This is a genomic window from Xanthomonas sp. DAR 35659 (genome assembly GCF_041242975.1).
Classification (GTDB): domain Bacteria; phylum Pseudomonadota; class Gammaproteobacteria; order Xanthomonadales; family Xanthomonadaceae; genus Xanthomonas_A; species Xanthomonas_A medicagonis.
On record NZ_CP162488.1, the window covers coordinates 4,474,623 to 4,589,965 of the forward strand.

Here is a 115,343-nt window from a genome sequence, read left to right on the forward strand (position 1 = left end):
GAGACCAACGAAATCTTCATCCCGCCGGGCGAGCGCCTGGGCAACGCGGTGATGGAGTTCAGGAACGTCTCCAAGAAATTCGGCGACCGCCTGCTGATCGACAACCTGTCGATGATCGTGCCGCCGGGCGCCATCGTCGGCATCATCGGCCCCAACGGCGCCGGCAAGTCGACCCTGTTCAAGATGATCACCGGGCAGGAGAAGCCGGATTCGGGCGAGATCGTGGTCGGCCCCACCGTGCAGCTGTCGTACGTGGACCAGAGCCGCGACAAGCTGGAAGGCAACCACAACGTGTTCCAGGAAATCGCCGGCGGCCTGGACATCCTCAACATCAATGGCGTGGAGATCCAGTCGCGCGCCTACATCGGCCGCTTCAACTTCAAGGGCCAGGACCAGCAGAAGATGGTCGGTTCGCTGTCCGGCGGCGAGCGCGGCCGCCTGCACATGGCCAAGACCCTGTTGCAGGGCGGCAACGTGCTGCTGCTCGACGAACCGTCCAACGACCTGGACATCGAAACCCTGCGCGCGCTGGAAGACGCGCTGCTGGAGTTCCCGGGCAACACCTTCGTGATCTCGCACGACCGCTGGTTCCTGGATCGCATCGCGACCCACATCCTGGCGTTCGAAGGCGACTCGCACGTGGAGTTCTTCCAGGGCAACTACCGCGAGTACGAGGAAGACAAGAAGCGCCGCCTCGGCGACGACGCCGGCCCGAAGCGGCTGCGCTTCAAGGCGCTGAAGTAAGCCCCGCGCGCAGGGCATCCACGCAAACGGCCGCGCCATGGCGCGGCCGTTTGCGTTTCGGCCCTCGGTGCGCACGCCGGCCACCGGCGCCGGGGAAGACAACGGCGACATGCCTGCAGGACGGCACGCGGCATCCCGGCTGCACGCGCGGCAGCACCGCCGCGGCATCGCGCGCGTCCCGATGCAGGCCGGACAGGCGCAGGAGGCCGCGAAAGGGCTGTGCGCACGCAGTGGCTGCGCCCGCCTGCGTACCGTCGGCCGCGCTTGCTGCCCGCCCTCCCAGACCGCCTACCGAACGCGCCGGGCAACGCACGCTTGCGTGGCGATGGTGTAGAAACACTGGCTGGCCCTCGCCGCTCGCGGACGCAATGCGCAACGATCGCTCACGCTGCTCTTCCTTCTCGCCCGGCAGGCGCGACCTGCTGCGGCTGGCCGTGCTCGCTCCGGCGGCGGCCGGGCTGGGCCTGCTGCCGGGGTGTTCGGCGCCACCGCGCTTCGACGGCGGCTTCATCCAGCCGTGGCGCAGCCATCTGCAGCTGAGCGCGCAGCAGTGGCAGCAGCAGATGGCGCTGGCGCGACGCATGGGCTGCCGCCGGATCGTGCTGCAGTGGGCCGGGGTGTACGGCGGCGACGATGCGGACTGGGAGGTGCCGGACACCGTGATGCAGGTGATCTTCTCCACCGCGGCGGCGGCGGGCCTGCAGGTGCGCGTCGGCCTGCCCTACCACGGCGGCTGGTGGAAGGCGCTGCAGCGCCCGGACCTGCCCGCGCTGGACGCCTTCCTGGCACTGACCCTGGAGCGCGCGCGCACCTACCTGCAGCGCGCACCGTGGGCGGCGCAGGGCAATTTCGGCGGCTGGTACCTGCCCTACGAACTGGAGCAGTTCCACTGGGCGCAGGACGACCGCCAGCAGCGCCTGTGCGACTGGCTCGCCGCGCTGCACGCCGCGGCCGCGGCCGGCACCGCGCAGCCGACCGCGATCTCGACCTACTTCAGCCGCCTGCCGGGCGCGGGCTCGCTCGCGCAACTGTGGCGCCGCATCCTCGCACGGGTACCGCTGCGGCCGATGGTGCAGGACGGCGTCGGCGTGGCCGGGCTGGGCAACCTGGACGGCGTGGATCCGCTGCTTGCGCTGCTGCGTGCGCGCAAGGTGGATTTCGACGTGGTGGTCGAAGTGTTCGAGCAGTTGTCCAGTTCGGCCGCCGACGGCAGCGACTTCCAGGCGCGGACCGCCGATGCGGCGCGCATCGACACGCAATTGGCATGGGCACGGCGCAGCGGCGCCGCGGAAGTCTTCGCCTTCGCGCTGGATCCGTGGCTGTCGCAGGACACGCCGCGCGCGCAAGCGCTGCGCCGCCAGTGGCGGATTTCGCGCCAGTAGGATTCGCTGGCGCGCAGAGGCGACGTTCGCCGAGTCGCCGATTGCTGGCCGGCGCAGGCGCGACGGCGCAACGCGTCCGGCAGGCCAGTTCGCCCGTCCCGGGTACTCGACGCGGCAGGAGCGCGCGCGACGCCTGCCGCCGCCTCAGTAGTAGAGCGTGACGCTGCCGAACAGGCCCTTGGCGCGCTGGCTGTCGCCGCCGCCAAGCGCGGCGCGGTATTGCACGCTGAGGTCGAGATAGGAGCGCGCCGCGTTGTAGCGGTCCTCGCGGAACCAGTAGCGCGCGCCGAGGCCCGGCCCGGCGCCCAGCGACCAACTGCGCTGGCTGTCGGACAGGGCGAACGATTGCTTGCCCAGCAGCGGATAGGCGATGCCGCTGACCCGCGAACGCTGGTCCAACCAGTCCGCGGCCACCACCAGCGACGGGGTCAGCACCCAGCCGGTCTGCCCGGCACCGATGCGGTAGCTGCGGCCGGCGCGCACTTCCGCCGCGGCAAACCACTGCGCACGGCGCAGGCGGCCATCGGAGTCGAGCAGGGTGCGGACCGGCGCGCCGCTGGCGTCCACCTGGTCCACGCTGAAGCGTGCGCGGTTGTCGTCCCAGCTGTAGCCGGCCTGCGCGTAGCCGCTCAGCGTCCACCACTGCGACACGTCGGTGCGCATGCCGGTGCCGTGGTAGAAGCCGTAGGTCAGGTACGACGTCCAGCCGCCGGCGCCGCTGTGCAGGCGGTAGCGTGCCAGCGTGTCGGCCTGCAGCGGCTGGTTCGACTCGCGCTGGATGCGGCACTGCACCGCGGCCGCGTCGGCGAACACGCCGCCGCTGCGGCTGGCGCTGCCGAGGAACTGGCGGCGCTCGATGCCCGCGCTCAGGCCGGTGTGGCCGAACGCGTAGCGCACACCGAACGCGCCGATGGTCGATGGCCAGCCTGCAAGCGAACGCGAACGGCGCAGCCGCTCGGCCTGGGTGCGCGCGTCGTCGGTGACCTCGCCGGTGCACGGATCCACCGCGCGCAGCGATTCGAACGTGCCGCCTTCGTCGTACAGCGTGTTGGAGGTCCGCGCATACGCTTCCAGCGTGCCGTGCGCGGTGACGAATGCCCGCGGCCGCCAGAACGCCTCCAGGGTGCCGAACGCCGAATCGCCCGGCGTGCTGATCGCGGTGCCGCCCAGGTTGCTCGCCGCCTGGCGCGCGCCGCGATAGCCGACGGCGGCGGTGATGCCCCACGTGCGCGACAGTTCGGCGATGGCGCCGCGGGTGCCGTCGCGCTGCGCCGGGGCCAGCGGCAGCGTGCCCTGGTCGGCGCGGTCGATCGCGCTGCGCAGCAAGGCCACGGCCTGCGTGGCGTCGCCGCTGGCGGCGCTGGCGTAGGCCTGGTCGAGCACGAGGCTGGGCGGCGCCTTGCCGGTCGCCTCGGCCGCGCGGAAGTCCTCCAGCGCGCGCGCCGGTTCGCCGGCGCGCTGGGCCAGGTAGCCGCGCTGCAGCAGCAGGCCGGCATCGCCCGGGCGCTGCGCCAGCGCCTGATCCAGGCGCTGCCGCGCCTGCGCCTGCTGGGCGCGGTCGCCGGCGGCCAGGGCGGTGGTGAGCAGGGCCTGCAAGCCGCTGTCATCCGGGCGCGCCTGCAGCGCGCGCTGCGCTTCGGCGATGGCGTCCTGGTAGTCCTGCCGCGCGTAGGCGGCATAGGCGCGCTGCGCGGCGCCGCCGCTGCCCTGCAGATCGGCCGGGACCAGGTCGCAGCGGCTGCCGCCGGGCGTCTCGCGGCAGCGCCGCAGCGGTGCCGGGTAGGTCGCCAGGGTCAACGGCTGCGCCGGACGCGGCTGGCGCAGCGCCGCGGCGCGGGCGGCGATGGCCTCGCCCAACTGCTGCCGCGCGGCGGCATCCGCGTCGGCCAGCGGATCGGCCTGCAACGGTTGCAGCAGGCGTGCGGCGCGGTCGCGATCGCCGGCGGCGATCGCCGCGTCCACCGCCAGCAGGCGCAGGTCGCGCCGCTGCTGCGGATCGAGCCCGTCCTGGTCCAGCGCGGCGTCGAAATCGGCATTGGCCTGCGCGCTGCGCGCCTGCAGTTGGCGCAGGTAGGCGCGCATGACCAGCGCCGCGGTGTCGTGGCGGTCGGCCTGCAACGCCTGCTCGGCGCTGGCCTCGGCGGCGGATACCTGTCCGTCCAGCAATTGCGCGGTCATCAGCAGCAGGCGATGCGCGGCCACTTCCGGCGCGTCCGCGACGGCCTGCCGCGCGCATCGGATCGCGGCGCCGAAGTCCTGCGCGCCCAAGGCGCGCTCGCCCTCCTGCGCCGCCGCGCTCGCGCGCTGGTGGCGCAGCGCGGCCCGACGGGCTTGCAGTTCGGCGACGTTCGGCGCGCCCAATTGCAGTGCGGTCGCGATGGCGGCGTCGGCCTGGTCGAAACGCTGCTGCGCCGCCAGCGCGGCCACCCACAGGGTCGCCCAGGCGCCCTGCCGCGGCTGCTGCCGGAACGCCTGCTCGGCCTGCTCCGCGGCCGCGGCCATGCGGCCTTCGTCATAGGCGGCGTAGGCCTGCGTGGCCAGCGCGAAGGCGCGCCGATCGGCCTGCCCGGCGGCGCTGGGCGATGGGATCGGGCGTGGCGCCGCGGCGCCAGGGCGTGCCGCCGCGGGAGCCGCGGCGGCCAGGCCCGGCAGCGCCGGATCCTGCACGCCGTCGGCCAGCGCGCGGCGCGCCTGCGCGCGCGCGGCGTCGGCGCGGCCCAGCTTCTGCAACGCGTAGATCTGCAGCAGGCGCAGCCGCGCCACGTCCGGGCGCAGCCGCACCGCTTCGGCGGCCTGGCGGCTGGCCTGCTGATAGTCGCCGCGCGCATACGCCGCATAGGCGTCCTCGGCGATGCGATAGGCGGCGCCGCTCAGCGGCAGCGGCTGCGGCGACGGCTGCGCCCACGCGGGTGCGCCGCCCAGGCCGAGCAGGCTCAACGCGATCACGCCGGACAACACGCTGATCCTCATGCCTGCACCTCACCGCCGACGCTGTCGCGGGGTTGCGCGGCGCGACGGTACTGCTCGCGCACGGCGGCGGCGATCGCCGCCTCGGTGGCGACGCCGCGCTTGACCAGGTAGTCGCCGATGCGGCCGTCGCGTTGCGGCTTGTAGTCGTCCAGTGCACGCTCGAACTGATCGCGGGCGATCAGCCGCAGCTCCACCAGCAGATCGCCCAGCAGCGGCGCCGCGTCGATCCGGTAGCTCTCGCCGCTGATCAGGCGCAAGCCGGCGTTGATCTCGCTCTCGCGGGCGATGGCCTGGATCAGCACGCTGGCACCGGTGCCCTGCAGCAGCCGCGCCTGCTCGTCCTCTGACAGGGCGTTGGCCACCGCGACCGGCAACTGCTCGGGCGCGCTCGGCGGCAGCGGCAGCAGGCGCCACTGCACGCAGGCCTCGACCGACAGCGCGAACGTCCCGGCCCGCAGGTAGTCGACGTCGATCGTCGCGCGCGGCAGGTCGCCCTGGAAGGCGATGGCCTCGGCCAGGGTCTCGTCGTCCAGCCAGCCCTGCGCGACCAGGATCCGCCCCAGCGGCTGCTGGCGCCCGCTCTGCTGTTGCCGCAGCGCCTGCGCCACGCGCTCGGGCTCGACCGCCTCCCAGGTGGCCAGCAGCTCGCCCAGGCGCCGCCGCGTCTGCACCAGCTGCGCGGCGGACGGGAACTCGTGCATGGTCTTGTCCCACACCATGCGTTTGCCGAACAGCAGATAGAGCAGGAACATGCGCCAGGCGCGCGCGGTGGCCATGAAGTTGATCATGTTGCCGACCACCATGCGCGGAATCGACATCAGCGCATGCTCCCAGCCGTACAGGCGGTTGACGAAGTAGAAGCGCTGCAGCACCCGCGTCAGCAACGCCGCGGTGGTGAGCAGCGCCACGTTCATCTGCCAGGTGCCGCTCTGGAAGACGGTCGGGAACTGCAGGGTCCAGGCGCCACTGACCTTGAGCACCCAGAACAGCAGCAACTGCAGAAAGATCAGGTAGGCGAAGACGCTGACGAAGGAAGTCACGATGCCCTTGCGATCGCGCGCCAGCAGGTACTTGGTCGCCAGCGAGCCGCGCCAGCCCAGCGTCTCCCAGCTCTGCAGGCCGATGCCCAGCACCCAGCGCGCCTTCTGCCGGTACGAGGCGCGGAAGTTGTCCGGGAAATACTCGCGCACGCACAGCGCCATGCGCAGGGTGCGCTCGCGCACCGGGCCCCAGCCGAACCACGACGCGCGGCGCACGCGGAACTGCACCGGGAAGCGCGCGAAGATCGACTGCATGCCCATCGCCGCCAGGCGCGCGCCGACGTCGTAGTCCTCGGTCAGGCTGTCGGCGCTGAACGGCTGGTTGCCGGTGGCCTCGCTCAGCGCCAGCAGCGCCCTGCGCGAGAAGCAGGTGCCGACGCCGGCCGAGGGCACCATGCCGGACACGCTTTCGCGCACCACCAGATCCTTGGCATGCCATTCGGCGAATTCGTCCATGTACACGCCGGCGACCAGCTCGTACCACTCGCGGTCCAGCGAGGTCACCGGCAACTGGATCATGTCCTTGCGCGGCAGCAGGTAGTTGAAGAAGCGCAGCTCCAGCGGATGCAGCACGTCCTCGCTGTCGTGCAGGACCACGCCGGCGAACTGGCCGCCGTGGCGCTTCTCGTACTCGAAGATCGCCAGCACCAGCCAGTTCAGGCAGTCGGCCTTGCTGGTCGGGCCGGGGTGCGGCACCTCGACCCGGCGCATGCGCCTGTAGCGGCGGCACATGCGCTCCACCTCGGCGATGGTCTGCGCGTCGTTGGGATAGGTGCCGACGAAGACCATGTAGTCGTGGTAGTCGAGCACGTCGATCATGTTCTCGACCATCTGCGCGATCACGTCGTATTCGGCCCAGGCCGGCACCATGATCGCCAGCGTCTGTTCGGGCCGCTGCTGCAGGTCCTGCTGGGTCAGCGGCCGGTACTGGCGGCGCTGCTTCACGATCAGGCTGCGCCAGAGTTCGCGCCCCCAGTACCAGGCATCGATGAACAGGTCGTCGAGGCTGGAGACCAGGATCACCACCGCTACCGCCACCGCCGCCGTCTCCAGGAAGGCGTAGTAGTTGGCGAGGTGGATGTTCCAGGCGAGGGCGTCCACCGCCGGTCAGTGCCCGGACGACGCGGCCGCGCGACGACGCCGGACCTGGGTCACGCGCGCGGCCAGCAGCATGAACACGATCACCCCGACCAGCACCAGCAGCCACACCATGTGCTGCTGCCACAGCGGCTGCGGATCGGCCTGCTCGGCCAGGCGCGCGCCACTCGGATCCTCGCCGTTGAAATCCTGCACCTCGCCGCGCGCGTCCAGCAGCGCGAGGGTGCCGCGGGTCAGACGGAACGGCGCGGCGATCTGCGGCCCCTCGCGGCCCAGCTCGCGGTAGATCACGCCGGTCTTGGCGCCGCTGCCGACCACCTCGACCAGCGCCGCGCGATCGAGCCCGGCCAGGTCCAGCAGCACCTGCCCGCCCGGGCCGGCCACGACCAGCTTGCCGTCGCGCACCGCCTCGCTGCGCGCCAGGCCCTGCGGGGCCAGCAGGAAACTGAGATAGGCGCCGCTGGGCGCAATCGCGGCGTTGCCCTCGCCGAGCCGGAGCGTGGCCTGCATCGGCGAGGCGCCGGTCGCGCCCACCAGGCGGATCACCTTGGCCAGCGACGCCGGCGCGTCCTGCAGCCAGGCGGACGGGACGAACAGTTCGTATGGGCCGGCCAGCTGCACGGCGGCGCCGACGAAATCCCCGCCGGTGCCGCGATCGGCCAGGCGCAGGTGGCTGCTGGGCAGCACCGACACCGGATACGCCGTGGCCGGATCGTGGCAGTACGGGCGCGCCGGCTGGCGCTGGAAGCTGATCCGCACCTGGTTGCGCGCGGCCAGCGCGAAGCGCGGCACCTTGGCGACCAGCCGCTGCGGCTTGCCGTCGCCGTTGAGCACCTTGGCGCCCAGCAGGTAGTCGTTGAAGAAGATCGAGGCGACCGCGCCCTGCCCGGCCGCGTTCGGCGCGGCGGCGACGTCGATCACCACCTCGCTGGGCAGGCGGCCGTCGCCGGACAGCGCGCCCAGGTCGAAATTCGCGCTGCGGTCGGCGCGCGCGACGACGTCCACGCTGCCGGCGATGCCGCCCAGCCGGTCGAGCAGCACCACGCCGTCGCCGGTCGGGACCGGCAGCGCCTGGCCGACCCGCAGCGCGCGGCCCAGCGCATAGGCGCGCCACTGCTCGGTGAGCAGGCCGGCGACCTTGGCGCCGGCGCTGGGAGCGACCAGCACGGTCGGGCGCCCGCCGACCAGGGTCACCTGCAGCGACGCGGTGCCCAGCGCTTGCTCGTAGCCGGCCATGCCGGCCGTGCGCCACGCCGCGAACGCCGCGGCCGCCTCCGGCCCGGCCGCGCCGACCTCGCGGCCCAGCGCATCCAGCGCCACGCGCACGCCGGCGCGCAGCGGGTCGCTCAGCACCGCCACGTCGGCCGCGATCGGGCCGGCATCGCCCAGCGACAGCAGCGCGCCGACTTCGGCCGGGCTGCCGATACGGTGGCTGGCGCTGCCATCGGCCAGCGCGGCGTAGGCGGGAATGGCGGCCAGGCTGGCCGGGATCGCCAGCCCGCGCAGATCCACGCTCGCGCCCACCGCCGGCAGCGCGATCACCTCCACGCGCTTGCCGCCGTTCTCCAGCGCCGCGCCCACGCGCCACGCCGCATCGTAGCTGGCGGCGCTGGTGGCGCGGCCGTCCACCAGCACGCGCACCTTGGCCGGCAACGCGCCCCAGGCCTTGGCCACGGTGTCGATCGCGCGGCCGTCGAAGCGGTAGCTGAAGCGCGAGTCCGGCGACAGCCGCAGCACGTTGGCCGGCGCGCTCTGGTCGGCGCACTCGTACTCGGAGACCACCGACCACCAGCCCACGCCGAAGCGCACGAAGCCGCTGGGACGGGCGAAGCCGTCGATGCCGATGCTCTGGTCGAGGTCGCCCTGCGCGTCGGTGATCGCGCGCGCCGCCACCGGGTCGCCGTCGATCGACAGCAGGCTGGAACTGCGCCCCGGATGTCCGCGCAGGTAGCGCGCCTGCACCTGCAGTTGCGCATCGCGGGTGGGCACGCCCGCCGGCACCGGCAGGTACAGCTCGCGCTGGCTTTCCTGGCCGCTGAGCACCAGCGGCTGGGCGACGCCGAGGTCGCGCAGGGTCATCGAGCGCTGCACCGTGGTCTGCCCGGCCCATTCGCCGAACTGCGCGGCGACCGTGTCGGCGGCCGCGGCGGGCGCCGCGGCGGCCAGCAGCGCCAGGGCCAACGGCATGACCGGGAACACGGGGGCGGCGGAACGGCGGCGGGTCTGGGTCATGGCGTCAGTTCGGGAAGAGGGAAATGGAACGCCGCCGCGGCACGGCCGGGGACGAACGGGTCGAACGGCTGGCCACGCAAGGCGGCCACGATCCGCGCCGAGGCGCGGCCGTCGCCGTACGGGCTGGCGTCGGGCAGGAACCGCGCCCGCAGCGCGGGCCGCTCGCAGGCGGCGGCGACCGCGGACACGATCCGCGCCGGCGCGGTGCCGACCAGCGTGACCACGCCGGCCTGGACCGCTTCCGGCCGCTCGGTGACGTCGCGCATCACCAGCACCGGCCGCCCCAGCGCCGGCGCTTCCTCCTGCACCCCGCCCGAATCGGTCAGCACCACGTGCGCGCGCTGCATCAGCCGCACGAAGGCGAGGTAGTCCTGCGGCGCGATCAGGTGCACGTTGTGCAGGCCGCCGAGCTGCGCGTACACCGGGCCCTGCACGTTCGGGTTCAGATGCACCGGGTAGACGATCTGCAGGTCCTGGCGCTGCGCCAGCTCCGCCAGCGCCTGGCAGATGTTGGCGAAGCCGTCGCCGAAACTCTCGCGGCGATGCCCGGTGACCAGCAGCAGCTTGCGTTCCGGCACCAGGAACGGGAACTGCGCATCGACCGCCGCGCGCAGCGCGGCGTCGCGCTGCAGCCGCTCGACGGTCTGTTCCAGCGCATCGATCACGGTGTTGCCGGTGACGCTGATGCGCCCGGCCAGGTGTTCGCGCTGCAGGTTGGCGCGCGAACTGGAGGTGGGCGCGAACAGATGGTCGGCGACCACGTCGATTACCCGCCGGTTCATTTCCTCGGGCCAGGGCCGCTGCAGATCGCCGGTGCGCAGCCCGGCTTCGACGTGGCCGACCGGGATGCGCCGATGGAACGCGGCCATGGCCGCGGTCATCGCCGTGGTCGTGTCGCCGTGCACCAGCACGCGGTCCGGCTGCACCTCGGCGTAGAGGGCATCGAGCTTGGCGAACAGGCGCGCGCACAAGCCGTTGAGGGTCTGGTCGGCGACCATCACGTCGAGATCGTGGTCCGGCGCGATGGCGAACAACGACAGCACCTGGTCCAGCATCGCCCGATGCTGGCCGGTGATGCAGACCTGGGACTCGATGTCCGGCGCGGCGCGCAACGCGCGCACCAGGGGGCCCATCTTGATCGCCTCGGGGCGGGTACCGAATACGCTGAGAACCTTCACCAACCCGCTCCGTGCCACACCGATAGAGTGATATTCATCACACTATAGTGCGGTCCGTCAGCACATTCTACCTGCCCACACCTCTCTGGATGCCCGATTCGGGCACGCCCACCGGCACTGGCAGCGATGCGGTGGCCGGTTTTGCGGCGAAAACCGTTCATTGGCGCGGCGCTGGGCCAGGCGCTGCGGACTGTAGACAGATGATGGCGCCCGACTGGCGGGCTCGCTGCCGAGCGGCTCGGCTGCCGCCTGCCTGGGCTGGCGGCGGGAGACAGGAGACGGGTGGCGCCATTGGCCCTTCTTGACCACGGAGACATGGCACCACGATCGGACATTTTGCGCCGCTCCCCGGTACCGCGCCACGCGGGCCGGGATACGTGCGCGCCCGGCCTGCCGGTCGACTTGGCGATCGCGTGCGCCGGGCCGGACTCCACACCAAGCCGTCGCGCTCCGGCCGTCGCCGGCCCACAAACCCGACTCGCGGAACCGCCGAGGCGCCGCGGCCGCGGCGCGCGCCGCCGCCGCTACAGGTCGTAGGACAGCACGTCCTCGAAACCGAACTTGCCGAAATCGCGGATGCGCGACGGATACAGCCTGCCGATCAGGTGGTCGTGTTCGTGCTGCACCACCCGCGCATGGAAGCCTTCGGCCTCGCGCTCCACGGGCGTGCCGTCCGGGTCCATGCCGCGGTAGCGGATGTGGCGGTAGCGCGGGATCACCGCGCGCAGCCCGGGAATGGACAGGCAGCCTTCCCAGCCGTCCTCCAGTGCGTCGGACAGCGGCTCGATCTGCACGTTGGCCAGCGCGGTGCGCGGCACCGGCGGCGCGTCGGGGTAGCGCGCATTGCTGTCGAAACCGAACACCATCAGTTGCAGGTCCACCGCGATCTGCGGCGCGGCCAGGCCGACACCGCGCGCGGCATCCATGGTCTGGAACATGTCGGCGACCAGCGCATGCATCTGCGCGCTGCCGAAGTCGGTGACCGGCGGCGCCTGGCGCAGCAGACGCGGGTCGCCCATGCGGATGATGTCGCGGATCATGTGTGGGCTCCTTGGCGGCGGGGAGCCACGATTATCTGCCGTGGCGGCGCTGCGCGCAGCAGGTGCGCGCGCCAAGCGCTCCTACATGGGCTGTGTTGCAGCTTGCAGCCCTGCCTACTCCGGCGCGTACGGCGACGCCAGCACCTGCGGGCGGCGGCCGAGGCCGGCGCCGAGGCGGTCGAGTACGAAACGGACATAGAGGTTGGTGCTGAACTGGTTGTAGTCGCGCGCGTTGTTGAAGATCAGCCGCCCGCCCAGGAACAGCTGCGGCGCCAGTTGCCACTCGGCGGCGCCGGCCAGGTTGTACGACACGCCGGTCTTGCTCTGCCCGGCATAGACCGGCGCAGTGTAGGTGTCGACCACGCCGAGCAGCGCGGCCAGCGCGGCGGCGTCGTAGGCGGCCTGCTGCATCTGCGCGCTGGTCGGGAAGTAGGGGCTGTCGTCGCTGCGGAAGTGCTGCACGCCGACGCTGGCGTCCACGCTCCAGTTGACCTTGCGCCCGGACGAACGCCCGCTCCAGTGCACCGGGAAGCCCAGGTCCACGTAGTCCTGCGGACTGAAGTAACCGCCCTGGCCGTAGGTGTAGCCGCTGAGGTTTTTGTCGTACTGCATCGCGGTCAGGTTGAGGCCGGCGGTCAGCGACTGGTTCTCGGTCTCCAGCGCATGCACGTACACGCCCAGGTCCACCTGGCGGTGATCGTTGTCGGCGACGTTGCGGCCGACCAGGCGGTCGGCGCTGAGGCTGGCGTAGCCGCCGAGCAGGCCGTTGTCGAGCGTGGCCGACAGGCGCACGCCGTTGCTGGTCACGCCGCCCCATTCCAACCCGGCGCGGCCATCGTCGACGCCGCCAAAGGACAGCAGGCTGTCGCTGACCGGGCGCCGGAACACCTGTCCCGAGTAGGTCAGGGTCTCGCCGATCTGGCCGCGGTAGCCGACCCCGCCGACGATGCGCCGTTCCGGGAAGCCGATCGGGGTGCTGCCCAGATCGGCGGCGAATCCGCCGTGCTTGTACTTCACCGACACGCCGACGCCGTTGGCGTCCTGACTCAGGCGCCGCGCGCCGGCGCCGTTGGCGGCCATCGTGTACAGCGCCTGGCTGAAACCGGCCGGGGTCAGGCTGGCGGCGGTGGCGTTGGCGGCCAGCGCGCGGAAGCGCGCGACATCGGCGGCGCTGAGGTCGGCGCTGCGCGAGGCGTCGCCGAGGATGTTGCTGGCCAGCGTGGCGATCGACACGTCGGCGGCGACGTTGCCGAGCAGGAACACCGACAGCGGCTCGGCGTACAGCGCCTGCAACGCCGCGGCCTCGCGCTGCGCGTTGGTCAGGCTGGCGTCGGTGTCGTTGTAGAGCTCGTTGTACAGGCCGGTGTTGACCGCATAGGTGCGCAAGGCGTTGCGGGTGGCGTTGGTGTCGCCCTCGGTGAGCAGCAATTGGTACAGGTCGCTGCCGATCAGCGCGTCGATCGGCGTGCGGTCGGCGGCCAGGGCATCGCCCAGCGCCACGCTCGGGCCGGCGCCGAAGCGGCTGGCGGTGGCGTAGGCGGTGTCGAGCGTGCCGGCGTCGAGCAGGGTCGGGGTGACGTCGACGCCGAGCTTGCCCTCGCCCACCGCGAATTCGCCGTGCAGCGGCACTTCCAGGTCGTTCAACCGGCCCAGCCCGGCCTCGCCGTCGCGCGAACGGTAGGTGGCGCCGGCGGCCAGGCTGTCGCTGTTCTCCGACTGCACTTCGCGCAGTTCGTCGAGCACCGTGCCGGTCCGGCCGGGCGCCGCCAGCGCCTGCGCCTGGCGCGCGCCGCCGGTGGGCAGCACGCGGTCGTCGGGATAGGAGGACGCGGCCGGGCCGGCGGCCGGCGCGCGCTGGCCGGGTATCGGCAGCGCAGCCAATTGCACGCCCATCGGCGCGGCCGCGGCGCTGGCCGGCGGCGGCAGGTCGTCGCCGGCGTCCAGGGAACCGGCGGCGGCGTAGGCGCTGCCGCCCGCCGCCGGCGCGGCCGGCAGTGGCGCGCGCGCGGCGCTGGCATAGGCCGGCGCCGGATAGCCGCCGCCGAGGCTGTCGGAGACCACCGCCGGGCTGCGCGGCATGCGCCCGCTCATGCCGGCGAACGGGTTCAGCGGGCGCCCGGCGGCGGCGAACGAGGCCGGGCCGTTGGCGGCCGGCAGGCCGTTGTCGTGCTGCCCGGCCTCGCGCGCCTGCGCCGCCAGCGCGGCGCGGAAGTAGCTTTCGGCCTTGCGGTTCTTGCCGGCGCTGCGGTACACGCGGCCGGCCGCGCTCAGCACCGCCGGCGAGTCCGGCGCCTGCGCCAGGGCGCGCTGCAGATAATCCTCGGCGCTGCCCAGGTCGCGCAGCGCGGCGGCGGTGTTGGCCGCGGCGATCAGCGTGTCCAGGTCGTTGGGCGATTGCTGCAGTTGCTGCTGGTACAGCACCAGCGCCTGGCGCTGGTCGCCGGAGGCGGCATACAGCCGCGCCAGCGCGGCCACCGCCTTCGGGTCCTGGTTCTGCTGCGCCAGCAGCGGCGCCAGCGCGTCGTAGGCCGCTTCCAGGTTGCCCAGTTCGCGCAAGGCGTCCACCTGGCGCAGGGTGTAGCCGCTGCGCAGGGCCTGGTAGCGGCGCTGCTGTTCGGCGCTCATGTCGGTGTCGCGCAACTGGCGCAGCGTGGCCGCCAGTTCGGCGTCCTGCTGCGCGCGCAGCAGCACGCTGGCGTACTGCAGGCGCGCTTCGGTGTTCGGGTTCTGCGCGACCAGCCGCTGCGCCAGGGTCAGCGCGCGCTGGTTGCTGCCGATGTCGGCGTAGGCGCCGGCCATCGCCGCCAGCAGCGCCGGCTGCTCCAGCGCGCCGCCGAGCGCGGCCTCGGTGCGCGCCAGCAACAGTTGCGCCTCGCCGGCGCGGCCCTGCTGTTGCAGCAGTCGCGCCTGCGCGGCCTGTTGTTCGACCCAGGCGGTATTGCGCAGCGCGCTCATCTCCGCCGTTCGCGCCGTGCCGGGAATGCGTTCGAGGCTGGCGTAGGCGCTGGCCCAATCGCCGCGTTCCTGCGCCAGCAGCGCGTTGGCGTACAGCGCCTCGGGCATGTCGCCGTGCACCGCGAGCAGGCCGTCCATCACGCTGCGCGCCTGGTCCGGACGCCCGGCCTGCTGGTACAGCCGCGCCAGGTCCAGGCGCACCCACGGATCGCCGGGGCGCTCGACCATCGCCGCTTCCAGTTCGCTCTGCGCGGTGACCGTGTCGCCGGCCTCGAGCGCCTGCTTGGCGCGGGCGCGCTGCACGTTGGAGCGCAGCGTGGCTTCGCCGCCGGCCTTCTCGCGCTGCGCCGGGCTGAGCCTGGCGAACAGGGCGCTGGCCTCGTCCGCGCGGCCCTGGCGGCTGTACAGGCCGATCAGGCCCTGCAGCGCGCCGGCGTTGTCGGCGCTCAGCGCCAACGCCTGGCGGTAACTGCGCTCGGCCGCGGCCGCATCGCTGGCCGCCTGCAGATCGCCAAGCAGCACGTAGCCGGTGGCCTCGTTGGGCTGCAATTTGAGCGATTGCTGGGTCAGGCGCAGCGCTTCGTCGCTGTCGCCGCGGCTACGCGCGGCCTGCGCCTGCTGCAGTTGCAGCCAGTAGCGCGCGCTGTCCAGCGCCGAACGCCACTTGCCGTTGCCGGCCGCGGCCGGGCGCAGCAGTTCCTGCGCCTCGCCGAAGCGCTGCTGGCGCAGGCGCACCGAGCCCAGCCCGCCGAGCGCGTCGGTGTCGCGCGGCCGTGCGCGCAGCACCTGGGTGAAGCGTTGCTCGGCCAGCGCCAGGTTGCCGGCGTTGAGCGCCTTGAAGCCTTCGCCGAGTTGTTCGCCGGCCGGATCGGCGGCCTGCGCGGCGCGCTGCTCGCCGAGCTTGGTGGCCTTGGCGGCGACCTCGGCATCGTTCGGGTTGGCCGCCAGGAATGCCTGGTACAGCGGCGCGTCGGCGGTGCCGGCGTTGAGCCACAGCAGCGCCTGGCGCCAGGCGGCGCGGGCGGGACCGCCGACATCGGGACGCTTGCTCATCGCCGCGAGCTGGGCGATGCCCTCGCGCCGCGACGGCTCGCGGTAGGTCAGCACCTGCGCCAGCGCCAGCGCCGCGGCGCTGTTGCCGGGCTGCGCGGCGGCCAGGCGGCGCAGCCCGTCGCGGGCGCCGTCCCAGCCTTGCGGCGTGCCGGCCAGTGCCTGGTAGTACTCCAGCGCCAGATGGTCCGGCGGCGCCTTGCCGTCGAACATCGCCTGGTATTCGCGCACCGCCTCCACGTAGCGCCCGGCCGCGGCGGCGCGGCGCGCGTTGCGCAGGTTGAGGTTGTCGCCGGTGCCGCCGATCGCCTGGCTCAGGCGCTGCGTCTGCGGCGCCTGCGGATGCGCCTTCTGCAACTGCTGCAGGCGCTTGCGCGCCTCGCCCTGGCGGCCTTGCGCCAGGTCGATCTGGGCCAGGCCGAGCAGCGCGTCGGGCTGGTTGGGATCCACGCGCAGCAGCTTGTTCCAGGTATCGGCGGCGAGGTCGTCGCGGCCCTGGTCGTGCCAGTAGTTGCCCTGGCTCACCAGTTGCTGCGTGGCGTTGCCCGCCTGCGCGTGCGCGTTGCCGGCGAGCAGGCACAGGTCGATCATGCCGGCCAGGTACAGGGGCTTGAGGTTCATGCGGAACATTGGGTTCTCCAGGCGGGCTGCAGCAGGCCGTCTGCGGAAAAGCGATAGCGGTTGTCGAGCCAGCCGCGTCCGAACAGGACCAGCACCCGATCGTAATAAGGAAGTTTGGCGGCGGCGGCATCGCCTGGCGGGGGAATCCGCTGCGCCTGCGCCTTCAGCAGCGCCGGTTCGCGCAGCGCGCTCAGGTACGGCAGCAGGGCCGCGGAGAAGCCGGGCGGCGCGCTGCCGTTGCCGACGCCCAGGCGGGTGTCGGTCTTCTCGCTCAAGCTGCCCTGCGTGCGCAACTGCTGCAGCGGGCCGGACAGGTCTTCCAGCAGCGGCTTGCGCAGCGGGTCGGCGGCATCGAGCATGCCGGCCCACAGATAGACACGGATGGCGTCGTAGCTGCCCAGCGGCCCCTTGTCCGGATCGACCGCGAACGCGCGGCCATCCCAGGCGATCCAGTCCGGCGCGAAACCGACCGGCGCGCTGTCGCGCAGCAGGCGCGCGCTGCGTTGCGCCAGCCCCGCCCACGGCCCTTTCGGATCGGCGGCGGCGAAGCGGCGCAGGAGCTGGATCGGCAGGTAGCTGGGATTGAGGGTCCAGCGCTGCGGTTTGACGAAGCCGCGCAACGCCGGCAGCAGCATGCCGCCGAAGCCGGGCAACTCGACCAGTTCCTGGCGGCGCACCAGCGCCAATGTCTGCATGCCGGCCTGGGTGTAGCCGGGCCGCTTCCACAGCCGTCCCGCTTCCAGCAGCGCGTAGGCGATCCACAGATCGGCGTCGCTCGCGGTGTTGTCGTCGAGCACGCGCCAGCCGCCGTCGTCGGCGCGGCCCCACAGCCAGGCCGGCAGCACCTGTTGCGGACGGCCGCCGCTGAGGTTGTGCCGGGTCCAGCCGAGTACGCGGTCGAACAGCACCTGGTCGTTGGCGACCAGGGCGAAGAACAACGCGTAGGACTGGCCCTCGGAAGTGCTGCGCTGGTCGGCGTTGCTGAAATCGATCACCCGCCCGCCGTCGTCGATGTGCTTGGCGACGAAGCTGTTCCACTCGCGCCACGGCGCGCACGCCGCGCCCTGCGCGCGCGCGCGCGGCAGCAGCGTGGCAGCGCCCGCGGCGAGCACGCCGCCGAGCAGGCGGCGGCGCTGGCGCGCGTACGGGATCATTGCCCTTCCCGCAGCCGTTGCGCCGAATGCCGCCGCAGCACCACGCGCGCGGCCAGCGCCAGCAGCAGGCTCAGCACCACCACCGCCAACCCCAGCAACAACGGGTGCTGCGAGAAGTACCAGCGCGCCCAGGTCGGCAGCGGCAGGTGACCGACGTAGTAGGTCTGGTTGCCGGCCAGGCTGCGGATCTTGCCCTGCTGCAACAGCACCACGCTGCCCTGGAAGTCCTTCAGCGTGGCCGGCTCGAACCAGGCGTCGAACAGCGCGCCGACGCTGGCCGGATCCTCGGCCAGCAGCGCGACCACGCTGCGCCCGGGCTTGAGCGGCGACTCGAAGCCCATCAGCACCACGTCGCCCGGCGCCGGCTTCACCGCCACCTCGGCGGTGGTCGGCAGGTCGGTGCGGCGCGCGTCGAATGAGAGGAAGCCGGGCAGCTTGTCCAGCACCCAGTCGCTCATCGCGAAGCGCCGGCCGGCGGCGCTCTCGCTGATCGGCAGGTGCTCGCTCCAGCGCTGGAACAGCGGCTGCGAGCGCGAGGAGCCGAACACCAGCAGGTCGCTGTCGGCGTGCTGCTCCACCTCGCCGGCATGGATCAGCGTGGCGCGCAGCGCCGGGTAGCCGGTCGACGCGCCGAGCTTGCCGAGCAGGGTCAGCAGGGTGGACATGTCCTGGTCGCTGGCCTCGTCCGGCACCACGATGGTGGATTCGGACAGGTCGGCCAGGCGCGTGAACGGATAGCCGGCGTTGCCGAACGCCGCCAGGTTCGGCATCGCCATGTAGTGGTGGAACGAACTCAGGTCCACGCTCGAATCGGCGTCGATCGCGCCGGACACGTCGGGGAAGGTGTTCTTGCACTCGCCGGCCTGCGGGCGGTCGAAGAAGAAGTGGAAGCGCAGTTGGCTGTTGGCCGAGAACGGGCCGGTCGGCAGCAGCAGCTTCTGCTCCACCGGCATCGCGCCCTTGGCCTTGAGGTCGTGCCACCACTGCAGCGGCAGCGACTCGGCATACGGCCGCCCGCTCAGCGGCAGCGTGGTGACGAAGGCGTCGTTGATGCTGACGTTGAGCGCGGACTTGTTGCGCACGTCCGGCACCGTGTAGCGGTAGCGCAGGTTGACCGGGATGCCGTCGCGCTGCCACACGAACAGGTCCGGCGGCAGTTGCAGGCCGACTCGGATCAGGTCCGGGTGGTAGCCGCTGACGTTGAGCTGCGAGGTCTGCGCGACCAGGTCGGCGAAGCGCACCGGACCGTCGCTGGAAATCCAGTTCGGTGCGTCGTAGGGCTTGCGCGGCTGCGGCTGCTTGAGTTCGCCGATCCGGGCCACGGCGCCGTTCAACGGCGTGCCCAGGGCCAGCGCGGTGGCCGCCTGCTGCAGGTCGACGTCGTTGCGGCCGAGCACCAGCAGCAGCTTGCCGGCCGGATCGCGCGGGTTGGTCACCACCGCCAGGGTCGGGCCGGCGATCTCGCCCAGGCCGTTCTCGGCGGCGACCAGCTCGGCCGGCAAGGTGTTGGCGGTGGCGAAGAGCACCGCGTTGCCGGTGGCCGGCAGCTCGCCGATGGACGCGGTGAACAGCGCGCCGCGGTAGCCGGCCTGCGCGCCGAACCACGAGGACACGATGCCGGCGCTGCGCAGCGTGGCCAGGTCCGGGCGCTGCTGGAACACGAACGGCAACTCCAGCCGGCGCGTGTCGCGCTTGTCGTAGAACGGCACCGGCAGCAGCGCCAGGTCGTTGGCCAGCACCAGCGGCGTGGTGCTCAGCGACAGCCGCGTGGCCGGGTCGATGTTGGCCCACAGGCTGGTGTGGTCCGGGTCCTCGCACTCGCGGGTGTAGTGGCCGATCAACTGCAGGTTGAGCTGGTTGTAGTCGCTGACGAGGCGCGGGTCGATCGGCACCTCGGCCTGCTGCAGCTTGCCGGCGTTCTCGCGGCTCACCGGCAGGGTCGCCACGGTGACGCCGTTGACGGTGATCTTCAGGTGCGACAGGTCCGGCAGCAGCGCCGGCGAGTAGCTGTAGCGCAGGTGCAGCGTCGCCGCCTCGACCACCTCGTCGGTGCGCGCGCTGAACGACACGCCGGCACTGCCCTGGATGCCGCGCAGGGTGACCTCGTAATCCATGCCGAGCTGCTTCAGCGTCGCCGAGCGCTCCTGCACGCCGAAGGCCGGCTCGGCCGGCGGCGGCAGCGTCGGCTGTCCCGGCACGGGCGCGGCGGCGCCTGGCGCCGCCGGCGCGGTGGCGCTGGCCGGAAGCGTCGGCTCCTGCGCCAGCGCCAGGCCGGACAGGATGGTGAGGCAGCACGCGGCCAAGGCAGGTAGACGCATCGAGGGGATCCGGAGAAAAGAAGGACGGAACGGCAGGCGAGGACGGCTCACGGCGCGGATTCCTCGCCGGTCGGGCGCGCCGCGCGGAAGCCGCCGCGCGCGCTTTCGCCGATGTGCTGGCCCAGGCGCTTGAAGCCGCGCATGCTCGCGGCGAACACCTGGCCCATCGACTTCCAGAACCGGTCGCGGTCGTGGCGGCCCCACTGCGACACCCAGATGTCGGCGCGGGCGAAGGTGCAGGCGACCAGCCAGCGCTCCTGCTCGATCGACATGCTGCGGAACTGCACGCTGATGTGGCCGTCGCGGTCGTGGCGCACGATCGCCGGCAGGCGCTTTTGCAGATGGCGGTGCGACAGGCCCAGGTCGACCAGCGTCTCCGGTTCCACCGGCGCGGCCTCGTCCAGCTTCAGCGCCATGCCGCCGGTGGAGAAGTTGACGGTGCGGCAGGCCAGTTGCTGGCCATCCGGCAGGTACAGCGTGGCCGGGATGTTGAGCGGCACGCGGTGCGAGCGGCGCACCTGACGCATCTCGCTGGCGGTGGCGATGGTGGCGCCGAGCAGCAGCACGTTGTACAGGGTCCAGGCCAGGTTGAACCAGATCGTCTGCGCTTCGCCGGTGGCGTCGGTGTAGATCAGGCGCATCGCGCCGGCGGCCAGGCCGGCCAGGTTCAGCACCAGCAGGAACAGGTAGGGCTTGGCGATCTGCCGGTCGAAATAGCTGCGCGTGACCAGGCCGCCCTTGGGGGTGACGTTGAACTTGCCGAGCTTGGGATTGAACAGCGCCACCAGCGTGGGGCGCAGGATGTACCAGGCCAGCGTAGTCTCGTAGACCTCGTTCCACAGCAGGTGGCGGAACTTGCCCTGGGTGCGCAGGTTGGTCAGGTTGGCCTGCAGGATGTGCGGCAGCGCGTAGGCCAGGATCATCAGCGCCGAGGCGTGGATCACGTGCGCGCCGAAGAACAGGAACGCCAGCGGCGCGGTCAGGTAGATGATGCGCGGCAGCCCGTAGAAGAAGTGCAGCATCGCGTTGGCGTAGCACAGCCGCTGCGACAGGCGCAGGCCCTTGCCGAGCAGCGGGTTGTCCAGCCGCGCGATCTGCGCCATGCCGCGCGCCCAGCGGATGCGCTGGGCGACGTGGCCGGACAGGCTCTCGGTGGCCAGGCCGGCGGCCTGCGGCACGGTGATGTAGGCGCTGCGGTAGCCGCGGCGGTGCAGCTTGAGCGCGGTGTGCGCGTCCTCGGTGACCGTTTCCACCGCCACCCCGCCCACTTCCTCCAGCGGCTTGCGCTTGATCACCGCGCACGAGCCGCAGAAGAACGTGGCGTCCCACTGGTCGTTGCCGTCCTGCAGCAGGCCGTAGAACAGTTCGCCTTCGTTGGGCACCTTGCCGTGGTTGCCGAGGTTGCGTTCGAACGGGTCGGCGGAGAAGAAGTAGTGCGGCATCTGCACCACCGCCAGCTTGGGGTCGCGCAGGAACCAGCCCATCGCCACCTGCAGGAACGAGCGCGTGGGGATGTGGTCGCAATCGAAGATCGCCACGTAGTCGCCGCTGGACTTCTTCAGCGCCGCGTTGATGTTGCCGGCCTTGGCGTGGAAGTTGTTGGTGCGGGTCAGGTAGTGGATGCCGGCCTGCGCGCAGAACGCGCGGAACTCCTCGCGGCGACCGTCGTCGAGCAGGTAGATGTTGAGCTTGTCCGCCGGCCAGTCCATCACGCTGGCGGCCAGGATGGTGGAGCGCACCACCGACAGCGGCTCGTTGTAGGTGGGAATGAACAGGTCCACCGTCGGCCATTCGGCCTGGTCGGCGGGCAGCGGCACCGGGCGCCGGTTCAACGGCCACAGCACCTGGAAATAGCCCAGCACCAGGATCGTGAAGGCGTACACCTCGGCCAGCAGCAGGCCCAGGCCGAGGCTGAGATCGACCGCGCTGCTCACGCCCATGGTCTGGGTGATGCGCCACCAGATGTAGCGCGAGGATACCGCCAGCGACAGCGCCATCATCACCAGCACCGCCAGCCGGCTGCCGCTGCGGCGCAGCAGCATGGCCGCGGCGAACACCACCAGCGAGAACAGCAACTGCTGCGGCACGTCCATCGGGATGGCGACCACGAACACCAACAACAAGGCGCCCAGCGCCCACAGCGACCAGGTGGCCAGCGTGTGCATGGGTTGACCGGCACGCGATGCGGACGCAGCGCTCATCAGCGATTCCTAGCGAAGAAGGGCGACGCGCCGCGCGTTTTCCCCTCCGCGCGACGCCAGGACAACGATACGCGGCGCCAGCGGCGCGCGCACGCGTCAGCGGATCTGCAGCCGCTTGAGCGGGCTGTCGGGCGACGGCACGCGATCGCGGCCGGTCTCCAGCAAACGTTGGAACAACTGGTTCAACGGCGTGGCCGCGCTGGGGGCGGCGGGCGCTGCGGACTCCGGCTCCGCCGGCTCGGCCACCAGCGGCCTGGCCACCGGCAGCACCGCCACCGGCCTGGATTCGGCCGGCGCACGCACCACCGACAAGGCCGGCGCCGCGGCCGGCACGGCCGGCGGCTGCGCTTCGATGGCAGGCTGCAGTTCGGCGGCCGGTGCGGGCTCGGCGACCACCGGCTCCGACACGCTCAGCCGTGCCCCGGAGAAGTCCTGGTAGGCGCTGGCGCCCTGGCTGCCGAGCTTGGCGAACAGGCTGGAAATGTCGTCGGCCGCATCGCTGCCGGCATGGTCGGTCTTCTTCTTGGACATCGATCACCCCCTAAGATGATTGTGTGTCTGGTGGCATCGAGTACCCACGGTCAGGCGACCCGGCACAGCACGAAACGACGCACGTCCTGGTCGATGGCCGGCACCGCGCGGATCCCCAGACCCGCCAGCATGCCGGCCTGCTCGAACCAGGCGTGGTACACCCCTTCCAGAAAGCCATCGGCCCCGGCCGTCTCCCCGACCAAAGCGATCTGCAACGGCGAGCCCACGTGGTGCAGGTCGACACGGTCGGTCTGCTCCTCGAAGCGCGCATAGCCCCACTCCACCTGCTCCCAGACCCGGTTGGCCGCGCCCTGCAGGTCCTCCAGCGTCGCGCAGCGTCCGATCGGATGCGCGTCGGCGAAGCGGCGTCCGATCCGCGCCATCAGCAACGCCATGTCCTCGGCCCCCAGCTCCGCCGCGAACTCCTGCGCCAGCGCGCGCAGGAAGCCGCGCCACTGCCGCGAGCAGGCCTGAGTGCGGAAATGCGTCTGCGGCTCGGTAGGACTCATCGGATGCTGCCTGCGGTGGAGAAACGGCACGGCCAGTGCCGGACGAAGACTACCGAGCAAGCTTGATGCCAAGATGGCGATCGCTGCCAATAACGAGACACAGTTCTCACTTTAAGGCCTATAATACCCAAATGCTGCGCCACAGCAAGCGTTTTCGAGGCGTCCGGGGCGTGTTGTCCATTTTCGCCGCAACCGGTTCGGAAGTCGCCCCGCCACGTCTCATTCCGGAAGATCGGCCGCCACGTCAAAGACTTGGCGCAGATAGGCCAGATAGGCGGGGTCGTCGCACAGGGTCTTGCCCGGCGTGTCGCTGAGCTTGGCCACCGGCTGGCCGTTGCAGCGGACCATCTTGATGACGATCTGCAGCGGCCGCGGCCCCAGGTCGTTGGTCAGGTGCGTGCCGACGCCGAAGGCGAGCATGCAGCGGCCGCGGAAATGCGTGTACAGTCGCATCACCTTGTCGATGTCCAGGCCGTCGCTGAACACCAGGATCTTGCTGCGCGGGTCCACCCGGTGCCGCTGCAGATGCGCCAGGATGCGTTCGCCCCAGTCGAACGGATCGCCGGAATCGTGGCGCATGCCGTCGAACAGCTTGCAGAAGTACAGATCGAAGTCGCGCAGGAAGGCCTCCAGCCCGACCACGTCGGACAGCGCGATGCCGAGGTCGCCGCGGTACTCGCGCGCCCACGACTCCAGCGCCGCGGCCTGCGAATCGCGCAGCCGCGGGCCCAGCGCCTGGAACGCCTGCAGATACTCGTGGGCCATGGTGCCCAGCGGGGTCAGCCCGTAGCGCCAGGCGAAGTACACGTTGCTGGTGCCGACGAACTGCGCGCCCAGGGTCTGCTGCAGCACCGGCAACAACTCGCCGTGCCAGGCCCGCGAATAGCGGCGACGGGTGCCGTAGTCGGCGATCGCGCAATCGCCGTAGCCGCTGCTGCCGCGCAGCAGCGCGATCTTGGCCTGCAACCGGCGCAGGCCCTCGGCATGGTGGTCGCCGCCGGCGTTGCGGAACCAGACCTCGTTGATGATCGCCAGCAGCGGCACCTCGAACAGGATCGTGTGCAGCCACGGCCCGCGGATGTGCAGCTCGATCTCGCCGGGCACCGTGGCCGACGCACGCAGTCGCAGGTACTTGCGGTCCAGGTGGAACAGCGCCAGGAAATCGGCGAAGTCGGGCTTGATGAAGCGCAGCCCGCGCAGGTAGTCCAGTTCCTCGTCGCGGAAGCGCAAGGCGCACAGCGCATCGATCTCGGCGGAGATCTGCTCCAGGAACTGCGCCAGATCCACGTCCGGGGTGCGGCACTTGAAGCGGTACTCCACCTGCGCGCCGGGATGCTGATGCAGCACCGCCTGCATCATGGTGAACTTGTAGAGGTCGGTGTCCAGCAGCGATTCGATGATCATCGCGCGATTATGCGCCCAGCGTCGTCTCCGCCCCGCAACACGCGCCCCGGCGAAACACGGCATGGCCGCCACCGTGACCAGGCCCGGCGCCAGCGCCGACCATGCCCTGACGCGCCATCGCGGCCGCGGCCCGCCCTGACGGTTGGCCATGGGAAGAGGTGCCACGCATGCGTGCGACACGCCCGCGCGCGCTCGTCGTCGGGATGGGGGTGCTGTGTTCAGCCAGGACGCCGAACGCACAGCTTGGCGAAGGTCACCCAGGCATGCAGCCAGATCACCGCCCACACCGCCGCGCGCACCGGCAGCGGCCGCGACGGCGCCTCGAACTTGCGGAAGTAGCGCCACAGCCCGCGGTGCTTGTGCCATTCCACGAACCACGGCCGCTTGCGGCTGGACACGCCGCGTACGTGCAGCACGCGCAGGTCGTTGCACACCGCCACCACCGCGCCGGCCTGGCGCGCGCGTCGGCACAGGTCCAGGTCCTCGGCATGCAACCGATAGCCGGCGTCCCAGCCGCCGATCCGCTCGAACAGAGCGCGCGGCAGCAGCATCAGCGCGCCGGAGATCGCGTCCACCCGCTGCAGCGGCTGCGCCTGATCGACCGCCAGCGCCAGCCGCGAGCCGGCCAGCGGATGCCGCAGCATCGCCGCGAAGTCCGGATCGCGGCGGCGCACCGCGGCATCGGGGCGGCCGTGTTCGTCGACCTGCTCCACCCCCAGCAGCGCATCGCCGAGCGCGGCGACCTGCGCGCGCAGCAGCGCCAGGGTGTCGGCCTCGACCAGCAGGTCCGGATTGACGAACGCCAGCCAGGGCGCGTCGCTGGCCGCCGCGCCCTGGTTGCAGGCGGTGGCGAAACCGGGATTGTCGGGGTTGGCGACGAAGCGCACGCGCCGGTCCTCCAGCGCGTGGCGCTGCACGATCGCCAGGGTGTCGTCGCGCGAGGCGTTGTCGACCACGCGGATCTGCGCCACCTCGGCCGCCGCGCGCAAGCGCTGCAGGCAGGCATCGATGGTGCTGCCGCTCTCGTAGGTCACCACCACCACGGCCATCTGCTGTTCGCTCATGCGGCGATTATCCGGGCAAAGTCGCGTGCGCAGTAGCGCTGTCGCGCATGCGCTTCCGACCGTCGCGTCGGTGACTCGGCAGGACTGTTCGAGAACGCCGCACAGGCATGCGCCGCTCGGAGCCGGACCTGGGCGCACGCAACCATTGCGGCGCGGCGCGAGCGCGACACCGCGCGATCCGGCGTGGCCGACGGCGCACCACACCGCCAGCCGCGCCCACCGACGCGGTAGAATCGGCGCCCCCTTGTTTCTCGCGGTAGAGATGACGGCTTGCGCCCACCCCGGCGCGTTGCCGCCAGGATCGCGATGCATCGGCCGCCCGCGATGGCGGCGGCCGTGCATGCCGACCGCCCGGCAGCGCCGCCGCCCTGCGACCGACCCCAGCGTCGGCCGCCGCCGCAAGCCCCCACGACATTGGTCTAGACCAAATTGCCGGCACCGCCAGGCGGTCGTGATCCGCTCCGCCACGCCCTCGCATCCGCGCGCCAGGCCCCGCCGATGAGCGCGCACCAGATGTACGGCATGACCGTGGCGCCGGCCGCGGCGGACTGGCCGCCGCTGCGCGCCGACGAAGTGGATGCGCTGTTGCGGCGCATGGCCTTGCCCGATGCCGTGCGCGCGCTGCGCTGGCACAGCCCGCGCCCGTTCTCCGCCGCGGCCGAGGTCGACAGCGCGGTCGGCCCCCTGTTCGTCAAGCGCCATCACCGGCGCCTGCGCGACGCGCGCACGCTGGGCGAGGAGCATCGCTTCATCGAGCACCTGCGCGCGCGCGACGTGCCGGTGCCGGCGCTGCTGCGCACGCCCGATGGCGCCAGCGCGGTGGAGATCGGCGATTGGACCTACGAAGTGCAGCGCGCCGCCGCGGGCGAGGACCTCTACCGCGACACCGCCTCATGGCTGCCATTCGCGAGCAGCGTGCACGCGCATGCCGCCGGCCATGCCCTCGCCCGCCTGCACCGCGCCGCCGCCGGCTACGTCGCGGCGCCGCGCAGCACCGCGCTGCTGGTCGCCAACCTGCGCCTGTTCGGCAGCGCCGATCCGCTGCAGGCGCTGGACCAGGACCTGCGCGCGCGGCCGGCGCTGGCGGCGTGGCTGCAGCGGCGCGACTGGCGCGGCGACCTGCGCCGGCACCTGCTGCCCTGGCACGCGCGCGCCTGGCCGCTGCTGCAGGCGCCGCCGCCGGCGCTGTGGACGCATGGCGACTGGCACGCCTCCAATCTTTTGTGGCGCGGCGACGGCGCGGCCAGCGAGGTCAGCGCGGTATTCGATTTCGGCCTCGCCGACCGCAACTTCGCGCTGTTCGACCTGGCCACCGCGATCGAGCGCAACCTGGTGCCGTGGCTGGACCTGGACGCCGGCGGCCGCGCCGCGGCCGATCTGGACCAGCTCGACGCGCTGCTGCGCGGCTACGCGCGGGCACTGCCGCTGGAGGCGGCGCAGCTGCGCCTGCTGGCGGCGCTGCTGCCGATCGTGCATGCCGACTTCGCGCTCAGCGAGATCGACTATTTCGCCGGCATCACCGGCTCCGACGCCAACGCCGACATCGCCTATCGCCGCTATCTGCTCGGCCATGCCGACTGGTTCGGCGGCGAGGAAGGCCAACGCCTGCTGCGGCACCTGCAGCGGCATGCGCAGGCGGCGCGATGAGCGCGCTGCCGACGCAGGCCAGCCGGTCGCGCACGGCACGCCGCTGGCGCGCTGCCGCCCCTCCCCTCGCAGCAACGCTGCCATTCGCGCGCAGCGCCATCCGCGTTTCCCATTCCGATTCACGCCCAGAGGCCTCCATGTCCCGACCCTCCCCCACGCTCGCGCCGCTCGCCCTGGCGTTGGCCTTCGCCGCCACCGCCCCGCACGCCCGCGCCACCGCTGCGGAGACGCAGACCCCGGTCGACCTGGACGCGGTCAACGTGCAGGCCGAGCAGTCGCGCAACCGCTCCGACCTGGGCGGCTACGGCGATGCCGCGTTGCTGGACACGCCGGCGTCGATCGCGGTGATCGACCGCGCGCAACTGGACGATCGCCAGGTGCGCGTGCTCAGCGAAGTGCTGCGCGCCGACGCCTCGGTCGGCGACAGCTATGCGCCGATCGGCTACTACGAGAACTTCGTGGTGCGCGGCTATTCGCTCAACGCCGCCAACAGCTACCGCATCAACGGCCTGAGCATCGCCGGCGAGCAGAGCGTGGCGCTGGAGAACAAGCAACAGGTGCAGGTGCTCAAGGGCCTGTCCGGACTGCAATCCGGCCTCACCGAGCCGGCCGGCGTCGTCGACTACATCACCAAGCGCCCGCAACAGGTGCGCACGCTGGTGCTCGGCACCGACGACGACGGCGGCCGCTACGCCGCCGCGGACCTGGGCGGCTGGTTCGGCGGCGACCGCCGGTTCGGGCTGCGCGTCAACGCCGCGCACGAGGACATCCGCAGCTACGTCGACCATGCCGACGGCCACCGCAACTTCCTGTCGCTGGCCGCGGACTGGAACATCGACCCGCGCTCGACGCTGCAACTGGACGTGGAATACCAGGACCGCCAGCAGCGCTCGGTGCCCGGCTACCAACTGCTCGGCGGCACCCAGCTGCCCGGCGACGTCTCGGTGCACCGGCTGCTGGCCTACCAGCCGTGGTCCAGGCCGGTCGGCATCGACGCGCTCAACGCGCAACTGCGCTATCGCTATCGCTTCAACGATGCGTGGAGCGCGCAACTGGCGGCGTCGCACAGCCGCGCGGTGATCGACGACTACTCCAGCTTCGCCTGGGGTTGCTATGGCGCGGCCAGTTGCGCGAGCGATGCGATTCCCAACTACTTCAGCCGCGAAGGCGACTACGACATCTACGACTACCGCAGCCCCGACGACACGCGCCGCAACGACCAGGCCCAGGCCACCGTGTCCGGCGCCTTCGCCACCGGCGCGCTGCAGCACCAGCTCATGCTCGGCGTGGACTACCTGCAACGCACCATCGACCGCCACGGCTCGATCAACGAAATGATCGGCAGCGGCAACATCGACGCCGACCCGCCGGTCTTCGCCCAGGCCGATGCCGCACTGGATCCCAAGCGGCGGCGCCTGGACAGCACGCAGAGCGCCTTGCTGGTCAGCGACCGCATCGGCATCGGCGAGGCCTGGCAGCTCTTGCTGGGCGCGCGCCAGGTGCGCTACGACGAGCGCGCCTGGGACCGCGACGGCGCGCTGACCCGGCGCACGCGGCGCTCCGACCTGCTGCCGCAGGCGGCGCTGCTGTTCAAACCGCAGGACACGCTGTCGCTGTACGCCAGCTTCGCCAAGGGCCTGTCGCCGGGCGGCACCGCGTCGTGGTTCGCCAGCAACGCCGACCAGATCCTCGCCCCGACCAGTGCGTACCAGAGCGAAGCCGGGGTGAAGTACGAGTACCGCGGCCTGTCAGTGGGCGCGGCGCTGTTCGACATCCGCCAGGCCTACCAGTACGCGCAGCCGCAGGCCGACGGCAGCTTTCTGTACCTGCAGCAGGGTCGCCTGCACAACCGCGGCATCGAACTGTCGGCCGACGGCGCGGTCGGCGAGCGCCTGCACCTGCAGGCCAGCGTCGCCGGCATCCGCGCGCGCGCCGAGGACACCGGCACGCCGGCCTACGAGCGCCATCAGGCGCTGAACGTGCCGCGGTTGCGCGCCAGCGCGCAGGCCAGTTGGGACGTCCCCGGCATCGCCGGCCTGGCGCTGCTGGGCGGCGCGCAGTACAGCGGCGCCAAGTACGCCGACCGCGGCGGCCGCGTCGCCGTCGGCGGCTACACCGTCTACAACCTCGGTGCGCGCTACGCCACGCGCCTGGGCACGGTGCCGACCACGCTGCGGTTGAGCGTGGACAACGTGGCGGACAAGCGCTACTGGCGCGACGTCGGCGACTACCAGGGCGACGACTATTTGTTCCTGGGTGCGCCGCGGACTGCGCGGCTGGCGCTGCAGTTCGATTTTTGAGGGGCGGGGAATGGGGAATCGGGAGTGGGGATTCGTAAAAGCAGGGCAGCGGCGCAGCGATGACCTTGTAGGAGCGGCTTCAGCCGCGACGCTTTACCGTTAGGGTGTCACGTCCGAAGCCGCTCCTGACAGAAGCGCGACACATGCATTCTCTGCGTTTCCTGATCGCTGATTCGCCATTGCCCCGACTCTCCAACCCGCCCACCCGAACCTCTCGCCATGCTTCCCGCCGATGTGGGAACGGCTTCGGCCGCGACGCTTCGACCGTAGAGCGTCGCGGCTGAAGCCGCTCCTACAGAAGAGCGCGATGCGGTGCGCTCGCGCACCATCCCAATCCCGAATCCCCACTCTCCAATCCCGGCCTCCCACCCATGTCCCCCCTCGAACTTTTCGCCGTGCTGGTCAACGTGTTGGGCGTGTGGCTGACCGCGCGGCGGGTGCGCTGGTGCTGGCCGGTCAATGTCGTCGCGGTGCTGCTCTACGCCTGGCTGTTCTATCAGTGGAAGCTCTACTCCGACATGCTGCTGCAGGTCGTCTACGTGGTCCTGCAGGTCTACGGGTGGTGGCGCTGGAGCCAGGGCCGGCTGGACGATGGCAGGGTTCACGTCGGCCCGTTGCCGCGGCGCGAGGGCGCGCTGTCGCTGCTGGCCGGCGCCGCCGGCGCGGCGTTGCTGGGCTGGGCGATGCACTGCTGCACAGACGCCGCGCTGCCGTGGCTGGACGCGGCCTTGTCCGCCTTCAGCCTGGTCGCCAGTTTCTGGGCGGCGCGCAAGCGCATCGCCAACTGGGGTCTGTGGATTGTGCTCGACTGCGTCTACGTCGGCGTGTTCGTCTACAAGGGCCTGTATCCCACCGCGGCGCTGTACGCCGGCTTCGTGGTGCTGGCGGTGTACGGCCTGCGCCTGTGGCAGGCCGATCTGCGCCGCACCGGCCTGGCCGCGTCACGATGAGCGCGCAGCGTGCGCACGTCGGCGGGTGTCGTCAGTGCTGGCGATATACGGCCCACGCCTGTGACGAGCCGACCTGCGCCGCGCCGATCTGCCGACGCGCCGCGATGAGCACGCGCATGCTCGTGCGCGACGTCGCGTTCGGTGGCGCTGCGGGATGCGTGCCGAGACCAATCCCTTGAAAGCCGATCCAGGCCATTCGCGAATGTCGACACGGCCGACGCGCCATGGCCGCAATGGCGCTCCCTGGCGGCGCCCGCCTGTCGCCGCGCCGCCGCGCGCCATGCATAGTGGGCGCCGCGACCACCTTCGGCGCGCCGCCCGCGCAAGCGCATGACCAGCCCGCTCCACGCCGCCACCAGTTTCGGCCAGCGCATCGTCGATGCATTGCTGGCGCGCATCGCCGCCGGCGAATGGAGCGCGGACCAGCGGCTGCCGGTGGAACGCGAGCTGTCCGCGCTGTTCGGCTGCACTCGCATCACCTTGCGCGAGGCGCTGCAGCAACTGGAATCGGAAGGCCACATCTACCGCGAGAACCGCCGCGGCTGGTTCGTCAGCGCGCCACGCGTGCGCCACGACCCCACCAGCATCGCCGGCTTCATGCAGTACGTGGCCGCGCAAGGCGGACGGCCACGCACCGAACTGCTGAGCGCGCGCCGCCAGCCGGCCGGCGCGCTGCTGGCGCGCCATTTGGAACTGGACGATCCCACAGCCGAGGTGTTCGTGTTGCAGCGCCGGCGCTGGATCGGCCGCCGCGCGGTGCTGCTGGAGACCAACGCGATCCTCGCGGCATGGGCGCCGAGCCTGCTCGATCACGACCTGGCCGGCTCGCTCAGCGCGGTGCTCGGCCAGCGCCTGGGACTGCGCCAGGCGCGCAGCCGGCTGTCGATGTATCCGGCCACACTCGACGCCAAGCAGGCCGCGCTGCTGCAATCCACCGCCGGCACGCCGTGCTTCCGGCTGCAGCGGGTGAGCTACGCCGCCGACGGCCGCGCGGTGGAGTTCGACATCGAGTCCTGGCGCCACGATGTGCTGGAGGTGACGGTGGAGGTGCAGGCGCCGCCGGAGTGAGGCGGGCGACTGTCGGGCACCTCTAGTAATCTGCGTTCGCCATCGTCAAGTCAGATGCAGTTTGTCCTGTAGGAGCGGCTTTAGCCGCGACAGGCACCTTCGGCGAGTGCCTGTCGCGGCTAAAGCCGCTCCTACAGAACACTTCCCGAGGTTGTCAGAGGTGCCCTGTCATCGCTGGTGCGCGACGCATCGGCTCAAGGCGGCTTGCCCGAGGCCAGTCACCGCTCGAAGCAGCGGATTCGGCGGTTCGATTCCGCCCACCTCCACCAAACACAAGAATGACGGACGCCAACCCTCGGCGACCTGGATAGCTCGCTTGGGTCACTGCCGACAGCGCCGCACTCGCCTCACCACCAGAACCACAGCGGAAGGCTGCCCTTGCCGATGGAGTAATCCCCTTGCCCGGCCGGAATGCCGGCGATGCCGTGCCGCAGCGCCGGCAGCCAGGCGGCACCCAACGTGAGCGCGGCCGGATCTAGGTCCGGCGGGAACCACCACTGCTGCTCGGCCGCAGTCAGGGTCAGCCGCAGTTTCTGCGGGGCGACCCAGGCGGCGCGGCCCTGCTTGTTGTTCGGCACGGCGAGGTCGGCCTTGCCCGGCGCCGTGATCGCGATGGTGCGGGTACCGGCCCCGTCCGCGGCCAGGGCATCGAACAGCGCCAGGAGCGACCGACGTCCCGCCGGGTCGGCCGTGAGATGCCACCCCGGGTAGTTCCCTGCGTTCTCGGTATAGCGCCAGACGGAAACGCGGCCGGCCTGCTTCCAAAGGTTGGCGGTTTGCATCTGGCGTTGCGGGCGCGCGCTACGCGTCGAACAAGGCGCGCTGCGGGTCCGGCGGCGGCAATCCGGCGTACAGGCGCTGCAGTTCCTCGCGGCGCGCGCGCAGCGGATCGTGCATCAGGAAGCCGGCCAGGCGCGCGTGCCAGGCCGGCCAGCGCGTGGCCAGGGCGTCCATGTCGCCGTCGGCGGCCTGGCCCTCGCCGCTGCGCGCCACGTAGGCGGTCTCGCACAGCACGTTGCGCCAGCCCAGTCCGGCCATGCGCAAGGACAGGTCGGTCAGCGCCGCGTACCAGGAGCCGTAGCTGCTCGCGTCCAGGCCGCCGGCGCGCTGCCGCGCGGTGCCGCGCAAGGCCACCGCGTGGCACACCGCCGCCGGCAGTTCCGGATGCTCCGGGGCCAGCGCCGCGCAGGCGCGGGCCAGGCGCTCGCCGTCGTCGGGCAGCGGGTTGATCTCGCCCAGCCGCGGCCAGGCGCAGGCTTCGCCGGCGTTGCTCCACGGCGTGGCGCTGGCGATGGCGGCATCGCGCGCCAGGCAGGCCTGCAGATGCTGCAGCCACCCCGGCAACGGCTGCGCATCGGCCGCCAGCACCACCACGTCGGCATCGGCACAGGCGCGCAGCATTTCGTCCAGGTGCGCCACCTCGCCGAGCATGCGCGGGCGCCGCGTGTAGTCGGCCTGCAGCCGCGTCCGCGCCAGCCACGCCTCGACCACGCGCTGGCCGCGCGGGCCAGCCTGGGCGTCGTCGGCCAGCCACACGCGGGTCCCGGGCGGGGTGTGCGCGTCCAGTGCGCCCAGGCACGCGTCCAGCGCGACGTCGTCGACGCCGACCGGCAGCAGCACGATGGGCAGGGCCATCGGTACTTACTTCTTGCCCGGCGCCGGCAACGGCTCCATTGCCTTGAACTTCTGCCCGTACTCGTCGGTGAGATTGCGCGCTTCCTGCGGGTTGCGCACGATGGTCGGGGTCAGCAGCACGATCACTTCGTTGCGGTTGCTCTGTTGCGATTTCTGGCCGAACAACGCGCCGACCACGGGCAGCTTGCTCAGGAACGGAACGCCACTGCTGCCATCGGTGGTGCGGTCGCTGATCAGGCCCGCCAGCATGATGGTATCGCCGCTCTGCACAGCCGCCTCGGTCTTGACCCTGCGCGTGTTGATATCGACATTGCAGGCCGACGTGTTGACCACGGGCGTGGTGCTGTTGCACGCCGCCGGCCGGTCGCTTGGCGTACTGACTTCCTGCACGATGTCCAGGAACACCATGCCGTCCTTGGTCACCCGCGGCCGCACCTTGAGGATCACGCCGGTGTCGAGGTACTGCACCGAGGAATAGCTGCTGTCGGTGCCGATGCCGGTGTTGATCGACGTCGAATTGATCGGAATACGGGTGCCCACGTTGAGCGTCGCCTCGGCGTTGTTGCGCACGAACACCGATGGCGTCTGCAGCAACTTGACGTCGGTGACCTCATCCAGCGCGGTGATCACCGCCGCCGCGTTCTTGCCGAGGAACGTCCAGCCCAGACCGGTGGTGTTAGTGATCTTGCCGGCTATGTCGCCCCAGATATTGCGGCCAAGCGCGCTGGGCAGGTTCGCTCCGCCACCGACGCCGATGTTGTTGGCGTCGCTTGCCGCATTCACGGCCTGCTCGAAGTACCAATTGACGCCATAGCGCAAATTGCCCGTCAGGCTCACCTCGGCCACCTGCGCCTCGATGTGCACCTGCATCGGCATCACGTCGAGCTTCTCGACCACGTCGCGGATCGAGCGCCACGATTGCGGCGTGGCGCGCACCAGCAGGGTGTTGGTTTCCTCCACGGCGGACACGCCGACCTTGTCGCCCTGCACTTCCAGGGTCACGCTGCCGTTGCCGGGGGTGCGCTGCGACAGTTGCAGGCTGCCGTTGCCGAGGCCGCCGGAGGAAGAACTGCTGCTGCCCGAGGAGAGGCTGTCGCTGCTGCCGCCGCCGAAGCTGCCGTTGCTACCACTGCCGCTGCCACTGCCGCCCAGGCCGCTGTCGCTGCCGCCATAGCCGCCGCCGTTCAATTGGCTCATCTGCGAGCCCGGCATCAGCGAGGCGTTGGAGTCGCCGCGGTTGCCGCCGCCGGCGCCGAACACCTCGGCCAGGCGGTCGGCCAGGTCCTTGGCCTTGATGTACTTCAGTTCGTAGGAGAACAGCCGGCTGCCGCCGCCGGCGCTGTCGATGCGGTCCAGCCAGTCCTGGATCTGGTCCAGGTAGCGCGCCTGCGGGGTGATCACCAGCACCGCATTGGCGTTCTCCAGCGGCATGAAGCGGAACATGCCGGCGCTGGGGGTCTTGCTGTTCTCGCCGAACACCTTCTCCAGGTCGGCGGCGACCTGCTCGGCCTTGCCCGACTGGATCGGGAACACGCCCACCGACATGCCCGCCAGCCAGTCCACGTCGAAGATCTGCACGGTGCGCAGGTAGTTTTCGAGTTCGGCGCGGGTACCGCCGAGGGTGATGACGTTGCGCGAACCGTCGATGCCGACGATCGCGTTGGGCCGCGCGTACGGCTCCAGCACCTTCTTCATTTCGCTGGCGGAGATGAACTTCAGCGGCACCACCCGCACCTCGAAGCCGCGCGCGCTGGCCGGCGAGGCGGTGCTCGGCGCCACCGTGCCGGCCAGGGCCTGGTCGGCGGGCACGATGTTGTAGCGGCCGCCGCTGTAGACCATGCGCGCGTTGTTCCAGCCCAACACCATCTCCAGCAGGTTCAGCGCCTGCGCCGGTGACACCGGCTTGGGCGTGGCCAGGGTCACCGTGCCCTGCACGCCGGGCGCGATCACGTAGTTCTGCCCGAGCATGTCGCCGAGGATCGCCTTGACCACCGCGTGCACCGATTCGCCTTCGAAATTGAAGGTGGCGCTGCCGCTGCTGGCGTTGCCCAGCGACGGCGCCGGCGCGGCGGCGGCGCCGGAATTGATCATGGTGCCGCTGCCGCGGCGGATCACCGGCGTGGCGCGCTCGGGCAGGTCGTCGGGATCGGCGCTGCCGGACGCGCCGCCGGTGGCGCCGCTGGTGCTGCCGGCGGCGCCGACCGCGGGATTGATCGCCGCGCCGCGGCGGACTTCCGGCGAGGGCGTGGTGGCGCAGCCGGCCACCAGGCCGATCGCGAGGAACAGGGAAAACAAGCGCGGCGTCATGCGATCACTCTTCAAGGGTTCTGACCTGATGGGTTGTTCTGGCGCTGCTGCTGCAACTGCCGGCGGCGGGCTTCGATGCGTTCGCGGATGGCCTGCAGTTGCTGCGACGACGGCGCCGGCGCGGCCGCCGGTTCGCTCGCCGGCGGCACGCCGTTGCCCGACTGCGGCGGTGGCTGCTGCGGTGGCGCGGCGGCGGTGGTGTTCTGCACGGGAGTGGCCGGCGCGTTGCCGCCGGACCCGGCCGCGGGCGGCGGCAACGGCGGCATGCCCGCCGCGCGCGCGGCCTGGCCCAGCGGCGTCGGCGGCTGCCCGCCCTTGCCGTCGAACACGCGCAGCTCCAGGGTCTGGCTGCCGCCACTGCCGCTGACCACGGCGCGGCGCGGTTCCAGCGACAGCAGGCGCCAGCCCTTCACCGCCTCGCCGCCTTCCTGCAGGCGCAGCGATTCGCCCTGCTCGGTGGTCAGCGTGGCCATCTTGAAATCGTCGGTGAGCAGCACGCCGGTCAGGCGCACGCTGGGCGCGGCGGCCTGGCCGTTGTCGGCGCTGAGGAAGAACGGGTGCGGCCGGCGATCCTCGGCGAACACCGGGCGCGCGGCGATCTCGGCGTAGCGCGAATAGTCGCCCAGGCGCTGCGGCGCGGCCGCCGGCAGCGCCGGCAGGCGCTGGGTCATGGCCGGATCGTCGGGCAGCGGCACGATGCGCTGACCGAGGCCGGCCAGGCCCAGCACCCAGACCAGCAGCCCCCACAGCGCCAGCGTGGCCAGCCACACGCTGCGCAGGCCGATCGCTTCAATGCGCATCCGTGCCTCCCGCTTGCTGCGGCTGCGGCTGCGGAACGCTCGCCGGCGGCGGCGATGGCGCCTGCGCCGGCGCGGGTTCGCTCGGACCCGGTCCGGCTGGCGTGCCGGCATCCATCACCGGTGCGTTCGGCGGCGCAGTCGGCGCGGCGGCCGCATCCGGGACGGCCGCGCCCGGCGCGCCGGCGGGCGGCGCCGGCATCGCGTTCGGGCGCAGGTAGCCGGCCAGTTCGAAGGCCACGTCCAGGCCGTTGCCGCTCTCGCCCGGCGAGAGCTGGTAGCGCTGCGCCATCACGTTGAGGTTGTCCACGAACAAGGCCGGGGTGCCGCTTTCCAGCGCATGCAGCACCGCCGCCAGTTCCGGCGTGCCGCAGCGCAGCCGCACCTGCACCGCGACCCGGGTGAAGCGGTCGCGACGGTTGTCGGCGGCCAGCGGCGAGCGGTTGCTGATCGCGCAGCTGCGGTTGCCGGGGCTGGCGGTGGCGACCGCGCTTTCCAGGCGCTGCACCAGGCCGGCCGAGGCCAGTTCGGCCGAGGTCTCGCGCAGGAAGCCCGGGCGCGTGGCCAGCTCGCGTTGCGCCTGCTGCAGCCGCTGCGCCACCTGCGGCGCCTGCTGCAACTGCATGCGCACGCGCAGTTCGCGCTGGCGCAGCTCCTGGATCTGTGCATCGACCTCGCGCATCGGCACGGTCCACCACGGATGCACCAGCACCAGGTAGCCCAGCGCCAGCGCCGCCAGCAGCAACCCCAATGCCAGCCAGCGGTCGCGCTTATCGACCTGCACCGGCATCGGCGGCCTCCTTGCGCTTGGTCCCGGCCAGTTCGGCGGTGAGGGTGAAGCGGTCGCGGTGGGTGCCCGGATCGGCCTGCAGCACGCCGGTCAGCGAGGGCGTGCGCCACAGCGGCGAGCCTTCCAGCCGGCCGACCAGGGAGGACGCCTCGCTGCTGAGCCCGATCAGTTGCAACTGGTCGCCCTCCACCGAGAACTTCTCCAGGTAGGTGCCCTCGGGCAGGCGCTTGCTCAGTTCGTTCCAGATTTCCAGCGAGGTCGGACGCTCGGCGCGCAATTGATCGAAGAACGCCGCGCCTTCGACCAGATCGACCAGTTGCTGGCGCTGCGCGGCCACGCCGCGCGCGCGCTGCGCGCTGCTGTCCACCTGCGCGCGCAGCTGCTCCAGCGCCTCGCGGCGGTTGTCCAGCAACTGCCAGCCGGCGGCGAACAGCGCCAGCAGCGCGGTCGCGGCCAGGATCGCATTCCAGCGCCGCATCGGATCGGCGCGGCGGTGGCGCTGTTCCGGCGGCAACAGGTTCACCCCCAGCGGCACGCCGTCGGCGCCGGCGACGTCGACCCCGGCCAGGGTCGGGCGCAGCGTGGCGGCGTGTTCGTGCAGGTCGTCCAGCACCCGGCGCGGCGCCACCACCAGGTCGGCGTCGAGCTGGGCGTCGTCGCGCCGCGCGCCGGGGCGCACGTCGTAGACCACCTGGTCGGCCTGGAACGGCGTCTGCCGATCGATCTCGAACCGGACCACGTCGCGCAGATGGTCGGCGGCCGCGGCCGGCAGGCGCAGCGTGCGCCGCAGCGCGGAGTGCGCCGGCAGCATCCACACCCGCGGCAACGCCGCCAGGCGCGGGCCGAGCACCGCGTCCAGGTCGGCCGCCAGCAGCGGCCACGGCAACGCCAACGGCGCGCCCAGATCGGCGCCGAGCTGGCGCGCGACCAGCAACTGCTCGCCCTCGCGCCACAGCAGCAGCCGCGCCTGCGACCAGCCCAGCTGCACTTGCCAGCGCGGCGGCAGCCACGCCATCAGCGAACGCTGCCACCAGGCCAGCAGGCCCCCGGCACCGGGCGCGATGCGCACGCCGAACTTTTCCATGGTGTCGCGCCACGCAGTCATCGAACGGTCGATCCCTCTTCCCATCGCAGCACAGTGTAGGCGGAGCCCGGTAGCGCCGACGAGCCTGGGCGCACCACGGCGCGCAGCACCGCCTCGCGTCCGCTGCCCAGCCGCGCGCGGCTTTCGATGCTGTAGGTGCCGCCGCCGGCGCCGAACGCGGCGGCCTGCGCCGGATCGCTGCGCTCGCGCTGCGCCAGCACCTGCTGCGCGTCCAGGCCTAGCGCGGTCAGCACCGGCGCCGGCGCGAAATCCGGCGCCGGGCGCGAGATGCCGCTGTACAGGGTCAGGTTGGGCAGCAACTTGGCGTACAGGTCCGCGTCCATGCCGAGTACCAGTTGCAGTTCGGCCAGGCTTTCGAACGGCGCGTCCTTGGCCCCGTACGCGCGTCCGGCGGCGGCGTAGTCCGGGTCCTCGGCGCCGCCGTTGGGCTGGCTGAGATTGTCCGGATCGCGCCAGTCCACGATCGCCGCGGCGATGGCGTCGGCGCGCTGCGGATCGCCGCCGACCGCGCGCACCAGCGCCGCCAGCAGCGGCGCGTCGGCCAGGTTCAGATCGACCTTGCCGCTCTCGTCGGTGATGCGCAGGTCGACCGTGGCGCCTTCGTACTGCCAGCGATAGCGGCGCCCGTCCACGCGCCAGCCGGGCTGGGTCGGGGTGCCGGCGAGCCGGGTCAGCGCGTATTCCAGCCCGGCGCGGGCGCGTTCCTGCGCCGCCGCGCCGTCGCCCAGCACCTTGCCCTGCAGGCCTTCGGTGCGCGCGGTCAACGCGAACGCGCCGATCAGCGCGGTCAGCAGCGCGATCAGCCACAGCACCAGCACCAGCGCCGCGCCACGCACGCGGACCGCGCTCATTGCCGCGCCTCCGCGCCGCCGGCCTGGCGCAAGGCCACCACCAGCGGCGGCCAGACCGTGCCGTCGTCGCTGCTCAGTTCGATCGAGACCAGCAGCGGCAACCGGTCGGTCGTCTCCCAGCGTTCCTGCCACGGACCGATGCTGCCGCGTTCCGGATCGATGCCGCGGTAGCGGAAACGCACCTGGCGCAGGCCCTCGGCCAGCGGCTCGGGCGCGCGTGGCTTGCCCTCGGCGATCTGCTTGCCGGCCTGCACCTGTACCAGCGCGATGGTCAGGCGCTGCTGGCCGCGGTCGCCGCTGACGCCGAGGTCGTGCAGGTAGGGGCCGCCGTGGCCCAGGTAGTCGGGCAGATCGGCGACGAAGCGCATGCGCTGCGGCTCGCCGACGAAGCGCACCGGCTGCAGCGTGCTGCTGTCGATGTCCAGCGCCATGGGCTGCGCACCGCTCAGGCGCCGGCGCAGGAAGCCTTCCACCGCGCGCATGCGCTCGCTGCGCCCGGCGATGGTTTCGCCGCGGCCGCTGATCGCGGTGGCCGAGCGCAGCGTGGCGAAGGCCAGGGTCAGGCCGCCGACCAGCAGCACCGTGGCCAGCAGCACTTCGATCAGGGTGAAGCCGCGCGCGGCGGTGCGTCCCGGCGCGCGACTCATTGCGGCACCCCGACGTTCTGCGCGCTGACCAGGCGCAGCGTCTTCCATTGCAGCGCCTGCGCCGGGGCGTCGCCCCAGCGCACCTGCAGATTCAGTTGCAGCAGGGTCGGCGCGCCCGGCGTGATGGTCGGGTCCGGCGGGCGCCGCGCGTCGACGTACGGCGCCACGTCCAGGGTCCAGCGGTAGCGGCCCTGTTCGAAGCTGCCCTGCTCGCGACCGGGCTGCAGCGGCTGCTCCACGCCCTGCGCGGCCAGCAAGGATTGCGCGTACAGCGTGGCGCGGCTGAGCTGGTCGGCGCGCTGCACCTGGCGCGCGGCGCCGGACAGCGAACCGAGCAACAAGGTCAGCGCCAGCGCCAGCAACGCGAACGCCACGATCACCTCGATCAGCGTGTAGCCGCGCTGCGCCTTCATGGCATGCCCTGCTGCTGCGGCGGACGGCCGACCTTGACCTCACCGGTCAGCCAGGCCACGTCGATGCGCCAACTGGCCTTGCGCGTCTGCAGCTCGATGCGCCCGCCGGTGGCCGCGCCGTCCTCGAAGAACTGGATCGCGCCTTCGTCGTCGCGGCGCTGCGCCTGGCGCGCGCCGGTGAAGCGCACCGTCAGCGATGGCGGGATCTCGCCGTGGCGGCCGTTCGGCGCCTGCCAGCGATGCGCGCGCGGATCGATCAGGAAGCGCTGCGGCTGCCCGGTCGCGATCGCCTGCGCGCGCGTGTAGCGCAGTTGCGCGGCGATCTCCTTGGCCGACGAGCGCAGGCGCATGCCGTCGATGCCGCCGGTGAGTACCGACGCGGCCAGCAACGCGGCGATCGCGATCAGGCCCACCACCAGCAACATCTCCAGCAGCGACACGCCGCGCATGCGCATGCGCGCGCCGGCGCGCGCATGCGGGTCGCCGCGGAGGCTGCGGGCAGGGGCCTGGATCACGGCGCCGGGATCACGGGTTCTTGATGTCGGCGTTGTAGCTGCTGCCGCCGGGCTGGCCGTCCTTGCCGAGGCTGATCAGGTCGTACGGCTTGCCGTCGCCGGGCACCCTGTACTCGATCGGGTGGCCCCACGGATCGTTCAGGTCGCTGGCATTGGCGTACGGGCCGAGCCAGCCGCTGACGCCGCCCGGCGCGGTGACCAGGTCGTCGAGCTTGGACGGCAACTTGTTGGTGTCGAGCTGGTAGTTGTCGATCTTGCCGGCCAGGGTCTGGATCTGCGACTTGGCCAGATTGGCCTTGCCGCGGTCGGCGCCGCCCAGCACGCGGCTGGCGACCAGGGTCAGCACCGCGCCGATCAGCACGATGACGATGATGATTTCCAGCAGGCTCATGCCCGACTGGTGCGCGGCGGAGGGGGAACGGGTCAGGGAGCGGAGGCGGAGAGTGCGCATTGCATCGGATCCTTGCGGTGAAAAACCTTTATGTAGCCGAACGCGGCGCCGATGGCCGCGGTGGCGGGCCGCTCGTGCAGCCGCGCTTCATGCACGTCGGTCCCGGCGTGACCGGAACCATGGTGCGCGGTGGCGATGCCACTGTCATGTCAGTGGCCTTGCCGGGGTGGCGGACTGGGGGCCAGGCCCTGCTTGGCCGGGCGTTCGGCGCCGCATGCGCCATGGCGTGTAGCGCGGATGCTTCCGGCAACGCCGCTGTCGTCCATGGCGTTGCGTTACCGGCTGCGGACACACCGGCCCGGCCATCCATGGCCGGGCGTTCGGCGCCACATGCGCCATGGCGCATGAGCGTGGCACCTCACCCAATCGCATTGGTCAGGTCGTACAGCGGAACGAGGACGGAAATGATCACCAGGCCCACGACCGAGGCCAGGACCAGGGTGATCAGCGGCACCAGCGCGGCGAGCATGCGGTCGATCGCCTGCGCGGTTTCCTGCTCGAAGGTGTCGGCGGTCTTGAGCAGCATCGTGTCCAGGGCGCCGGATTCCTCGCCGACCTGGATCATCTGCAGCGCCAGGCGCGGAAAGCGCTTGCCCTTGGCCAGCGACACCGACAACCCATGGCCGTTCTTGACGTCGTCGGCGGCGCCACCGAGGTCTGCGGTCAGCGCCAGGTTCGACAGCACGTTGCGCGAGATGCCCAGCGCGGCCAGCAGCGGCACGCCGTTGCGCAGCAAGGTGCCCAGGGTACGGGTCAGGCGCGCGGTTTCCAGCCGCACGATCAGCCCGCCGACGAAGCGCTGCTTCAGCAACCAGGCGTCGAACGCGGCACGGAAGGCCGGATCGCGGCGCTTGCGGTCCACCGCCAGCGCCAGCACCGCCGGCACGATCAGCAGCACGATCCACCAGTCGCGCACGAACAGGCCCACGCTCAGCACCGCCTGGGTGAACCACGGCAGGGCCACGTCCAGGCTCTCGTACATCTGCGCGAACTGCGGCACCACGTAGCCGAGCAAGAACAGCAGCGCGCAGCCGACCACGCTGACCAGGATCGCCGGATAGATCAGCGCGTTGATCACCCGGCCTTTCAGTTCGCGGCTGCGTTCCAGATATTCGGCCAGCCGCTGCAGCGTGTCGTGCAGATTGCCGCCGGCCTCGCCGGCACGCACCATGTTGATGTACAGGCGCGAGAACAGCCCGTGCTGGCGCTCCAGCGCCACCGACAACGGCGCGCCGCCGCGTACCGCGTCGCGGATGTCGCCGACGGTGCGCTTAGAGCGCTCGTCCTCCGGCAGTTCCAGCAGGATCGACAGCGCGCGGTCCAGCGGCTGGCCCGCGCCGAGCAGGGTCGCCAGTTGCTGGGTGAACTGCACCAGCGCGGTGCCGTCGAACGGCTTGGGCCGGAACAGGCTGCGCAGCGAGGTGCCGCCGCCCTGCGCGGCGAGCCGCGCCTCCATCGGCATGTGCCCCTGTTCCTGCAGGCGCAGCGCCACCTCGGCGTCGCTGGCGGCCTCCATCTGGCCTTCCAGGATCTCGCCGTGCGAATCCAGCGCCTTGTAGCGGTACAGGGGCATCAGGGCTGGGAATCGGGAATGGGGAATCGGGAATCGGCAAGCGCATCGTGCGCGACCCCGGCGCAAGCGCGCGGTTGCCGCCAACCGATGGCGGAATGACCCACTGCCACAGCCGCGCCGCGTGCCGCGCGCATCAGGTTTCCTCCGTCACGCGCAGCACTTCCTCGATCGTGGTCTGGCCGCTGAGCGCCTTGCTCAGGCCGTCCTCGTACATGGTGCGCATGCCGGCCTCGCGCGCCAGTTGCTCGATCTCGCCCATGCCGGCGTGGCGCATCACCGCGCGCCGCAGCGCGTCGTTCATGACCAGGAATTCCATGATCGTGGTGCGGCCCAGGTAGCCGGTCGGCGCGATCGCCGACGGCCGCGGGCGGTACAGGAAGATCTCGCCGTCGGGCTGCAGCCGGCGCAGGTCGAACTTCTCGATCTCCTCCGGCGAGGCCGCATAGCGCTCGGCATGGGTCGGCTCCAGCCGCCGCACCAGGCGCTGGGCGAGGATGCCGTTGATCGTGGAGGTCAGCAGATAGTCCTCCACGCCCATGTCGAGCAGGCGGGTGATGCCGCCGGCGGCGTTGTTGGTGTGCAGGGTGGACAGCACCAGGTGGCCGGTCAGCGCCGACTGGATCGCGATGCGCGCGGTTTCCAGGTCGCGCATTTCGCCGATCATGATGATGTCCGGGTCCTGACGCACGATGCTGCGCAGCGCATGCGAGAAATCCAGGCCGATCTGCGGCTTGGCCTGGATCTGGTTGATGCCCTCGATCTGGTACTCGACCGGGTCCTCGACGGTGATGATCTTGACGTCGGCGGTGTTGAGCTGGCTCAGCGCGGTGTACAGCGTGGTGGTCTTGCCCGAGCCGGTGGGACCGGTGACCAGCAGGATGCCGTGCGGCTGCTCCAGCACCCTGCGGAACTGCGGCAGGAACGCATCGGTGAAGCCGAGCCGGTGGAAGTCGAACACCACGGTCTCGCGGTCGAGCAGGCGCATCACCACGCTCTCGCCGTGCGCGGTCGGCACCGTGCTCACACGCAGGTCCAGTTCCTTGCCCTGCACCCGCAGCATGATGCGGCCGTCCTGCGGCAGGCGGCGCTCGGCGATGTTGAGCTTGGCCATGATCTTGACGCGGCTGATCACCGCCGCGGTCAGGTTGGCCGGCGGGCTCTCGCCGTCGATCAGCACGCCGTCGACGCGGTAGCGCACCTTCAGCCGGCTCTCGAACGGCTCGATGTGGATGTCCGAGGCGCGCAACTCCACCGCGCGCTGGATCACCAGGTTGACCAGGCGGATCACCGGCGCCTCGGAGGCCAGGTCGCGCAGGTGCTCGATGTCGTCGGCGGCGACGCTGTCGCCGTCGGCGGTTTCCACGATCGCGCCCATCGCGCTGCGGCCCTGGCCGAACCAGCGCTCGATCAGGTCGTCGATCTCCGAGCGCAGGCCGATCCGCGGCACCACCTGCAGCCCGGTGGCCAGGCGCACCGCGTCGGCCGCATAGGGTTCGTGCGGATCGGACATCCACAGTTCCAGCGCGCCGTCGCGCTCGCCCAGCGGGCACACGTGGAACTGCTTGAGGAAACGCAGCGACAGCGGCTGCGCCTCGGGCAGGTTCTCCGGCGCGGTGGCCGGCAATTGCTTGGCATCGAGCAGCGGCAGGCCCAGGACCTCGGCGCTGACCTCGGCGTGGTCGCGCTCGGAGACCAGCCCCAGCCGCGCCAGCAGCGACAGCAGGCTGCCGCCGGATTCGCGCTGCAACTGGCGCGCGCGCAGCAGGTCGCCTTCCTTGAGCCGGCCCTTGGCCAGCAACGCATCGACGATGCGCGCCTCGGGCGTATCGGCAGCGGCGACAGTGTCCTTGACGAGCGCGTTCACACAATCCCTCCAGAGCGTGCGGCGACTTTAGCAGTTCGGCGCGACCTGCCGCCCACCCCGGTCGCGGCGGCCGCCGCGACTGTCTACGAGGCCACGGCTGCACGACGCACGGTCATCGGCATGACACGCGCGGTGCGCAGCATGGCCGATTGCGGCGCGGCGCGCACGGCGGCACGTGGCGACCACCGCTCGCTCACGCCCATACAGGACCGCCCAAGGCCGTGCCGATCCTCGCACGGCGCATCTGCGACAGGCGCTGCGGGAACAGGACGTTTTTGCCGCGCGGACGCAGAAGACCCGGCCGTAGCCGGGTCTTCTGGGTGACCTGCGGCGCCGCGAACGGCGCCGTCCTTCGCTCCCGTTACTGGCGAGCGACCAGGCTGACGCCGCTGTACGCCGTCGTGCCGACCAGCTTGATGTAGTACGTCCCGGCCTGCGGCGCGGTGAAGCGCACCGTCTCGTTGTTGCCCGGGCGGGCCGACTTAGCGTCGTAGCTGCTGCTAGTGGGCTCCTTGTCGAAGCTCACGTACAGCGACACGTTGCCGCTGCCGCCGTAGGTGAGGAAGCTCAGCACCGCGCCGGCTTCGGCCTGGAAGCTGTACAGCGTCTCGTTGCCGGCCGCGCCGGTCAACCCGGAGACCACGACCTTGTTGGTCAACGCCGTCGCCGGCGGCGCGCACTGCTCGGTGTCCGGATCGCACGGCTCTTCCAGCGCCTTGGCCAGCGCGGCCTTGGCGTCGAGGATACCGGTGCCGATCGGCGTGCTGGTCGGGATCGACACCGGGAACGGACGCGCGGTCTGCTTGAGCAAGGTCTCCAGCGCGGCCGGAGTCAGCGGCGCCTTGTCCGCGGCGATCAGCGCGCTCTGCACCAGCGCCGCCACCGCGGCCACGTGCGGCGAGGCCATCGAGGTGCCGCCCAGGCCCATGTAGGTGTAGTTGCCGGAGGTCGGCGTGGTCGTGCCGCTGTAGCCGGTCTGCCAGATGTAGCCGCCCGGATTGCCGTCGACGCTGCCGCCGCCGCCCGGGCCGGACAGATCGACCTTGGCGCCGTAGTTGGAGTAGTAGGTGATGCCGCCGGTGATGCGGGTGGCGCCGACCGCGATCACGTTGTCGCAGCTGGCCGGGCTGAAGTTGGCGGCATTGCCGCTGCTGTTGCCGGCGGCCACCACCACGGTGGTCCCGCGCGACACCGCGCCGTTGATCGCGTCCTGGGTGGCGCTGTCGCAGGCGCCGCCGCCGCCCAGGCTCATGTTGATGATCTCGGCCGGGTTCTGGTTGGCCGGCACGCCGGCCACGGTCCCGCCGGACGCCCAGACGATGGCGTCGGCGATGTCGGAGGTGTAGCCGCCGCACTTGCCCAGCACGCGCACCGGCAGCACCGTGGCGTTGGGCGCCACGCCGGCCATGCCGACGCCGTTGTTGGTGGCTTCGGCCACCGTTCCGGCCACGTGGGTGCCGTGCCAGGAGCTGTCGTCGGCCAGCGAGCCGGCGTAGCACTCGTTGTCGTTCTCGACCCAGTCGCCGTAGTCGAGCGCGCCGGGCACGCGCGCGTCGGTCGGACGCCGCGAGGTCTCCGCGTCGGAGATGAAGTCGTAGCCCTGCAGCAGGTTCACCGCCACGTCCGGGTGGTTCGGCAGGATGCCGGTATCCAGCACCGCGACCACCACGCCGTCGCCCTTGGACACGTCCCAGGCCGACGGCGCATTGATGCCGCCGGTGGCGTTGCTGTAGTGCCACTGGTACTGCGCGTACAGCGGATCGTTGGGCACCAGTTGCGGCTGCACCTGCGTCTTGGCCCGCAGCAGTTCCACCGGCCGCAGCTTGGCGTCGACCTGCGCGTACTTCACCGCCGGGTCGGCGGCGATCTCCGCCACCACCTTGTCCAGGTCGGCCTTGCTCAGCTTGCCGGTCAGGCGGATCAGGTCCGCGCCGATGCCCAGGGTGCGCACGTACTCGGCGCGCACGCTGGCCGCGGCCGCGCGCGAGATGCCGTTGCCGCCGCCGAGGCTGGCGCGGCCCACCGCCGACTGCACCGTCGACAGCTTGGCGCTGCGGTCGCTGGCCGCGGCGGTGCCGGCGTTGTAGCGCACCAGGATGCGGTTGGAGGTCACCGCGTCGGCCGGCGCGGACGCGCTCGGCTCCTTGACCGGCAGCGACGACGCGGCACCGGCCGCGTACGCGCTGGACGCGCCCAGCGACATCATCAGCATGGCGGCGGCGATGGCATTGATACGGGGATTTTGCTTGTCGATCACGTTGACGTCCTCTTCAAAGTTTCGTGGATCAGGCGACAGTTGCGGCCGTAGAAGAACTCCTTTTTCCCGAATCCGTTGGCCGGCCCAGCCAAGGTCCTTTGGTCTGCCCCCTCAGGCCATGTCTGTGACGGACGGCGGCGCTTGCCGCCGTCCGCGATGCCTCACCAGCCGAAACCGGCGCCGATGCCGACCGAGCTGTCGTCGCCGCTGAACGCGCCGCCGATGGTCAGCGTGGCGCGGTCGCTGAAGGCGCGCTGGTAGCCCACCGACAGCGCCGACTCGCCGTTCTGGAAGCCGACGCCGGCGCCGACCCGGTTCTGGGTCCGGATGCCCGCGGCGCTGGTGGCCATGTTGAGCATCGCCGCGCTCATCGCGCCCTGCCGGTCGATGCGGCGGTCCTGGTCGCGCAACCGCGCATCCACGTCGCCGCGCAGCACATCGAAGCTGTCGGCCATGGTGTTGAAGCGCGTGTCGGTGTACGCCTTGGCGGTAGCCACGCCGTTGTCCAGCTGGCCCTTGTTGACCGCATCGGTGGCGCGGGTGCCGGCGGCGACATTGGCGACCTGACGCTCGTTGCCGGCGCTGCCCACCGACACCGTGTTGGCGCGGTCGGCGACCGAGCCCTGGCCCAGCGCGACCGCCCCCTGCGCCGTGGCGCTGGCCCCCTGGCCGAGCGCGGTGCCCGAGGCGGCGCTGACGCTGGCACCCTCGCCCATCGCCACCGCGTTGGTCGCCACCGCGGCGATGTGGCTGTTGGCGCCCACCGCGGTGCTGCCGTCGGCGTTGACCTTGGCGTTGCTGCCGATCGCGGTGTCGTTGGGGCCGTGCGCATAGGCGCTGCCGCCGATCGCGGTGCCGGTGACGTCGTTGGCGCGCGCGGCGGTACCGACCGCGGTGGCGCCGCCGCCGGCATCGGCCACGGCGCTGGTCCCGACCTGCGCGGCGGACGGGCTGCCCGACACAGTGGCCGTCGAAGTCCCCGCCTGCGCCGTGTCCTGCGCCGCCGCGGGCGCCGCGACCGTGGCGCTGGCCATCCGCGCACTGCGCGACACGCTGGCCGTGCCCGTGCCACGCGCATCCAGCTCGCTGACCTTGGTGTCCAGCGCGGCCAGCGCATCGCCGACGTTGCTGTAGCTGGCGCCCTGGATCAGGTAGGTCGGCGCCACGAACACGCCTTGCGCGCCAAGCCCGGCACCGCCACCCAGGAACGCGGCCATGTTGCTCAGCGACTGGTACAGCTGGCTGCCGTTGATCGCCTCGGTGCTGCCGGCGGCGACTCTGCCCGCGGTCAGGTTGACGATGCGCCGCGTGGCCGGGCCGCCGCGGCCGTTGCCGCTGCCCAGCGACACCGTGTCGGCCTCGTAGACGCGCGAACCGGCACCCAGCGCGACCGCATTGTCGGCCGACACGCCGGCGTTGGCGCCGATCGCCACGCCGTTGCTGCCGCTGTTGCGGACGAAGCTGTTGTAGCCCAGCGCCACGCCGTTCTCGCCGATCGCATTGGTCTGCAGGCCGATCGCGGTGCTGCGCGCGCCGCTCGCCGAACTGCTGGCGCCCGAGGCGGTCGCGCCGGCGCCGCTGGCGACGCTGGCCACGCCCAGCGCGGTGCTGCGCAGGCCGCTGGCACTGGCGCCGGCACCGGCCGCGGTGCTGTTCGCGCCGCTGGCGCTGGCCACCCCGCTGCCCGAGCTCTGGAACGCCGCGCTGGTTTCGCCGGCGGCCGCGGCCACCGCGTCGAGCTGCGCCTTGTTCACCGCATCGTTGGCGTTCAGCGCCGCACCGACATTGGTGATGCGGCGCGTGGCCGGCGCACTGACCCCGTTGCCGCCGCCCACCGACACCACGTTGGCTTCGCTGGCGCGCGAACCGGCGCCGAGCGCGACGCTGTTGGCGCCGTTGGCCCAGGCGCTGGTGCCGAGCGCGGTGGCGTTGATGCCGCTGTAGGCGTACGCGTCCTGGCCGATCGCGGTGCCGCCCTGCACGGTCGCCCAGGCGAACTGGCCCACCGCCGTGGCCTGCGCCGCGGTGGCCCAGGCCGAGGCGCCGAGCGCGGTGGCGTCCTCGCCGGTGGCGCGGGCGCTATGGCCCAACGCCGACGCGTACGCGCCGGACGCGGTGCTGCCCCAGCCCAGCGCCGAGGCATAGTCGCCCGCCGCCGCCGCGCCGTAGCCGAACGCGCTGGTGCGGGTGCCGCTGGCGCTGCTGAAGGCACCGACCGCGGTGCTGTAGTCGGTCGCGGCCTCGGCCTTGTAGCCGCTGGCGGTGGCCTGCACGCCGCTGGCGCTGGCGCCGGCGCCGCTGGCGCTGCTGAACGCAGCGGTGGCCTGCGCGCCCGCGCCGAGCGCGGTGGCGCCGGCTTCGCTGGCGGTGGTGGTGCCGTCGAGCAGCACATTGCCGTCGGCGTCGGTGTAGTACAGCGAGCCGCCGATCGCGGTGCTGGACTCGCCGGTGGCGGTGGCGTTGTAGCCGGACGCGGTGGCGTACTGCGCGCCGGCCAGCGCGCCGCTGCCGAACGCCGAGGCGCCGGTGCCGTAGGCGTTGGACGCCTCGCCGGCGGCGGTGGCGTAGTTGCCCTCGACGTAGCTGCCGACGTCGTCGGCGGCGGTGTCGCCACCGCTGGCCTTGAACTGCTTGCCGGTCGCGTCGGCCGATTGCTTGACCGCGTCCAGCTGCGCGACGTTGACCGCGTCGGTGGCCTCGGTACCGGCGGCGACGTTGGTGATCTGCCGCTCGCTGCCGGCGCTGCCCACCGACACCGTGTTGTCGCGGTCGGCCTCCGACGCCGCGCCCAGCGCCACGCTGTTGCTGGCCGAGGCATAGGCGCCGTAGCCGAAGGCGCTGGAATCGCTGGCGCTGGCGTAGCTCAGGCTGCCGATGGCGGTGCTGAAGTCGGCGGTGGCGCCGGCGCCGGCGCCGAACGCCGACGCATTCGCACCGGACGCCTCGGCCGGAATCAGCCCGAAGAACGAGGTGCCGCCGACCGCCACGCTCTCCTCGCCGGAGGCCACGCTGTACTCGCCCACCGCCACGCTGCCGCTACCGGAAGCGGTGGAGGACACGCCGACCGCGGTGCCGTAGCTGCCGGAGGCGAGCGCGCCATAGCCCAGTGCCGAGGACAGGTAACCGGTCGCCTCGCTGTAACCGCCCAGCGCGGTGGCCCCGGTGCCCGAGGCGGTGCTGCGGAAGCCGGTGGCGGTGGCCTGGTTGTCCGAGGCCACGGCCTCGTTGCCGACCGCCGTGGCGTAGGTGGCGCTGGCCTGCGCGCCGGCACCGCTCGCAGTGGCCCCGATGTCCGCAGCCAGCGCGCCATTGCCGATGGCGATGCTGTCCTGGCCCAGCGCCTGGCTGGCACTGCCCAGCGCAACCGCGTCGCTGCCGCTGGACACGGCGTTGAAGCCGATCGCGGTGGCCCCGGCGGCCAGCGCATTGGCGCCGCCGCCGAGCGCGGTGCTGCCGTCGCCGATCGCGTTGGCCGCTTCGCCGGCGGCCAGCGCATCGTCGCCGTCGACCAGCGCACCGGCATCGCTGGCGTCGCTGCCACTGGCCTGGAAGTACTTGCTGGTGGTTGCGGCGGTCTGCTTGACCGCGTCCAGCTGCGCCACGTTGACCGCGTCGGTGGCCTCGGTGCCGGCGGCGACGTTGGTGATCTGGCGCGCGTTGCCGGCACTGCCCACCGACACGCTGTCGGCGCGGTCGGCGACGGAACCCGCGCCCAGCGCCACCGCATTGGACGCGGTCGCCTCGCTGCCGGCGCCGATCGCCACCGCGCTTTCCGCATCGGCCAGGCTGTTGGTGCCCAGCGCGATCGTGTTGACCTGATTGCCCAGCGCCTGGAAGCCCATCGCCACGCTGTAGTTGCCGTAGCCGAACGCGCCGCGGCCGACCGCGGTGGCGCTGAGGCCCGGCGCCCAGCTGTTGAAGCCGACCGAGGTGGCGCCGCTGCCGCTGGCCCAGGCGCCGGTGCCAAACGCCGAGGCGTTGGTGCCGGTCGCCCACGCCGAAGCGCCGAACGCCGAGGCGCCATCGGCGGTGGCCCAGGCATAGGCGCCGCTGGCGGTGGCGTCGTCGCCGCTGGCCCAGGCGTTGTCGCCCTGCGCCAGGCTGTAGCTGCCGGTCGCGCGCGCCTTGTAGCCGCCGGCGGTGCTGTGGTCGCCGGTGGCCTGCGCGCCGTAGCCGGTGGCGGTGGCCTGCGCTCCGGTGGCCTGCGCACCGGCGCCGAGCGCGGTGGCGTTCTCGCCGGCGTTGGCGCCGATCAGTTGCGCGTTGCCGTCGGCATCGACGATCGGCTGGTTGTACTGGTCGAAGGCCTGGCCCTGGCCGCCGATCGCGGTGGCGCCGGTCCCGCCGGCGCTGCTGCCGTTGCCGAGCGCGACGGCGTTGTCGCCCATCGCCGCAGCGCCGCTGCCGTAGGCGGCCGCGCCGGCGCCGTAGGCATTGGCCGCATCGCCCGCGGCCAGTGCGCCCTCGCCGTCGGCATAGGCGCCGACCGTGCCGCTGCCGCCGGCGGTGAAGAACTTCGCGGTGGACTCGGCGGTCTGCTTCACCGCGTCCAGCTGCGCCACGTTGACCGCATCGGTGGCCTGGGTACCGGCGGCGACGTTGACGATCTGCCGCTCGCTGCCTGCATCGCCGACCGACACCGTGTTGGCGCGGCGGGCGACCGAGTTCGCGCCCAGCGCCACGCTGTCGGCGGCGAGCGCGGTGCTGTAGTAGCCGAGCGCGGTGCTGTTGGCGCCGCTGGCCCAGGACTCGGCGCCGAGCGCGCTGGCGAAGGCGCCCGGCGCATAGGCGAAGTAGCCGAGTGCGGTGCTCTCCAGGCCGGACGCCTCGCTGAGGCTGCCGTTGGCGACGCTGTAGTCGCCGGAGGCGATCGCACCGGCGCCGAACGCCGCCGCGCTCTGCCCGCTGGCCTGGGTCTGCACGAACAGGCCCAGGCCCGGGATCAGGTCGGCCGGACCGCCCACCGCGACGCTGCTGGCGCCGGTCGCCGCGCTCTGCGTGCCGACCGCGGTGGCGTAGTCGCCGCTGGCATTGGCCACCGCGCCGAACGCGGAGGCCTGCGCGCCGCTGGCGTAGGCGCCCACGCCCACCGCCGAGGCGGCGAAACCGCCGGCATCGGCGCTGGCGCCCAGCGCGGTGCCGCCGACCCCGGCGCTGGTGGCGCCGGTCTCCACCGCCACCCCGCCATTGGTGATCAGCGGATCGCCGTTCTCGTCGACCGCCACGCCGCCCACCGCCACCGCCGCCGGCCCGGTGGCCTGCGCGTTGGTGCCGAACGCGGCGCTGTTCTGCCCGGCCGCGACCGCGCCGCTGCCCACCGCGGTGGCGCCGCTGGCGAGCGCGTCGGCGCCGCCACCGAGCGCGGTACTGCCGTTGCCGATGGCGTTGGCGGCTGCGCCGGCGGCGAGCGCGTCGTCGCCTTCGACGTAGGCGCCGGCGTCGCTGGCGCTGCTGCCGCTGGCCTGGAAATGCTTGGCGGTGGCGTCGGCGACGCTGGCGACCGCATCGAGCTGGTCGCGGTTCACCGCGTCGGTGCCCTCGGTGCCGGCGGCGACGTTGGCGATCTGGCGCTCCTTGCCGGCGCTGCCGATCGAGACCGTGTCGGCGCGATCGGCGGTGGAGCCCTGGCCGAGCGCGACGCTGCCGCTGGCCGCGGCCTTGGCGCCGTAGCCCAGCGCGGTGGCGTCGTCGGCCTGCGCCCACGAGGCGCCGCCGAGCGCGGTGCTGGAGTCGCCATCGGCCGAACTCAGCCAGCCGATCGAGGTGGAGAACGCGCCGTTGGCCCAGGCGCCGGCGCCGAACGCGGAGCCGCCTTCGCCCTGCGCCTCGGTGGCGAAGAAGCCGAGCACGCTGCCGCCGACCGCCGTGCTGGATTCGCCGCTGGCCAGGCTCGATTCGCCCACCGCCACGGCGCTGCCGCCGCTGGCATTGGCGCCGTAGCCGAAGGCGGAGGCGAAATCGCCGCCGGCCTGGCTGAAGCCGCCGGTGGCCGTGGTGGCCAGACCGCTGGCCGCGGCCGAGAAGCCGCTGGCCGTGCTCTGCACACCGTCGGCGCGCGCGGCGGTTCCCAGCGCGGTGGAGAACGCGCCGTTGCCCTGCGCGCCGGCACCGAACGCGCTGGCGCCCTGCGCCGCGGCGCTGGTGGTGCCTTCCAGCAGCACTTCGCCGTTCTCGTCGACGATGGACAGCGCACCGCCGACCGCGGTCGCCGAGGCGCCGGTCGCGGTCGCGTTGCTGCCCACCGCGGTGGCATTGCCGCCGATGCTGGTGGCGCCGCTGCCGAGCGCGCTGCTGCCGTTGCCGATCGCATTGGCGGCTTCGCCGGCGGCCAGTGCGTTGTCGCCCTCGACATAGGCGCCGGCATCGCTGTCGGCGCTGCCGCTGGACTGGAAATACTTGGCGGTGGTGTCGGCGGTCTGCTTGACCGCGTCCAGTTGCGCCACGTTGACCGCGTCGGTGGCCTCGGTGCCGGCGGCGACGTTGGTGATCTGGCGCTCCTTGCCGGCGCTACCGACCGACACGCTGTCGTCGCGATCGGCCACCGCATCGGCGCCCAGCGCCACGCTGTTCTCGCCCTGGGCGACGGCGGCGTTGCCCAGCGCGGTGCTGTTGCGGCCGGCCGCATTGGCGAAGCCGCCGATGGCGGTCGCGTAGTCGGCGTCGGCGCTGGCGGCCAGGCCGAGCGCCGCGCTGGCGACGCCGGTGGCGACGCTCTCGGCACCCAGCGCGGTGGCGCCGGTGCCTTGGGCGGTGCTGTAGTAGCCGAGGGCGGTGGATTCCAGGCCGCTGGCTTCGCTGAGCGTGCCGCTGGCCACGCTGCCGTCGCCGCTGGCGTTGCTGGCCGCGCCGGTGGCGGTGCTCTGCTCGCCGCTGGCGCTGCTTTCGGCGCCGACCGCGGTCGCGTAGTCGCCGCTGGCGCTGGCGCCGTCGCCGATCTGCAGTGCTTGCGCGTGCGCCGCGGAAGGCAGTGCCGCCGCGCCGGCGCCCAGCGCCATGGCGATCGCGGCCGACAGCGCCAGCCCCTGCGCGCGCCCCGACCTGCCTTCACGGACCACCTGCCCGCGGGCGTCGCCGCTGGCCAGTTCCGAGGCCACGGTCCACATGCCCAATGCCTTGTTCCAGACCTTGCGATAAATCCGATTCATCGACTGCTGCTCCTCAAATAGGCTGGTTTTTGGTCAGAAAAGCCACCCTCGCCCGGCATTCCAGCCGGCCGACCCCCTGTCGGTATTTGGCGCCGCATGCCCTGGAACCTCGGGGCGACCCGCTTGCGCGAGTCGCGGCTCGGTGCGCGTTGATGAACCGAGACGAAATGCGGAACTGTCTCGAGTGTTAACCCCGTATCTCGAGTACGTCAAGTTTTTGACTTAAATCCGCGCAATCAGTGATGCAAACCTCAAAAATGCAAATTAATTGTTAACTTTTGGATAAAATTCAATCAAAACAAGACATTCCGCCAAATTCCCGGCACGTCACTTGCCGAGCGTTGACGCCGAGCGGTGGCGGCATTCGCTGTCGCGCCAAGGGTTTGACTCGTAGCCGGGCATGCAGGGACAGGCGTCCCGGCCGCGCTCGACGCCCGGCTGCCTGCGGCCGTGCACAAGCGCAACTGCGCAGATCGCGGTCGCTGTCCGGGAGCGGCGGGGCGCGGGCGGTGCGGCGGGCACTGGGCGCGGACTGGGTGTTTTTCAGCCGGCGGGAGGCTGTGGTAGCGACTGGCGAGGGCGACTCGCGGAGGTTAGTGCACGAGGCTGCGCCCGTACCCTCATCCGCCCTTCGGGCACCTTCTCCCGATGGGAGAAGGGAACAGCCGATCGCCCCTCTCCCATCGGCAGAGAGCTTGGGGTGAGGGTCCGGCGCGAAAGCGACTCGCGGAGCTGGGCACACGAGGCTGCGCCCGTACCCTCATCCGCCCTTCGGGCACCTTCTCCCGATGGGAGAAGGGAACAGCCGATCGCCCCTCCCCCATCGGGAGAGAGGTTGGGGTGAGGGTCCGGCGCGAAAGCGACTCGCGGAGTTGGGGACACGAGGCTGCGCCCGTACCCTCATCCGCCCTTCGGGCACCTTCTCCCGATGGGAGAAGGGAACAGCCGATCGCCCCTCTCCCATCGGCAGAGAGCTTGGGGTGAGGGTCCGGCGCGAAAGCGACTCGCGGAGTTGGGGACACGAGGCTGCGCCCGTACCCTCATCCGCCCTTCGGGCACCTTCTCCCGATGGGAGAAGGGAACAGCCGATCGCCCCTCTCCCATCGGCAGAGAGCTTGGGGTGAGGGTCCGGCGCGAAAGCGACTCGCGGAGCACAGCCGCCTTCTGCCTTCCGCCTTCCGCCTTCCGCCTTCCGCCGCAGCGCCGCAGCGCCGCCAGCAGCGGACGCGGCTACGCGCCGCTCAACCCACCCACACCCGCGCGTTGCGGAACATGCGCAACCACGGCGAATCGTCCGCCCAGCCTTCCGGATGCCAGCTGAGGTTGAGCGAGCGCGGGGTGCGCTCGGGATGCGGCATGAGGATGGTCACCCGGCCATCGTCGCTGGTCAGGCCGGTGATGCCGTCGGGCGAGCCGTTCGGGTTCAGCGGATACCGCTGCGCGACCTCGCCGTTGCCGTCGACGAAGCGCAGCGACACGCGCGCGGCGGCCTGGTCCACGGCGCTGTCGAACTCGGCGCGGCCTTCGCCATGCGCCACCGCCACCGGGATCCGAGAGCCGGCCATGCCGCGCAGGAAGATCGACGGCGACTCCACCACTTCCAGCAGGCTGGTGCGCGCCTCGAACTGCTCGCTGCGATTGCGCAGGAAGCGCGGCCAGTGCTCGGCGCCGGGGATGATGTCCTTGAGCTGGCTGAGCATCTGGCAGCCGTTGCACACGCCCAGGGCGAACGTGTCCGGGCGCGCGAAGAACGCGGCGAACGCATCGCGCAGCGCCGGCCGTTCCAGGATCGAGGTGGCCCAGCCGCGACCGGCGCCGAGCACGTCGCCGTAGCTGAAGCCGCCGCAGGCGGCCAGGCCGACGAACCCGGCCAGGTCCACGCGGCCGGCGATCAGGTCGCTCATGTGCACGTCGAAGGCGCGGAAGCCGGCGCGCTCGAACGCGTTGGCCATCTCGATCTGGCCATTGACGCCCTGCTCGCGCAGGATCGCCACCTTCGGCCGTTCGCCGCTGGCGACGAACGGCGCGGCGACGTCCTCGGCCGGGTCGAACACCAGCTTGGGCCGGAGCCCCGGCGCGGCGAAATCGCGCGCCACCGCGCGTTCCTCGTCGGCGCTGTCGGGGTTGTCGCGCAACGTCTGCATCGCATGGCTCACCGACCACCATGCATCGAACAGCTCTTCCCAGCGCCATTCGGCCAGGGTCTTGCCGGCCAGCCCGACGCGCACCGCCGCAGCCGTGCTGGGGCGGGCGATGCGCTGCGCGCATTCGGTCAGCGCATGGCGCTCGATCAGGTCGGCGAACGCGGCACGGTCTTCGTTGGCGACCTGCACCACCGCGCCCAGTTCCTCGTTGAACAGGCTGCGGAACGGATCGTCGCCCCAGGCATCGAGGGTGATGTCCAGGCCCTGCCGCGAGGCGAACGCCATCTCGCACAGCGCGGCGAACGCGCCACCGTCGCTGCGGTCGTGATAGGCCAACAGCAAGCCGGCCTCGCGCGCATCGCGGATCAGTTCGAAGAACGCGCGCAGCCGCTGCGCATCGTCCAGGTCCGGCACCGCGCCGCCGAAGGCGGGCAGCCCGCCCTCGGCATGCACCTGCGCCAGCACCGAACCGCCCAGGCGCTGCTTGCCGCCGCCCAACCCGATCAGCCACAGCTCGCTCTCGGCCTCGCGCGCCAGCAACGGCGTGAGCTGGCTGCGGGCATCGGCGACCGGCGCGAACGCGGAGACGATGAGGGAGACGGGCGAGACGCTTTTGTGCGTGGAGCCGGGAGTGGAGAATGGGGAATCGGGAATCGGAGAAGCGGTGTCGTCGGTGTGGGACGCGTCGCGCGTTTCCCGATTCCCGATTCCCGATTCCCGATTCACGGCGGTGACCGCCCACTGCGCCTGCATCGACAGCGAGTCCTTGCCCACCGGGATGCTCAGGTCCAGCTGCGGGCACAGTTCCATGCCCACCGCCTTGACCGCGGCGTACAGCCGCGCATCCTCGCCGTCGTGGTTGGCCGCGGCCATCCAGTTCGCCGACAGCTTGACCTGGTCCAGCGCCTGCACCGGCGCCGCGCACAGGTTGGTGATCGCCTCGCCCACCGCCATCCGCGCCGCCGCGGCGGCGTCGAGCAGGGCCAGCGGGGTGCGCTCGCCGATCGCCATCGCCTCGCCGGCGTGGGTGTTGAACCCGGCCAGGGTGATCGCGCAGTCGGCCAGCGGCAGCTGCCAGGGGCCGATCATCTGTTCGCGCGCGGTCAGCCCGCCGACGCTGCGGTCGCCGATGGTGACCAGGAAGCTCTTCGCCGCCACGGTCGGATGGGCCAGCACACGCAGCCCGGCCTCGCGCAGATCCAGCGCATCGGTATCCAGCTCCGGCCAGCGCGGCGCCGGCGGCTGCCGGGTGTCGCGGTGCATCTTCGGCGGCTTGCCGAAGAGCACATCCATCGGCAGATCGATTGGGTGCCGGGAATGGGGAGTGGGGAATGGGGAATGGGCAACAGCGGGGTCTACCTGCTTTTCACCATTCCCGATTCCCGATTCCCCATTCCCGCCGCCGAGGACACCGTACCCCACGACGAGCCGTTCCTCGGCGGTCGCCACGCCCACGGCGGCGAACGGACAGCGCTCGCGTTCGCAGATCGAGGCGAATTCGTCCAGGCGCGCCTGCGGCACGCCGAGCACGTAGCGCTCCTGCGATTCGTTGCACCACAGCTGCATCGGCGACAGCGACGGGTCGTCGCTGGGCACGCGGTCCAGGTCGATGCGGCCGCCCACGCCGGAGTCGTGCAGCAGTTCGGGAATGGCGTTGGACAGGCCGCCAGCGCCGACGTCGTGGAACCAGCGGATCGGGTTGTCCGCGCCCAGCGCCACGCAGCGGTCGATGACCTCCTGCACGCGCCGCTCCATCTCCGGGTTGTCGCGCTGCACGCTGGCGAAATCCAGGTCCTCGGCGCTGTCGCCGGAGGCCACCGAACTGGCCGCGCCGCCGCCCAGGCCGATCAGCATCGCCGGGCCACCGAGCACGATCACCGCATCGCCGGGCTGCAGCTTGATCTTCTCCACCTGCACGCGGTCGATCGCGCCCAGGCCGCCGGCCAGCATGATCGGCTTGTCGTAGGCGCGGGTCAGGTCCTGCGTCTCGGGCAGCTCGAAGCTGCGGAAATAGCCGAGCAGGTTGGGCCGGCCGAATTCGTTGTTGAACGCGGCGCCGCCGAGCGGGCCGTCCAGCATGATCTCCAGCGCCGGCGCCATGCGCGGGTTCAACGGGCGCGCGCCCTCCCAGGGCTGCGGCAGCGTCGGAATGCGCAGGTGCGAGACGCTGAAACCGGTCAGGCCGGCCTTGGGCTTGCCGCCACGGCCGGTGGCGCCCTCGTCGCGGATCTCGCCGCCGGCGCCGGTGGACGCGCCCGGGAACGGCGCGATCGCGGTCGGGTGGTTGTGGGTCTCGACCTTGATGCAAAACGCCGACGGCGTCACCGCCTCGCTGCGGTATTCGCCGCTGGCCGGATCTGGGCGGTAGCGCGCGGCCGGATGCCCTTCCACCACCGCCGCGTTGTCGCTGTACGCGCTGAGCGTGTGCTGCGGGGTCTGCTGGTGGGTGTGCTTGATCATCCGGAACAGCGAGCGGTCCTGCTCCTTGCCGTCGATGGTCCAGCTGGCGTTGAAGATCTTGTGCCGGCAGTGCTCGGAATTGGCCTGCGCGAACATCATCAGTTCCACGTCGGCCGGATCGCGGCCCAGTTCGCCGAAGCGCTGGCGCAGGTAGTCGATCTCGTCCTGCGCCAGGGCCAGGCCCAGGCGTGCGTTGGCCGCTTCCAGCTGGTCCAGCGCGATGCGCTCGACCTCGCCGCGCGGCGGGGCGTCGAACAGCGCCTGCGCCTGCGCGGCGCCGTCCAGCAGCGACTGCGTCATCGGGTCGTGCAGCAGCTTGGCCAGCGCGGCCTGATCGGCCGGCGCCTCGGGCCAGCCGGCCAGATCCAGGCGGGTGCCGCGCTCCACCCGGCGGATCGCCAGGCCGGCGCCGCGCACCAGCTCGGTGGCCTTGCTCGACCACGGCGAGCGCGTGCCCAGCCGCGGCACCACGTAGCGCGAGCAGGTCCCCGCCTCGGCCTGCGCCGGCGCGTCCTGCGCCTGCAGGATGCGCCGCGCGACCGCGATGTCCACTGCGGCGTCGGCCGCGCTGTCGATGAAGTAGACGTGCCAGGCACCGGCGATGCGCACGCCGGGAACGAGGGACTGCAGGCGGGTTTCGAGCCGAGCGCGACGGAACGGCGAAAGGGCGGAAACGCCCTCGAGGACGATCATGTCCGGGGAACCGTGTGAGGAAACGGGCTGGCTATTGTAGCTGGAGAGCTGGGAATGGGGATTCGGGAATGGGGAATGGGAAACAGCCGGGGGGGGGGGGGCGGACAGGGCGTCGGCTGCGGAGAAGTCAGCCGTAGCGGACTGGCCTCAGCATCGGGACAGCAGGAATGGCAACGGGCGGTGGCCTGACAGGGCGTCGGCCGCGGGGCAGTCAGCCATTCAACAGCGGGGAATGGAGAAGGGGGATCGGGAATGGGAGGCCTGCAGCGGACGGGGCGTCGGCTGCGTAGAAGTCAGCCGTAGCGGACTGGCCTCAACATCGGGACAGCAGGAATGGGAACGGGCGGTGACCTGACAGAGCATCGGCCGCGGGACAGTCGGCCGTAACGGACTGCCCTCGCACCGAAAGCGGGATTGCGGATCCAGCGGTGGGAATCAAACAGCCGACGCTCTCGATTCCCTATTCCCTATTCCCCGCGCGCGGCCCTTAGCGGCTTCCGCCAGCCTTCGTCGCTTCCGCCGCGCGCTTGTCCAGCGCCTGGCGCAGCTGCGCCGGCGGCAGGTAGCCGCCGAGCTGGGTGCCGTCCGGGGCGAAGATCGCCGGGGTGCCGTTGACGCCCAGGCGCTGGCCCAGGTTGTACTGCATGGTCACCGGGTTCTTGCAGTTGGCCGCCGTGGGCACCTTGCCGCTGGCCTTGGCGTCGGTCAGCGCCTTCTTCTTGTCGGCCGCGCACCACACCGCGACCATGTCCTTGTAGTCCTGGCTGCCCAGGCCCATGCGCGGGAACGCCAGGTACTCCACCGCGATGCCCTGCTTGTTGAGCTCGGCGATCTCGCTGTGCAGCTTGCGGCAATAGCCGCATTCGATGTCGGTGAACACGCTGATGGTGTACTTGGGATTGGGCGGCGCGAACACGATGCGCTCGGCATGCGGCGCCGATTCCAGCAACTTGCGGCGGTAGCTCAGCAGGCCCTCGCTGGAAGCGAACTGCTTCTCCTGGATGTCGAACGGCTGCGCCTGGAACAGATAGCGGCCGTCGTCGGACACGTACAGCACCTGCCCGCCGACCACCACCTCGCGGAAGCCCGGGAACGGGGCGGCGCCCATGTAGTCGGGCTTGAAGTTCGGATCCAGTTGCAGCAGGGCCGCGCGCACGCGCTGCTCGCCGGGCGCGCCGGCGGCGGGAGCGGCCGGCTTGGCCGCGGCGGCGGCGCCGGTCGGGGGCGCCGGCTGCGCGCAGGCGGAAAGGGAGGCGGCGCCCAGCAGCGCGCAAAGAGCAAAACGGAGCATTGGCTATCCATCAGGGCTGCGAATCGGCCGGATTGTCGCATACCCCCGCGCTCGCTCCATGTAGACAGGCTGAGCGGTCCGCGGCGCGGCGCTGGCGCCTCAGCCGCGGGGATGATGCTTGCTGTGCAGCTTCTGCAGGTGTTCGCGCGCGACCAGGGTGTAGATCTGGGTGGTGGATAGCGAACTGTGGCCGAGCAGCATCTGCAGCGCGCGCAGGTCGGCGCCGCGGTTGAGGAGGTGGGTGGCGAAGCTGTGGCGCAGGCCGTGCGGGCTGACCGCGGCCGGATCGATGCCGGCCAGCGCCGCGTAGCGCTTGACCAGGCTCCAGAACTGCTGCCGGCTCAGTGGGCGTCGCGCCGCGTCGATGAACATCGGCACGCGGCCGTCGCTGGCCGGGACCGCCTGCCCGGCCGCCAGCGCCGGCCGCGCGCTGTCCAGGTAGCGCTGCAGCCAGTGCTGCGCCTCCTCGCCCAGCGGCACCAGGCGTTCCTTGCTGCCCTTGCCGGTCACCCGCAACACGCCCTGGCGCAGGTTCACCGCGTTGGCCGGCAGTTCGACCAGTTCGCTGACGCGCAACCCGGCCGCGTACATCAGCTCCAGCATGGCGCGGTCGCGCAGCCCGGCCGGATCGGCCGTGTCCGGCGCCGCCAGCAGCGCGTCGATCTGGCTTTCGGCCAATGCCTTGGGCAACGAGCGCGGCAGCTTGGGCGGGTCCAGCAGCGCGGTCGGATCCTCGCTGCGCTCGCCGCGGCGCAGGCGCAGGGCGAAGAACGCGCGCAGCGACGACAGCCAGCGGGCGTTGCTGCGCTGCGAATAGCCCATGCGCGCGCGCCAGGCCAGATAGTCGAACAGGGCCTGGCGATCGGCCCCGGCCAGCCCACCGCCGGCGCCGTCGCGCCAGCGCGCGAAGCCCTCCAGGTCGCGCCGATAGCTGTCCAGGCTCTGCCGCGCCAGACCTTGCTCGGCCCAGGCCACGTCCAGGAACTGCTGGATCGCGGCCGCATCGGCGTCGCGCAGCGGGGCGAGCTGCTGGGCCTGCTGGCGGCGTTCGGCGGGGGTGCGGAGTTCTGGCATTGGCGGGCTTGGGGGGTCGGGAATCGGGAATCGGGAATCGGGAATCGGGAATCGGGAATCGGGAATCGGGAATCGGGAATCGGGAATCGGGAAAAGCCTAGCGTCCGTGCGGCGGGACGCAAGGGTGAGACGCGACGGGCGGTGACGCGTCCGCGGCGCTGCCGCTAAGCTGTGGCGATGCCCGCCACGCCTGCCGACGCCTCTGCCCGCCCCCGTGCCCTGCTGCCGTGGCGGCTGCTGTCCCTGTTCTACGACGCCTGGCCGGTGCTGGCCCTGTGGTTCGTGATCTCGGCGCTGTTCACCCTCGGCTACACCCTGGACGGCCACGCGCCGCGCGAGAACATCGCGCCGTTCAGCGCGCTGCAGTGGTTGCTGTGGCTGTGCTGCTGGGTGGTGTCCGGGTTGTACGCGACGCTGAGCTGGCGCCGCGGCGGCCAGACCCTGGGCATGCGCCCATGGCGACTGCGTCTGCAGGCCGCCGACGGCGGCACGCCGCGCTGGGGCGCGCTGTGGCTGCGCTATGTGATCGGCACCCTATCGCTGCTGCTGGGCGGGCTGGGCTTCTGGTGGGCGCTGTTCGATCGCGAGCGGCTGACCTGGCACGACCGTGCCAGCGCCACGCGGCTGGTACGGCTTCCGAAGCGAAAGCCCTGACCGTATCCATCGACGCGCGGCGCGGCACGTCCAGCGACATTGGCACGTCAGAACCGATGCGGCACGACCACGCCAGCGCCACCGGGCTGATTCGCCCCCAAGGCAACACTCTGATTGCAATCGCTGCGACCTCGGCACCACAACCAATCGTGTCTGCCGGGCAGTCGAGGCGTGGCTTTTCTACATCGCCCCGTCGCGCATCACGCGAGCGCGCCTATCCCCGGAGCGCCGCATTCCCTTCGCGAATGCGGCCGCACTCCGACACGAGCCCTACACCTTGGATTGCCCGTTCGCGATCTTTTCGATGACCGCCAGCTTCACCCTGTCCTCGGGAGAATCGCTGTAGTTCAGGAACCCATCGACGCCGTGCTTGTAGCCATTCCGGAAATCCTGGAACGTGTCCAGAATCCTGGTCTCGTATCGCTCGACGTACTGCTCGCCCTTCAGGAAGACGGTCACGCAATCGTTCCATTGGTCCAGGTGCTGATTGCCGACATAGGACTCCAGGAGCACTGCATCGACCTTGTTCCACTTGGCCCAGGAGATCAGCGCCTTGCCGCTGTCGGGATAGAATCTCCAGCAGTCGACCGGATAGCGGTGGAAATCGCCATTGGACGGCGTATTCAGGTAGCACAGCCCGCCGGGCTTCAGCACCCGCATGATCTCCAGGAACACGAGCCAGAACATTTCCGAATGCTCGAGGCAACTGCTCGACAGCACCATGTCGATGGACGCATCGTCGAACGGAAGCGAATACGGCGAATCCAACACGACATCGACGCCGTCGCCACTGGAAAAATCCACGCCGATGTACTCGAACTGCTGCGGCGCCACCTCGCGCAGGCTGCCGTTGAAATTCCTGGAGCCTATCTCGACGACCTTGACATTCGCTTGATCCTTGAGTGGCTTGGAGTAAGCCTCAAAAAAAAGCTTGCCATTGCTCATAGCAGTGGGATGCATCTGGAACCCTTCAATTTGGCAATTACAACGATCTCGGGCTTCATCGAGTCGGCAAGCAGCGCCGCTCGAAGCGCCAGCTTCTATGGAGCACGACGTGCAATGCCCTCTGCAGAACGCGCACGATTATTGCCGCATACCCACGCAGGGTAAAGCAAAACGGCACCGCCTGGCGCGTCGCACCCGGATCGTCGTTGGATCGCACAAGCATTGACTTGCATTTTCAGCATCACGCCGATGCCGCGCACGACCGCAAACTCCGCGGACTGCCCCGCTCAACGCGACCGCACGAACCGCATCACCGCACGGTCCAGCAAAGCCTGCAGCCCATGCCCGGCAACGTACAACAGCAGCAACAGCGGCGGCACCAGCAGCAGATAGCCGACGGTCCAGGACATGCCCTGCAACCAGGCATCGAGGCCGAGCGCATCCAGCGCCGCCAACTGCGGGGTCAACGGCAGCTGCAGCATCACGAAATGGCCCTTGTCGTCGGCGCCCTGCGCGGCCCAGATGCATAACGCGGTCGGCACCGCGTACAGTAGGCAAAAGCCGACACCGAGCCAGCTCACCCGGCGCATCGACCTACTCGCTGCGTTTGCGCAACCGCGACCACGCCACCGGCGCACAGGTTGCGCGGCGCGGTCAGTCGCGAGCACCACGGCACCTTCAGGATCATGGGCGGTCGACCTGCCTGCGCGCCGATGCGGCCCTGCGCGCGGCGTTCTTCTCGCCGATCCACCGCTCCAGGAATCGGCCCAGCCAATAGCTCGCCCAGAACATGGGCAGGAGCACCAGCACATTCGCGACCATCGCAGGCAACCACTCCAGCAACGGCGTCACGCCGAGAATGTCCAGCGGAAGCACGATCGGCGCGGTCGGCAGTGTCCGCAGTCCCGACCGCAGATGGGCATCCATCTGCGCATTGTTCGCCAGCCATTGGCAGCCAGCGATCACTGCCGCGTAGCACCCGCAGAACGCCAGACCGGTGGGACTCGGACGGCGCATCGCCTCAATTACTCCGTTTGCGGAACAGCAGCCACGACACCGTCAGCATCACCAGCGGCGGCAAGGCGTAGGCGATGCGGTAATCGAACTTGAGCGCGCCGGCCATGCGGCCGAAGAACAGTTGCAGCAGCCAGAACACCAGCGCGAACAGGATGCCCAGGAACAGGCGCTTGCCCATGCCGCCGCTGCGCAGCGCGCCGAACGCGAACGGGATCGCGGCGAAGCACAGCGCCAGCACGTTGATCGGGTAGAACCAGCGGCTCCAGTACTGGTCCTCGTAGTCGCGCGCGTCCAGGCCGTTGCGGCGCCGGTACTCGATGCTGGTGTGCAGGTCGTGCGCGGACAGGTTGCGCGGCTTGGCCAGGCCGGAGGCCAGCGCCGCCGCGTCCAGCCGCGACTGCCACGGCAGGCTGTCGAATTTCTCGCGCTGCACCGAGCGCTCGGCGAAGGTATCGCGGTAGACCTGCCTCAGGGTCCAGCCGCTGCTGCGGTGCTCGGCGGTGATGGCGTGGGTCAGCGAGGCCAGGCGCCCGGCCTGGTCCAGCGTGTACAGGCGCACGTCGCGCAGCTCCAGCCAGGCGCCGCCGCCGGCTTCCAGGTGCTCTTCGCCGCTCTGCGCGTTGAGGAAGGTGTCGCCCTCCCGCGCCCACAGCCCGGAGTAGCGGGCCATGCTCATGTTGCCGTTGTACTTGGCGTTGGCCTTGATCGCGTCGGCCTGGTTCTGCGCCCACGGCGCCAGGGTCTCGCCGCTGAACACCATCGCCGCGGTCAGCACCGCCATCGTCGCCGCGGCGGCCACGCTCAGCCGCCGCCGCGACAGGCCCAGCGCGCGCAGCGCGGTCAATTCCGAGGCCGCCGCCAGTTGCCCCAGGCCCATCAGCACGCCGATCACCGCACCGGTCGGGAACAGGGTATAGGCGCGCCGCGGCACGGTGTAGGCGACGAACGCCACGGCGTGGCCGAGGCTGTAGCTGCCCTTGCCGATGTCCTTGAATTCGTTGGACAAGGCCATGATCACGTCGAGGCCGAGCAGCACCGCCCAGGTCAGCAGGACGGTGCCGAGCACGGCGCGGCCGACGTAGACGTCGTGCAGGTGCGGACGCAGCCTCATGCCGCCTGCCTCCGCGGCCGCGACAGGCGGCCGTCGCGCAGGTAGCTCCACACCGCCAGCGCCAGCAGCGGCAGGGTCAGCCACCACAGGCCCAGCATCCGCGGCAGCTTGTCGGTGCTCAGCCACTGGGTGCCGAGGAACATCAGGTTGGTGCCGACCAGGTAGGCCAGGAACGCCAGCATGATCCGTCCGTAGCGCTGCTGCCGCGGCGAACTGCGCGACAGCGGCAGGGTCAGCAGGGCGAAGGCCAGCGCCAGCAGCGGCGGGGCGATGCGCGCGTGCAGCTGCGCGTTGGCCTGCGGGCGCGGATCGCCGACCAGCTGCGCGGTGGGCAGCAGTTCCGGATCGTCGTCCTTGCGCGACTCGTCGCGGTCCGGCAGGGCCACGTCGTTGCTGGCGTAGCGCATCAGCCGGTAATCCATGTCCTCCCCGGCCAGCGGCCCCTCGATGCGGTAGCCGTCCTCCAGGCGCAGGTAGCGGTCGGCGCTGCCCTCGAAGAACATCGCGCCGCGCTGCGCGGTGACCACGTCCAGGCGCCCGTCCTTCTGCCGCTGCATGAACACCTTGCCGAGCTTGGTGCCGTCGCCGGACAGGGTGCTGATGTAGACGATGCCGCCATCGGACAGGGTGGTGAAGCGCCCCGCCTCCAGCCCCGCCATCAGCAGGCTGCGGTTGGCCTCGTCGATCAGCCGGTCGGAGGTGCGGTCGGCCCAGGGGCCCAGCCACAGCGAGCACAGCCCGACCAGGGTCACCACCGGGATCACCAGCAGCAGGATCGGCCGCAGCAGGCGCCGCGGGCCGACGCCGATGGCGGTGATCACCGCCATCTCCGAGTCGCGGTACAGCCGCGCCAGGGCCAGCAGCAGGCCCAGCATCAGCGCCAGCGGCAGGATCAGCGGCAGGTACACCACGAACTGCAGGCCCAGTTGGGAGAACAGCAACTTGGCCGGGATGCGGCCATCGGCGATGTTGCCCAGCACATCGACCAGCACGCCGCCCACGCTGACCACCAGCAACACGATGAGGGTCGCCAAGAAGCTCTGGATGAAATCGCGCAGCAGGTATCGATCGAGCTTCGGCATGGGGGTGGGTTGATTTAAACTCTCGGATTCGTTCGCGGCGCGGCCAGCCTAACCCGGCTGGGCGTAAACAGCCCGCGATTGTACGGATTTGCCAACGGAATCTGCTCAATGGCCCTGGAATTCACCCTGAACCACGACGCCCCGGCCACCGCGGCGTTCGACTGCATCGTCGTCGGCATGTTCGCCGACAAGCGCCTGTCGCCGGCCGCCCAGGCCCTGGACGCCGCCAGCGGCGGGCGCCTGACGGCCCTGGCGGGCCGCGGCGACGTCGGCGGCAAGACCGGCGCCACCGCCCTGCTGCACGACCTGCCCGGCGTGGCCGCGCCGCGCGTCCTGGTGATCGGCCTGGGCGAGTCCGCCAAGTTCGGCGTGCCGCAGTACCTGAAGGCGGTCGGCGACGCGGCGCGCGCGTTGAAGGGCGGCCCGGCGGCCAAGGCCCTGTTCACGCTCTCCGAACTGGAGGTCAAGGGCCGCGACCAGGCCTGGGCGATCCGCCAGGCGGTGATCGCCAGCGACCATGCCTGCTACCGCTACACCGCCACCCTGGGCAAGAAGAAGCCCGAGGCCGGCGGCCTGGCCCACCTGGCCGTGCTCGGCGAGGACGCCACCGCGCTGGCCCAGGGCCAGGCCATCGCCGCCGGCGTGACCTTCGCCCGCGAGCTCGGCAACCTGCCGCCGAACCTGTGCACCCCCGCCTACCTGGCCGAGACCGCCGCCGCCTTCGCCCAGGGCGTGGACGGCGCCGAGGCCGAGATCCTCGACGAGACGCAGATGCAGGACCTGGGCATGGGCTCGCTGCTGGCGGTGGCGCGCGGCTCGGCCAACCGGCCGCGGCTGCTGGTGCTGAAGTGGCACGGCGGCGGCGACGCCAAGCCCTACGTGCTGGTCGGCAAGGGCATCACCTTCGATACCGGCGGCGTCAACCTGAAGACCCAGGGCGGCATCGAGGAGATGAAGTACGACATGTGCGGCGGCGCCAACGTCATCGGCACCTTCGTCGCCGCGGCCACCGCGCGCCTGCCGCTGAACCTGGTGGTGGTGGTGCCGGCGGTGGAGAACGCGATCGACGGCAACGCCTACCGCCCGTCCGACGTCATCACCAGCATGTCCGGCAAGACCATCGAAGTCGGCAACACCGACGCCGAGGGCCGCCTGATCCTGTGCGACGCGCTGACCTACGCCGAGCGCTTCGAGCCCGCTGCGCTGATCGACGTGGCCACCCTGACCGGCGCCTGCATGGTCGCGCTCGGCCACCAGACCGCCGGCCTGATGAGCAAGCACGACGACCTGGCCGAGGAACTGCTGGCCGCCGGCGAGCACGTGTTCGACCGCGCCTGGCGCCTGCCGCTGTGGGACGAGTACCAGGGCCTGCTGGATTCCAGCTTCGCCGACGTCTACAACATCGGCGGCCGCTGGGCCGGCGCGATCACCGCCGGCTGCTTCCTGTCGCGCTTCACCGAGAACCAGCGCTGGGCGCACCTGGACATCGCCGGCGTGGCCAGCGACGAAGGCAAGCGCGGCATGGCCACCGGCCGCCCGGTGGGGTTGTTGTCACAGTGGTTGCTCGACCGCGCCGCAGGCGGCGCGGCGTGATTGGGGAGTCGGGAGTGGGGATTCGTGAAAGGCGCCTCCGCGTTCCCTTTGCGCGCCCCTTGCTCCAGCAGGCGACCATGATCCGCGGTTGCCAATCCCCAATCCCGAATAACGAATCCCCGCCCTGATGCGCGCCGACTTCTACCTGATCGCCAAGCCGCGGTTCCTCACCGAACCGCTGCGGCTGGTCTGCGAGCTGGCGCGCAAGGCCAACGACGCCAACCTGTGGACGCTGGTGCTGGCGCGCGACATGGCCCAGGCCGAGGAACTGGACGAGCTGCTGTGGGCGTTCGACGACGATGCCTACATCACGCACCAGATCGCCGGCGCCGACGTCGACGAGGAGGAGGCGCAGGTGCTGATCGCCCCGCCCGGGGTGGAGGCGCCATCGCGTCCGCTGGTGATCAACCTGCGCGACGACGCCTACCGCGGCGCCTGCGACCGCGTCCTGGAAGTGGTGCCGGCCGACCCGGCCGCGCGCGAACCGCTGCGCGAACGCTGGAAGCAGTACAAGGCGCTGGGCTTCGAGGTCAGCAAGTACGACATGTGATGAAGCCGGGATTGGGGATTCGGGATGGGTCCCTTCCCCGCTCCCCTTCACGAGCACCGCACGGCAACGAATCCCCAATCCCGAATCTCCAATCCCGGCTTCTCCATGACCACCCTCGCCCCCAGCTACGACCCCTCCTCCTTCGAATCGCGCCTGTACGCCCAGTGGGAAGCGGCCGGCCACTTCAAGCCGTCCGGGCAGGGCGAGCCGTACACCGTGCTGCTGCCGCCGCCGAACGTGACCGGCACGCTGCACATGGGCCACGCCTTCCAGCAGACGCTGATGGACGCGCTGGTGCGCTACCACCGCATGCGCGGCTTCGACACGCTGTGGCAGGTCGGCAGCGACCATGCCGGCATCGCCACCGAGATGGTGGTGTCGCGCAACCTGGCGCTGGAAGGCAACGGCGAGACCCGCGATTCGCTGGGGCGCGAGGGCTTCATCGCGAAGGTGTGGGAGTGGAAGCAGCATTCCGGCGACACCATCGAGCGGCAGATGCGCCGCCTCGGCACCTCGGCCGACTGGTCGCGCAGCACCTTCACCATGGACCCGCAGCCGTCGGCGGCGGTGGTCGAAGCGTTCGTGCGCTGGCACGAGCAGGGCCTGATCTACCGCGGCCAACGCCTGGTCAACTGGGACCCGGTGCTGAAGACCGCGATCTCCGACCTGGAAGTGGAGAACGTCGAGGAAGACGGTTTCCTGTGGTCGATCGCCTACAAACTGGAAGACGGCGCCAGCTACACGCATGTCGAACACGATGCCGACGGCAACGAGACCCTGCGCGAGACCCGCGACTACCTGGTGGTCGCCACCACCCGCCCGGAGACCCTGCTCGGCGATACCGCGGTGATGGTGCACCCGGAGGACGCGCGCTACGCGCACCTGATCGGCAAGACGGTGACACTGCCGCTGACTGGCCGCCGCGTGCCGGTGATCGGCGACGACTACGTCGACCGCATGTTCGGCACCGGCGTGGTCAAGGTGACCCCGGCGCACGACTTCAACGACTACCAGGTCGGCGTGCGGCATGGGTTGCCGATGATCAACATCCTGACCAAGGAAGCCAAGATCGTCAGCAACTCCGCGGCCGATTGGCACATAAATCAAACAACATCCAATCCGAGCGAAAACAGGAATCGGGTGTTCAGTGTTGTTGACATGGCCTCCGACATTGGCATTCCGGAAAAGTATTGGGGCCTGGACCGCTACGACGCGCGCAAGGCGGTGCTGGCCGACCTCGAAGACCTCGGCATCCTGGTCGAGACCAAGCCGCACAAGCTGCAGGTGCCGCGCGGCGACCGCACCGGCCAGGTGATCGAGCCCTACCTCACCGACCAATGGTTCGTGAAGATGGACGCGCTGGCCAAGCGCGGCCTGGAACTGGTCGAATCGGGCCAGATCCAGTTCGTGCCGCCGAACTGGATCAACACCTACCGCCACTGGATGGAGAACATCCAGGACTGGTGCATCAGCCGCCAGCTGTGGTGGGGCCATCGCATTCCGGCCTGGTTCGACGACGCGGGCAACTGCTACGTCGGCCGCGACGAGGCCGACGCGCGCGCGAAGGGCGGCTTGGGCGCCGACGTCGCCCTGCACCAGGACAGCGACGTGCTGGAGACCTGGTTCTCCTCGCAGCTGTGGCCGTTCGCGACGATGGGCTGGCCGGATCCGCAGGCGATGGCCGCGCGCGGCTTCGACCGCTACCTGCCGTCGAGCGTGCTGGTCACCGGCTTCGACATCATCTTCTTCTGGGTGGCGCGGATGATCATGGCCACCGACAGCTTCACCGGCCAGGTGCCGTTCCGCGATGTGTACATCACCGGCCTGATCCGCGACAAGGACGGGCAGAAGATGTCCAAGTCCAAGGGCAACGTGCTCGATCCGCTGGACATCATCGACGGCATCCGCATCGAGGACCTGGTCGCCAAGCGCACCACCGGGCTGATGCAGCCGCGCATGGCCGAGAAGATCGAGAAGGCCACGCGCAAGGAATTCCCCGAGGGCATCATCGCCCACGGCGCCGACGCGCTGCGCTTCACCATCGCCGCGCTGGCCGGCCACGGCCGCGACATCAAGTTCGACCTGGGCCGCGCCGAGGGCTACAAGAACTTCTGCAACAAACTGTGGAATGCCAGCCGCTTCGTGCTGATGAATACGCAGGGCCGGGAATCGGGAACCGGGAATCGGGAATCGGCACAGCAGGCACCCGTCACCGATGCCGAGAAGTGGATCCTGGTGCGCCTGGACAAGGTCGCCGCCGAAGCGCAGGCGCACTACGCCGCCTATCGCTTCGATCTGCTGGCGCAGTGCCTGTACGAGTTCGCCTGGAACGAGTTCTGCGACTGGTTCCTGGAACTGACCAAGCCGGCCTTGAACGGCGACGACGCCGTCGCCGCCGACAGCACCCGCCACACCCTGTTGCAGGTGCTGGAAACCCTGCTGCGCCTGCTGCACCCGCTGACCCCGTTCGTCACCGAGGAACTGTGGCAGCAGGTGGCGCCGCGCCTGGGCATCGCCGCATCGACCATCTCGCTGCAGCCCTATCCGCAGCCCGGCGCGCTGAACGTGGCCGACTACGCCAGTGCCGAAGCCGATATCGAATGGCTCAAGGCGATGGTCTCGGCGCTGCGTCGCGTGCGCAGCGAACTGCAGGTGGCGCCGTCGCGGCAGGTGCCGCTGCTGCTGCAGGGCGGCCAGGCGCAGGACCGCGCGCGGGTCGAGCGCTTCGCCCCGCAACTGCGCTTCCTGCTCAAGCTGGAGGCCATCCAGTGGCTGGAGGATGGCGCAGCGGCGCCGGCCGCGGCCACCGCGATCGTCGGCGAACTGCGGCTGTTGGTGCCGCTGGAAGGCCTGGTCGACCTGGATGCCGAGCGCCTGCGCCTGGACAAGGAGATCGCCCGCGTCGCCGCCGAGAAGGACAAGAGCGCGGCCAAGCTGGAGAAGTTCACCGACAAGGTGCCGGCGGCGGTGGTCGAACAGGAGCGACAGCGCCTGGCCGACTGGAGCGCGCAGCTGGACGGCCTGCGCGCACAGCGCGCCAAGCTGTAGCAGGGGCCGGCGGCACACCATGCGCTGGTGCGTGCCGCCGCCGTTGCTGGTGCTGGTGGGTGCCGCGGCGGCCTGGGCCGCGGCCCGCGCGTGGCCCGCGCCGACCTTGCTGCTGCCTGGTCAACGCGCGCTGGGCGTGGCGATGATCGCGGCCGGCGTGATCGCCAACCTGGCACCGAAACGGCATTTCCGCCGCGCCGGCACCACGGTGAACCCGCTGCGGCCGCAGCGCGCCAGCGCGCTGGTGGAGTCCGGGCTGCATCGCCACTCGCGCAACCCGATGTACGTCGGACACGCCCTGGTGCTGCTGGGCTGGCTGCTGTGGCTCGGCCATCCCGCCGCGGGCGTGGCGTTGGCGATCTACCTGCTGTATGCCGATCGCGTGCAGATCCCGCGCGAGGAGGCCGCATTGCAGACGCGCTTCGGCGCCCGCTACACCGACTACTGCCGGCGCGTGCGCCGCTGGCTGTAGAACACCCGCTCCGCCGGGCGCGAAGCCCGCGCCTTCACGCGGTCCGCGCCGCCGCCCGATTCGCGGGCGGCGGCGCGTGCGTTCAGAGCTTGCCGGCGCCGGCCTTGGCCTTGACGTCCGCCGCCACCTTGTTCGCCGGCAGCAGCGAATAGGTATACGGCGGCGTCCAGCCGATGCTGTTGTTCCAGGAACAGGTCAGCGCCTTGCCGTTGAGCAGCGAGCCGAAGTCGCGGTAGACGCTGCCGCCGTAGTCGGCCGCGATCTTGTCGCAACTGCTCACGCCGCCGATGTCGAAGACGTTGTTCTCGGAGAAGATCTTCGACTCCTTGCCGACGCCGTGCGCGTAGGAGAACGGATATACCGCGTTGCTGGTGCTGCCGACGTGGTAGTTGTTGTACAGGTGCACCTGGCCGTAGCGCACCCGCGGCGCGCGCGCGGAGATGTTCTCGAACAGGGTGTTGTGGATGGTCACCTTGAGCTTGCCGCTGTCGGTGCTGGAGGCGCTGTCGCTGGAGCCGATCAGGTTGTTCTTCTCGTGCGACTTGAACGCCGAGTAGGACACGGTGACGTAGTTGGCGCCCTTCTTGATGTCCAACGCGCCGTCGTGATGCTGCTTGGGGCGACCGTTGGCGGTGCCGTTCTGGTCGTCGGTGCGGCGGCCGTCGGTGAAGGTCACGTGGTCCACCCACACGTTGCTGGCGCCCTCGATGGTCATGCCGTCGTATTCGGAATTCCAGTTGCCGGCGCTGCCGTCGTCCGGATCCCACACCGGTTGCGGATCCCACGGATTCTCGATGGTGAGATTGCGCACGATCACGTCGTTGGCCTTGACGTAGAAGTAGCCTTCGCGGATCTCGGCATTGCTGCCGACGCCGATCAGCGTGGTCTTGGTGGGAATGTCCAGGCGCGCGCGGCTCTTCATGTCCGCGGTGGTGCTGTAGGGCGTGCCTTCGCTGATGTCGATGATGCCGTTGACCTTGATGATGCGGCCGTTGCTGCCGACGCTGGCCTTCAATGCGGCTTTCAGCTGCGCGGCGTTGCTCACGCTGTAGACGTTCGCGGCGGCGGCCTTGGAGCCGCCCTTGGTGCCGCCATTCTGGGTCGCCCAGCCGGTCGTGGCGACGTCCAGGCTGGCATCGGCCTGCGCGCTGCCGGCCACTCCCGCCAGGCAGAAGGCAAGCGCAAGTGCGCCGGTGCGCATGCGCGGGAAAGCGATGGGTGGCTGTGTCTTCATCCTGGAACCTCGTCGGCATGGAAGGAGTCGGCGCGCCCGCGGCGCGGGCGCATTCGCTGTCCCTTCGGACAACCGCGCGTAATGCGACCAACCGCGGCGGCGCCGAAGAGGCGCGCACTGTAGGGAGCGCGCGCGCCTTGGGAAGAGACAAATGCGATGGGTTCGACTTCGATGCAGCGATATGCGAATGGCATCTAAGAAAATGCGATGGCGGCGGCACTTCCACGCGCGCAACCGCTGCGGGACAACAACGCTGTCCACACGACACCTCGCGACATTCGCGAATCGCGACGTGTCCCGCCGAAGCACGCTTCCGGATTTGGAACAGAGGTGGCGCAGCGTGCGGCATTACCGCTAGCTATCACTGCGCGGCACGAATGGACCTGGACGCAATTGCCGATCGCACCGGCGCATGGGCGCGGCCAATCCGACTCTAGCCTCGCCACACCGACTACACGCGCTCGCGACACGTCGCGCGCGCCGGCGCGGAAAGTCACGCTGACCCGCACCCACGGAGTCGCGGGAAAAGTGTTCGTTGCGTTTCAACAAGTCGAACCGAAACGCTGCGACCGCACCGGCAACCAGACGCCGCACGACCATAACCAGCCGCGATCCGCGTCGCCCCTGTAGGAGCGGCTTTAGCCGCGACGAGGCGTTCCCGGTAAAGCCCGTCGCGGCTAAAGCCGCTCCTACAGGACACTTTCCGAAGTGATTAGAGCTGCCCTTCACTCGCGACGCGAGATACCAGAAAAAACGGCCGACATCGCCACCAACCGCGTCTTCTCTCCCGAATCCCCAATCCCCAATCCCCAATCCCGGCTTCTTACAGCCCGACACATACGTCAATGCGCCCGCCACCGCAGGCCGCGACGCGTTACGACATGCCTTCGAAGAACAACTCGATCGCCATCACCAACGCATCCTCGCGGCCGTTCGCCGCCGGGTAGTAGCGCGGGCGGCGGCCGATCTCGTTGAAGCCTTCGCTGTGGTACAGCGCGATCGCGTTGGGATTGGACGGGCGCACTTCCAGGAACACCCGACGCGCGCCCAGGTCGACGCCGTACTTGATCAGCGCGCGCAGCAGCACGCGGCCGTAACCGCGCGATTGCCGCTCCGGCGCGACGCAGACGTTGAGGATATGCGCCTCGTCGGCGGCCACGCTGATCACGCCGTAGCCGACGATCTGGCCCTGCTCCTGCAGCACCCAGCCCGGATACCCGGCCTGCAGGCAGTCGCGGAAGATGCCGCGCGTCCACGGGAACGGATAGGCGCGGCGCTCGATCTCCATCACCGCATCGAGGTCGGCCTCGCGCAGCGGACGCAGCGTGGCCGCGGCCGGCGAGGAGGCCGAACCCTGTGCGCTCATCGCGGCGCCTGCTTGCGCAGCGCGCGCAGTTGCGGCCACAGCGCGCGCTTGGCGGCGGCATTGCCGCGCAGTTCGGCCAACGGCCAGGTGGCCATCAACGTCTGCGTGGCCGGATCGTTCGGATTGCGCCCGGACGCGCGCAGCAGCGCGATCTGCAGGCGGTCGGGCAGACGCAGGCCGCTGCGGCGCGCCGGCGGCGCGCGTGGCGGCTCGGGCGTGGTCGCCGGCGGTGACGGCGCGCGCTCGCGCGGCGGCGCAGTTGCAGGCGCGGCGGAGCGCGCTGGCGCCGGGACGGTGGCCCGGCGCTCAGGAGTCGCCGCGTCGGCGGCCGCTGTGCCGCGCGCCTCGGTCGCCGGCTGCGCCACCACCGCATCGACCTCGGCGTCGGCCGCGACGTACAGCGTATGGCCCAGCGCCTGCAGCCAGCCGTGCTGCTCGGCCGACCACAACGGTGCGTCGTTGCGCATCGCCTCGCTCACGCCGCGTCCGGCAACTTGCGCCAGCGCCGCCACAGCCAGTAGCAGGGCCCGGACAAGGCGTACAGCACGCCGATCGCCAGCAAGGCGCGCGACAGATCGATGACCAGCACCGCGATCACCACCGGCGCCAGTACCAGCATCAGGAACGGCACCCGGTCCGCGCGCGGGCCTTTCTCGCCGCCGCCCTTGAAGCTCCAGAAACGGATGCGACTGACCATCAACAGCGCCGCGACCACGGTCACGCCCAGCGCCACGTAGCGCAGCTGCTCGCCGTCCCAACCGAGGTTGCCGTCGGCGAAGGCCCACACGAAGGCCATCATCAGCCCCGCCGCGGCCGGGCTTGCCAGGCCGACGAACCAGCGCTTGTCCACGGTGCCGACCTGGGTATTGAAGCGCGCCAGGCGCAGCGCGGCGCAGGCCGCGTACAGGAAGGCCGCCGACCAGCCGACCCGGCCCATCATGCCGCCGTCGAACTTCAGCGACGACAGCGACCAGTGGTACATCACTAGCGCCGGGGCCATGCCGAAGCTGACCAGGTCGGCCAGCGAGTCGTACTGCACGCCGAATTCGCTGCTGGTGCCGGTCAGCCGCGCCACCCGCCCGTCCAGCCCGTCCATCACCGCGGCGACGAACACCGCCACGCTGGCGTGCACGAACTGGCCATTGGCCGCGGCGATGATGGCGTAGAAACCGGAGAACAGGCCGGCGGTGGTGAACAGGTTCGGCAGCAGATAGATGGTGCGCGAACGGGGAGGCGGTCGGGATGGGTCCATCCGGGCAGTTTAATCGACTTGCCAGCCCCGTCGGCGGGTGCTGCAATCGGCGTTCGCCCTGCCCCGGAGAACGTGATGCGCGCCCTGACCCGGCTTTGTTGCCTGTCCCTGCTCGCCGCCAGCGGTGTGGCCGGCGCCGCCACCTTGTACCAGTGGAAGGATGCGCAGGGCGTCACCCACTATTCGCAGAGCCCGCCGCCGGGCGGCAAATACCAGGCGCGGCGGGTCGACAGCCGCGGCGGCGCCCCGGCCGAGGCCACCGAGGCCGCCGCCCCGGCCGAAAGCGGCAACTGCCTGAGCGCGCGCAAGAACCTGGACATCCTGAGCAAGCCGGGCAAGGTGATGACCGACCGCGACGGCGACGGCAAGCCCGACGCGGAGCTGGACGAGGACCAGCGCACCGCGCAAAAGGCGCTGGCCGAGGCCGCGATCAAGGCCTATTGCGCGCCGCCGCCCGCCGCCGAATGAGCGCAAGCGCCCGGCGCGGACACGGCGCCGGCCGCCATACACCCCCGCAGCGCCGGCAATGACTGGCAAAATGGGCGACCCGCCGTCTGCGAAGCCCTTCGATGCGCCTTTCCCAGTTCCACCTGCACACCACCAAGGAAACCCCGGCCGACGCCGAACTGGTCAGCCACCGGCTGATGCTGCGCGCCGGCATGATCCGCAAGCTCGCCTCCGGCCTGTACACCTGGTCGCCGCTGGGCCTGCGCGTGCTGCGCAAGGTGGAGGCGGTGGTGCGCGAGGAAATGAACCGCGCCGGCGCCGTGGAAGTGCTGTTCCCGACCATCCAGCCGCGCGAGCTGTGGGACGCCACCGGGCGCTGGAAGAAGTTCGGCGGGCTGATGCTGCGCATGAAGGACCGCAAGGACCAGGAATACTGCTACAGCCCCACCGCCGAGGAGGCCGCCGCCGACTTCGCGCGCCAGGAGCTGAGCAGCTACAAGCAGTTGCCGCTGAACGTCTACCAGATCCAGACCAAGTTCCGCGACGAGATCCGCCCGCGCTTCGGCGTGATGCGCGCGCGCGAGTTCCTGATGAAGGACGCCTACTCGTTCCATGTCAGCGACGAGGACCTGGCGCGCGAGTACGAGAACATGAAGGCCGCCTACAGCCGCATCTTCACCCGCCTGGGCCTGCAGTTCCGCGCGGTGCAGGCCGATTCGGGCGACATCGGCGGCGACGCCTCGCAGGAATTCCACGTGCTGGCCGAGTCCGGCGAGGATTCGCTGGCGTTCTCCACCGGCTCGGACTACGCGGCCAATGTCGAGACCGCGGTCGCCGCCGACCCGGCGCCGCGCCCGGCGCCGCAGGAAGCGCTGCGCAAGGTCGCCACGCCCACCCAGAAGACCTGCGAGGCCGTGGCCGAATTGCTGGGTATCGCCCTGCAACGCACGGTCAAGTCGGTCGCGGTGATGGCCGGCGAGCGCTTCGTGCTGGCGTTGGTGCGCGGCGATCACGCGGTGAACGAGATCAAGCTGGGCAAGGTCGCCGGCCTGGCCGGCTACCGCATGGCCAACGAGGCCGAGATCCGCGCCCATCTCGGCAGCGAGCCGGGCTTCCTCGGTCCGCTCAATCCCTTGCTGCCGGTGCGCGTGGTCGCCGACCGCGACGTGGCGGCGATGGCCGATTTCGTGGTCGGCGCCAACGAAGCCGGCTTCCACCTGGCCGGCGTGAACTGGGGCCGCGACCTGCCCGAGCCGGAAACCGTCGCCGACCTGCGCAACGTGGTCGAGGGCGAGCGCGCGGCCGATGGCGGCGAGATCCGCCTGGCGCGCGGCATCGAGGTCGGCCATGTGTTCCAGCTCGGCCGCCAGTACGCGCAGGCGCTGGACGCCACCGTGCTGGACGAGAACGGCAAGACCGTGGCGATGGCGATGGGCTGCTATGGCATCGGCATCTCGCGCATCGTCGCCGCGGCGATCGAGCAGAACCACGACGAGGCCGGCATCCGCTGGCCGCAGCCGATGGCGCCGTGGGCGGTGGCGATCTGCGTGATCAACCCCAAGCGCGACCCGGCGATCGACGCCGCCGGCCAGGCGTTGCTGGCGGACCTGCAGCAGGCGGGCCTGGACGCCGTGCTCGACGATCGCGGCCTGCGCGCCGGCGCGATGTTCGCCGATATCGAACTGATCGGCATCCCGCACCGCGTGGTGGTGTCCGAGCGCGGGCTGGCGGCCGGCACCTTCGAATACCGGGCGCGCAGCGGCGGCGAGGCCGAAAGCCTCGACCGGGCCGCCTTGCTGGCGCGGCTGCAGGGTTAATCGGATCGAAAAGGCCGGGAATATATCCCGGCCTTTTTTGTTTGCGCGGCCATCGCCGCGACATCGCCTGCACATTCGCCCCGGCAGTATGCCCGGCTGGATCGCGGCGGCATGCCGGATTTGTTTGGCATCGCATATCCGGGGCGTATACCTGTCCCGTGCGCTTATTCCGATTCGGCGGCCGCCACCGAATGACGGAATATTTGTCAATTCGATAAAGCGATATTATGATTCCATTCGCGCCAGGGAATGGCTGCATGCCCATCGTCCATTTTCCGGAGTACAGATGACCATCGATCTCAGCGGCCTGTCGGCCAAGCAGTTGGGCGCTCTTATCAAGACTGCCAAGAAACAACAGACCATCGTCGCCAAGCGCACGCCCATCGCCAAGGTCCGCACCCTGCTGGCACGCCTGGCCAAGAGCCATGGTTACAGCCTCGAAGAGGCCGTCGGTGGCGCCGCTCCGGCCAAGCGCGGCCGCAAGGCCGCCGGCAAGCCGGGTCCGAAGGCGGGTCGCAAGCTGGGCAAGGTGCCGCCGAAATACCGCAATCCGGCCAATCCGGCGGAAACCTGGACCGGCCGCGGCAAGCAGCCGCGCTGGCTGGCCGAGCAGGTCGGCAAGGGCAAGAAGGTCGAGGATTTCCTGATCGCCGGCGGCGCCGCCAAATCCGCCGCGCCGGCCAAGAAAACCGCCAAGAAAGCCAGCAAGCGCGTGGCCAAGAAGGCCAGCAAGGCCGCGTCGTCGAAAGCCTGATCGGCAACGACGCGCGCATCGAAAAACGCCGGCGCATGCCGGCGTTTTTTATTACCGGATTCAAAGATTCTTTCGCGCCGGCACCAGCAGATTGCCGAACAGCAGCCCGGCCACCAGCGCCATCACGATATTGGTCACCGCCAGCAGCGCCGACTGCCCGCCGGGCACGTCGTGCTGCTGCACCAGGGTCAGCAGGCCGCGCAAGCTGGCGCTGCCGGGCACCAGCATGATGATCCCGGGCAGCCGGATCAGCGCGCCCGGCCGCTGCACCAGGCGACCGAACAGGTTGCCGGCCGCGGTCAACGACATCGCCGACAGGAAGATGCCGACCGGGCTGCCCCAGGCCTCGCCGGCGACGCGCGCGATCACGTAGCCGGCCACCGAGGCCGCCATCACCCACGGGTAGTCGCGGCCGCTGGCCTTGAACAGCAGCGCGAACGCATAGGCGGCGACCGGCAGCGAGGCCCATTCCACCCATCCCGCCTGCGGCCGCGACACGTGCGCCATCGGCTCCAGGCCCAGCAACTGCGCCAGGGTCACCGCGATCACCGCGCCCACGGTCAGCTTGAGGATGGTGGTGACCGCGCCGGCGAAGCGCGCGGTGCCCGACACCCAATGCTGGCTGGTGAGCTCGTTGACCGCATTGGTCAGCGCCATACCCGGCAGCAGCACCACCAGCGAGGCGATGATCACCGAGTTGAGGTTCAGCGGCGCCACCATGGTGGCCACCAGCGCCGCGACCACGCCGGCCAGCAGCGCCGCCAGGGCCTCGTTGGCCTCCTTGGCGGCCGGGCGTTTGTCGGTCAGTTGGGTCAGCGCGCCGATCAGCACGCCGATCGCGGTGGCGGTGGCGATGTCCAGCCACGGCAGCCGCCACAGCCCGGCCACGCCGGCCGCGGCCAGGCCGAAGCCCAGCACCTGCATCGCCATCCAGCGCCGTCCCGGCGGCTGGTCCAGCTGGCGCAACGCGGTGTGGCCCTGGGCCACGCTCATGCGCCCGCTGGCGACATCGTCGGCGATGCGGTCGGCGACGCTGAGCTTGTGCAGGTCGTTGTCGCCCGGCGCCAGACGCACCACGCGGGTGATGTCGCTGGAGCCGATCGCCTTGGTCGGATCGCTGAAGCTGAGGATCAGCCCGGTCGGGTTGGACCACGGCTCGCAGTCCAGGTCCAGCTGCTGCGCCAGGGCCACCACCGCAGCCTCCAGGCGCTGCGCGGTGGTGCCGTAGGTATGCAGGCGGCCGGCGATCTCGGAGACGAAGGCGATCCGCTGCGCATAGGTGGCGGTGGAGGACGGGCTGACGGTAGGCGCGACGGGCATGTCGGCTAGTATGGCGCCAACGCCGCGCGCAGCCACCCCGTCGCGCGCGATGACGTTGCGGCGCCGGCGAAACAGGTATGCTCGCGCCCGCACGCCCCGGACGCCCCATGATCGAACCGCAACCGCCCAGCCTCAGCCAAGACGAACGGGATCCCGCGCGGGTGCGGCTGTCCGGAAGCTGGACCCTGGCCACCGCGCTGGCCTCCTCGGACGTGCTGCGCACGATGCCGCCGGGCACCACCGGCATCGACGCCAGCGGCATCCTCCAATTGGATTCGGCCGGCGTGCTGCAGCTGATGCGCCACGCCACCCGCAACGGCATCGCCCACGAGGCGCTGGACTTCCGCCAGGATCACCGCGCGCTGGTCTCCACCATCGAGGACGTCGCCGACGACCGCCCCAAGCGCAAGCGCGACTACGGGTTCGCCGCGGCGCTGGAGCGCCTGGGCTACGCGGTGCACCGCAACGGCAAGGAGATCGTCGCCCTGGTCGGCTTCCTCGGCGAGACCCTGGTCAAGATGATGCGCCTGCTGCACGCGCCGCGGCGCTTCCGCCTGACCTCCACGGTGCATCACATGGAGCAGGTCGGGCTGGACGCGGTGCCGCTGGTGGCGCTGCTGTCGTATCTGGTCGGCGCGGTGATCGCGTTCCTGGGCTCGACCATCCTGCGCGACTTCGGCGCCGAGATCTATGTGGTGGAACTGGTCAGCATCGCCTTCCTGCGCGAGTTCGCGGTCCTGCTGACCGCGATCGTGCTGGCCGGACGCACCGCCAGCGCCTTCACCGCGCAGATCGGCGCGATGAAGGCGCGCGAGGAAGTGGATGCGATCCAGACCCTGGGCCTGGACCCGATGGACCTGCTGGTGATCCCGCGGCTGGTGGCACTGCTGGTGATGCTGCCGCTGCTGACCTTCGTGGCGATGATCGCCGGCCTGGCCGGCGGCGTCACCGTCGGCGCCTTCGACCTGGGCATCCCGCCGCAGATGTACCTGGCGCGCATGCACGAGACCATCCAGCTGCGGCACATGCTGGTCGGCCTGTCGAAGGCGCCGATCTTCGCCCTCGTGATCGGCCTGATCGGCTGCCTGGAAGGCCTGCGCGTGGAGGGCACCGCGCAATCGGTCGGCGAGCGCACCACCTCCAGCGTGGTGCAGACGATCTCGCTGGTGATCATCATCGACGCGATCGCCGCGCTGTGGTTCATGAACGTGGGGTGGTGACGTGAGGCCGGGACTGGGGAATCGGGAATCGGGAATGGGAAAAACCGGCTGCATTGGCGACGTCGGTCAGGAGTGCGTGCTTTGACGATTCCCGATTCCCCAGTCCCGATTCCCGGCCAGGAACTGGCCATCTCCGTCCGCGGCCTGGTCAACCGCTTCGGCAGCCAGACCGTGCACGAGGAACTGGACCTGGACGTGCGCCGCGGCGAGATCCTCGGCGTGGTCGGCGGCTCGGGCACCGGCAAGTCTGTGTTGATGCGCAGCATCCTCGGCCTGCGCACGCCCGATGCCGGACGCATCCACGTGCTCGGCGTGGATACCGACTCCAGGCGTCGCGAAGACCGCCTGCACGTGGAGCGCAACACCGGGGTGCTGTTCCAGGACGGCGCGCTGTTCTCCTCGCTGACCGTCGGCGAGAACGTGCAGGTGCCGCTGAAGGAACACTTCGGCGAGCTGCCCGACAGCTGGCACTACGAGCTGGCGCTGCTGAAGGTGAAGCTGGCCGGGTTGCCGGCCGATGCGCTCAACAAGCTGCCCTCGCAGCTGTCCGGCGGCATGCGCAAGCGCGCCGGGCTGGCGCGCGCGCTGGCGCTGGACCCGCCGCTGCTGTTCCTGGACGAACCCACCGCCGGCCTGGACCCGATCGGCGCGGCCGCCTTCGACCGGCTGATCCGCACCCTGCAGGAAGCGCTGGGCCTGACCGTGTTCCTCATCACCCACGACCTGGACACCTTGTACGCTATCTGCGACCGCGTCGCGGTCCTGGCCGACCGCAAGGTCATCGCCACCGCGCCGCTTTCCGAGATCGAGCAGGTCGACCACCCCTGGATCCAGGACTATTTCCACGGCCCGCGCGCGCGCGCGGCCCGCGACGCCAAAACCGCCTGGACCGAGAACGCCTGAGCCATGGAAACCAAAGCCAATTACGTCCTGATCGGCGCCTTCACCATCGTCGCCGGCTTCGCCCTGCTGCTGTTCGGGCTATGGGCCGCCAAGTACTCGTCCGACCGCACCTGGCAGGAGTACCGCGTGGTGTTCCGCGAAGCGGTCACCGGTCTGTCGGTCGGCAGCCCGGTGCAGTACAACGGCATCGCGGTCGGCTCGATCACCGAGCTGACCCTGGCGCCGAACGACCCGCGCCAGGTGGTGGCGCGGATCCGGCTGAACTCGACCACGCCGGTCAAGACCGACACCCGCGCCAAACTCGGCATCACCAGCCTGACCGGGCCGTCGATTATCCAGCTCTCCGGCGGCACCCCGGAGGCGCCGACGCTGACCTCGACCGATCCCAGCGACGCGCCGATCATCCAGACCACGCCCTCGGCGCTGCAGAACATCACCGATACCGCCAACCGCATCGTCGAGCGCCTGGACGAAGTGCTCAGCGACCGCAACGTGGCCAGCATCACCGCGACCCTGCACAACCTGGAAACGATCAGCGGTTCGCTGGCCGACCGCGACGAGGGCATGCAGTCGCTGATCCTCAGCGCGCGCGACGCCGCGCGCAATCTCGACGTGACCCTGAAGACCACCAACGGCACCATCCAGCGCCTGGACCAGAATCTGGTGCAGCAGCTGCCGCCGATCCTGGACAAGCTGGAAAGCACGCTGAGCAAGCTCGATTCGGCCTCCGGCAACGCCGACAAGATCCTGGGCGAGAACCGCGCGGCGATCAACAGCTTCGCCAACGACGGCCTGGGCCAGCTCGGCCCGACCCTGACCGAACTGCGCGGGCTGATCCGCGACCTGCGCCGGGTCAGCGACCGCCTCGACAACAATCCCGCGCGCTACCTGCTCGGCCGCGACGCCCCGAAGGAGTTCGAACCCAAATGAAGCCGACGCGCGCCCTCCTGCTGCTCGCCATCCCGGCCCTGCTGCTGCTCGCTGGCTGCTCCGCGCTGACCGGCGGCAGCAAGGACCCGGTGACCATCTACGCGCCCGACGTGCGGGTGCCGCCGGACCCGTCCTGGCCGCAGGTGACCTGGCAACTGGCGATCGCCAAACCCAGCGCGGCGCGCGTGGTCGACAGCCCGCGCATCGCGGTGCGTCCCACCCCGGGCGAACTGCAGGTGTACAGCGGGGTGAGCTGGGCACAGCCGGCCACCGACATGCTCGAGGACACCCTGGTGCGCGCGTTCGAGGATTCCGGGCGCATCCCTGGCGTGGCCCGGCTCGGCACCGGCATCCGCGCCGACTACAAGCTGGTGCTGGACCTGCGCCGTTTCGAATCGGACTACGCCGGCCGCGCGGTGCCGTCGGCGACGATCGAACTCAACGCCAAGCTGCTATATACGCCCGACCAGCGCGTGGTCGCCTCGCGCACCTTCCTGGCTGCGCAGCCGTCCGCCAGCACGGCGCAGGCGCAGGTGGCCGATGCCTTCGGCCAGGCGCTGTCGCAGGTGACCGGCCAGGTCGTCGGCTGGACCCTGCAACAAGGCCAGGCCGACGCGGCCACCGCGTTGGCGCCGGCGCCGACGGTCGCACCCGCACCGCGCCGCTGATCTAAAGCCCCTCTCCCCTCGGGAGAGGGGTTGGGGAGAGGGTCCGGCGCGAAAGCGTCTCGCGGAGTTGGGCGCACGAGGCTGCGCCCGTACCCTCATCCGCCCCTACGGGGCACCTTCCCCCGAAAAGGGGGCCATGGTCCCGAGGGGAGAAGGAAGCCGCTAACCCCTCTCCCACCGGAAGAGGGGTTGGGGTGAGGGTCCGACGCGAAAACGTCTCGCGGAGTGTGGACGCACGAGGCTGGGCCCGTACCCTCATCCGCCCCTGCGGGGCACCTTCTCCCGATGGGAGAAGGAAGCCGCTAGCCCCTCTCCCCTCGGGAGAGGGGTTGGGGTGAGGGTCCGGCGCGAAAGCGTCTCGCGGGGTGTGGGTGCACGAGGCTTCGCCCGCACCCTTATCCGCCCCTGCGGGCACCTTCCCCCAAAAAGGGAGCCATGGTCCCGAGGGGAGAAGGCATACGGCGTTCCTAGCCCACCGCGACCCTGCGAAACGTCAGATTGATCCGCTCGCCAACTGGTCTTGCGGTACGTGGCAAGGCATGTCGGTACAGGCGCTGGGTCTCGCCCCCCATCAGTAACAGGCCGCCGGAGGTCAACTCCAACGCCTGTCGTAGCGCCGGCTCCTGCCGATGGCGCAACGCGAAGCGGCGCGTAGCCCCCAGACTCAACGATGCGATCAGCGGCCGCGGGCCGAGTTCCTTTTCGTCGTCGCTGTGCCAGCCCATCGCATCGCGGCCATCGCGATAACGGTTGGCGAGCACGCTGTTGAACGCCACGCCGGTTTCGGCTGCCAATCGCGCGCGCAACGGCAGCAGCGCTTGCGGCCATGGATGCGGCGCGAAACGGGTGCCGGAATAGCGGTAACTGGCCTGCGCATCGCCGATCCAGCAGCTCAGCCGCGGCGAATCGACCAGCCGCCCGAACAGGCGGATGCGATGCACTTCCCACTCCACCGTGTGCAGTAGTTGGGCGAACAGGGCGGCGGCCTCCGCCTGCGCCAACCAGCCGGGGAGCCAGCGGACCTCGGCGCCAGGCAGATCGAGTTGCATCGCGCCACGCTACCACGCCCGCGCCCACCATACGCCAGCGTGCGGAATTTGCCCCTTCACGCGCAAAGCCTGAAAATGCGGGCAGCCAGATCGAGCCAACGGGAGCGGACCAAATGACGGGAACGGAGGGCGGCGCCAGCGCGCCGGAGCCAGTGGAGCGCGACGTCATGGAGTACGACGTCGTCACCGTCGGCGCGGGCCCGGCCGGATTGGCGTTCGCGATCCGGCTCAAGCAGCTCAACCCCGACATCTCGGTCTGCGTGATCGAGAAGGCCAGCACGGTCGGTGCGCAGATCCTGTCCGGCGCGGTCATCGAACCGGCGCCGCTGGACGCGCTGCTGCCGGGCTGGCGCGACAACCCGCCGCCGATCTGTGTCCCCGCCGGCGAGGACGAGTTCTGGCACCTGAGCAAGGACGGCGGACGCAAGTTCCCGATCGTGCCGCCGGGCATGCGCAACCACGGCAACTTCATTGTCAGTTTGGGCGCGCTGTGCGCATGGCTGGCGCCGCAGGCCGAGGCGCTGGGCGTGGAGATCTACCCCGGATTTGCCGCGGCCGAGACCCTGCATGCCGACGACGGCACCGTGCTCGGCGTGCGCATCGGCGACATGGGCGTGGCCAAGGACGGATCGCACAAGCCCGGCTACACCCCCGGCATCGACATCCGCGCCAAGGTCACGGTGCTGGCCGAGGGCGCGCGCGGGCACCTGACCAAGCGCCTGGTCAAGCGCTTCGCGCTGGACGCCGATAGCGATCCGCAGGCCTACTCGATCGGCATCAAGGAGCTGTGGCAGTTGCCCGAGGGCCGCGTCAGCCCCGGCAAGATCGTGCACACCCTGGGCTGGCCGGCCGACAGCAAGACCTACGGCGGCAGCTTCCTGTACCACCTGGAGAACAACCAGGTGGCGCTGGGCTACGTCAGCGGCCTGGACTACCACGACCCCGAATACCGCCCGTGGGAGGCCTTCCAACAGTGGAAGAACCACCCGATGATGAAGGCGCTGCTGGAAGGCGGCACCATCCTCTCGGCCGGCGCGCGCGCCATCGCCAGCGGCGGCTGGCAGTCGCTGCCGAAGGTGGAGATGCCCGGCGCGCTGCTGATCGGCGACACCGCCGGCCTGCTCAACGTGCCCAAGATCAAGGGCACCCACCAGGCGATCCGCAGCGGCATGCTGGCCGCCGAACACCTCGCCGCCGGCGCCGCGCTCGACCCGACCGGCTTCGACGCGCGCCTGCGCGGTTCGGAGGTGATGGCCGAACTGCGCCAGGTGCGCAACATCAAGCCCGGCTTCAAGAAGGGCCTGTGGTTCGGTCTGCTCAACGGCGCCTGGGAAACCCTGGTCAAGGGCGCCTCGCCGTGGACGCTGAAGGTCGGCGCCGACTGGAAGAGCCTGGACCGGCTGGGCGAGCACGAGCAGCCCAAGCGCGACTACGTGCAGCGCGAGCTGGCCCCCCGCGACCGCCTGCAGGGCGTGTACTTCGCCGCCACCGAGCACGACGAGGACCAGCCGGTGCATCTGCACGTGCTCGATCCGCAGATCTGCGTGACCCGCTGCACCGCGGAATACGGCAACCCCTGCACGCGCTTCTGCCCGGCGGCGGTGTACGAGATCGTGGACGACGCGGCCGGCAAGCGCCTGCAGATCAACGCCGCCAACTGCGTGCACTGCAAGACCTGCGACATCAAGGATCCCTACGCGATCATCGACTGGGTCACGCCGGAAGGCGGCTCCGGGCCGAACTACCAGAACCTGTGAGCGCAGGCCTGCCCGCGCGCCTGAAGACCGCGCTGTTCCTGACGCTGCGTGCCGGCTTCCGTGCCCTGCCCCTGGCGCCAGCGCAGCGCGACCGCCTACGCGCGCGCTTCCTGGAGCGCCATGCGGATCTGGTCCCGCCCCCGCCGCGCGGCCGCGACGCTGCCGGGCACGGCGAACGCCGGCCGCGCGCGCGCGCCGACGAGCGTGCGATCGGCTACGTGCCCTCGCAGCAGGCGCCGTTGCCTACGCCGCTGCCGGCCACCGTCGTAGCGTTCTACCTGCCGCAGTTCCATCCGATCCCGGAGAACGACGCCTGGTGGGGCGCCGGCTTCACCGAATGGCGCAACGTCACCCGCTCGCTGCCGCAGTTCGAGGGGCACGTGCAGCCGCGGCTGCCGGCGGACCTCGGGTTCTACGACCTGCGCAATCCGCACAGCATGCGGCAGCAGGTGGTGCTGGCGAAGCAGTACGGCGTCGGCGCGTTCTGCTTCTACTTCTACTGGTTCGGCGGCAGGACCTTGCTGGAGACGCCGCTGCGGCAGTGGCTGGACGATCCGACACTGGATCTGCCGTTCTGTCTTTGCTGGGCCAACGAACAATGGTCGCGGCGCTGGGACGGCCGAGGCGACGACGTACTGATGGCGCAGGCGCACAGCGCGCAGGACGACCTGGACTTCATCGCGCACGTCGCCGACTACCTGCGCGACCCGCGCTGTCTGCGCGTGGACGGCCGGCCGATGCTGCTGGTGTACCGCCCACACCTGCTGCCCGACCCGCAGGCCACCGCCACGCGTTGGCGCGATTGGTGCCGAGCGCACGGCATCGGCGAACTGCACCTGGCCTACGTGCAGGGTTTCGAGCGGCCGGACCCGCGCGACATCGGTTTCGACGCGGCGGTCGAGTTCCCGCCGAACATGAGCAATCCGCGCTCGCTGGCCGCCGACCAGCAACTGCTCAATCCCGACTACAGCGGCGCCGTGCTGGATTGGCGCGCCCTGGCCGCGGAGATCGCCGCGCGCCCGCTGCCCGACTATCTGCTGTATCCGGGCGTCAACCCGGGCTGGGACAACGAAGCACGCCGCCCAGGTGCCGGTCGCGTGTACCTGCACGCGTCACCGCGCGGCTACGAGGACTGGATGCGCACCACCATCCATACCCGGCTACAGGGTCGCCGCGCCGAGCAGCGTCTGGTGTTCGTCAACGCCTGGAACGAATGGGCCGAAGGCGCGGTGCTGGAGCCGGATGCGCGGCTGGGCCATGCCTATCTCGACGCCACCGGCCGCGCGCTGGCGCCGCGGCCGGTGCGCGACACGACGCCGCACGCGATCGTCCACGCGTGGTATCCGGACGTGCTGCCCGAACTGCTGGCGCAACTGGCCGCAAGCGCCCTGCCCTGGCGCCTGCTGGTCACCACCGCGCCCGACCAGGCCGATGCGGTGCGGGCGCACCTGCGCGCGTGCGCGTTGCCGTCCGAGCTGATGGTGCTGGAGAACCGCGGCCGCGACATCCTGCCGTTCCTGCACGCCGCCGAGCGGCTGCTGCGCGACGGCGTGGACGTGGTGCTGAAACTGCATACCAAGCGCAGCACCCATCTTCCCAACGGCGATGCCTGGCGCTCCGAGCTGCTGCAACGCCTGGCCGGCGCCGACCGCGCCGCGCGCGTGTTGCAGGCCTTCGCGCAGGAGCCTGCGCTCGGCCTGGTCGCGCCCGAAGGCCATCTGCTGCCGCTGGCCGAATTCTGGGGCGGCAACCGCGCGGCCGCCGACTATCTGCTGCGCCGGACCGGCCACAGCGACGCACGCCTGGAGCAGGCGCAGTTCGTCTCCGGCAGCATGTTCTGGGTCCGCCTGGACGCGCTGCGGCCGCTGCTGGACAGCGGCCTGTGCCCGTCGGAATTCGAGGCGGAGCAAGGGCAGCTCGATGCCACCCTGGCGCATGCGGTGGAGCGGCTGGTGGCGCCGCTGGCCGAGCGCGTCGGCTATCGGGTCACCACCGCGGCCGACCTGCTCGGCCAGCCACCGCCGGCAGCCACCGACTACGCCTACGCGCAGCGCAGCGCCTGAGCGGCGCCGACACGGCGCTTACGCGCGCCGGAACGGCACGCCGGTCTTGGCGACCAGTTCGGCCTCGTCCACGCCCTCGGCGGTTTCCACCAGCAGCAGGCCGCTGTCGGTGACGTCGAACACCGCCAGGTCGGTGATGATGCGGTCGACCACGCCGACGCCGGTCAGCGGCAGATCGCAGGCCGGCAGGATCTTGTGGCTGCCGTCCTTGGCGACGTGTTCCATCAGCACGACCACGCGCTTGACCCCGGCCACCAGGTCCATCGCGCCGCCCATGCCCTTGACCATCTTGCCCGGCACCATCCAGTTGGCCAGGTCGCCCTTCTCGCTGACCTGCATCGCGCCGAGGATGGCCAGGTCGATATGGCCACCGCGGATCATCGCGAAGGAGTCGTGGCTGCCGAAGTAGCTGGCGCCGGCGCGGGCGGTGACGGTCTGCTTGCCGGCGTTGATCAGGTCGGCGTCGACCTCGTCCTCGCTGGGGAACGGGCCGATGCCGAGCAGGCCGTTCTCCGATTGCAGCCACACGTCCACGCCATCGGGGATGTGGTTGGCGACCAGGGTCGGCAGGCCGATACCCAGGTTCACGTAGGCGCCGTCGGTGAGTTCGCGGGCGGCGCGCTGCGCCATTTCGTCGCGGGTCCAGGCCATGTCAGGCGTCCTTCTGGCGCAGGGTGCGCTGTTCGATGCGTTTTTCGGGATGCGGGTTGTGCACGAGGCGGTCGACGTAGATACCGGGCAGATGCACCTGGTCCGGGTCGATGCTGCCGGTCTCCACGATCTGCTCGACCTCGGCGATGCAGAGCTTGCCGGCCATCGCGCAGGCCGGGTTGAAATTGCGCGCGGTCTTGCGGAACACCAGGTTGCCGGCGGCATCGGCCTTCCACGCCTTGACCAGCGCCAGGTCGGCGCGCAGCGCGGTCTCCAGCACGTAGTGCTTGCCGTCGAATTCGCGGGTCTCCTTGCCCTCGGCCACCACCGTGCCGTAGCCGGTGGCGGTGAAGAACGCGGGGATGCCCGCGCCGCCGGCACGCAGGCGTTCGGCCAGAGTGCCCTGCGGATTGAATTCCAGTTCCAGTTCGCCGGCCAGGTACTGGCGCTCGAACTCCTTGTTCTCGCCGACGTAGGACGAAATCATCTTGCGGATCTGCCGGGTGGCCAGCAATTGGCCCAGGCCGAAACCATCGACGCCGGCGTTGTTGGAGATCACGGTCAGGCCACTGGCGCCCGAGTCGCGCAAGGCCGCGATCAGCGCCTCGGGAATGCCGCACAGGCCGAAACCGCCGACCGCCAGGGTCTGGCCATCGGCGACCACATCGGCCAGCGCCGTGGCCGCATCGGGGAAAAGCTTGCCGCGTCGCCCGGTCGCCCGGGTAGAGGTGTCGCTCATTCGCCAGCTCCGCATCGGAAGTAGACAAGTAGTTTAGCCGCTCGCCGCGCGCGGCCCGCTGCGCACTGCCGCAATGACCGATTAAGGGCCGGAACGTTACACTCGAGGTTCCCCCATGCAAGGTCCCTCCCTATGTCGCTTCCCGCATTCAAGGCCTACGACATCCGCGGCCGCGTTCCCGACGAATTGAACGAGGACTTGGCCCGCCGCATCGGCGTGGCATTGGCGGGACAGTTGCAGAGCGGCCCGGTCGTGGTCGGCCACGACGTGCGCCTGGCCAGCCCCGCGCTGCAGGCGGCGCTGTCGGCCGGCCTGCGCGCCAGCGGCCGCGAGGTCATCGACATCGGCCTGTGCGGCACCGAGGAGGTCTACTTCCAGACCGACCACCTGAAGGCGGCCGGCGGGGTGATGGTCACCGCCAGCCACAACCCGATGGACTACAACGGTATGAAGCTGGTGCGCGAGAACGCGCGCCCGATCAGTTCCGACACCGGCCTGTTCGCGATCCGCGACACGGTGGCCGCCGACACCGCGCCGGCCGTCGCGCCGACCGCCGCCGAGCATCATCGTCCGGACAAGAGCGCGTATATCGAACACCTGCTCAGCTACGTGGACCGCAGCACGCTCAAGCCGCTGAAGCTGGTGGTCAACGCCGGCAACGGCGGCGCCGGCGCCATCGTCGACCTGCTGGCGCCGCACCTGCCGTTCGAATTCGTGCGCGTGTTCCACGAGCCGGACGGCAACTTCCCCAACGGCATCCCCAACCCGCTGCTGCCCGAGAACCGCGACGCCACCGCCAAGGCGGTGAAGGACCATGGCGCGGACTTCGGCATCGCCTGGGACGGCGACTTCGACCGCTGCTTCTTCTTCGACGAGAACGGCCGCTTCATCGAAGGCTATTACCTGGTCGGCCTGCTGGCGCAAGCGATCCTGGCCAAGCAGCCGGGCGGCAAGGTGGTGCACGATCCGCGCCTGACCTGGAACACGATCGAGCAGGTCGAGGAGGCCGGCGGCATTCCGGTGCTGTGCAAGAGCGGCCATGCCTTCATCAAGGAGAAGATGCGCAGCGAGAACGCCGTGTACGGCGGCGAGATGAGCGCGCACCACTACTTCCGCGAATTCGCCTACGCCGACTCGGGGATGATCCCGTGGCTGCTGATCGCCGAACTGGTCTCGCAATCCGGCCGCTCGCTGGCCGACCTGGTCGAGGCGCGCATGCAGAAGTTCCCGTGCAGCGGCGAGATCAACTTCAAGGTCGCCGACGCCAAGGCGGCGGTGGCGCGGGTGATGGAGCACTTCGCCTCGCATGCGCCGGCGCTGGACTACACCGACGGCGTCAGCGCCGAATTCGCCGACTGGCGCTTCAACCTGCGCAGTTCCAACACCGAACCGCTGCTGCGCCTGAACGTGGAAACGCGTGGCGATGCGGCCTTGCTGGAAGCGCGTACGCAGGAGATTTCCGAACTGTTGCGCGGCTGATCCTTTCCTCCCCCTAGACGCACTATGGAGTTCCCCCGCCCATGAGCGACGTCCTTCCCATCATCCTGTCCGGCGGTTCCGGCACCCGTCTGTGGCCGCTGTCGCGCGAGTCCTATCCGAAGCAGTTCCTGCCGCTGGTCGGCGAGCAGAGCATGCTGCAGGCCACCTGGCAGCGCGCGGCGCCGGTCGCCGCGCACGCGCCCATCGTGGTCGCCAACGAGGAGCATCGCTTCGTCGCGGCCGAGCAGTTGCAGCAGATCGGCGTGACACCGCATGCGATCCTGCTCGAACCCAAGGGCCGCAACACCGCGCCGGCGATCGCCGTGGCGGCGCTGGAGGCCTCGCGCGACGGCGCCGACCCGTTGTTGCTGGTCCTGCCGTCGGATCACGTGATCGGCGACGAAGCGGCGTTCCAGGCAGCGGTGCGCCTGGCCGCCGCGGCGGCCGAGCAAGGCAAGCTGGTGACCTTCGGGATCAAGCCGACCGCGCCGGAAACCGGCTACGGCTACATCAAGGCCGCCACCGGCGACGGCGCGCGCGCGGTCGAGCGCTTCGTCGAAAAGCCCGACCTGGCGACCGCGCAGACCTACCTGGCCTCCGGCGAGTACTACTGGAACAGCGGCATGTTCCTGTTCCGCGCCTCGCGCTACCTGGAAGAACTGCGCAAGTTCCAGCCGGCGATCGCCGATGCCTGCACCACGGCATGGCAGGCCGCCAAGCGCGATGCCGACTTCACCCGCCTGGACAAGGACGCCTTCGCCGCCAGCCCCTCCGACTCCATCGACTACGCGGTGATGGAGAAGACCGCCGACGCGGTGGTGGTGCCGCTGGATGCGAAATGGAGCGACGTCGGTTCCTGGTCGGCGCTGCTGGATGTATCGCCGCAGGACGCCAACGGCAACGCACACCACGGCGACGTGATCGAGATCGACTGCCGCAACACCTACGCCTACGGTTCGCGCCTGATCGCGATGGTGGGACTGCAGGACGTGGTGGTGGTGGAGACCGACGATGCGGTGCTGGTCGGGCACCGCGAGCGCATCCAGGAAGTGAAGGACATCGTCGGCAAGATCAAGGCCAGTGGCCGTTCCGAAGCCACCTGGCACCGCAAGGTGTACCGTCCGTGGGGCGCCTACGATTCGATCGACAACGGCCAGCGTTTCCAGGTCAAGCGCATCACGGTCAAGCCCGGCGCCACGCTGAGCCTGCAGATGCATCACCACCGCGCCGAGCACTGGATCGTGGTCAGCGGCACCGCCGAGGTCACCCGTGGCGACGAGGTGCTGCTGCTCACCGAGAACCAGAGTACCTACATCCCGCTGGGTGTGACCCATCGCCTGAAGAACCCGGGCAAGTTGCCGCTGGAACTGATCGAGGTGCAGTCCGGCAGCTACCTGGGCGAGGACGACATCGTGCGCTTCGAGGACACCTACGGACGCACCTGAATCCGGCGCAGGCCGCACACGCAAAGAGCCGGGCACTGCCCGGCTCTTTGTTTTTCCGCTGCGCGGCGTGCTACCGCGCGCGCCGCGTCAGGTCGCCGGCGACGTCGCAGCGAGTTCGCCGATGACCTGGCGCAGGCCGTCGCGCCACTGCGGCAACTCGAGCGCGAAATCGCGCTGCAGGCGGGACACGTCCAGCCGCGAATAGGCCGGACGCTTGGCCGGCGTCGGATACTCCGCGGTGGTGATCGGCAGCACCCGCGGCGCACGCAGCAACAGGCCCGCGGCCACCGCCTCGGCGAAGATCGCCTCGGCGAAGCCGTGCCAGGTGGTCTCGCCGGCCGCGGTCAGGTGCCAGGTGCCGGACGGCAGCGTCGCGCGCTGCGCCAGCACGCGCGCGGTGACATCGGCGATCAGCGCCGCCGGGGTCGGCGTGCCGACCTGGTCGGCGACCACCCGCAGTTCGTCCCGGTCGGCACCGACGCGCAGCATGGTGCGCAAGAAATTGGTCCCGTGCGCGGCGTACACCCAGGCCGTGCGGAAGATCAGGTGCTGCGCGCCGGAGGCGCGGATCGCCTCCTCGCCGGCCAGCTTGGTGGCCCCGTACACGCCCAGCGGCGCGGTCGGTGCGTCCTCGCGATAGGGTTGCGTGCCCTGGCCGTCGAACACGTAGTCGGTGGAGTAATGCACCAGCGGTACGCCATGCGCAGCGCACCAGGCGGCGATCGTCGCCGGCGCCTCGGCATTGGCGCGATGCGCCGCCTCGGCGTCCTGTTCGGCGCGATCGACCGCGGTGTAGGCGGCGGCGTTGACCACCGCCGTCGGCCGCAGCCGGTCCAGCAGCTCGACCAGGGTCTGCGGCTGGTCGAAATCGGCGCGCTCGCAGGCGCCGCCGTCCGGCAACCGGCCGCTGCGCGTGGTCGCGATCACCGGCCCCTGCTCGGCCAGCGCGCGCAGCAGCTCCTGGCCGACCTGGCCGTTGCCGCCGAAGACCAGCACGCTCATGCCTGATAGACCGGCAGACGCTCGACCGGGATATCGGCCAGGAACGGCGCGACGGCATCCTTCGCCGACAGCAGCGGTTCGGCGATCGGCCAATCCACGCCGATCGCGGCATCGTCCCAGCGCACGCCGGCGTCGGCTTCCTTCACGTAGACATCGGTGCACAGATAGCTGAATACCGCGCGTTCCGAGAGCACGGCGAAGCCGTGGGCGAAGCCTTCCGGAATCCAGAACTGCTTCTTGTTCTCCGCGCTCAGCACCACCGCGGCCCAGCGCCCAAAGTGCGGCGAGCCATGGCGGATGTCGACGGCGACGTCGTACACCTCGCCCTCCAGCACGCTGACCAGCTTGCCCTGCGGCCGCGGCCACTGGTAGTGCAGGCCACGCAGCACGCCCTTGGCCGAGGTGGAGACGTTGCTCTGCACGAACTTGGTGGGCAGCCCGTGCGCGCCGAAACGCTCGGCGTTCCAGGTCTCGAAGAAGTAGCCACGCGCGTCGCCGAACACCGCCGGCTCGATCACCACGCAGCCGGGCAGATTGGTTTCAATCACTTTCACGGAACGGATCCTCGGACAGCCAGTTCATGCAGGTATTTGCCGTAATCGTTCTTCAGCAGCGGAGCGGCAAGTTTCTCCAGCTGCGCCGCATCGATCCATCCCTGCCCGAAGGCGATCTCTTCCGGGCAGCACACCTGCAGGCCCTGGCGCGACTGGATGGTCTCGATGAAGTTCGACGCTTCGTGCAGCGACTGGTGGGTGCCGGTGTCCAGCCAGGCATAACCGCGGCCCAGCGCTTCCAGGTGCAGTTCGCCGGCTTCCAGGTAACGGCGGTTGAGATCGGTGATCTCCAGTTCGCCGCGCGGCGAGGGCTTCAGTTCCGCCGCATGGTCGCTGGCCTGGCCATCGTAGAAATACAACCCGGTGACCGCGTAGTTGGAGCGCGGCTTGGCCGGCTTTTCCTCGATGTCGATGACCTTGCCAGCCGCGTCGAACTCGGCCACGCCGTAGCGCTCGGGGTCGTTGACCCAGTAGCCGAACACGGTGGCGCCCTGTTGCCGCGCATCGGCGCGGCGCAGGGTCTCGGTCAGGCCGTGGCCGTGGAAGATGTTGTCGCCCAGCACCAGGCAGCTCGGCTTGCCGGCGACGAAGTCGCGGCCGATCAGGTAGGCCTGGGCCAGCCCGTCCGGGCTCGGCTGCACCGCGTACCGGATGTCCATGCCCCACTGCGCGCCATCGCCCAGCAGCGCCTGGAACAGCGCCTGCTCGTGCGGGGTGTTGATGATCAGCACCTCGCGGATGCCGGCCAGCATCAGCACGCTGAGCGGGTAGTAGATCATCGGCTTGTCGTACACCGGCAGCAGCTGCTTGCTGACGCCCTTGGTGATCGGATACAGCCGCGTGCCGGAGCCGCCAGCGAGGATGATGCCCTTGCGTTGTGTCATGAGGTGCTTCCTAGTGACGTCCGCACGTGGAGGTGCGGACTCTTGCAATGGACGCGCGTTATGCCGCGGTGCCGATCCGTTCCAGCCGATAGCTACCGTCGAGCACGCCCTGCACCCAGTCCTGATGGCTCAGATACCAGTCCACGGTGAGCGCGATGCCCTGTTCGAACGTGTATTTCGGTTCCCAGCCCAGGTCGTTCTTCAGCTTGGACGCGTCGATCGCGTAGCGGCGGTCGTGGCCGGGGCGGTCGGCGACGTAGGTGATCTGGCTGGCGCGCGGCTTGCCGTCTTCGCGCGGACGCCGCGCGTCGAGCAGCGCGCAGATCGCCTGCACCACCTCGATGTTCTGCTTCTCGGAGTTGCCGCCGACATTGTAGGTCTCGCCGACCTTGCCCTTGGCCAGCACGGTGCGGATCGCCTCGCAGTGGTCGCCGACGAACAGCCAGTCGCGCACCTGCTTGCCGTCGCCGTACACCGGCAGCGGCTCGCCGGCCAGCGCCTTGGCGATCACCAGCGGGATGAGCTTTTCGGGGAAGTGGTACGGGCCGTAGTTGTTGGAGCAGTTGGTGGTCAGCACCGGCAGGCCGTAGGTGTGGTGGAACGCGCGCACCAGGTGGTCGGAGGCGGCCTTGGACGCCGAATACGGCGAGTTCGGCGCATACGGCGTGGTCTCGCTGAACTTGCCGGTCTCGCCGAGCGTGCCGTAGACCTCGTCGGTGGACACGTGCAGGAAGCGGAATGCGTCGCGGCGGCCGTCCGGCAGCGCCTTCCAGTGGTCGCGCACCGCCTCGAGCAGGCCGAGCGTGCCGACCACGTTGGTCTGGATGAAGGCGCCGGGACCGTCGATCGATCGGTCCACGTGGCTTTCGGCGGCGAAATTGACCACGGCGTCGGGCTGGTGCTCGGCCAGCAGGCGGCTCACCAGGTCGCGGTCGCCGATATCCCCGTGCACGAACACGTGGTCGGGATTGCCTTCCAGCGACGCCAACGTGTTCAGGTTGCCGGCATAGGTCAGGGCATCGAGGTTGATCACACGGATGCCGCGCGCCACCGCCTCGAGCACGAAATTACCGCCGATGAAACCGGCGCCGCCGGTCACGAGCCAAGTCGCCACTGTGTGTCTCTCCTGATTCGGCGCCGCGGCGCCTGCTGTCCAAACCGCACAGGATATACGCTTTATATGAACCGGTCGTGGTGGCCGCGCGGGACGATCGCGGCCCGCGCCTGCGCCAACCATACGCCCTCGCATGGTCTTCCGCAGCCGGTTAGAATTCCCCACTGCCCCGCGCCAGCCGCCGCGGCCGGGCCTTCCCGCACTGCTGAAGGATCTCGTACAAGATGAAAATCCTCGTCGCCTACAAGCGCGTGGTGGACTACAACGTCCGCATCCAGGTCAAGCCGGACGGCTCCGGCGTCGTGACCGAGGGCGTCAAGCTCTCCGCCAACCCGTTCGACGAAATCGCCCTGGAAGAGGCGCTGCGCCTGCGCGACGCCGGCATCGCCAGCGAGGTGGTGGTGGCCACCATCGCCCCGGCCGACGCCGCCGCGCACCTGCGCAACGGCCTGGCGATGGGCGCCAACCGCGCCATTCACGTGGTCGCCGACGCGGCGATCCAGCCGCTGACCGCCGCGCGCACCCTGCTCAAGCTGGTCGAGCAGGAGCAGCCGGACCTGGTGATCCTGGGCAAGCAGGCGATCGACGACGACGCCAACCAGACCGGGCAGATGCTGGCCACGCTGTGGGGCCGTCCGCAGGCGACCTTCGCCGGCAAGCTGGTGGTGGCCGACGGCAAGGCGACGGTCACGCGTGAAGTCGACGCCGGCCTGGAGACCCTGGAAGTGGACCTGCCGGCGGTGGTCACCACCGACCTGCGCCTGAACGAGCCGCGCTTCATCAAGCTGCCGGACATCATGAAGGCCAAGAGCAAGCCGTTGCAGACGCTGGCCTTCGCCGACCTGGGCGTGGAGGCCAACGACAGCCTCACCACCACCCACTACGCCCCGCCGGCCAAGCGCAGCCGCGGCGTGATGGTCAAGGATGCCGCCGAACTGGTGGCCGCACTCAAGCAGAAGGGGCTTTTGTGATCGTCCCTGATCAAGAGCCCGGCCATCCATGGCCGGACTTCTCAATGCCGAAGCTCGCATCTTCCAGCGCCCCACGTTTGAAAGGACACTGTGATGTCTAAAATCCTCATCGTCGCCGAACACCTCAACGGGCAGCTCAACGCCGCCACCGCCAAGTGCGTCAGCGCTGCGCAGGCCCTGTCGCCCGAGGCCATCGACATCGTGGTGCTGGCCGCCGATCCGGCGGCGGTCGCCGCGCAGGCCGCGCAGATCGCCGGCGTCGCCCGGGTCCTCACTGTCGCCAATCCCGCCAACGCACACGCCATCGCGCAGGTGCTGGGCCCGCAGATCGCCGCCCTGGCGAAGGGCTACAGCCACGTGTTCGGCCCCTCCACCACCTTCGGCAAGGACCTGATGCCGGTGGTGGCCGCCCTGCTCGGCGTCAACCAGATCTCCGACCTGATGGCGGTGGACGGCGACTACGCGTTCAAGCGTCCGATCTACGCCGGCAACGCCATCATCAGCGTGCAGGCGCCGGCCGATCAGATCGTGGTCGCCACCGTGCGCAGCGCGTCCTGGCAGGAAGCGGCGCAGGGCGGCAACGCGGCGGTCGAAGCGGCCAGCGTGGACGCGGCGCTGCCGAGCCACACCCGCTTCGTCGGCCTGGCCGCCGGCAAGTCCGACCGCCCCGACCTGCAGAGCGCCAAGCGCGTGGTCTCCGGCGGCCGCGGCGTGGGGTCCGCGGACAACTTCAAGCACATCTACAGCCTGGCCGACAAGCTCGGCGCGGCGGTCGGCGCCTCGCGCGCGGCGGTGGACGCCGGCTATGTGCCGAACGAACTGCAGGTCGGCCAGACCGGCAAGATCATCGCGCCGGAGCTGTACGTGGCGGTCGGCATCTCCGGTGCCATCCAGCATCTGACCGGCATCAAGGACGCCGGCACCATCGTCGCGATCAACAAGGACCCGGAATCGCCGATCTTCGAGATCGCCGATATCGGGTTGGTCGGTGACTTGTTCACCTTGTTGCCGGAGTTGGAAAAGGCGCTGGGCTGACGCGGGGCGGTAGCAATGAGTCCGCTGCCGCCTTCCGGTCACGACGGCGTGCAGGTGCCACGACGGCGCATGGATCACCTTGCCATGTTCGTGCTGCTATTGAGCGCGGGCTATGTCGCAGCGCTGTTTTGGCTGGACCGCGGCAACGGCACCTTCTCGCGGCTGAGCGAGGTCGCCAACCTGATGGCGCTGGCCACAGTGCCCGTCACCGCCAGTTACCTGTTCCGGTACTGGCGCTGGCGCTGGTTGCTGCGGCGCTACGGCCATCAGGTCCCGTTCGCCGCCGGGTTGGCCGGTTATCTGGCCGGTTTCGCGCTGACCGCGACACCTGGCAAGGCCGGCGAACTGCTGCGTATCCGCTATTTCGCCAGGCTGGGTGTGCCGGCGCGACGGACCATCGCTGTGTTCGTGTTCGAGCGCGCGTCCGACCTGTTGGTGATCCTGTCGCTGTCCTTGTTGGCGGCGCCGGTGTTTCCCACATTGGGCGTTTTGGCGGCCGTGGTGCTGGCCTTCGTGGGCCTGTTGTTCGGCGCGGCCGCCTGGCCGCCGCTGCTGAACAGGCTGACGGATCTGGCCGGTCGGCTCCCTGGCCGCTGGCTGCAGCGGCCGGCGCAGTTCGCGCTGGCAGCAGCGAAGGAGGTGCGTGGCTGCCTCGGCCTTCGCCAGTTCGGGCAGAGCATGTTCGCGGGGTTGATGGCCTGGGGCCTGACCTCGGCGGTGTTCGTGGGGCTGTGCCTGGGGATGGGACTGGACCTCGATCCCAGTGTGGCGTTCGGAATCTACCCGCTGGCGATGCTGGTCGGCGCACTGTCCTTCGTACCAGGCGGTGTCGGCACCACCGAACTTGCGATCGTGCTGATGCTCGACCGCCTCGGTATCGCCACCGCGGACGCGGTCGCGGTGGCGGTGGCCGCACGCCTGGTCACGCTGTGGTACGCCATTCTGGTCGGGGCACTGGCGATGATCCGCGCCGAACTCCTGCCCCGCGACGAGAGCACCTGATCCACTGGGTATAATCGCGGCCCGCCATGGATCGCCAGGCCCTCGAATGCCCGCCCCCTCCCCCAGCTCCCTGCCCCAACTCCCGGTAGTTTCGGGGCGCGCCCTGTGCGTGGATCTGGACGGGACCCTGCTGAACTCGGATATTCTCTACGAGTCGGTACTCGCACTGCTGGCACGCAACCCGCTGTACCTGTTCATGCTGCCGCTATGGCTGCTGCGTGGAAAGGCGGCGCTGAAGCGAGAACTGGCGTCGCGCGTCTCTTTGCCTGCCGAAACCCTGCCCTACAACGAAAAGGTTCTGGAGCTGCTGCGCACCACGACGCAGCGCCCGCGGGTGCTGTGCACGGCCTCGGACGCCCTGCTGGTCAAGCCGATCGCGGATTATCTCGGCCTGTTCGAACAGGTGATCGCCAGCGACGGCAAACGCAATCTCTCCGGGCGCAACAAGGCCGATGTCCTGGTCGACGCGTTCGGCACCGGCAATTTCGACTATGCCGGCAACGGCACGGTGGACCTGCATGTCTGGGAAAAGGCCGGCGGTGCCTGGGTGGTCAACAACGGTGCCGCGCTCAGCAGGGCCGCCGCGCAGCGCACCACGGTGCACGCGCATTGGCCCGCACCGCCGCGTGGCCGCGCTTGGCTGAAGGCGCTGCGGTTGCATCAGTGGCTGAAGAACCTGCTGGTCTTCGTCCCACTGCTGACCGCGCACCGCTTCCTGGACCCGGAGTCGGTCCTCCAGGCGGCGATCGCGCTGATCGCATTCGGGTTGTGCGCCTCCGGCGTGTACGTGCTGAACGATCTGCTCGATCTCACGCCAGACCGCCAACACCTGCGCAAGCGCCGGCGCCCGTTTGCCGCTGGCCAGATTCCCTTGCTGCATGGCCTGTTCGCCGCTCCGGTACTGACCCTGGGCGGACTCGCGCTGTCGCTGGCCTGCAACCTGGAATTCACCCTGGTGCTGTTGGCCTACTACGTGATGACGCTGGCGTACTCGTTGCGCCTGAAGCGGATCGTGATGATCGATGTGGTCCTGTTGGCCGCGCTGTACACGGTGCGCATCATCGGCGGCGCGATGGCGATCGGCGTCGAACTATCGTTCTGGCTGCTCGCGTTCTCGATGTTCATGTTCCTGTCGCTAGCCCTGCTCAAGCGCTATACGGAACTGCACGCGATGCTGAACACTGGCAGGACCAAGGCCAGCGGGCGTGCCTACTCGGTGGAGGACCTGTCCCTGCTGCAATCGATGGGTGCCGCCTCCGGCTACATCGCGGTGATGGTGATGGCGCTGTACATCAATAGTCCCGCGAGCGTGGCGCTGTATCGCCACCCGCAGGTGCTGTGGTTGATCTGCCCGGTGCTGCTGTATTGGGTGAGCCGAGTCTGGGTGATCGCGCACCGCGGCGACATGCACGACGACCCCATCGTGTTCGCCGCCACCGACAGGGTCAGCCAGATAGTGGTCGCGCTATGCGGGCTGTTCGCGCTGAGCGCGATCTGATGGCGGACGCGGGGCAAGCCTGGGGGCGCTATCCGAAGGCCACGCAGGTGTTGCTGCCGGTCGGCGATCGGGCGGCGGCGCTGCCTCCGTTCGACGGTCGCGCGCTCCCGCGCGGCAACGGCCGCAGCTATGGCGACAGCTGCCTGAATCCGGACGGCACCCTGCTGTGCGCGCGCAGCCTGGACCGGTTCATCGGATTCGATCCGGCAACCGGCCTGCTGCACTGCGAAGCCGGGGTCACATTGGCCGAGATCATCGACCTGGCCTTGCCGCAGGGCTGGTTCCTGCCGGTCACTCCAGGTACGCGCTACGTCACCGTGGGCGGGGCCATCGCCAACGACGTGCACGGCAAGAACCACCACCGCACCGGCAGCTTCGGCCACCATGTGCGCGCCTTCGAGTTGCTGCGCAGCGACGGCGCGCGCCGCGTGTGCACCCCCGACGATGATGCCGAAGGCTGGTTCGCCGCCACCGTCGGCGGCCTGGGATTGACCGGTCTCATCACCTGGGTGCAGCTCCAGTTGCGCCGGGTCGCGAGCGCCGCCCTGGAGACGGAGAACATCCGCTTCGGCTCGCTGGACGAGTTCTTCGCCTTGTCGGCAGCGTCTGCAGACACCCATGAATACAGTGTCGCCTGGATCGACTGCCTGGCCAGCGGCCGCGCGCGCGGCCGTGGCCACTTCACCCGCGCCGACCATTGCCAGGGCTTGCCGGACGAACGCCCCAAGCCCCCCGGCGCGGGTCTGCCCATGCCGCTGACGCCGCCGTTCTCCTTGGTCAACCAACTGTCGCTGCGGCCGTTCAACGCGCTGTACTTCTGGCGCCAGCCCGCGCCGCGCAAACGCTTCGTCAGCCACTTGCTGCCGTTCTTCTATCCGCTGGACGGCATCCGCAACTGGAACCGCATGTACGGCCCGGCTGGCTTTCTGCAGTACCAGTGCGTCCTGCCGCCGGCCGCCGCCCGAGACGGGGTGGACGCATTGTTGGCGGAGATCGCGCGCAGCGGCAGCGGCTCGTTCCTGGCGGTACTGAAGGAATTCGGCGCAGCGCGTTCGCTCGGCATGCTGTCGTTTCCCCGGCCAGGCACCACCCTCGCACTGGATTTCCCCAATAGCGGCCCGGAGGTGTTCCGGCTGCTGGAGCGGCTGGACCGCATCGTCGACGCGGCCGGCGGCGCTCTGTACCCTGCCAAGGACGCGCGGATGAGCGCAGCCTCGTTCCAGCGCGCCTACGGCCGCTGGCGGGAATTCACTGAGTATCTAGATCCACGCTTTTCTTCCGGCTTCTGGCGCCGGGTCACGGAGTAGACATGCAACGCGTCCTCATCATCGGCGCCACCTCGGCCATCGCCGAAGCCACTGCCCGACGCTATGCCGCACGTGGCGCGGCGATCCATCTGCTCGGCCGCCAGGCCGCGCGCCTGGACGCGATTGCGGCCGACCTGTCCGTGCGCGGCGCCAAGGCCAGCACGGGCGTGCTCGACGTCAACGACGGCGCGCGCCACGGCGAAGTGTTCGACACCGCATGGGCGGCATTGGGCGGCGTGGACGTCGTCCTGATCGCCCATGGCACCCTGCCGGATCAGGCTGCCTGCGACGCCTCGGTCGAGCTTTCGTTGCGCGAATTCGCCACCAACGGCACCTCCACGATCGCACTGTGCGCTGCACTGGCACCGCGTCTGGCGGCTGGCGCGACGCTGGCGGTGATCTCGTCGGTGGCTGGCGATCGCGGCCGCGCCAGCAACTATCTGTACGGCAGCGCCAAGGCCGCGGTCAGCGCCTACCTGAGCGGCCTCGGCCAGCGCCTACGACCGGCCGGGATCAACGTCCTCACGATCAAGCCGGGCTTCGTCGACACGCCGATGACCGCCGCCTTCAAGAAGGGGGCGTTGTGGGCCAAGCCCGACCAGATCGCCCAGGGCATCGTGCGCGCCGTCGATCGCCGCCGCGCCGTTGCGTACCTGCCTGGATTCTGGTGGGCCATCATGATGGTGATCAAGAACATCCCAGAGTTCGTTTTTCGTCGTATTTCTCTGTAACCACCCCGTCCACCAAGGAAGTGCTGAGATGCCTGATATCGACCAAGATCTCGATGTGCTCTACCAACATCGGTTCCCCAAAGAAGAACTCGCCAACAAGAACCGGATCTGGCAAGTGCTGTGCAGGCAATATTTCAGCCGATTCGTCGGGCCGAATGAAACCGTGGTGGACATCGGCGCGGGCTACTGCGAGTTCATCAACAACATCCAGGCCGCGAACAAGATTGCCGTCGATCTCAATCCCGACGTGCGCAAGTTCGCCGCCGACGGCATCCGCATCATCAACGAATCGTGCGTCGCGGTCAGCTCCATCCCCAGTGCCAGCGTCGATGTCGTATTCATGAGCAACTTCCTCGAGCACCTGCCGAGCAAGGACCTGGTGCTGCAGACGCTGCGGGAGAGCGCGCGCATGCTCAAGCCGGGCGGCAGGGCGATCATCCTGCAACCCAATATCCGCTTCCTGTACGCCGAATACTGGGATTACTTCGACCACCACACCGCGTTGAGCGACCGCAGTCTGGTCGAAGGCGTCTTGATGGCGGGGCTGGATCCGAAGGTGGTGATCCCCAAGTTCCTGCCCTATACCACCAAGAGCCGGCTGCCGCAGGCCCCCTGGCTGGTGTCGCTGTATCTGCGCATCCCGCTCGCCTGGCACATTCTTGGCAAGCAGGCGCTGGTCGTCGCGTACAAGCGCGGCTGATCCTTCATTCACTGTTTCCGAGTCCGTCCATGGCACAGAAAAGCGACAAGATCGTCTTGACCGGAGCCGCTGGCCTGGTGGGGCAAAACCTCATCGTCGAGATGAAGCAGCAGGGATATACGCAGTTGGTCGCCATCGACAAGCATGAACACAATCTCCAGATCCTGCGCAAGCTGCACCCGGACGTGACAACGGTACTGGCCGACCTCGCCGAACCCGGCGCGTGGACCGAAGCGTTCGCGGGCGCCCGCCTTGTGGTACAGCTGCATGCACAAATCACCGGCAAGTTCCGCGCCTTGTTCGACCGCAACAACCTGCAGGCGACCGAGCGCGTGCTGGAGGCCTGCATGGAGCATCGGGTTCCCTACATGGTGCACATCAGTTCGTCGGTGGTGAATTCGGTCGCCACCGATGACTACACCGAAACCAAGAAGCTGCAGGAAGCGCAGGTCCGCGCCAGCGGCATCGCGCATTGTGTATTGCGCCCCACGCTGATGTTCGGCTGGTTCGACCCGAAGCACCTTGGCTGGCTGTCGCGCTTCATGGCGCGCACCCCCGTGTTTCCGATCCCCGGCGATGGGAAGTTCATGCGCCAGCCGCTGTATGAGCGCGATTTCTGCCGCTGCATCGTCAAGTGCATCGAAACGGAGCCGGATGGCGCGGTGTACGACATTGTGGGCGATACGCGCGTGGACTACGTGGACATCATCCGCACCATCAAGCGGGTCAAGAAGTTGCATACGCTTATCGTGCATATCCCGATCGGCTTCTTCGCGCTCCTGCTGCGCACGTATTCGTTGTTCAGCAGCAAGCCTCCTTTCACCGCGGACCAGCTGAAAGCACTGAGCGCCGGCGATGATTTCAAGGGCGTCGACACCGAAGCGGTGTTCGGTGTGCGGCAGACGCCGTTCGAGGATGCGATCCGCGAGAGCTACACCGACCCACGCTACAGCCACATCGTGCTGCAGCGCTGACCAGACAAAGACAGACGGAACAACACTCGAATGAGCAAATTCGCCATCACCGGTAGCGGCCCCATGGGCCTCATGGCAGCACTGGAGCTGCTCAAGCGGGGCCATGCGGTCGACGTGTACGAACGCGACGACCGGATCGGCGGCATGTCGGCGGACTTCGACTTCGATGGCCTGCGCATCGAGCGCTATTACCACTTCATCTGCAAGACCGACTATCCGCTATTCAAGCTACTGGACGAGCTGCAACTGTCCGATCGCCTGCATTGGACGGATACCAAGATGGGGTATTACTACCAAGGCAAGCTGCACAAGTGGGGAACTCCATTCGCACTTCTCAGCTTCCCCCACCTTGGGCTGATCGACAAGGTCCGCTACGCCCTGCATGTGATGCACACCAAGGGCATCAAGGATTGGACCGAGCTGGACAAGGAGAATGCGCGCGCCTGGATCACGCGCTGGATCGGCCCGAAGGCCTACAAGGTGATGTGGGAAAAGGCGTTCTCGCTTAAGTTCTTCGAGTATCAGAACGCCCTGTCCGCGTCCTGGATCGGCACGCGCATCAAGCGCGTGGCGCTATCCCGGCGCAACCTGTTCAACGAGAGCATGGGATACCTGGAAGGCGGTTCGGCGGTACTGCTCGACCGCATGGCCGACGAAATCCGGCGCCTGGGCGGCAACATCCTGCTCGGGCAGCCCGTGGAGCAAGTCATGTCGGATGCGGGCAAGGTGACCGGCATCCGTACCCGCGAGGGAATCCATGCGTATGACCGCGTCATTTCCACGGCACCGATCCAGTACGTGCCCAAGCTGGTGCCTGGCCTGCCGAAGGACTATGCCGACAAGATCGATGCCATCGAGAACATTCCTGTCGCGTGCGTGATCCTGAAGCTGTCGCATCCGATCAGCGAGAACTTCTGGATGAACATCAGCGACGATCGGATCGCGATCCCAGGCTTGATCGAGTACAGCAACCTCAATCCCGGCAAGGGCCGCGGCGAGCACATCGTGTACGCGCCTTACTACATGCCCAAGACCCATCCGAAGTGGCAGTGGAGCAATCAGCAACTCATCGAAGAAGTCATTGGCTACCTGCCGATGATCAACCCGGCGTTCAAGCCCGAGTGGATCCGCGCCACCCATTGTCACCGTTATGAGTACGCGCAAACCATCTGCCCGCCTGGCTTCCAGAATATGCTGCCGCCGATGAGGTCGCCGCTCGACGGTTTCTTCATGGCCGACACCGCCTATTACTATCCGGAAGATCGCTCGATCAACGAGAGCATCGCCGTGGGCCAGACCTTGGCCCGCTTGGCGTCGTCGGACACGGGCAGCGAATGACGCCGTCCTCGTCGTCCCGCCAGTTCGCGATGTTTCCGATCGTCGTCGGACTTGCCGCGGCGATCAATGTCGGCTCGCGCGCCGTGCTTGGCCAGTGGCCGCACTGTTCGCCCGCCATTGTCGTTGCTTACGCGTAGAAGCGCATCATGGAAAAGCACAACGGATATCACCGCAAATGATTCTGCACTCCAAGCCACCGACAGACCGGCAGTTCCGGACGCTCAAGGGTCAGATCGGGTTTTTTCTGGTCATCCTTTTCGCGATCGCCTACAAGAGCAACGATGCGCTGAGCAATCCGCAATTCTGGGCGGAGGATGCCACTGTCTTTTTCAAGGACCAGTTCGGCAATGCTCTGCCGCAGCTGTTCACCCCGTATGCCGGCTACCTGCACGCCATCCCCAGAATGGTGGCGTGGATCGCATCCTGGCTACCTTCCGCGAAGGCGCCGTTGATCTACAACGCCTGCGCCATCATCGTGAGCACGGCAGCGCTCGCGTTTACCTGCAAGCGGCTGCAAGCGTACATTCCTGCCTGGATCACTGCGCTCTCCCTGCTTGCGGTGCCGACCAGTGGCGAGATCTTCGGCACGATCACAAACGCGCAGTGGTTCCTGCAGTTTCCGATGGCCGCCTACTGCCTTGCGCCGGCGGAGCGAGGCGCCACAATCAGCACCTCTTGGCTGCGCGCCGCTGCCATCCTGTTCATCGCGCTGACAGGCCCCTTTTCGATTCTGTTGTCGGCTGTCGTCATGGGCATGCTCGCGGCCGGCTGGATCGCCAAGCGGTCTGCCGTGGATCCTTTCGATGGCGCCCTGAGTGGCTTTGCCGCCAACCGCGATTGGCGCATGCTTTCGGCCCTGGCGCTGGGCGGGGTGGTGCAGACGATCGTGCTGGTCACCAACCCCCCGGCGGAGAGCGGCATACAACATGGCCTGGTCCCGACGCTAAAGGCCACCTTCACCGAGCTCGTGCCGATCCACACCTTTGGCAGCGACTTTCTCACGGGAACGGCCTGGATCCTTCTGTATGCATTGATCATCGGGACGTTAGTGCTCTCCAAAAAGATCGATGGGCGCGCCCGCTTGATCGTAATGGGATTCATCGCGTTTGCTGCGATCGAGGTCTTCGCGCCCGTGGCCAGAATGAAGGACGCGTCTCCCTTGTATGCACTTGCCGCAGCGGACCGTTATTTCTATCTGGTCAAGGTGGTCTGGTGGTGGTCAGTATGGCTTGCGCTTTCTGCCGCCGACAGGCGCAGCCGAGCGAATGCGACCGTGATGACCGCCGCACTGATCTGCTTGTTTGCCGTCACCAACCAACAGTACATGCGAAGAAACGCGTTCATCGATTACGCATGGCGGACCCACGCCAGGCAGCTCGAACTGCCCGGCCCCCAGACGGTTCCGGTCAACCCTCCCGGGTGGGGCGTCACCGTAGAAGCCAAGACGACCAAGGACGGGCGATGAGCAGCCATTCACGCCCCTCTCCGGCCAGAAGCCCGCGACCCGGCCCGCAGTCATGCTCGCGCACGCAAGCACAGACGGGCAGCCCGTGGGTGCCCTCGATTTGTTCGACGACCATCCGGGTAGGCCACAGGATTCCGCAGACAGCAGTCGGCCGATGAAGACTCCTGCCCTTTCCCAGCAGTTCTTTCGGTTCCTGGCCGCCGGTGGCCTCGCCGCAGCAGTCAACTTCGGCTCGCGCATCGTATTCAGCCAGTGGCTGCACTATGTGCCCGCGATCGTTGCGGCGTTCTGTCTGGGTTTGATCACCGGCTTCACCCTCAACAAACTATTCGTGTTCAACGAGGCAGGGAACCGTCTGCATCACCAAGTGTTGTGGTTCATCGCAATCAATCTCGCCGCAGTCGTGCAAACGATCCTGATCAGCCTGTTGTTCGCGCGCTGGCTGTTGCCGAGTCTAGGCGTCGACTTTCACAACGAAACGATTGCGCACGCCATCGGCGTAGTCGTTCCGGTCGTTACCAGCTACCTCGGCCACAAGCACCTGTCGTTCCGCACATGACTCGACTCAGCGTAATCCTCCTGATGTGCTACCTGATCGCAGGCTGTCATCCTGCGCCCGGTCCGGCGCCCGCCCCCACCTCTGCGCCCGCGCCCGCAACGATGCAAGCTACAGCACCGACCGGTCCGCAGTGTTTGAAAGAAGTGATTCGTGATCTGCGGGTGGAGTGGCCCAACAACAGCACGGTGAACATCGTAGCGTTTGGACACAGCGTCCCCGCCGGTTATGGCATCGCACCGATCGTACACAAGCGCGATGCGTATCCGCGGTTGCTTGAGGACGCGTTGGCCACGGCCTACCCGCACGCGGTACTCAACGTGATCACCGCAGCCGTGGGAGGAGAAGATTCCACGCGGGGATTGGCCAGGTTCCAGCGCGACGCGCTGGACCATCATCCCAGGGTGGTATTGATCGATTACGGCCTCAACGATCGGGGCCTGGAATTGCATGAGTCCGCCCGCAATCTGGCCGCCATGATCCGCGCCGCCCGTGCGGCAGGCGCATGTCCTGTGCTGCTGACGCCCACCTGGGATATGCAGGCGACTCCTGAACTGCCGGGTGACAAGCTCCTTGCGCAGGCAATCATGATCCGGAACCTAGGCGCGCTGACCGACGTACCGGTAGCCGACAGCCTGGCGGCGTTCCAAGCCTACAGCGGCGACCGCGCACAGTTGATGGCCCAGTTCAACCATCCCAACCGGAAGGGACACCAACTGGTGTTGGAAAAGCTGATTCCGCTATTCGTGCCCGCCCAGGTCGGCCACTAACATGGCCGGCGCCAAGGGTGACGTCGAGCCTTCTACGGGTCCTGGCCTCACCTGACCAGTACCGGCATGTCATCCGTGCGCTGAATGGTGAGCATTGCGGGGGTACAGAGCAACTGCCGGGCGCCATTGTTTTGGACGACTCGTATCTGCGCGGCAGCGGGGAGCTGCCGAACATCCACATAAGCCTCATAGCCCGCATACTCGAGTGTAGGCTGCTTGAAATAGGCGGCTACGTCAGGACGCGATACGCGGCCAGCCGGCACCACATGCGTGACCAGATCGCGCCCGGTGACAAGCAAACTTACACCCTTGTTCGGTATGCCCTTTGCGCTGTCGAGCGCGGCCCAACCTCTGATCACGACCACGCCGCTGGAAAGATCCATGGCCGCGGCGGTGACTTTGCGGCCATCGACATCATCGATATTGCAATCACCACCTAACGCATACGACGAAGGCACGGGACTCGGCGCTCTCGATCCGACCAGCGCCGCGTCCGCTTCGATCGACGACGGGATATCCAAGCGCGCGAAGCCGACGCGATAGTCGAGATCCCAAAGGAGCCGCGTGCCACTGTCACCGACCACGGTGAATGCGACCACTTTACGCTTGCCAAGCAGGTCTGCACGGTGCAGCGAACCGAGCGCAACGAATTCCTTGGCGTCTGCAACGGTGGGTGAAAGCAGGAAACCTGTCTTGGTCATGCCCGCGATAAGCCGGAAGTCCGCGCTTTGGCCGTTCTCATAGCGCACCCGCAGTGACAGCCTGGGCGCCTTGTAGAGCATCGAGAACAGCTTGCCCGCCAGGGTAGGCCTGATGTCCATCGTGACCCAAACCGGCTGGTCCGACCCCACCACTGTCACTTCCTTGCCCAGCATGGCACTCACCTGCACCGGCGCCTGAGGGACCAGCGCTGGCCTGATGGGATCAGCCCGCTCGAGCACCGCATACCCGCCATCGAGCGCTTTCGGCGTGAAACTGCCAAGCAGTGCCAACCAGCTAGCGCCATCCTCCAGCGAAGGATAGCGATGGTCGATTGGAGCCGTCTTGAAGTACACGCGTGACGGCGGATCACTGACCAGATGCGCTGCATTGGCTTTGAGAAGCGAAGGCGAATATGCCGCATAGCTTTGCAGCGTCGGACGCGGCTTCCAGGCTCCGCCGGCCGCCAGCATCGGTGACAGCTCCGCCGGATAGACGTCGGCGGCCCCTCTGTAATCGGCGAACGGCGGCGTCGCGCCCATGTACGCGATCTTGCCCTCGAAATGTTCAGCCAATATGCCTGGCTTAGTCATTCGCAGCCAGATGCCGTGCGCTGGGTGGCGGACCATCACGGAAAACCTCGCCATCGAGGTGTCCCAGGTGACCGACGTGTAGGCGCTGGAGATCAACCCCCACCCCACCCAAGCCTGCGATGACTGCAAGACCGCCCGCGCGGCCTCCCTGCGCCAGGCAAAGAAGAAGCCCGACAAACGCCAGGGCGACAGCGGCGACGAGCGCGTGCCCGTCGTGCCGAACGAACCCGGACTTGAAGGTGACGAACAGATAGGCGGCAACCAGGATTGGGGCGTACCAGTGACGACGGAGCCCACCAAGCGTGGAGATCGCCAACAAAAATGCGCCAACCACCATGAAGACGACCACATCGAGCGCACGCCCCTCCACGGACATGCCATCGGTGTACCCCGCGAGCATCGGCCCAAGCGCCAGGAGATAACGCGGCAGATCGATCAACGCCTGACCGGAAATCAACCAAACGCCCACGATGGCGATCAACTGGACGACGACGATCATGATCGCGGTCTTCCGTGAAGAGCGCCAACAGAGAATCAGCGCAATCGCCGTCGCAAACGCGACGATCAGGCCGAAATTACCCTTCACCACAGGCAGCATGGCCATGGCGGCCGCTACGATGCACAAGGTCGCCGTGAACGGCTTGCCTCGCTCCACTCCTCGCACGACGACATAGGGCAGCAGCAATGGCAGGAACAGAAATACCGCATCGCGCCCCCATCCAAGACCGATGACGACCGGCAGCAGCAGCAACAGCGTGCGCCTTTGCGGAGACACGACCGCGAACAGCCCGGCGAAAAGCGCGATGGCGATGAGCAACGCCCCACCGAGCATCAAACCGTCGGTGGCTGGATGGTAGACACCGGTATAGACCGATGCCAATGGACCAAACGTAAAGACGACGTCCGACCCGAAGCGCAAGCGTTGCGCCGTCGCGACATTCAGCGCGTGTGCCCATGATCCATCGATGCCGACGAAAGGCATCGTCGCGGCGAAAGGCGTCAACATCAGCACCGTCAGAACGCAGGAGAGCACCGAAGCACCCCAACCCCACGTCGTCATCGACTCCGTACCGGCCTTCACCTTGCCATGTTCCATGCTTGCCCCAGCGCCCCGTCTGTAGTGATGTGCGCGATGAACCCGGATCAACCCAACGTCAGGTTACGCAGTTTGCGCCCTATTCTCTGAGCGAGCGATGCCTTCTTGCGCACAGTGAAGAAACCTTGCGGCAGCAAGCCAGGATCGTCGACGAACGTGATCGCAGCGGCCAGCGCTCCGATCTCCCTTTCGACGAAGGCCGGCGGCATGGCCGCCCAACCATAGTTATCCGCTTCAAGGACATCCGCATTCCCCGCCACCGCAGCGTACACATGCTCACCTGCAGCGTAGCGGCGGCGCGCATCTGCAGGATCGGCAAACATCCTTGCATAGTCCTCCTCGTAGTGGTTGCGCCCATCCTGCTTGAGCGAGCAGGCCTGGCACAACTCGAGGAAATGATCGGTCGTGGTCGTCATCACGAGCGTGCCACCCGGCTTGAGCACACGCATCAGTTCGCGCAGCCAGAACGATGCCGATGCCGCCGAAAGATGCGAAAACACAGAAAATGCGTAAATGACGTCGAAGTAGCCGTCGTCGTAAGGCAGACGCGCATTGGTTCCTATGCTGCGCAGGGTTCCCGGCACCCCCGTCGTCCTGGCCACATCGAGAATGGCTTCGTCGACGTCGACGCCATGCAGATTGGTCACATCCACATCATTCAGGAAGAAGCGAATGATGCGACCCCAACCAACACCGAAGTCGAGCACCCTGGAACTGCTGCGAAGCGGATAGCTGCTCGCCTTGACGATCTTGTAGAACGTGAAGGCTTCGGCCAGGGCCGCTTCATTCGATTTACCGACGAAGACTTCCTGCTGATAGGCCGACGGGAATCCAGGCAGCCCAAGCGACCGGTCGTCGATTGAACGAAGAATACGCTGGTACCACTGCTGATCATCCATCTCGTCGCTCCGCACGTCGGAACATCAGGAAGGCAAAACAAAAATCCCCTGCTTGTCGTAATCCTCATGGCGCAAGGCAACACCTGGGGAACGCGTCGTCCCGGCAAAATAGCCTTCATGCTCGGCACAGAGCACAAAAAGCCGCTCGATCACATGCGCGAGCGTAGCATCGCGTTGCCCCGCCTCGGGATCGAACTCGCTCAACCCGATGTTGCGCGCGCGGAGCGCACGCAACGCGGCGGGCCGAAACCAGAACATGGTGCCGGCGAAGAACCCAAGACGTATGCGCGCATCGTCGACCCCCATCTCGGCGCCGAGGACACGCAAGCGCTCCTCGTTGCCTCCCCAGAAACGTGCGTTGCTCAGGTAAGCCGACTCCGGACCGACAATACCGCATGCAGGATGCTCATCAAAGGCCCGAAGGATCCTCAGGACCTCGAACGACGAGCCCAGCAGGGACTTCATCAGTTCGTCGCGCCATTGGCCGCCGCCATCGTGGTACACGCTCTTCTTCGAATGAATCTTGCAGACCGCGTCGTAGCGGTCGAGCAAGCCGGTGTTGAGCAGGCTGATGAAGGGCCCGACGTCGCGCCCGATGTTGGGATGAATGAATACCCGGACCCGGACCTTGTGCTCCTGGAAGTATCGAATCGCGATGCGGCGATCGGCAATCGACTTGACCGAAACGAAGACATCGTGATCGACAATCACGTTACGCATGTAGGCGTAAATCGAATCAATCAGATCGACATGGAAAAGATGCAGGACGATCGCAAAGCGAGCGCCCAACTCCTCGGCATCAATCGCCGCGACCCCATAGCGATCCAGTTCGTCCGGCGTGGGCGCATCACACTCGCCCGTGACGATCGGCATCACGCTCTTGCGGGTCTGGCGCATCCGCGCGATCTCACGCTCGACCATCGCACGCGCTGCGTCGTCTGTGATCAGGCGTGCCAGTTCGACATCGAGCACGCCATTGGGATCATCACGCAACACTTCGCTCTTGATGAAGCCGAAACGGCGATACAACTCATCCCAGAGATAGTGAGCCGGATTGGCATGCAGCACTCCCTGCTTGCTCGGCGCCGCGATCAGAGCATTGACTCCGTCTCGCAATCGCTTGCGCTTCAACCTGACCGCCACGGTCCGTCTTGCCGCGTCATCGGGCTGGAACGCCACCGCGATCCTCGCCCCGTGCGAAAGCAACCATTGGGTCAAGCCGACCTCATAGGAAAGGATGATTTCCCACTTGTCGTCCAATACCCTGACGTTCCTCCAGAAACGGTCGAAGTAATGACTGAAGAAAGCGCTCTTGCGGAATACCAGGAAATAGGACTGTAGGTGCCGACTTACCTGCAAGGACTCGGTCATTCCCCAGACATCGCATTCGACATCGCGCATCTGCGCGAATGCCTTGCCGATGCCGCCCCGATCGATGGTGACCACGCTATCGTTGGCGACGATCAGTTCGTCGTAAGAATACAGCGCCTCGATCGCGAAGATGCCGGTGCGGAACGAGTAGAAGTCGTAGCCGACGTTTTCGCGAATGATCACCGTGATTCGGTCATCCAGGCCCTCGGCCTGTTCGGGTGCCAGCCGAGTCGATACCAATACGATCCGCTCGGCGTGCAGCAGCAACTCATCGAGCAGCCGCCGGGCGGACTCGGTCAGCAGACCTTCGGCGTCGAAGTGGGCGAGGACCGCAACCCGACGCACCGCCATCATCGATTCCATATCTGATAGACCTGGACAGCGGACGCGCGCAGCCGCGGAAAGGGCAGGAGCATCCTTCCAATCAGGGATCGCAAGCGGGAACGCTTGACCACCGGGGCTGCCAGCGGCTTGGCCTGCCGCAGCTCCGCAGAAAGCAGAACCACTTCGTTGATGAGGCGGTCGCGGTCGTCCAATAGCGCTGCGGCGCGTTCGCCACCAAGAGCGCGAAGCAGCCTGCCGTCGTTGAGGAGATCATCCGGATCGGCACGGGCTCCTGTCACCGCGGCATGCGTCGCCTCAAGGTAGGCCAGACCGTGCTTCAGATCGGGCTCGAGATGACAACCCTCCCCCCATTCGTTCCAAGCATTGATGAAGATCAGCTGGTCTTCGGGTGCGTTGTTGACCCGCGTGTAATCGACCAACTGGCGTAGCCAGTATTGGTAGATCGACGGAGAGGAGTCCACCAGGATGTGCGACGTATGCTGGCGCCTGGCGGTGTTGTCCCATGAAGGGACGATGCCGCGGTACCAGCGGAAGTCAGGTTTTTCGCGGCTGATGGATTGCGCGACGACCTTGCGATAGTCGGCCATGCCACCCCGGAATTCCGGGTTGAGCATGTCGATATGGTGGGTCACCCGATTTTCCGAACCAAGGAAGGTGTGCGGCGGGAACTCGACAGCGGCGTCGAAACCCCAGTCGCGCGGGTCCACGATGCCGTAGAACTGTACGGCGACCAGATGGATTTCGCCGATACCGTTCTCCCGCGCGACGTCGCGCCAGCGTTCGGCCGTCTGCTTCGAGTCCGGGAACAGGTCCGCACGGTACACGAGCAGCATCGGCTTGCCATCCACCCGGATCGCCCGTCGGTCGCTCAGCAGCGGCAGGATATCTTCAAGGAACCGACGGTCTTGATCCTCGCCGTGCTTCTGTTCCAGCAGGACGTCCTTCTCCATGCCATCCCAGGTCCGCGTCCAATTCTCGTTCGCCCAACAGATGCAGAACGGGAACTCGATATCGCTCTTCAGATAGTTGTCGAGCGGCAGTTCGAGGATGCGGCGGCCATCGAACCAGTAGTAGTAGAAGCAAAACCCGTGGACGCCATACAGGGCAGCGAGTTCAGCCTGGGCCCGCATGTTTTCGACCAGGCGCAGATCGTAGAACCCGAGTTCACGAGGCACATGCGGCTGATAATGGCCAACGAAGTTCGGCCGCCCCTTTGCCACATTGGTCCACTCCGTGAACCCCGGCCCCCACCATTCGGAGTTCTCCGCAACCGGATGGTACTGCGGCAAATAAAAGGCAATTGGCTTTACAGTCGACATTGTCATTCCAGAAAATTCGGGCAGATCCCATTTACCAGGACATCTGCGAGGCCTGAAGGCAGAGAGTCGTCCCCACGACCCCGCGG

The 115,343-nt window shown here is 69.5% G+C and carries 87 protein-coding genes (1 of these 87 only partly in view); 34 read left to right on the forward strand and 53 right to left on the reverse strand.

The annotated features are described in order from the left end of the window. Both ettA and AB3X07_RS18950 read left to right on the forward strand, forming a co-directional pair. A protein-coding gene (gene ettA, locus AB3X07_RS18945; protein ID WP_369940300.1) for an energy-dependent translational throttle protein EttA crosses the window boundary here: on the forward strand, window positions 1-744 show its 3' portion. The gene continues 918 nt to the left of window position 1, outside the view; the window shows 744 of its 1,662 coding nt (coding positions 919-1,662); the start codon falls outside the window, past its left edge; the stop codon is at window positions 742-744. 368 nt (window positions 745-1,112) lie between these two features. Further along, the gene (locus tag AB3X07_RS18950) at window positions 1,113-2,126 is read left to right on the forward strand and encodes a DUF4434 domain-containing protein (RefSeq protein ID WP_369940301.1); all 1,014 of its coding nucleotides are present in this window, start codon (window positions 1,113-1,115) and stop codon (window positions 2,124-2,126) included. 144 nt (window positions 2,127-2,270) lie between these two features. On the opposite strand, the gene AB3X07_RS18955 is transcribed toward AB3X07_RS18950, so the two are convergent. From AB3X07_RS18955 to AB3X07_RS19015, 13 genes are all read right to left on the reverse strand, one after another. Next, window positions 2,271-5,096: an NfrA family protein gene (locus AB3X07_RS18955; RefSeq protein ID WP_369940302.1), complete on the reverse strand. Its 2,826-nt coding sequence runs from the start codon at window positions 5,094-5,096 to the stop codon at window positions 2,271-2,273. Further along, complete coding sequence (locus tag AB3X07_RS18960) at window positions 5,093-7,237, reverse strand: glycosyl transferase family protein (RefSeq protein WP_369940305.1); 2,145 nt, start codon at window positions 7,235-7,237, stop codon at window positions 5,093-5,095. Before AB3X07_RS18960 ends, AB3X07_RS18955 begins: the two co-directional genes overlap by 4 nt. Window positions 7,238-7,243: 6 nt before the next feature. Further along, a complete protein-coding gene (locus tag AB3X07_RS18965) occupies window positions 7,244-9,466 on the reverse strand; it encodes a hypothetical protein (protein ID WP_369940306.1) in 2,223 nt (740 codons plus the stop codon). Then, the gene (gene wecB / locus AB3X07_RS18970) at window positions 9,463-10,644 is read right to left on the reverse strand and encodes a non-hydrolyzing UDP-N-acetylglucosamine 2-epimerase (protein WP_369940307.1); all 1,182 of its coding nucleotides are present in this window, start codon (window positions 10,642-10,644) and stop codon (window positions 9,463-9,465) included. Before wecB ends, AB3X07_RS18965 begins: the two co-directional genes overlap by 4 nt. Before the next feature lie 524 nt (window positions 10,645-11,168). Further along, complete coding sequence (locus AB3X07_RS18975; RefSeq protein WP_369940308.1) at window positions 11,169-11,684, reverse strand: peptide deformylase; 516 nt, start codon at window positions 11,682-11,684, stop codon at window positions 11,169-11,171. A gap of 114 nt (window positions 11,685-11,798) precedes the next feature. Further along, on the reverse strand, window positions 11,799-16,319 hold the full coding sequence (locus AB3X07_RS18980) for a cellulose synthase subunit BcsC-related outer membrane protein (protein ID WP_369940310.1): 4,521 nt from the start codon (window positions 16,317-16,319) through the stop codon (window positions 11,799-11,801). Then, window positions 16,307-17,464: a cellulose synthase complex periplasmic endoglucanase BcsZ gene (gene bcsZ, locus AB3X07_RS18985; RefSeq protein ID WP_369940311.1), complete on the reverse strand. Its 1,158-nt coding sequence runs from the start codon at window positions 17,462-17,464 to the stop codon at window positions 16,307-16,309. The genes AB3X07_RS18980 and bcsZ overlap by 13 nt, the downstream gene beginning before the upstream one ends. Continuing rightward, entirely contained in the window at window positions 17,461-19,782 is a 2,322-nt protein-coding gene (bcsB, locus tag AB3X07_RS18990) for a cellulose biosynthesis cyclic di-GMP-binding regulatory protein BcsB (RefSeq protein ID WP_369940313.1), read from the reverse strand. The genes bcsZ and bcsB overlap by 4 nt, the downstream gene beginning before the upstream one ends. A gap of 47 nt (window positions 19,783-19,829) precedes the next feature. Continuing rightward, window positions 19,830-21,983 carry a UDP-forming cellulose synthase catalytic subunit gene (bcsA, locus tag AB3X07_RS18995; RefSeq protein WP_369940315.1) on the reverse strand — a complete coding sequence of 718 codons (2,154 nt, stop codon included), beginning with the start codon at window positions 21,981-21,983 and terminating at the stop codon, window positions 19,830-19,832. Window positions 21,984-22,079: 96 nt separating this feature from the next. After that, window positions 22,080-22,514 (reverse strand): hypothetical protein, encoded by a 435-nt coding sequence (locus AB3X07_RS19000; RefSeq protein WP_369940317.1) that lies wholly within the window; start codon window positions 22,512-22,514, stop codon window positions 22,080-22,082. A 50-nt stretch (window positions 22,515-22,564) separates the two neighbouring features. After that, a complete protein-coding gene (gene bcsD, locus AB3X07_RS19005) occupies window positions 22,565-23,023 on the reverse strand; it encodes a cellulose biosynthesis protein BcsD (protein WP_369940318.1) in 459 nt (152 codons plus the stop codon). A 219-nt stretch (window positions 23,024-23,242) separates the two neighbouring features. Next, complete coding sequence (gene pncB, locus AB3X07_RS19010; protein WP_369940319.1) at window positions 23,243-24,427, reverse strand: nicotinate phosphoribosyltransferase; 1,185 nt, start codon at window positions 24,425-24,427, stop codon at window positions 23,243-23,245. 218 nt (window positions 24,428-24,645) lie between these two features. After that, window positions 24,646-25,491, reverse strand: coding sequence for a glycosyltransferase family 2 protein (locus AB3X07_RS19015; protein ID WP_369940321.1), 846 nt, complete (start codon window positions 25,489-25,491; stop codon window positions 24,646-24,648). 498 nt (window positions 25,492-25,989) lie between these two features. On the opposite strand from AB3X07_RS19015, the gene AB3X07_RS19020 reads away from it, so the two are divergent. The 4 genes from AB3X07_RS19020 (at window position 25,990) to AB3X07_RS19035 (ending at window position 31,456) form a co-directional block, all read left to right on the forward strand. Continuing rightward, entirely contained in the window at window positions 25,990-27,138 is a 1,149-nt protein-coding gene (locus AB3X07_RS19020) for a phosphotransferase enzyme family protein (protein WP_369940322.1), read from the forward strand. Window positions 27,139-27,275: 137 nt separating this feature from the next. Further along, window positions 27,276-29,438, forward strand: a complete 2,163-nt coding sequence (locus AB3X07_RS19025; RefSeq protein ID WP_369940323.1) for a TonB-dependent siderophore receptor — start codon at window positions 27,276-27,278, stop codon at window positions 29,436-29,438. A 371-nt stretch (window positions 29,439-29,809) separates the two neighbouring features. Then, window positions 29,810-30,388, forward strand: a complete 579-nt coding sequence (gene pnuC / locus AB3X07_RS19030; RefSeq protein ID WP_369940325.1) for a nicotinamide riboside transporter PnuC — start codon at window positions 29,810-29,812, stop codon at window positions 30,386-30,388. Window positions 30,389-30,718: 330 nt separating this feature from the next. Continuing rightward, the gene (locus AB3X07_RS19035) at window positions 30,719-31,456 is read left to right on the forward strand and encodes a UTRA domain-containing protein (protein ID WP_369940326.1); all 738 of its coding nucleotides are present in this window, start codon (window positions 30,719-30,721) and stop codon (window positions 31,454-31,456) included. Window positions 31,457-31,803: 347 nt separating this feature from the next. Here AB3X07_RS19035 and AB3X07_RS19040 read toward each other — a convergent pair whose 3' ends face one another. The 18 genes from AB3X07_RS19040 to xerD form a co-directional block, all read right to left on the reverse strand. Beyond that, on the reverse strand, window positions 31,804-32,238 hold the full coding sequence (locus AB3X07_RS19040) for a hypothetical protein (RefSeq protein WP_369940327.1): 435 nt from the start codon (window positions 32,236-32,238) through the stop codon (window positions 31,804-31,806). A gap of 19 nt (window positions 32,239-32,257) precedes the next feature. Further along, entirely contained in the window at window positions 32,258-33,091 is an 834-nt protein-coding gene (locus tag AB3X07_RS19045; protein WP_369940329.1) for a glycosyltransferase family 2 protein, read from the reverse strand. A gap of 6 nt (window positions 33,092-33,097) precedes the next feature. Further along, on the reverse strand, window positions 33,098-35,398 hold the full coding sequence (gene gspD / locus AB3X07_RS19050) for a type II secretion system secretin GspD (RefSeq protein ID WP_369940330.1): 2,301 nt from the start codon (window positions 35,396-35,398) through the stop codon (window positions 33,098-33,100). Window positions 35,399-35,409: 11 nt separating this feature from the next. Then, window positions 35,410-36,198, reverse strand: a complete 789-nt coding sequence (gene xpsN / locus AB3X07_RS19055; protein WP_369940331.1) for a type II secretion system protein XpsN — start codon at window positions 36,196-36,198, stop codon at window positions 35,410-35,412. Next, window positions 36,188-36,985: a type II secretion system protein GspM gene (gene gspM, locus AB3X07_RS19060; RefSeq protein ID WP_369940333.1), complete on the reverse strand. Its 798-nt coding sequence runs from the start codon at window positions 36,983-36,985 to the stop codon at window positions 36,188-36,190. Before gspM ends, xpsN begins: the two co-directional genes overlap by 11 nt. After that, window positions 36,966-38,090, reverse strand: coding sequence for a PilN domain-containing protein (locus AB3X07_RS19065; protein WP_369940334.1), 1,125 nt, complete (start codon window positions 38,088-38,090; stop codon window positions 36,966-36,968). Before AB3X07_RS19065 ends, gspM begins: the two co-directional genes overlap by 20 nt. Beyond that, window positions 38,087-38,941, reverse strand: a complete 855-nt coding sequence (locus AB3X07_RS19070; RefSeq protein ID WP_369940335.1) for a general secretion pathway protein GspK — start codon at window positions 38,939-38,941, stop codon at window positions 38,087-38,089. The genes AB3X07_RS19065 and AB3X07_RS19070 overlap by 4 nt, the downstream gene beginning before the upstream one ends. Further along, a complete protein-coding gene (locus AB3X07_RS19075) occupies window positions 38,938-39,588 on the reverse strand; it encodes a type II secretion system protein J (RefSeq protein WP_369940337.1) in 651 nt (216 codons plus the stop codon). The genes AB3X07_RS19070 and AB3X07_RS19075 overlap by 4 nt, the downstream gene beginning before the upstream one ends. After that, on the reverse strand, window positions 39,585-40,001 hold the full coding sequence (gene xpsI / locus AB3X07_RS19080; RefSeq protein WP_369940338.1) for a type II secretion system protein XpsI: 417 nt from the start codon (window positions 39,999-40,001) through the stop codon (window positions 39,585-39,587). The genes AB3X07_RS19075 and xpsI overlap by 4 nt, the downstream gene beginning before the upstream one ends. Then, window positions 39,998-40,456 carry a type II secretion system protein XpsH gene (xpsH, locus tag AB3X07_RS19085; protein ID WP_369944813.1) on the reverse strand — a complete coding sequence of 153 codons (459 nt, stop codon included), beginning with the start codon at window positions 40,454-40,456 and terminating at the stop codon, window positions 39,998-40,000. Before xpsH ends, xpsI begins: the two co-directional genes overlap by 4 nt. 70 nt (window positions 40,457-40,526) lie before the next feature. Further along, entirely contained in the window at window positions 40,527-40,967 is a 441-nt protein-coding gene (gspG, locus tag AB3X07_RS19090; protein WP_369940339.1) for a type II secretion system major pseudopilin GspG, read from the reverse strand. A gap of 358 nt (window positions 40,968-41,325) precedes the next feature. After that, window positions 41,326-42,540: a type II secretion system protein XpsF gene (gene xpsF / locus AB3X07_RS19095; protein WP_369940341.1), complete on the reverse strand. Its 1,215-nt coding sequence runs from the start codon at window positions 42,538-42,540 to the stop codon at window positions 41,326-41,328. A 133-nt stretch (window positions 42,541-42,673) separates the two neighbouring features. Continuing rightward, window positions 42,674-44,404 carry a type II secretion system ATPase GspE gene (gene gspE / locus AB3X07_RS19100; RefSeq protein ID WP_369940342.1) on the reverse strand — a complete coding sequence of 577 codons (1,731 nt, stop codon included), beginning with the start codon at window positions 44,402-44,404 and terminating at the stop codon, window positions 42,674-42,676. Between the two features lie 361 nt (window positions 44,405-44,765). Continuing rightward, the gene (locus AB3X07_RS19105) at window positions 44,766-46,661 is read right to left on the reverse strand and encodes a S8 family peptidase (RefSeq protein ID WP_369940344.1); all 1,896 of its coding nucleotides are present in this window, start codon (window positions 46,659-46,661) and stop codon (window positions 44,766-44,768) included. A 161-nt stretch (window positions 46,662-46,822) separates the two neighbouring features. Next, on the reverse strand, window positions 46,823-53,806 hold the full coding sequence (locus AB3X07_RS19110) for an ESPR-type extended signal peptide-containing protein (RefSeq protein WP_369940346.1): 6,984 nt from the start codon (window positions 53,804-53,806) through the stop codon (window positions 46,823-46,825). Window positions 53,807-55,047: 1,241 nt separating this feature from the next. Beyond that, window positions 55,048-59,103 (reverse strand): phosphoribosylformylglycinamidine synthase, encoded by a 4,056-nt coding sequence (gene purL / locus AB3X07_RS19115; protein ID WP_369940347.1) that lies wholly within the window; start codon window positions 59,101-59,103, stop codon window positions 55,048-55,050. A gap of 487 nt (window positions 59,104-59,590) precedes the next feature. Further along, a complete protein-coding gene (locus AB3X07_RS19120; protein WP_369940348.1) occupies window positions 59,591-60,394 on the reverse strand; it encodes a DsbC family protein in 804 nt (267 codons plus the stop codon). 99 nt (window positions 60,395-60,493) lie between these two features. Beyond that, window positions 60,494-61,468, reverse strand: coding sequence for a site-specific tyrosine recombinase XerD (xerD, locus tag AB3X07_RS19125; RefSeq protein WP_369940350.1), 975 nt, complete (start codon window positions 61,466-61,468; stop codon window positions 60,494-60,496). Between the two features lie 177 nt (window positions 61,469-61,645). Here xerD and AB3X07_RS19130 point away from each other — a divergent pair, with 177 nt between their 5' ends. Continuing rightward, the gene (locus AB3X07_RS19130) at window positions 61,646-62,122 is read left to right on the forward strand and encodes an RDD family protein (protein ID WP_369940351.1); all 477 of its coding nucleotides are present in this window, start codon (window positions 61,646-61,648) and stop codon (window positions 62,120-62,122) included. 270 nt (window positions 62,123-62,392) lie between these two features. Here AB3X07_RS19130 and AB3X07_RS19135 read toward each other — a convergent pair whose 3' ends face one another. The 5 genes from AB3X07_RS19135 to lptF all read right to left on the reverse strand — a co-directional run bounded on the left by AB3X07_RS19135 (window position 62,393) and on the right by lptF (window position 66,277). Continuing rightward, window positions 62,393-63,067: a methyltransferase domain-containing protein gene (locus AB3X07_RS19135; protein ID WP_369940352.1), complete on the reverse strand. Its 675-nt coding sequence runs from the start codon at window positions 63,065-63,067 to the stop codon at window positions 62,393-62,395. A 287-nt stretch (window positions 63,068-63,354) separates the two neighbouring features. After that, entirely contained in the window at window positions 63,355-63,657 is a 303-nt protein-coding gene (locus AB3X07_RS19140; protein WP_369940353.1) for a hypothetical protein, read from the reverse strand. Between the two features lie 94 nt (window positions 63,658-63,751). Then, window positions 63,752-63,994 (reverse strand): hypothetical protein, encoded by a 243-nt coding sequence (locus AB3X07_RS19145; RefSeq protein WP_369940355.1) that lies wholly within the window; start codon window positions 63,992-63,994, stop codon window positions 63,752-63,754. A 94-nt stretch (window positions 63,995-64,088) separates the two neighbouring features. Beyond that, window positions 64,089-65,195: an LPS export ABC transporter permease LptG gene (lptG, locus tag AB3X07_RS19150; protein ID WP_369940356.1), complete on the reverse strand. Its 1,107-nt coding sequence runs from the start codon at window positions 65,193-65,195 to the stop codon at window positions 64,089-64,091. Further along, a complete protein-coding gene (gene lptF, locus AB3X07_RS19155; RefSeq protein WP_369940357.1) occupies window positions 65,192-66,277 on the reverse strand; it encodes an LPS export ABC transporter permease LptF in 1,086 nt (361 codons plus the stop codon). Before lptF ends, lptG begins: the two co-directional genes overlap by 4 nt. Window positions 66,278-66,385: 108 nt before the next feature. Here lptF and AB3X07_RS19160 point away from each other — a divergent pair, with 108 nt between their 5' ends. The 4 genes from AB3X07_RS19160 to AB3X07_RS19175 all read left to right on the forward strand — a co-directional run bounded on the left by AB3X07_RS19160 (window position 66,386) and on the right by AB3X07_RS19175 (window position 71,940). Next, the gene (locus tag AB3X07_RS19160) at window positions 66,386-67,870 is read left to right on the forward strand and encodes a leucyl aminopeptidase (protein ID WP_369940359.1); all 1,485 of its coding nucleotides are present in this window, start codon (window positions 66,386-66,388) and stop codon (window positions 67,868-67,870) included. 124 nt (window positions 67,871-67,994) lie between these two features. Then, window positions 67,995-68,420: a DNA polymerase III subunit chi gene (locus tag AB3X07_RS19165; protein WP_369944814.1), complete on the forward strand. Its 426-nt coding sequence runs from the start codon at window positions 67,995-67,997 to the stop codon at window positions 68,418-68,420. A 105-nt stretch (window positions 68,421-68,525) separates the two neighbouring features. Continuing rightward, complete coding sequence (locus tag AB3X07_RS19170) at window positions 68,526-71,468, forward strand: valine--tRNA ligase (protein ID WP_369940361.1); 2,943 nt, start codon at window positions 68,526-68,528, stop codon at window positions 71,466-71,468. A 19-nt stretch (window positions 71,469-71,487) separates the two neighbouring features. Next, entirely contained in the window at window positions 71,488-71,940 is a 453-nt protein-coding gene (locus AB3X07_RS19175; RefSeq protein WP_369940362.1) for a methyltransferase family protein, read from the forward strand. 82 nt (window positions 71,941-72,022) lie between these two features. On the opposite strand, the gene AB3X07_RS19180 is transcribed toward AB3X07_RS19175, so the two are convergent. The 4 genes from AB3X07_RS19180 to pssA all read right to left on the reverse strand — a co-directional run bounded on the left by AB3X07_RS19180 (window position 72,023) and on the right by pssA (window position 75,792). Then, the gene (locus AB3X07_RS19180; RefSeq protein WP_369944815.1) at window positions 72,023-73,141 is read right to left on the reverse strand and encodes a pectate lyase family protein; all 1,119 of its coding nucleotides are present in this window, start codon (window positions 73,139-73,141) and stop codon (window positions 72,023-72,025) included. 907 nt (window positions 73,142-74,048) lie between these two features. Further along, complete coding sequence (gene rimI, locus AB3X07_RS19185) at window positions 74,049-74,540, reverse strand: ribosomal protein S18-alanine N-acetyltransferase (RefSeq protein ID WP_369940363.1); 492 nt, start codon at window positions 74,538-74,540, stop codon at window positions 74,049-74,051. Next, window positions 74,537-75,007: an alanine acetyltransferase gene (locus AB3X07_RS19190; protein WP_369944816.1), complete on the reverse strand. Its 471-nt coding sequence runs from the start codon at window positions 75,005-75,007 to the stop codon at window positions 74,537-74,539. Before AB3X07_RS19190 ends, rimI begins: the two co-directional genes overlap by 4 nt. 8 nt (window positions 75,008-75,015) lie before the next feature. Continuing rightward, complete coding sequence (pssA, locus tag AB3X07_RS19195; RefSeq protein WP_369940365.1) at window positions 75,016-75,792, reverse strand: CDP-diacylglycerol--serine O-phosphatidyltransferase; 777 nt, start codon at window positions 75,790-75,792, stop codon at window positions 75,016-75,018. Window positions 75,793-75,867: 75 nt separating this feature from the next. Between pssA and AB3X07_RS19200 the strand changes: the two genes are divergently transcribed. From AB3X07_RS19200 to AB3X07_RS19210, 3 genes are all read left to right on the forward strand, one after another. Further along, window positions 75,868-76,260 carry a DUF4124 domain-containing protein gene (locus AB3X07_RS19200; RefSeq protein ID WP_369940366.1) on the forward strand — a complete coding sequence of 131 codons (393 nt, stop codon included), beginning with the start codon at window positions 75,868-75,870 and terminating at the stop codon, window positions 76,258-76,260. 101 nt (window positions 76,261-76,361) lie between these two features. Next, window positions 76,362-78,056 carry a proline--tRNA ligase gene (locus AB3X07_RS19205; protein ID WP_369940367.1) on the forward strand — a complete coding sequence of 565 codons (1,695 nt, stop codon included), beginning with the start codon at window positions 76,362-76,364 and terminating at the stop codon, window positions 78,054-78,056. A 286-nt stretch (window positions 78,057-78,342) separates the two neighbouring features. Then, a complete protein-coding gene (locus AB3X07_RS19210) occupies window positions 78,343-78,810 on the forward strand; it encodes an H-NS family nucleoid-associated regulatory protein (protein WP_369944817.1) in 468 nt (155 codons plus the stop codon). Window positions 78,811-78,870: 60 nt separating this feature from the next. On the opposite strand, the gene AB3X07_RS19215 is transcribed toward AB3X07_RS19210, so the two are convergent. Continuing rightward, window positions 78,871-80,130, reverse strand: a complete 1,260-nt coding sequence (locus AB3X07_RS19215; protein ID WP_369940370.1) for a threonine/serine ThrE exporter family protein — start codon at window positions 80,128-80,130, stop codon at window positions 78,871-78,873. Window positions 80,131-80,237: 107 nt separating this feature from the next. Here AB3X07_RS19215 and AB3X07_RS19220 point away from each other — a divergent pair, with 107 nt between their 5' ends. From AB3X07_RS19220 to AB3X07_RS19235, 4 genes are all read left to right on the forward strand, one after another. Beyond that, on the forward strand, window positions 80,238-81,350 hold the full coding sequence (locus AB3X07_RS19220; RefSeq protein ID WP_369940371.1) for an ABC transporter permease: 1,113 nt from the start codon (window positions 80,238-80,240) through the stop codon (window positions 81,348-81,350). An 81-nt stretch (window positions 81,351-81,431) separates the two neighbouring features. After that, window positions 81,432-82,253 carry an ABC transporter ATP-binding protein gene (locus AB3X07_RS19225; RefSeq protein WP_369940372.1) on the forward strand — a complete coding sequence of 274 codons (822 nt, stop codon included), beginning with the start codon at window positions 81,432-81,434 and terminating at the stop codon, window positions 82,251-82,253. A gap of 3 nt (window positions 82,254-82,256) precedes the next feature. Then, the gene (locus AB3X07_RS19230; RefSeq protein WP_369940374.1) at window positions 82,257-83,183 is read left to right on the forward strand and encodes an MlaD family protein; all 927 of its coding nucleotides are present in this window, start codon (window positions 82,257-82,259) and stop codon (window positions 83,181-83,183) included. Then, a complete protein-coding gene (locus AB3X07_RS19235; RefSeq protein ID WP_369940376.1) occupies window positions 83,180-83,851 on the forward strand; it encodes an ABC-type transport auxiliary lipoprotein family protein in 672 nt (223 codons plus the stop codon). Before AB3X07_RS19230 ends, AB3X07_RS19235 begins: the two co-directional genes overlap by 4 nt. 467 nt (window positions 83,852-84,318) lie before the next feature. Here AB3X07_RS19235 and AB3X07_RS19240 read toward each other — a convergent pair whose 3' ends face one another. Next, window positions 84,319-84,900, reverse strand: coding sequence for an alpha-ketoglutarate-dependent dioxygenase AlkB family protein (locus AB3X07_RS19240; protein ID WP_369940378.1), 582 nt, complete (start codon window positions 84,898-84,900; stop codon window positions 84,319-84,321). Between the two features lie 113 nt (window positions 84,901-85,013). On the opposite strand from AB3X07_RS19240, the gene AB3X07_RS19245 reads away from it, so the two are divergent. Together AB3X07_RS19245 and AB3X07_RS19250 are read left to right on the forward strand one after the other, a co-directional pair. Continuing rightward, window positions 85,014-86,657: an electron transfer flavoprotein-ubiquinone oxidoreductase gene (locus AB3X07_RS19245; RefSeq protein WP_369940380.1), complete on the forward strand. Its 1,644-nt coding sequence runs from the start codon at window positions 85,014-85,016 to the stop codon at window positions 86,655-86,657. After that, window positions 86,654-88,720 (forward strand): glycoside hydrolase family 99-like domain-containing protein, encoded by a 2,067-nt coding sequence (locus AB3X07_RS19250; RefSeq protein ID WP_369940382.1) that lies wholly within the window; start codon window positions 86,654-86,656, stop codon window positions 88,718-88,720. The genes AB3X07_RS19245 and AB3X07_RS19250 overlap by 4 nt, the downstream gene beginning before the upstream one ends. A gap of 18 nt (window positions 88,721-88,738) precedes the next feature. Here the strand turns inward: AB3X07_RS19250 and AB3X07_RS19255 are convergent, their stop codons facing one another. Together AB3X07_RS19255 and AB3X07_RS19260 are read right to left on the reverse strand one after the other, a co-directional pair. Continuing rightward, on the reverse strand, window positions 88,739-89,371 hold the full coding sequence (locus AB3X07_RS19255) for a CoA transferase subunit B (protein ID WP_369940384.1): 633 nt from the start codon (window positions 89,369-89,371) through the stop codon (window positions 88,739-88,741). A 1-nt stretch (window position 89,372) separates the two neighbouring features. After that, a complete protein-coding gene (locus AB3X07_RS19260; protein ID WP_369940386.1) occupies window positions 89,373-90,110 on the reverse strand; it encodes a CoA transferase subunit A in 738 nt (245 codons plus the stop codon). Between the two features lie 132 nt (window positions 90,111-90,242). Here AB3X07_RS19260 and AB3X07_RS19265 point away from each other — a divergent pair, with 132 nt between their 5' ends. Further along, on the forward strand, window positions 90,243-91,589 hold the full coding sequence (locus AB3X07_RS19265) for a phosphomannomutase (RefSeq protein ID WP_369940388.1): 1,347 nt from the start codon (window positions 90,243-90,245) through the stop codon (window positions 91,587-91,589). 41 nt (window positions 91,590-91,630) lie between these two features. Then, window positions 91,631-93,034: a mannose-1-phosphate guanylyltransferase/mannose-6-phosphate isomerase gene (locus tag AB3X07_RS19270; RefSeq protein ID WP_369940390.1), complete on the forward strand. Its 1,404-nt coding sequence runs from the start codon at window positions 91,631-91,633 to the stop codon at window positions 93,032-93,034. Window positions 93,035-93,121: 87 nt separating this feature from the next. On the opposite strand, the gene rfbD is transcribed toward AB3X07_RS19270, so the two are convergent. The 4 genes from rfbD to rfbB are packed head-to-tail and all read right to left on the reverse strand — an operon-like array spanning window position 93,122 to window position 96,588. Next, window positions 93,122-94,036 (reverse strand): dTDP-4-dehydrorhamnose reductase, encoded by a 915-nt coding sequence (gene rfbD, locus AB3X07_RS19275; RefSeq protein ID WP_369940392.1) that lies wholly within the window; start codon window positions 94,034-94,036, stop codon window positions 93,122-93,124. Next, the gene (rfbC, locus tag AB3X07_RS19280) at window positions 94,033-94,590 is read right to left on the reverse strand and encodes a dTDP-4-dehydrorhamnose 3,5-epimerase (RefSeq protein WP_369940394.1); all 558 of its coding nucleotides are present in this window, start codon (window positions 94,588-94,590) and stop codon (window positions 94,033-94,035) included. The genes rfbD and rfbC overlap by 4 nt, the downstream gene beginning before the upstream one ends. Beyond that, on the reverse strand, window positions 94,587-95,474 hold the full coding sequence (gene rfbA / locus AB3X07_RS19285; protein WP_369940395.1) for a glucose-1-phosphate thymidylyltransferase RfbA: 888 nt from the start codon (window positions 95,472-95,474) through the stop codon (window positions 94,587-94,589). Before rfbA ends, rfbC begins: the two co-directional genes overlap by 4 nt. Before the next feature lie 58 nt (window positions 95,475-95,532). Next, window positions 95,533-96,588, reverse strand: coding sequence for a dTDP-glucose 4,6-dehydratase (gene rfbB, locus AB3X07_RS19290; protein WP_369940396.1), 1,056 nt, complete (start codon window positions 96,586-96,588; stop codon window positions 95,533-95,535). Between the two features lie 224 nt (window positions 96,589-96,812). Here rfbB and AB3X07_RS19295 point away from each other — a divergent pair, with 224 nt between their 5' ends. The 12 genes from AB3X07_RS19295 (at window position 96,813) to AB3X07_RS19350 (ending at window position 108,935) form a co-directional block, all read left to right on the forward strand. Further along, window positions 96,813-97,559, forward strand: a complete 747-nt coding sequence (locus AB3X07_RS19295; RefSeq protein ID WP_010340209.1) for an electron transfer flavoprotein subunit beta/FixA family protein — start codon at window positions 96,813-96,815, stop codon at window positions 97,557-97,559. A gap of 93 nt (window positions 97,560-97,652) precedes the next feature. Further along, a complete protein-coding gene (locus AB3X07_RS19300; protein ID WP_369940399.1) occupies window positions 97,653-98,594 on the forward strand; it encodes an electron transfer flavoprotein subunit alpha/FixB family protein in 942 nt (313 codons plus the stop codon). Window positions 98,595-98,609: 15 nt separating this feature from the next. Further along, window positions 98,610-99,596, forward strand: coding sequence for a lysylphosphatidylglycerol synthase transmembrane domain-containing protein (locus AB3X07_RS19305; protein WP_369940400.1), 987 nt, complete (start codon window positions 98,610-98,612; stop codon window positions 99,594-99,596). A 109-nt stretch (window positions 99,597-99,705) separates the two neighbouring features. Beyond that, entirely contained in the window at window positions 99,706-101,094 is a 1,389-nt protein-coding gene (locus AB3X07_RS19310) for a UbiA family prenyltransferase (RefSeq protein WP_369940402.1), read from the forward strand. Continuing rightward, window positions 101,094-102,401 carry an FAD-binding oxidoreductase gene (locus tag AB3X07_RS19315; protein WP_369940403.1) on the forward strand — a complete coding sequence of 436 codons (1,308 nt, stop codon included), beginning with the start codon at window positions 101,094-101,096 and terminating at the stop codon, window positions 102,399-102,401. Before AB3X07_RS19310 ends, AB3X07_RS19315 begins: the two co-directional genes overlap by 1 nt. A gap of 2 nt (window positions 102,402-102,403) precedes the next feature. Beyond that, window positions 102,404-103,132, forward strand: a complete 729-nt coding sequence (locus AB3X07_RS19320; protein ID WP_369940404.1) for an SDR family oxidoreductase — start codon at window positions 102,404-102,406, stop codon at window positions 103,130-103,132. 28 nt (window positions 103,133-103,160) lie between these two features. Next, window positions 103,161-103,832, forward strand: coding sequence for a class I SAM-dependent methyltransferase (locus tag AB3X07_RS19325; RefSeq protein WP_369940406.1), 672 nt, complete (start codon window positions 103,161-103,163; stop codon window positions 103,830-103,832). 29 nt (window positions 103,833-103,861) lie between these two features. Further along, complete coding sequence (locus tag AB3X07_RS19330) at window positions 103,862-104,806, forward strand: NAD-dependent epimerase/dehydratase family protein (protein ID WP_369940408.1); 945 nt, start codon at window positions 103,862-103,864, stop codon at window positions 104,804-104,806. Window positions 104,807-104,836: 30 nt separating this feature from the next. Then, entirely contained in the window at window positions 104,837-106,144 is a 1,308-nt protein-coding gene (locus tag AB3X07_RS19335; protein ID WP_369940409.1) for an NAD(P)/FAD-dependent oxidoreductase, read from the forward strand. Between the two features lie 175 nt (window positions 106,145-106,319). Beyond that, window positions 106,320-107,609 carry a hypothetical protein gene (locus tag AB3X07_RS19340; protein ID WP_369940410.1) on the forward strand — a complete coding sequence of 430 codons (1,290 nt, stop codon included), beginning with the start codon at window positions 106,320-106,322 and terminating at the stop codon, window positions 107,607-107,609. Window positions 107,610-107,763: 154 nt separating this feature from the next. Then, window positions 107,764-108,168, forward strand: a complete 405-nt coding sequence (locus AB3X07_RS19345; protein WP_369940412.1) for a GtrA family protein — start codon at window positions 107,764-107,766, stop codon at window positions 108,166-108,168. Window positions 108,169-108,311: 143 nt separating this feature from the next. Beyond that, entirely contained in the window at window positions 108,312-108,935 is a 624-nt protein-coding gene (locus tag AB3X07_RS19350) for an SGNH/GDSL hydrolase family protein (protein WP_369944818.1), read from the forward strand. Window positions 108,936-108,982: 47 nt separating this feature from the next. Here the strand turns inward: AB3X07_RS19350 and AB3X07_RS19355 are convergent, their stop codons facing one another. Genes AB3X07_RS19355 through AB3X07_RS19375 form a run of 5 tightly spaced genes read right to left on the reverse strand, consistent with a single transcriptional unit; the run spans window position 108,983 to window position 115,257 of the window. Beyond that, the gene (locus tag AB3X07_RS19355; protein ID WP_369940413.1) at window positions 108,983-110,281 is read right to left on the reverse strand and encodes a hypothetical protein; all 1,299 of its coding nucleotides are present in this window, start codon (window positions 110,279-110,281) and stop codon (window positions 108,983-108,985) included. Beyond that, the gene (locus tag AB3X07_RS19360; RefSeq protein ID WP_369940414.1) at window positions 110,220-111,323 is read right to left on the reverse strand and encodes a hypothetical protein; all 1,104 of its coding nucleotides are present in this window, start codon (window positions 111,321-111,323) and stop codon (window positions 110,220-110,222) included. Before AB3X07_RS19360 ends, AB3X07_RS19355 begins: the two co-directional genes overlap by 62 nt. 47 nt (window positions 111,324-111,370) lie before the next feature. Further along, window positions 111,371-112,222, reverse strand: coding sequence for a class I SAM-dependent methyltransferase (locus tag AB3X07_RS19365; protein ID WP_369940415.1), 852 nt, complete (start codon window positions 112,220-112,222; stop codon window positions 111,371-111,373). Between the two features lie 24 nt (window positions 112,223-112,246). Then, a complete protein-coding gene (locus tag AB3X07_RS19370) occupies window positions 112,247-113,956 on the reverse strand; it encodes a rhamnan synthesis F family protein (protein WP_369940417.1) in 1,710 nt (569 codons plus the stop codon). Next, window positions 113,944-115,257, reverse strand: coding sequence for a glycoside hydrolase family 99-like domain-containing protein (locus AB3X07_RS19375; protein ID WP_369940419.1), 1,314 nt, complete (start codon window positions 115,255-115,257; stop codon window positions 113,944-113,946). Before AB3X07_RS19375 ends, AB3X07_RS19370 begins: the two co-directional genes overlap by 13 nt. Window positions 115,258-115,343 lie beyond the last annotated feature (86 nt).

Excerpts from the sequence above, each read along its gene's own strand:
- xpsF (WP_369940341.1), bottom strand. The coding sequence starts at position 42,540 with ATGCCCCTGTACCGCTACAAGGCGCTGGATTCGCACGGCGAGATCCTG.
- AB3X07_RS19345 (WP_369940412.1), top strand. The coding sequence starts at position 107,764 with ATGAAGACTCCTGCCCTTTCCCAGCAGTTCTTTCGGTTCCTGGCCGCC.
- AB3X07_RS19335 (WP_369940409.1), top strand. The coding sequence starts at position 104,837 with ATGAGCAAATTCGCCATCACCGGTAGCGGCCCCATGGGCCTCATGGCA.
- AB3X07_RS19190 (WP_369944816.1), bottom strand. The coding sequence starts at position 75,007 with ATGCGCAACGACGCACCGTTGTGGTCGGCCGAGCAGCACGGCTGGCTG.
- xerD (WP_369940350.1), bottom strand. The coding sequence starts at position 61,468 with ATGCCAGAACTCCGCACCCCCGCCGAACGCCGCCAGCAGGCCCAGCAG.
- AB3X07_RS19255 (WP_369940384.1), bottom strand. The coding sequence starts at position 89,371 with ATGGCCTGGACCCGCGACGAAATGGCGCAGCGCGCCGCCCGCGAACTC.
- AB3X07_RS19370 (WP_369940417.1), bottom strand. The coding sequence starts at position 113,956 with ATGGAATCGATGATGGCGGTGCGTCGGGTTGCGGTCCTCGCCCACTTC.
- AB3X07_RS19200 (WP_369940366.1), top strand. The coding sequence starts at position 75,868 with ATGCGCGCCCTGACCCGGCTTTGTTGCCTGTCCCTGCTCGCCGCCAGC.
- AB3X07_RS19305 (WP_369940400.1), top strand. The coding sequence starts at position 98,610 with ATGAGTCCGCTGCCGCCTTCCGGTCACGACGGCGTGCAGGTGCCACGA.
- bcsD (WP_369940318.1), bottom strand. The coding sequence starts at position 23,023 with ATGAGTCCTACCGAGCCGCAGACGCATTTCCGCACTCAGGCCTGCTCG.
- AB3X07_RS19245 (WP_369940380.1), top strand. The coding sequence starts at position 85,014 with ATGACGGGAACGGAGGGCGGCGCCAGCGCGCCGGAGCCAGTGGAGCGC.
- AB3X07_RS19020 (WP_369940322.1), top strand. The coding sequence starts at position 25,990 with ATGAGCGCGCACCAGATGTACGGCATGACCGTGGCGCCGGCCGCGGCG.
- AB3X07_RS19015 (WP_369940321.1), bottom strand. The coding sequence starts at position 25,491 with ATGAGCGAACAGCAGATGGCCGTGGTGGTGGTGACCTACGAGAGCGGC.
- AB3X07_RS19325 (WP_369940406.1), top strand. The coding sequence starts at position 103,161 with ATGCCTGATATCGACCAAGATCTCGATGTGCTCTACCAACATCGGTTC.
- AB3X07_RS19320 (WP_369940404.1), top strand. The coding sequence starts at position 102,404 with ATGCAACGCGTCCTCATCATCGGCGCCACCTCGGCCATCGCCGAAGCC.
- AB3X07_RS19210 (WP_369944817.1), top strand. The coding sequence starts at position 78,343 with ATGACCATCGATCTCAGCGGCCTGTCGGCCAAGCAGTTGGGCGCTCTT.
- AB3X07_RS19040 (WP_369940327.1), bottom strand. The coding sequence starts at position 32,238 with ATGCAAACCGCCAACCTTTGGAAGCAGGCCGGCCGCGTTTCCGTCTGG.
- pssA (WP_369940365.1), bottom strand. The coding sequence starts at position 75,792 with ATGGACCCATCCCGACCGCCTCCCCGTTCGCGCACCATCTATCTGCTG.
- bcsA (WP_369940315.1), bottom strand. The coding sequence starts at position 21,983 with ATGAGCGCTGCGTCCGCATCGCGTGCCGGTCAACCCATGCACACGCTG.
- gspD (WP_369940330.1), bottom strand. The coding sequence starts at position 35,398 with ATGACGCCGCGCTTGTTTTCCCTGTTCCTCGCGATCGGCCTGGTGGCC.
- AB3X07_RS19045 (WP_369940329.1), bottom strand. The coding sequence starts at position 33,091 with ATGGCCCTGCCCATCGTGCTGCTGCCGGTCGGCGTCGACGACGTCGCG.
- AB3X07_RS19065 (WP_369940334.1), bottom strand. The coding sequence starts at position 38,090 with ATGACTGCGTGGCGCGACACCATGGAAAAGTTCGGCGTGCGCATCGCG.
- rimI (WP_369940363.1), bottom strand. The coding sequence starts at position 74,540 with ATGAGCGCACAGGGTTCGGCCTCCTCGCCGGCCGCGGCCACGCTGCGT.
- AB3X07_RS19175 (WP_369940362.1), top strand. The coding sequence starts at position 71,488 with ATGCGCTGGTGCGTGCCGCCGCCGTTGCTGGTGCTGGTGGGTGCCGCG.
- AB3X07_RS19170 (WP_369940361.1), top strand. The coding sequence starts at position 68,526 with ATGACCACCCTCGCCCCCAGCTACGACCCCTCCTCCTTCGAATCGCGC.
- AB3X07_RS19025 (WP_369940323.1), top strand. The coding sequence starts at position 27,276 with ATGTCCCGACCCTCCCCCACGCTCGCGCCGCTCGCCCTGGCGTTGGCC.
- AB3X07_RS19375 (WP_369940419.1), bottom strand. The coding sequence starts at position 115,257 with ATGTCGACTGTAAAGCCAATTGCCTTTTATTTGCCGCAGTACCATCCG.
- rfbA (WP_369940395.1), bottom strand. The coding sequence starts at position 95,474 with ATGACACAACGCAAGGGCATCATCCTCGCTGGCGGCTCCGGCACGCGG.
- pnuC (WP_369940325.1), top strand. The coding sequence starts at position 29,810 with ATGTCCCCCCTCGAACTTTTCGCCGTGCTGGTCAACGTGTTGGGCGTG.
- pncB (WP_369940319.1), bottom strand. The coding sequence starts at position 24,427 with ATGATCATCGAATCGCTGCTGGACACCGACCTCTACAAGTTCACCATG.
- AB3X07_RS19265 (WP_369940388.1), top strand. The coding sequence starts at position 90,243 with ATGTCGCTTCCCGCATTCAAGGCCTACGACATCCGCGGCCGCGTTCCC.
- AB3X07_RS19235 (WP_369940376.1), top strand. The coding sequence starts at position 83,180 with ATGAAGCCGACGCGCGCCCTCCTGCTGCTCGCCATCCCGGCCCTGCTG.
- AB3X07_RS18955 (WP_369940302.1), bottom strand. The coding sequence starts at position 5,096 with ATGAGGATCAGCGTGTTGTCCGGCGTGATCGCGTTGAGCCTGCTCGGC.
- AB3X07_RS19110 (WP_369940346.1), bottom strand. The coding sequence starts at position 53,806 with ATGAATCGGATTTATCGCAAGGTCTGGAACAAGGCATTGGGCATGTGG.
- gspM (WP_369940333.1), bottom strand. The coding sequence starts at position 36,985 with ATGCCGGTGCAGGTCGATAAGCGCGACCGCTGGCTGGCATTGGGGTTG.
- AB3X07_RS19355 (WP_369940413.1), bottom strand. The coding sequence starts at position 110,281 with ATGGCGAGGTTTTCCGTGATGGTCCGCCACCCAGCGCACGGCATCTGG.
- AB3X07_RS19000 (WP_369940317.1), bottom strand. The coding sequence starts at position 22,514 with ATGTCCAAGAAGAAGACCGACCATGCCGGCAGCGATGCGGCCGACGAC.
- AB3X07_RS19360 (WP_369940414.1), bottom strand. The coding sequence starts at position 111,323 with ATGGAACATGGCAAGGTGAAGGCCGGTACGGAGTCGATGACGACGTGG.
- AB3X07_RS19075 (WP_369940337.1), bottom strand. The coding sequence starts at position 39,588 with ATGAGTCGCGCGCCGGGACGCACCGCCGCGCGCGGCTTCACCCTGATC.
- xpsH (WP_369944813.1), bottom strand. The coding sequence starts at position 40,456 with ATGCGCATGCGCGGCGTGTCGCTGCTGGAGATGTTGCTGGTGGTGGGC.
- xpsN (WP_369940331.1), bottom strand. The coding sequence starts at position 36,198 with ATGCGCATTGAAGCGATCGGCCTGCGCAGCGTGTGGCTGGCCACGCTG.
- AB3X07_RS19180 (WP_369944815.1), bottom strand. The coding sequence starts at position 73,141 with ATGCGCACCGGCGCACTTGCGCTTGCCTTCTGCCTGGCGGGAGTGGCC.
- AB3X07_RS19070 (WP_369940335.1), bottom strand. The coding sequence starts at position 38,941 with ATGAGCGCGGTCCGCGTGCGTGGCGCGGCGCTGGTGCTGGTGCTGTGG.
- AB3X07_RS19365 (WP_369940415.1), bottom strand. The coding sequence starts at position 112,222 with ATGGATGATCAGCAGTGGTACCAGCGTATTCTTCGTTCAATCGACGAC.
- AB3X07_RS19295 (WP_010340209.1), top strand. The coding sequence starts at position 96,813 with ATGAAAATCCTCGTCGCCTACAAGCGCGTGGTGGACTACAACGTCCGC.
- AB3X07_RS19120 (WP_369940348.1), bottom strand. The coding sequence starts at position 60,394 with ATGCTCCGTTTTGCTCTTTGCGCGCTGCTGGGCGCCGCCTCCCTTTCC.
- AB3X07_RS19340 (WP_369940410.1), top strand. The coding sequence starts at position 106,320 with ATGATTCTGCACTCCAAGCCACCGACAGACCGGCAGTTCCGGACGCTC.
- AB3X07_RS18965 (WP_369940306.1), bottom strand. The coding sequence starts at position 9,466 with ATGACCCAGACCCGCCGCCGTTCCGCCGCCCCCGTGTTCCCGGTCATG.
- xpsI (WP_369940338.1), bottom strand. The coding sequence starts at position 40,001 with ATGAAGGCGCAGCGCGGCTACACGCTGATCGAGGTGATCGTGGCGTTC.
- gspG (WP_369940339.1), bottom strand. The coding sequence starts at position 40,967 with ATGCGCACTCTCCGCCTCCGCTCCCTGACCCGTTCCCCCTCCGCCGCG.
- AB3X07_RS19240 (WP_369940378.1), bottom strand. The coding sequence starts at position 84,900 with ATGCAACTCGATCTGCCTGGCGCCGAGGTCCGCTGGCTCCCCGGCTGG.
- AB3X07_RS19315 (WP_369940403.1), top strand. The coding sequence starts at position 101,094 with ATGGCGGACGCGGGGCAAGCCTGGGGGCGCTATCCGAAGGCCACGCAG.
- AB3X07_RS19035 (WP_369940326.1), top strand. The coding sequence starts at position 30,719 with ATGACCAGCCCGCTCCACGCCGCCACCAGTTTCGGCCAGCGCATCGTC.
- AB3X07_RS19300 (WP_369940399.1), top strand. The coding sequence starts at position 97,653 with ATGTCTAAAATCCTCATCGTCGCCGAACACCTCAACGGGCAGCTCAAC.
- AB3X07_RS19215 (WP_369940370.1), bottom strand. The coding sequence starts at position 80,130 with ATGCCCGTCGCGCCTACCGTCAGCCCGTCCTCCACCGCCACCTATGCG.
- lptF (WP_369940357.1), bottom strand. The coding sequence starts at position 66,277 with ATGCCGAAGCTCGATCGATACCTGCTGCGCGATTTCATCCAGAGCTTC.
- AB3X07_RS19270 (WP_369940390.1), top strand. The coding sequence starts at position 91,631 with ATGAGCGACGTCCTTCCCATCATCCTGTCCGGCGGTTCCGGCACCCGT.
- AB3X07_RS19260 (WP_369940386.1), bottom strand. The coding sequence starts at position 90,110 with ATGAGCGACACCTCTACCCGGGCGACCGGGCGACGCGGCAAGCTTTTC.
- AB3X07_RS19145 (WP_369940355.1), bottom strand. The coding sequence starts at position 63,994 with ATGGATGCCCATCTGCGGTCGGGACTGCGGACACTGCCGACCGCGCCG.
- AB3X07_RS19130 (WP_369940351.1), top strand. The coding sequence starts at position 61,646 with ATGCCCGCCACGCCTGCCGACGCCTCTGCCCGCCCCCGTGCCCTGCTG.
- lptG (WP_369940356.1), bottom strand. The coding sequence starts at position 65,195 with ATGAGGCTGCGTCCGCACCTGCACGACGTCTACGTCGGCCGCGCCGTG.
- AB3X07_RS19330 (WP_369940408.1), top strand. The coding sequence starts at position 103,862 with ATGGCACAGAAAAGCGACAAGATCGTCTTGACCGGAGCCGCTGGCCTG.
- AB3X07_RS19220 (WP_369940371.1), top strand. The coding sequence starts at position 80,238 with ATGATCGAACCGCAACCGCCCAGCCTCAGCCAAGACGAACGGGATCCC.
- AB3X07_RS19205 (WP_369940367.1), top strand. The coding sequence starts at position 76,362 with ATGCGCCTTTCCCAGTTCCACCTGCACACCACCAAGGAAACCCCGGCC.
- AB3X07_RS19230 (WP_369940374.1), top strand. The coding sequence starts at position 82,257 with ATGGAAACCAAAGCCAATTACGTCCTGATCGGCGCCTTCACCATCGTC.
- purL (WP_369940347.1), bottom strand. The coding sequence starts at position 59,103 with ATGATCGTCCTCGAGGGCGTTTCCGCCCTTTCGCCGTTCCGTCGCGCT.
- AB3X07_RS19140 (WP_369940353.1), bottom strand. The coding sequence starts at position 63,657 with ATGCGCCGGGTGAGCTGGCTCGGTGTCGGCTTTTGCCTACTGTACGCG.
- AB3X07_RS18975 (WP_369940308.1), bottom strand. The coding sequence starts at position 11,684 with ATGATCCGCGACATCATCCGCATGGGCGACCCGCGTCTGCTGCGCCAG.
- AB3X07_RS19160 (WP_369940359.1), top strand. The coding sequence starts at position 66,386 with ATGGCCCTGGAATTCACCCTGAACCACGACGCCCCGGCCACCGCGGCG.
- bcsB (WP_369940313.1), bottom strand. The coding sequence starts at position 19,782 with ATGCGTCTACCTGCCTTGGCCGCGTGCTGCCTCACCATCCTGTCCGGC.
- bcsZ (WP_369940311.1), bottom strand. The coding sequence starts at position 17,464 with ATGATCCCGTACGCGCGCCAGCGCCGCCGCCTGCTCGGCGGCGTGCTC.
- rfbD (WP_369940392.1), bottom strand. The coding sequence starts at position 94,036 with ATGAGCGTGCTGGTCTTCGGCGGCAACGGCCAGGTCGGCCAGGAGCTG.
- AB3X07_RS18950 (WP_369940301.1), top strand. The coding sequence starts at position 1,113 with ATGCGCAACGATCGCTCACGCTGCTCTTCCTTCTCGCCCGGCAGGCGC.
- AB3X07_RS18980 (WP_369940310.1), bottom strand. The coding sequence starts at position 16,319 with ATGTTCCGCATGAACCTCAAGCCCCTGTACCTGGCCGGCATGATCGAC.
- AB3X07_RS19135 (WP_369940352.1), bottom strand. The coding sequence starts at position 63,067 with ATGAGCAATGGCAAGCTTTTTTTTGAGGCTTACTCCAAGCCACTCAAG.